Source organism: Pseudomonas rhizophila (assembly GCF_003033885.1).
In the GTDB taxonomy this organism is placed as follows: Bacteria; Pseudomonadota; Gammaproteobacteria; order Pseudomonadales; family Pseudomonadaceae; genus Aquipseudomonas; species Aquipseudomonas rhizophila.
The window spans coordinates 3,846,068-3,961,410 of the sequence record NZ_CP024081.1; the positions used below are offsets into that span (position 1 = coordinate 3,846,068).

Sequence of the window (115,343 nt, forward strand, 5' to 3'; positions counted from 1 at the left end):
GATGGCCGAGGAAACCCTCAAGCAAAGCGAACAGCAGTTTCGCCTGTTGGTGCAAAGCGTCACCGATTACGCCATCTACATGCTCGATCCAGACGGCCAGGTGACCAACTGGAACCTGGGCGCGCAACGGATCAAGGGCTATCTTCCCGCGGAAGCCATCGGCCGGCATTTTTCGATGTTCTATACCCCTGAGGACCGTGACGCCGGTGAGCCTCAACGGGCCTTGAGCATCGCCGCCAGTGAAGGGCGCTTTGAAAAAAGGGGCTGGCGGTTACGCAAGGATGGCACCCGGTTCATGGCTCATGTGGTCATTGACGCGATCCGCAACGACACGGGGACGCTACTGGGTTTTGCCAAGATCACCCGCGACATCACCGATGCCACCCGTGCGCAGCAAGCCTTGGAACAGGCTCGCGAGGCGCTGTTCCAGTCACAGAAACTGCAAGCCATCGGCCAGCTCACCGGAGGCATCGCCCATGACTTCAATAACCTGCTGACGGTGATCCTCGGCAACCTGGAAATTGTGCGCAAGCGCATGCCCAGCGATCCAAAACTCATCCAACTGCTGGATAACGCCACCCAGGGCGCGCTGCGCGGTGTTTCGCTGACGCAACGGATGCTCGCGTTCGCCCGCAGACAGAAACTGTCCTCCGAATCGGTCGAGCTGTCGGCGCTGGTGCAGGGCATCAGTGGTTTATTGCAAAGCTCCATCGGCCCTTCGATCCACATTCAGACCGACTTTGCCCAGGCGCTTTCGCCGGTGTTGGCCGATGTCAACCAACTGGAACTGGCCATCCTGAACCTGGCGACCAACGCTCGGGATGCCATGCCGCAGGGGGGGCGGATCCTGATCTCGGCCCAGGAACGCTCCGACACCGAGGCCGGCAAGGACGCGCCGATGGCACCAGGGCGATACATTTGCCTGTCCATCACCGACGAGGGCGAGGGCATGGACGAGGCGACGCTGGCTTCGGCCGTGGACCCGTTTTTCACCACCAAAGGGGTAGGCAAGGGCACTGGCCTGGGCCTGTCCATGGTGCATGGCTTGGCCGAGCAATTGGGTGGCCGCCTGATACTCAAGAGCCGCAAAGGCGAGGGCACTACCGCTGAGCTGTGGTTGCCGATAGCCGACAACTCGGCGCCAGACAAAGTGCCGGCCCAGGCCACGACGACACCCTCGGTGAACGAGCTACGGGTGTTGGTCGTGGACGATGACAGCCTGGTACTGACCAGCACCCGGCTGCTGATCGAAGACCTGGGCCACCGCGTGCTTTGCGCCCCATCGGCGGCTCAGGCGCTACAGATGTATGAGCTCAATCCGGACATCGACCTGGTGATCACCGACATGGCCATGCCGCAGATGGATGGTGCGCAATTGGCGAAACTGTTGCGTGATCGTCATCCGACCTTGCCCATCATCCTGGCCACCGGCTACGCCGAACGCCTGGAAGGGTTCGCCACGCAACTGCCGCGCCTGACCAAGCCGTTCAAGCAGATTGACCTGGTGCAGGTCATTGGGCAGGCGATGAAGTAACTCCAGGCATGGCGCTGCCACAGGTTCATTCAGTATTTTTCCTGAACCCTCGCAAGTTCATCGCACACAGGCAGAACTGCAGCACGATCAACGCATAGGCGTCTGAATGCAGCCCCCAGATGACCCACAGGATATTGCTCGCGATAAAACAACTGAACCCGGCCACCCGCCGTCGGGGCTGACGTGAGCCGATCAGCCAGGCGGCCAGCACCGTCACCACCATCGCCGGCCATTGCACCCATCCAAGATAATCCACAGAGCCCTCCTCAAGCTTTCGGTGATCTAGAGACCGTGACGATCACTGAGCGTTTCGTTGAGCCCGGGTCGCACCTCTGGTCCGGTGGCCGGAACTTGCCTGTCCCTCATTTCTTCTAACAAGTCCCAAACCCACACCCGAGGCGCAGCCTGCGCAATGCCCAGAATACTCACCAGCCATACCCCGGATGAAGAACTGACGGAACACAATGCCAAGCTGTTCGGCTCGCCCAAGGAACGCCTGGATTTCTATCGTCGGGAGATCCAGTACGAAACCAGCATCCTGGCCAATCGAACCGATGCGTACCTGGCCGCCCAATCCTTCCTGGTGATCGCCTTTGCCTCATGCATGGCCAACCTGAACCCGGAGTGGGGCAAGTTGTTCACATTGATCGTCCCGCCGTTCCTGGCTCTGCTGGGCTTCCTGAGCTCGCTCAACGCCTGGCCAGGAATTCGCGCGGCTTACGAGATCATCGACCATTGGCATTTCAAGCAAAGCGAGTTGCTGCGCGCAGAGCCGTTGATGGGACTGGCCTACGACGAATCCCCGCTGTTCAGCAAACAGGAATCGACTCACAAGGGCTATCGCAAGTCGTTGCTGTTTTCGGTGCGTACGCCATGGATCTTTGCCGCGTTCTGGGTCTTGCTGGGGGCATACTCGGTTTATATCCAGGTGAGTGATCCAGGGGGCTGAAGCCTTAGCTCGATTTTTTGTGGCGCTCATACCAGGCCAGTATGGGTTGGGTACTCAAGCCATGGACCAAAATGCTCAGGGCCACCACCGACAGCGTGATATTGATGCACAACTGGACCATCTCTGGCTGTAAATCATGGTTCACCGCATAGAACAGATAAAACAGACTGCCGATGCCACGTATGCCGAACCAGCCAATCAGCAACCGTTGTGGCGTGTCCAGCAGCCGTCCCCAAGGCATCACCAGCAAGCTCAACGGGCGAATCACGGCAAACAGCAGACCACCGATGACCAAGGCCCGCCAGTCCCAATGAGTGGCAAGCGCCACCCCCAACAGCGTCACCAGAAACACTTCCATGGAACGCTCCACCAGACTGCCGAAGGCGAGCATGTCACTCATCATGACCCCCGCGGCCACCTGACCCTCTTCCATAGTCTCGGCGTCACCCCGGACCGCGTCCCGGGGGGTGACCGCTTCGTGCCCCACCACCGGTTGCACCAGGTGTTCTGCCGGGAGTGAGTGTTCATCCGTCGATTGCACCTCGGCTTGGCGCAGGCCCAGGCCAGCGGCGAACACCGAAAGAAAGCCATAACCCTGGAGGGCTTCGGCCACGACATAGGCCAGGGCAATCAGCGCCAGGGCCAGGTAATCGTTGGGCGAGAGGGTGCTGTCGGCGTTCTTGATGCGCATCGACAGGGTCAACCAGCCGATACCGCGGCCCATCCAGTAACCGGTGAGCAAACCGACCGGCACTGCCCACAGCACATCCTGCAGCATCCAGTCACCGAGAAAGCCAAGGTCGTCCTCGCGCAGCAACAACAAGCCCAGAATCACAAAGGGGAAGGCCGTGCCGTCGTTCAAGCCGGCTTCCCCCGACAGGCCAAACCGTACCTGGTCATCATCCCGGGCATCGTTGACCTGCACCAACGCCGCGAGCACCGGATCGGTTGGCGCGAGGATTGCGCCAATCAACAACGACACGCCCCAACCGAGACCAAACAGGTAATGCAGGGTCAAGGTCAGGCCCGCGATGGTCAGGATCATCACCGGGCCGGCCAGTGTGTAGGCCACGCGCCAACTACGGTCCTTGAGGGGCAAACGTAACTTGAGGCCGCTGACGAACAGCGAAAACACTACCGCGACTTCGGTGAGGTGCTCCATCCAGGCTGAGGAATCGGCAATGTCCAGCCTCAACAACTCCAGGCCCGCCGGCCCGATGGCAACGCCCAAACCCAGGCATATCGCCGAGGTGGTTACCGGCATCCAGCGCAGGTAGGAGGACGTCAGGGCCAAGGTCAGCAATACGGCGCCGAGCACCGCTACCCATACTGTGAAAATCATTGCTGCTCCTTGGATAGCTCGAAGGCATAGCTCGAAGGCATAGCTCGTAGGCATAGCTCGTAGGCATAGCTCGCAGGCACAGCCCCGAGTGAAACAGACACCGTCAAGCCAGTATCCGGCTCCTGTCGTTCATTCGAGGGTCTGAGCCAAGCGCCGGTTCCGTCAAAGCGATACGGCTCCGTTTATCCGGAGGACTTTCATCTCAAGGGAATTTTTCGTCATTCCCGGCGCTCTGCCAAAGTAGAGACGTGTTGATTCAGCGTCCTGCCGAGAACCCAAGAGGCCCTTATGACTGCGCTGACACCCCTCCAATCCCGGCCTGCCACCGTGCATTCATTCATGGATGCCGGGAGCGTGCGCCAATGCTATGAACGGCTGCTCCATGGCCCTGACGATGCTGACAAGCAAGCCGTCGCCCAGGCCTTCCTTCAGCAATGCGTGGGGCAGGCCGCGGCACTGCCCCTGGAGCTGCCCGACACCCCCACGGCTCTGCAAACCTGGGTCGAGCAACACAGTGCCGGTGTAGCCCGCCAGTACGCCGAGTATCTGGAGCGGCGCAAAAACGCCGGTCCACGAGAGTTTTTCACTTGCAAGGCCCACGCCTTGTATTTCCTGCAGGCAGTGGCGCCCACCAAACTGGTGGACGGCGCGTGGCTGTATGGCGTGCTCAAGCATTGGCACGACCACCGTTTCGAAGGGCTGCTGAGCACTTATCTGGAAGAGTTGGGCGACGGCAATCCCTCGCAAAACCATGTGGTGATATACCGCAAGCTGCTCGCCGAACACGACCTGTCGGACGCGCCGGACATTGAAGACGAGCGCTACCTGCAAGGTGCCGTGCAATTGGCCCTGGGCTATGGCGGCGATGAATACCTGCCTGAAGTGATCGGCTACAACCTGGGTTACGAACAACTGCCCCTGCACCTGTTGATCAGCGCTTATGAGCTGACTGAGCTGGACATCGACCCTTATTACTTCACCCTCCACGTGACGATTGACAACGCGAGCACCGGTCATGCCCACAAGGCCATCCAGTCGCTGCTGCAACTGATGCCGATGGAGGCGGATCGCGAAGCGTTCTGGCACCGGGTCACCCTGGGTTATCGCCTCAATGATCTGGGCCAAGGCAGCCGAACCATCATCGAGTCATTCGACCTGTATCGCGAAGTGCTGGACATGCTCGAACGCAAACGTCCGTTCGGCCAACACATGCATTCCGATTACTGCAAGTTCGAAGGCAAGACCGTCAATCAATGGCTGGCAGCGCCTGGACAGCTGGAAGGCTTCCTGACGGCGCTGCAAAACAAGGGCTGGATCAAACGTCATGAAGATCCGCAGAACAGCCGGTTCTGGACGCTGATCGAAGGGGCAGGCGCGGCCATGTTCGGGGTGTTCAGCCCCTATGAAAAACAGTTGCTGCACGACTGGATCGCCGGTGACTGGACGCAGGAGGGCGCCAAGAAAAGCCCGCGCCGCGCCCACGGTGCAGCGTGCGAGCCGCAGATGCCGATCGAGGACCCCGATGTACAGAGCCTGCAACAGACCCTGCGAGGCCAGACGCCCGATGCGCAGATGCAGACCCTGATGCCGTGGCTCTCGGCGCGCTGCCACAGCCATCCGGCCGGACTGCTGGCGACTCGTCGCTTCATCGAACTCAAATCCGCGCTGCGCTAGGAGCCCGCATGAATCAGGAAGAACGCCTATCCGAAACTGACCTGGCGCTATTGCAATTGGGCCGACGCCTGCAAGCCGACGGCTATCGCTTCATTACCCCGACACCCCTGACCCACGAACGCGTCAACCAACGACCTGGCAATGAACGCTCCAGAACCCTGAGGGATGTGTTCGGCTGGTCGCGCCCGTTTGCCCCGGGGCTGATCAGCGCCGATGAGCAGCGCCAGTTGCAGGAAGCCGAGGTGCTGCAAGCGCGCGACGGCCTGTTGCATAGCCGCGTGCGCTGGTCGAGCCTGGACGGCCTGCTGTTCGCTCATTCGCAATTTCCCACCCAAGCCAACGACGCGGTGTTTTTCGGCCCCGACAGCTATCGTTTCGCCCAACTGATCCATACTTATCTGCAACAGAACTTCACGGCAATACATCGGGCCGTGGACATCGGCTGTGGCGCCGGTGTCGGGGCGCTGGTCATTGCCCGCGCCCGGCGCGAGGCACAGGTGCTGGCCGTGGATATCAATCCGATGGCCCTGCGCCTGAGCGCGGTCAACGCGGCGCTGGCCGAGGTGTCCAACGTCGAGATCGCCCGCAGCGATGTACTCCAGGATGTGGAGGGCGACTTCGACCTGATCGTCGCCAATCCGCCGTACATGGCCGACCCCAGCGAACGGGCCTACCGCCATGGCGGTGGCGCACTGGGCGCCGGGCTGTCGCTGCGCATTGTCGAACAGGCCCTGCCACGGCTCACGCCCGGTGGCTCGCTGGTGCTCTACACCGGCGTGGCGATGGTCGATGGGCGTGATCCGTTTCTCGAGGCGCTTGAGCCTTGGCGCGACTCGCCGGACTTCGGCTGGACTTACAAGGAATTGGACCCGGACGTGTTTGGTGAAGAACTGCTCACCCCGGGTTACCAGGACGTAGAAAGGATCGCCGTGGTGGCGTTGGTTGTAACCCGCATCGGCGCGGGTATCGGAGGGACTATCGATGAACAGGCGACTGAAGTTCGGCATTGAAGAGGAGTATTTCATCACCGATCTGCAAACCCGTTGTATGCCGGATCAACCCTCAGCAGAGGTTGTCACGGCGTGCCAGGCGCTACTGGGCAAGCATTTCGCCCATGAAATGTTCCAGTGTCAGATCGAGATGGCGTCGCCTATTTTCCGCAACTTGCCCGAGGCGGCCGATTACCTGGCCCAGGTCCGCACAGGCCTGACCCAGCGCCTGGCCGCCCATGGCCTGGGCCTGCTCAGCGCCGGCTCGCATCCCATGGCGACCCAGGGTCTGCAGCCCACCGACGAACTGCACTTTCAGCAGCTGTTCGACGATTACCAGCGGGTGGCCAGACGGAGCGTGCTTTCGGGCCTGCATGTGCACGTGGAGGTGCCGGCCCATAAGGACCGTGTCCGGGTCATGAACGAGGTGCTGCCCTGGCTGCCGATGTTCCTGGCGCTGAGTGCTTCGTCGCCGTTCTGGAACGGCGCCTACAGCGGGTTCAGCAGCTACCGTCAGGTCGCTTGCGATGAATGGCCGCGCATGGGCGTGCCGGAGTTCTTCGAGGATGAGTCGGCGTTTGCCGGCTACGTGGACATGCTCATGCGCACCGGATCCATTCGCCAGCCCAGCGATTGCTGGTGGGTGATGCGGCCTTCGTCGCGTTATCCCACGCTGGAGCTGCGAATATGCGATGCCTGTCCGCGTGTTGAGGATGTCCTGTGCCTGGTCTCGCTGTTTCGGGTGATGGTGGCCCATGCTATTGCACTACCCAAGCCCGGCGCGCACTTCAGCCTGACCTCCCACTGGATCCTCAAGGAAAATCGCTGGCGGGCCAAGCGTCATGGAATCCTGGCCGAGTTCATCCTGGAGGGGCAGGAGCAGCCGATGATGATCGGTGAGTGGATCACGCTGGCGGAGCAGACCTTCGGCGAGACTGCCGCCGCACTGGGCGTTGAGGATGTGTTCAAGCAGGCACGTCGTATCGTCCAGGAAGGCACCAGTTCCGATCGGCAAATCGTGCTGTACGAACAAGGGCTGCTGCTGGGCGACTCCACCGAGCACGCCTTGAGCAGGGTGGTTGATCAGTTGTTGGCGGAAACCGCCGGGATGCCCGTGGCCGACCCGTCACTGTTGCAAGTGGCAGGTGGTCCATGAGCAGCAAGACCCTGGAGGATTACAACCGGATGCGTGACTTCGCCGCCACCCCGGAGCCGGCGGCCAAGCGTTCACGCAAATCGGCGAAAACCGCCCATGCCTTGCAGTTCTGCATTCAGAAGCACGACGCTTCACGGCTGCATTATGACTTCCGGCTGGAGCTGGACGGTGCGCTCAAGAGTTGGGCGGTGCCCAAGGGGCCGTCCCTGGACCCCAAGGTCAAGCGCCTGGCGGTGCATGTCGAAGACCATCCGCTGGATTACGCGACCTTCGAAGGCAGCATTCCCGAAGGCCATTATGGCGCTGGCGACGTCATTGTCTGGGACCGCGGCGTGTGGATTCCCCAGGGCGATGCCCATGAGGCCTATGAAAAAGGCCGGCTCAAGTTCGAGCTGCAAGGGGAAAAACTCAGTGGCCTGTGGAACCTGGTACGCACCCACATGCCCGGCAAGCAGGAGCAGTGGTTCCTGATCAAGCACCAGGACGCAGCGGCACGTCCCGAAAGCGAGTACGACGTGGTCCAGGCCGAGCCGGACAGCGTGCTCAGCGAGCGCACCCTTGTACCCAAACGCCGTGGCAAGGCTGCCGCCCAGGTCAAGGCAGTGCAGCAACCGAAAAAAGCCACCACGCCCAAACCGTCCAGAAAAACTTCGACCACGACCCTCAGCGGCGCGGTGGCCGGGGCGATTCCCAAGACGCTCAAACCGGAATTGGCCACGTTGGTAGAGCGCGCGCCTGAAGGCGAATGGCTCTATGAAATCAAGTTCGACGGTTACCGCGTCATGGCCCGCATTGAAAACGACGATGTCAGGCTGATCACCCGCAATGGCCATGACTGGACCCACAAGCTGCCCAAGCAGGCCGAAGCGCTGGCCGGATTAGGGCTGGAGTCCGCCTGGCTGGACGGTGAAATGGTGGTGCCCAATGAGCAAGGCGTACCGGACTTCCAGGCCCTGCAGAACGCTTTCGACGCCGGCAGCAGCAACAAGATTGCCTACTACTTGTTCGATCTGCCTTACCTCAATGGCATGGACCTGCGCGAAGTGCCCGTGCAAGAGCGGCGGGCCGCGTTGGCGGCAGTGCTTGCGAGCAACAAGAATCCGCTGTTGCGCTTCTCCGATGCCTTCAAAGAAACCCCTGAAGCCTTGCTCAACAGTGCTTGCCAAATGCAGATGGAAGGACTGATCGGCAAACGGATGGGCAGTGCCTACGTTTCCCGGCGCAGCAACGACTGGATCAAGCTCAAGTGCAAGAATCGCCAGGAGTTCGTCGTAGTCGGTTTCAGCGAGCCCAAGGGTGCTCGCAACGGCTTCGGCGCCTTGTTGCTGGGGCTGCACGATGCCGACAGCGGGCAACTGCGCTATGCCGGCAAGGTCGGCACAGGGTTCAACGAGCAAACACTCACAAGCATTCACCAGCAATTGTTGCCCCTGGAAAGAAAAGAGGCTGCGGTGGTCAACCCACCCACCGGATATGACGCCAAAGGTGTGCACTGGCTGGAACCGACGCTGCTGGCTGAAGTGGCGTTTGCCGAAATGACCAAGGAAGGCTCGGTGCGCCATGCCGTGTTTCATGGTTTGCGCAACGATAAACCAGCCGAGGCGATCACCCAGGAGCTGGCCAAACCCGTGAAAAAGACTGCGGAAAAAACCAAAGCCAAAACCAAAACCAAAACCACTCAGGCCCCAGCCATGGACGGTAAGGTGCGCATCACCCACCCTGAGCGAGTCATCGATCCCAGCAGCGGCACGACCAAGCTGCAACTGGCCGAGTACTACGCCAGCGTCGCCGAGTTCATCCTGCCGGAACTGGCCGACCGCCCGGTGGCACTGGTCAGGGCACCGGATGGCATTGCCGGTGAGTTGTTTTTCCAGAAAAACGCCGAGCGCCTGGCGATTCCTGGTATCACCACCCTGGACAAATCATTGACCGGGCAGCCGGTGATGATCATCAACAATCCCGAAGCGTTGATCGGCGCGGTGCAGATGAGCACGGTGGAATTGCATACCTGGAATGCCACGTCGGTGAACCTGGACAAGCCTGATCGCTTTGTTCTCGATCTTGACCCGGATCCGGCCCTGCCTTGGAAAAGCATGGTGGAAGCGACGCATCTGACCTTGTCGGTACTCGATGAACTAGGGCTCAAGGCGTTTCTCAAGACCAGCGGCGGCAAAGGCATCCACATTGTCGTGCCCTTGACCCGCAAGTTGGGTTGGGACGAGGTCAAGGGCTTCAGTCATGCGATTGTCAGCCACATGGCCAAGCTGTTGCCGGATCGCTTCTCGGCGGTCTCCGGGCCAAAGAACCGGGTAGGGCGGATCTTCATCGACTACCTGCGTAACGGCCTGGGCGCCACCACCATCTGCGCCTATGCCGCCCGTACCCGTGAAGGGTTGCCGGTGTCGGTGCCGATCTTTCGCGAGGAAGTGGCCGAACTCAAAGGCGCGAACCTGTGGACCGTGCACAACGTCCATGAGCGTTTGGCGCAAGTGGGTCACGAGCCTTGGGCGGGCCTGAAGAAGACCCGCCAAAGCATCACCGCCGACATGCGTCGACGCATTGGTATGAAAAAGACCGATAAATAGCTTGGTTCGATGCCTCCCGGACTCATCCACTTACCGGAACGCGCAGATATTCCGGCTGCAGGACGTTGAACCACAGCAGAATCATTTCCACCAGGATGGTCACCAGCACCAACAGCCCTACGCCCCATACGCTGGCCGAGTACAACAGACCTTGTTCCTTCTTGAGATTCATGAACTTGGGCAGGCCAACAAACAATAAAAAAGTCGAGTAGGCCGACGCCATTGCCAGCGCGATCACCGCCAGCCAGCGGTTGGGGTAGAGCCCGAAAATCCCGGCCAGGAAGTAGGGCGTGGCGGTGTAGGCGGCAAAACCAATGCACTGGTTGACCGTAGGGCGGGCATCGAAGGTGCGCGACATCCAGCGGATGAACAGCCCCATGAGCATCACGCCGGCCACGATGGTCAGGTACAGCAGCACACTCAGTTGAAGTGCGCTGGCAGTACTGAGCCGTACCGTTTCGTTTTCAGCCAGGCTCCAGCCGGTCCAGGTGGTCCCAATGAACAGGCACACCACGGGAATCAGGGCGAGCAACAACAGGTGAGCCAGATAGTGGCGCGGATGAGCTTGTTCCTGTTCGCGGATGTCTTTCCAGGCAAACTCGGGGTGGGTGAACAGTTTGACGAAAGGGGCGGACATGACGACCTCCTGATCAGTACAGCCTCTGGTGAGGCCCATACGGATTTGAGGTACAGGATCGGTCGGGGGTTCATTTATTTGGAGTGCCTGAGGAGGGGCGTGATCAGAGGGAATGAATCCATACGGCCGGGGTCAATCCATCAGCATCCCTGAAGGACTGTATGCCATGACCATTGCTTGCTCCCTGGTTGATTACTTGCGTGAACACGAGCTGCGCCTGACGACGGCCGAGTCCTGTACCGCCGGCAAGATCGTCACCTTGCTGGCCGAAGTACCCGGCAGTGGTTCGCTGATTGAAAGCGGTTACGTGGTGTATTCCCCGGAGGCTAAACAACGATTGCTGGGGGTCAACCCATGCACCATCGACACCTTCAATCTCACCAGCCGTGAAGTGGCCGAGGAAATGGCCCTCGGTGCCCTGCGCGACGCCAATGCCAACGTCGCCGTGGCCACCACCGGCATTCTCGGGCCGGATGACATGGACGGCATTCCGGCCGGCACTGTCTGTTTTGCCTGGGCGTTCGATATGGCCGGCGAGCGAGCGTTGTTCAGTCGCCTGGAAAGATTTTTCGGGACTCGCAACCAGGTCCAACTGTGGGCCGCCGAACATGCGCTCGTGCAGTTGCGGCACTTTCATCAACGCGCGCTGGCGGGTGAGCGCAGATAGGGGATCACCATGACCCATCCCACTGATCCCGAGGAATTGCGCAGCCGCCAGTTCCCGGTCCGCGAAGACATGGCCTACCAGCTCAAGGTCTGGCGTTTCGAGCGGGTGGGTTGGTACGTGTTGGTATTGCTGGTGATCCTGACGCTGCTTGGATTGTTCTCTCGTGGCCCGTTGAGCACCCGAAATGTACACAGCGCAGATGGCCGACTCGGCGTCGAGTACGAGATGTTCCACCGCAACGGTTCTACCAACCCCATGGTCATCCATCTGATGGGGCAGCCCAATGCCGTGCTGGAGGTGGAACTGGTCGGCCAGTGGCTGGAGGGTTTCGAGGTGCAAACCCTCCAGCCCCAGCCCGTGCGCTCGGCGAGTGCGGAGCGGGGCCTGAAGCTGTGGGTCCAGGCGGATGCCAAGGGAGAGGCCAGCCTTTATCTGTCACTGCTGGGCGATGGGCTGGGGCTCTATCACAGCCGTATCGACACGCCCGATGGCGCCACGGTCAGGTTCAATCAATTCATTTTTCCCTAGGTGACGTATGGACTCTGTGCTGCGGGCTGCCGCGATCTATGTGGCGTTGCTGGTACTGTTCAAGATCGCCGGGCGTCGCTCCCTGGCGGAAATCACCACGTTTGATTTTGTCCTGCTGATGATCATCGGCGAGGCCACCCAGCAGGCGTTGCTGGGGGATGATTTCTCGTTGACCAATTCGTTGATGGTGATCGTGACGCTGATTGCCATCGATGTGGGCTTGTCGCTGCTCAAGCAACGCTCCCAATGGGTCTCGCAACTGATTGACGGCGGCCCGACCATTATTGTGGAGGATGGGCGAATACTGAAGGCGCGCCTGCGCCATGCCCGCTTGATAGAAGAAGACATCATGGAAGCGGCACGGTCGAGCCAGGGAATCGAGACGCTGGAACAGATCAAGTTCGCGATTATCGAGCGTAACGGCAAGATTTCGGTGATTGCCAAGGAGCCGTGATCCCTTCACATGATCCATGACGAGGGCTACATCCCCTCGCCACAACAGCTGCCTATCATCGCTTGACTCACAGGATCGGCTTGCCGCCCGTAATCCCATACCGGGAACCGGAAATGTAGCTCGCCTCATCCGAAGCCAGCAGTACATAGATCGGCGCCACTTCCACCGGCTGGCCAGGACGGCCAAGGGGCGTCTGGGAGCCGAAGTTCTGTACTTCTTCCTCAGGCATGGTGGCGACAATCAGCGGTGTCCAGATCGGCCCTGGCGCCACGCTGTTCACCCGGATGCCCTTGGGGCCGAGCATCTGCGCCAGACCGCCGGTGAAGTTGGCGATGGCGCCTTTGGTGGTGGCGTAGGCCAGCAGAGTCGGCTTGGGCATGTCGGAGTTGACCGAACTGGTGTTGATGATCGAGCCACCCGCCTTCATATGCGGGACGGCGGCCTGGCAGATCCTGAACATCGAGGTGATGTTGATATCAAACGTGCGCACCCACTCTTCGTCGGGGATGTCTTCCAGGTTTTCGTGAGTCATCTGGAACGCGGCGTTGTTGACCAGAATGTCGATATGCCCGAAACGGGCGACGGTTTCGTCGACGATCTTGCGGCATTGGGCCTTGTCCGCCAGATCGCCGGGCAGCAACAGGCATTGGCGGCCGGCCTGTTCTACCCAGCGGGCGGTCTCCCTGGCGTCTTCATGCTCGTCCAGGTAGGAAATGGCCACGTCAGCGCCCTCACGGGCGAAGGCAATCGCCACGGCACGACCGATGCCGCTGTCGGCGCCCGTGATCAAGGCGATCTTGCTTTCCAGGCGTCCAGAACCGGTGTAGCTCTGTTCTCCGCAGTCTGGATACGGGTCCATCTTGCGTTGAGTGCCGGGCACCGGTTGGCTTTGTTTTGGGAACGGCGGGGTAGGGTAGTCAGTCATGACATTCTCCATGCTGGATGTGTAGTCGATGGAGGGTGGACTGTGGGCCTTCAGGCAGAGTTCGCTCGGATTCCGGGGCCGAGCGATGAGCGTGGTCCGAGCCCTTTTGCCAATCGCGAATCAACATCGGCTAATGTTGGACGAATGCAGATAAGGAGCCGGACAGATGTTCAGTCACATACAGATTGGCGCGCGGGACCTGCCAACAATGGTCGCGTTTTATGATGCCGTGCTGGGCTGCCTGGGGTTGGTACGCCTGCCCAGCGAAAACGACTCGGGCCCGCCGGGAGAAGGCTGGCATCAACCCGGCAAGCGTTGGCCTCAGGTGTTCGTGCAATTACCGTTCAATGGTTTGCCCGCGACCTGGGGCAATGGCATGCAAGTGAGTTTCGCCGCCGATTCGCCGCACACCGTACAGGCCGCCTGGGCGCAGGCCATCGCCCTGGGCGGCACCGACGAAGGCCCGCCGGGCCCGCGGCCCCAGTATTCGGAAGGGTATTTCGGGGCCTATTGCCGCGATCCGGAGGGGAACAAGTTGTGCTTTGTTTATGCGCCGGATATGGATGAGTAACTGAGCACTCTGTTTCTGGAGTGGACCTATTTGTGGCGAGGGGATTTATCCCCGCCGGGCTGCGCAGCAGCTGCGCAGCAGCCCTAAAACAGATCACTCGGTGTGTCAGGCTCATCTCATGGCTTTTCATTGGGGCTGCTGAGCAGCCCAGCGGGGATAAATCCCCTCGCCACAGATGAGCTCCGGTCACCTGGAGAAATCAGCCCCTGGCCTTCAAGCTTCGCTCCATCCGCGCAATCCCTTCCTCCAGCAGCGCCCGTGGGCAGCCGAAGTTCAAGCGCACGAACTGCCCGGCATCGTCACCGAAATCCAGTCCGGCACTCAGGCCTACCTTGGCTTGCTTCAGGAAAAAGCCCTGCGGGTCGTCCAGCCCCAATCCCGAGCAATCCAGCCAGGCCAGGTAAGTGCCCTGGGGCACGGTCATGGTGATGCCCGGCAGGCGGGTCTTTACGGCGTCGACCAGATAGTCGCGGTTGGCTTGCAGGTAAGCCTTCAATTCTTCCAGCCACGGGCCAGCTTCGCTGTAGGCCGCGCGGGTCGCTTCAAGGCCCAGGGCGTTGACGCTGTCGACCATGCCGGCCCGGGCACTGTTAACCCGCTCGCGGACCTTGGCGTTCTGGATGATGGCGAATGAAGTTTTCAGCCCGGCAATGTTGTAGGCCTTGCTGGCCGACATCAGGGTGATGGTGCGCTCGGCAATCTCCGGGCTGAGGGTGGCGGTGGGGATGTGCACACGACCGTCGAAGCACAGCTCGGCATGGATTTCGTCAGAGATGATCCAGGCATTCTGTTCCAGGCAGATATCTGCCACGGCCTTGAGTTCTTCCCGGGCAAACACCTTGCCCAGCGGGTTGTGAGGGTTGCTCAGCAACAACGCACCGCCCCCCTGCAACGCGTCACGCAGCGCGGCCAGGGGCGTGTGGAATTCGCCGTTGAGCGGGTTGAACGGCAGTTCAACCTTGTTCAGTTGCCAGTGAGCAGGGGCATTGCGCAGCGGCGGGTAATTGGGCACCTGTACCACAACGTTCTGCGCAGGCTCCACCAAGGCGTGCAGTGCCATGTTGAAGCCTGGTTCGACACCCGGCAGGAAGACGATCTGCTGAGGCTCGACGCGCCAGGCGTACTTGTTCCAGAGGTCCGCAACGATGGCGGCGCGCAGCGAGTCCTGGGCCACGCTGTAGCCGAGCATGGGGTGTTCGAGGCGTTTGTGCAGTGCGTCGATGACCACCGGCGGAGCAGGGAAGTCCATATCAGCCACCCACATGGGCAACACGTCAGCGGGGTAGCGACTCCACTTGGTGCTACCGGTACCGTGGCGCTCCAATACCGTGTCGAAATCGAAAGTCATGGGGGTTCCATCAGGTCTGGGAATGAGATGGCGAACATCATAAAGCAAAGATCAGTGAAAAAAGGAAGATGGCGTAGTGCCACTAACCAGGAGGAATCGGCTACAGTTCGATTCCGACACGCCGATAAGGCTTGAAGCCAGCATTGGTAACGGACCCTCCAAGCCCCCCGAAAAGGACAGCCCCCATGACATCGCCCGTGCGCTTTACGATCACTACCGTAAAGCTGATCGCATCATGCTGGGGTTACTCTGGCTCACTTTTGTCTACTCCCTGTGCCTGGCCTTCCTGCACTCCACCTTCAGCCAGGCGCTGCTGATAGGAGCGACGACCTGTCTGCTGACCACCGTGCTTTATCGCGGCCTGGGCGGCACCCGGGCCATGCGCTGTGTCATCGCCGTGGCGCTGATGGTCATGGCCGCCTTGCACATCAACCAGACCCGTGGCGTGATCGAGTTCCACTTCGGGATTTTCGTACTGTTGGCGGTGCTGACGTTCTACCGTGACTGGCTGCCGATCATCGTGGCCGCCGCCACTATCGCTATTCACCACGTCGGTTTTCACTGGCTTCAGCACCAGGGTTATCCGGTGTTCGTCATGGCCAACCATGGCGGCTGGACCATGATTTTCATCCACGCCTTCTACGTGGTGGTGGAAAGCGTGATCCTGATTTACCTGGCGAACCAGAGCCTGGCCGATGCCACGGAAAACCAGGATGTGCTCGACAAAGTGCTGGCCGCCGCTATGCAGTTGAGCAGTGACACCCAGACCCAGCGCAACCGGGGGGACAAAGTCTCTTCGTCCGAGCGTTTCGATCATTTCCTGCAGCAGATCACCAACCTGGTAGACGGCGTGGTGCGCGATACCCGCAACCTTTCGGACTTGGGTCAGGACCTTTCTCAAGTCGGCCAGACACTGGAGCACGGCGCCAGGCATCAGCTCAATGAAGTGGCACAGATGAGCGGCGCGATTGGCCATCTGGTCCAGGCCATGGACAGCATTGCCGGGCATGTCGGCCAGACGGTACAACGGGCCGGCCAAGCCAGTGAACAGGTCAGCCGCGGACGCAGCACCGTTGACCAGAGCCGCGAGGAGATTGTCGAGTTGGCCGGTCGCCTCAACCTGACCAACGAAACCGTGCAAGGCCTGGCCGAGCAGGCGCAACAGATCGGCCAGGTGCTGGACGTCATTAACAGCATCGCCGAACAAACCAACCTGTTGGCCCTCAACGCCGCCATCGAGGCCGCCCGGGCCGGGGAGCAGGGACGCGGTTTTGCGGTAGTAGCGGACGAAGTCCGGACCCTGTCGCAAAAGACCTCGACGTCCACCACGGAAATCCAGCAGATCATCGCCAAGCTGCAACAGGGCAGCCGTCAGGCAGCCCTCGCCATGCAAGACAGCCAGGAAGGGGTACAACGCTGCGTATCGGCCAGCCAACTCGCCTCGCAACTGCTGCATGCAGTGGTAGAGGACATCGCGGCGATCAACCACTTCAACGGCCTGATCGCCAGCACCACCCAGGAACAGTCCGAGGCCTCGAAGGGCATCAATGAACGCTTGCAAAGCGTCCAGGCCGTCGCTGAGCGCAACGCCGATAACATCGGCATTCTGACTCGGAGCAGTCAATGCCTGCCACCGTTGGCCGAACGCTTGGCGGTGTTGGGGCAGGCGTTTCATCGTAAAGGTGAGGCGGTTTGAGGTCTTTCACGCCGGGCCTTTTCAGTCCACGCCCGGTAAAGAAGGCTGGCGATTGACGGCAAAACGCACCTCACCTAGCATGACGCCATCATTTTGATATCTTTTTTAGTTTGGAGAAAAGTGTGCGGTTTAGAGCGCTTACGATTGGTTTTGTATTGATACTGGCCGGGTGTACCAACATTAAAGTCGAACCGGTGGAGCGCCAATATCAAATTTCGAAGATTTGTATTGAAGAGAATCCAAAAGTCGTCGTTGGCGACTTTGTCGATGGCTTGCAACTCCTCTTACGCAAGCACCATATCGAGAGCCAGCTCTACACCAGATCTGTGCCGAGCACCTGCGAGTACCGTTTGACCTATACCGCGATTCGCTCGTGGGATTTTTCTGCCTACCTGTCCGATGCCAGTATTTCTCTTTATAAGGGCAATCAAAAAATCGGCTTTGCGCACTATCATCTGACGGGGGAGGGAGGATTCGATCCGTCTAAAATGGCAACGGTCGAGGAAAAAATGGAGCCGGTAATCAATCAGTTATTGGGGCAGAACAAATGAGCGCGACAATAAAAAAAATAACAGGGCTGGTGCTCCTGCTCCTATTGACCGGCTGCGGCCATACAACTTCCAACCAACCCTATTTCGACCCTCCGTCGCCACCTCAAGGTAAGGCGCTCGTTTATCTGGCGCGGACGCATGTCATTCAAGGCAGCTTTTATGACAGCATATTCAGCATTAATGACAGCGCGGTAGTGGGCCTCAATGAACGGACCTATTCCTGGGTCTTCGTGAGCCCCGGCCAGCACAAGATAGCTGCTGGACAGAACAACCATCCCCGAAACGTATTCCTGAACCTGCAGATTGAAGAGGGTAACGAGTATTTCGTTGAATACACTCAGGAACACATGGTTGAGCTTATTCGGGCTCGGAATACGCAGGAAGGAAAAGCAATGGTAAGGGGTTACTCGTACATCCCCGTACGATAGTGAATCTGGAGATACACTCCATCACGTCATCTTGAACGGCAACTCACGCATTGGCTTGCCCGTCAGGCTGGCAATGGCATTGGCAAAAGCCGGAGCCAACGCCGGCAGGCCGGGCTCGCCCATCCCGGTGGGTGGTTCGGCGCTTGGCACGATGTGCACGGCAAACTCCGGCATGTCGGTAATGCGTGGAACGCTGAAGTCAGCAAAGTTGCTCTGCTGCACGACGCCGTCTTTCAAGGTGATGGCGCCGCCCGGCAGGCACATCGACAATCCCATCAGCGCGGCGCCTTGCACCTGAGCTTCAACACTGCGCGGGTTGACCACCAGGTTGCAGTGCACACCCGCAGTCACTTGGTGCAGCACCGGACGGCCACTCTGCACCGACGCCTCAACGACGTAAGCCACCACCGAACTGAACGACTCGTGCACCGCCACGCCCCAGGCATGGCCAGCCGGTAGCGGGCGTTTGCCGTATTCGCTCTTGTCCACCGCCAATTGCAGCGCTGCGCGATGGCGCGGGCTTTGATCGGCGAACAGCTTCATCCGATAGGCCACCGGATCCTGCTTGGTTGTACGGGCGATCTCATCGATCAAGGTTTCCATTACAAAAGCCGTATGGGTGGAGCCTACGCTGCGCCACCAGAGGATGGGGACGTTGACTTTCGGGTGATGGACCGTCAGGCGCATCGGCAGCGGATAAGGATCACGCATACCTTCCGTGGCGGTGGGGTCGATGCCGTTCTTCACCCGGCCCCCAAACACGGTGTCGGTAAGAATGGATTGCCCGACCAGGGCGTGATCCCAGGCCAGTACCTTGCCAGCGTCGTCAAAACCGATGCGCGCGCGATGCAGGTGCATGGGGCGATAGTAGCCGCCCTTGATGTCGTCTTCCCGGCTCCAGAGCGTGCGCACAGGCGCGTCAAGCCCCTCAGCGCGGGCGGCTTTGGCCACTTCGCAAGCCAGCACGACAAAGTCGCCGGTGGGCACGCCGCGCCGGCCGAAACCACCGCCGGCCGTCTGCACGTTCAGCTGGATTTGCTCGGGTTTGAGATTCAGTACCTTGGCGGCCGCCGCACTGTCGCCGCCGGGAAACTGCGTGCCGACCCACAGTTCGGCGCGTTCTTCGCCGAGCTGGACAGTACAGTTCAACGGCTCCATGGGGGCGTGGGCGAGGTAGGGGAATACGAACTCAGCTTCCAGTTGATGCGGCGCGGTTGCCAGCGGCGTCATGTCGGCATCGAAGCGCAGTGGGCCGGGCTGGCCGGCCAGCTCCCGGTACTGGAGCAGTTGTTTTTCGCTGTCCACCTTTTCGACGGACGCAAGGTCCCACTCCAGCTTCAAGGCATCGCGCGCGAGCTTCGCCTGCCAGTAGCTATCGGCGACTACCGCGACACCTTCGGCGCCGCCGTCCAACGGCACGCGCAATACCGCTTTCACGCCCCGGGTGGCGCGTGCCGCGCTGTCATCCAACGAAGCGATTCTGGCACCGAACACCGGCGGGTGGGCGACCACGGCAGTGAGTTGCCCTGGCAGATGCATATCGATGCCGAAGTCCTGCTGGCCGCTGCTCTTGGCCTTGGCATCGATGCGCGTGGTGGCATGGCCAATGATGCGAAAGTCCTTGGGGTCCTTGAGTGTCACCTTTTCCGGCACAGGCAGCGCCATAGCGGCCTCGGCCAATTCGCCGTAGCTTGCCTTACGGCCCGCCGGGCCGAGCACCATGCCGGCTTGGGTGCTCAGGCTGGCCACGTCCACGTTCCAGCGTGCTGCCGCCGCCGAGAGCAGCATGGCACGAGCACGGGCGCCAAGTTCGCGGTACTGGGTATAGCTGTTTTTGATCGAATTGGAGCCGCCAGTGAGGTGTATACCAAAGATCGGATCCTGATAAGCAGCATCACCGCTGCCGTTGCGGGCTCGCACCAGACTCCAGTCGGCATCGAGCTCTTCGGCAAGAATCATCGGCAGGCTGGTTTGCACGCCCTGGCCGAATTCCAACCGGTTGATCGTCACGGTGACTTCGCCGTTGGGCGCGATCTGTACGAATGCCGAAGGTTGCTGATTCGGCTTGAGTGGTACTGCGGCGTCGCCGTTGGCCTCTTGCGCCAAGGCAAGATGAGGAAAAGCGCCCAAGGCCAGACCGCCGATGCCGACAATCTTGAGGAAACTGCGGCGGGGAAGGGTGGTAGGGCCGTCAGCCTGATCGCGCTCAAGCATGTGCTGTAAAGCGCGGGGAATCTCGTCTGGAAAAATCTCGTTCAACATGGCGAACTCCGGTCAGGCAAGGGTTTTGGCGGCATCTGCCACGGCAGCGCGGATGCGCGCGTAAGTGCCACAGCGGCAAATGTTGCCGGCCATCGCCGAGTCGATTTCGGCCGCCGTAGGCTGCTTGCCCTTGGGCTGGGCTTTGAGAAACGCTGTCGCGCTCATGATCTGGCCGCTCTGACAGTAGCCGCACTGCGCCACGTCGTGTTTGACCCAAGCCTCATGCACGGCGGTGCCGACCGGGTCACTGCCATCTGTGGCCGCCTCGATGGTGGTGATCTTCTTGCCTTGGGCGGCGGCGATTGGCGTCACGCAGGAACGAATGGCCTGACCATCCAGGTGAACGGTGCAGGCGCCACACAGGGCTGCACCACAACCAAATTTGGTGCCGGTCATGCCCAGCGCATCGCGCAGGGTCCAGAGAATCGGGGTGCCTGGGTCTACGTCGACCGTATACTCACGGCCATTGATGTTGAGGGCGCTCATAGCGATTCCAGCTCCAGAAGGTTTGACTCTGGATAACTATAGGAAGCAATTCTGGGGGCTGGTTGCATAATCCGCGCGGATGATTGCCCAATCGTGCGAATCTGCCGACGTTGGGCAAGCGCTGATAAAGAGCCAGGAGCGTTTCACGCGAGTTCGACGCCCTGGCCCTGAATTGCGCTGGATGCTTACATCAAGGGAATGCTGTAACTCACGATCAGGCGATTCTGGTCCTGGTCGCGAGCCACTTCGCTTCGGGACATCGCGTTGCGCCAGCCAAAACCCAGGTTCTTCAGCGTACCGCTCTGGATCACATAGTCCAGGGAGATATCGCGCTCCCACTCACTGGCGTCCTGACCGCTGGCGGTCTGGATATTGTCGCCCTTGAGGTACATCACCGACGCCCTCAATCCCGGCACGCCAAGCGCGGCGAAGTCGTAGGCATACTGGGCGAACGCCGTGCGCTCACCCGCCTGGATGAATGTCTGAATAGTGCGGTCGGTGTAGAGATAAAGGCTGGCGCCGGCTTCGCCTTTACCCACCAAGCCACCCTGGTTGAGTTGGGCAAAGTTGCTGTCTTCGGAAACGCTTTGATAACCCGCGGTAATGGCATGGCCGCCCAGCGAGTAAATGAACGCCGCACTCCAGGTATCGTTGTCGATTTCCCCGCTGCCGTCCTTGGTGTAGCCGCCCAGTTTGTAACCACTGGCGCGACCGGCGGCGCTGCTGTTCTTGCCATCGGACGTGGTCTTGAAGTAGCGCAAGTCGGTTTTCAGCGAGCCGTATTCGCCCAGCGGCAATACATGCAACAAACCGGCGAAGTGCTGTTGGTAATAGTCTTCGAGATTGGCGTAGTAATACTGTGCGGTCAGGTCCTTGGTCAGTTTGTAGTCGCCACCGGCAAAGGTGAATTTGTTGCTTTCCTGGCTGCCGCCCGCAACGGCCAGCCCGGCGCGGTCACTCGATGCACGCCCGGTGGCGTGTTCCAGTTGGCCGGCGGTGAACGTCAGGTTGTCGATTTCACTGCTGGTGACTTGGCCACCTTCGAAAGTTTGCGGCAACAGACGGCCATCGTTGGACACCAGGATCGGCAGTTTCGGTTGCAAGGTGCCGTAACGCAGTTCGGTCTTGGAGACGCGCATCTTCGCCGTTGCGCCGAGACGAGCCCATTGGTCGGCAGCCTTGTCACCGTCGTTGGGAAACATCGAGCTGCCAACATGGCGACCCGCGCCGCTGTCGAGTTTCAAACCCAGCAGGCCGATGGCATCCAGACCAAACCCCACAGTGCCGTCGGTAAACCCGGACTGATAATTGAGCATGAAGGCCTGTCCCCATTCCTCAGTCTTCGAGGGCGCGGCGGTACCGTCACGGTTATCGTTGTTGAAGTAGAAATTGCGCAAGTTCAAGTTGGCTTTACTGTCGCTGACAAAATCAGCAGACGCCAACGGGCTCAAGACAATACACACGCCGCCGGTTAATAAACTCAGTACGTTGAATAGAGCTTTCATCAGGACGAACTCCAGCGCGGAACCTTTGTTCCGGGCACAGTGAAAAGGCAGCAGGAAGCCCTCGGCCGATCACATGATTGGCCGATGCGTTCAATAACTCGTTAGAAAATCTTCAATGAATAGAGTGGGGTAGGGATTAAATCTCCAAAGCAGGTCATCAGTAAAAGTCCCTGGGTTATCAGTCGATCAATCCATGAGCGTCATAAAACGGATACGGTCCGGGATACTCGCCAAACACGCCGTTATGGGTCACCAGTGCCTGCCCATGCCAGTGGTGCAGCAGATACCCCGGCGGTTCCAGATTGAAATGCGCGGGAGCGGTTGGCTGTAGATCCAGGACGATCTGATGTGAGGTACCGGGGCACACGCAACTCAGGCTGCCGCCGAAACGCCGTTGCATCGACCGATGCAAATGCCCGCACAGCAAGCGCTCCACCTGCGGGTGTCGGGCAATGACCTGCTCCAGTGCCGCCGCGTTGATGAAGGGTTCACGGTCCATATGGCCAATCCCGCTTACAAACGGCGGGTGATGCAGCACCAATAGCGTCGGCGCATCGGGACGACAGGCCAGTTGTTCATCGAGCCAGCGCAACTGGCTGTCCAGGAGCTGACCGCCATGGGCACCGGGAATGGTGGTGTCCAGGCCAATAAGGCGTAGCGGATGCTCCTCCACCACCCAGTCCAGGGGGGCGTCAGCCCGTATCGGTAGGTAGCTGTGGTCGGCAAATGCCGCCCGCAAATGCTCGCGATTGTCATGGTTACCAGGCACCAGGTAGCAAGGCATGTGCAGGCGCGCCAGCTCAGGGTGCAGCGCGGCATATTCATCAGGGCGACCGAAGTCCACCAGGTCGCCACTGACCACCACGATGTCGGGACGCGGCACCTGGGTGTTCAAATGATCCACCGCACGACGCAATGCAGCGAGGGTATCGACAACGCCGTAAGTCAGTTTTTGTCCGGCTTTAAGGTGCAGATCGCTGATCTGCGCGATGAGAAACGGATGATTCAAAATAAGCCCTCTGCAAACACAAAGATCACGATGACAGGGTGAACAGCACTTGTGGCTCGACGGCCAGGGCAATCAGGGCACCGGGGGCATGGATAGCGCTATCGGTGCTGTCCACCAGCAAAGGCTGAGCCGCACCCACATCCACCAGCAGACGGCTTTGAGCCCCCTGGAAAAACTGGCCCACCAGACGCCCGTGCAGATGGCCCTCACTGTCCATCACCCGCAAATGCTCGGGGCGGCAATAGACAGTGGCGGGTAGGTCGGCGCCATTCCATGGCAACTCACCGCCACTGACCTTCAAGCCATGGGGCGTGTGCTCGATCACCGAAAAAGCATTGAGATTGCCGACAAAACGGGCGACGAACGCGTTGGCAGGTTGCTGATAGATGTCCCGCGGGCTAGCCAGTTGCGCGACGCGGCCATGCTCCATGACCAGGATGCGATCCCCCAGCGCCATGGCTTCACCCTGATCGTGGGTGACGAACACGGCGGTAATGCCCAAACCGCGTAGCAACTGGGCCAATTCGCTGCGCAGGCGTTCTCGTAGTTGCGCATCCAGCGCCGCCAACGGTTCGTCGAGCAGCAATACCCGGGGCCTGGGTGCCAGGGCGCGGGCAAGGGCGACTCGCTGGCGCTGACCGCCGGACAACTCGTGGATACTGCGCTTGCCGTGATCCTGCAAGCCGACAAGTTCCAGCAACTCCAAACAGCGCTTGTTACGCTCGGCGGGTGACACACCGCGAACTTTCAGGCCGTAAACAATGTTGCCGGCCACATCCAGATTGGGAAACAGCGCATAGTTCTGGAACACCATGCCCACGTCGCGACGTTCGATGGGGAGGCGGGTGACGTCGCTGTCGCCAAAAAATACCTGGCCCACGTCCGGACGCTCCAGACCCGCGATCAGGCGCAGGGTGGTGGTTTTACCGCAACCGGACGGGCCGAGGATCGCCAGGGTTTCTCCAGCCTCAATGGTCAGGTCCAGGTCATGTACGGCAACGGTGCCGTCAGAGAACGCCTTGCGACAACCCTTCAGGCGAATAGTGGTTCCGCTCATCGATTTGCTCCACGGGAAAGGCGCGCGCTGATGGCCTGCAATGCAACAAGCAGCGGCACAATCATCAACAGGAATATAAGGGTGTAGGCGCTGGCGACTTCCAGCCTGGCCGAGGCATAGCTGTCGGCCAGGCCCACCGGCAAGGTTTTGGTCATCGGGGTATGGAGCATCCAGGTCAGGTTGAACTCACCCAACGACAGGGTGACGACCATCAAGACCCCGGCGAGAATCCCCGCCCGACAGTTGGGCACCACCACGCTGAAGAAGCGCCGGACCGGCCCGGCACCCAGGCTCGCGGCGGCTTCTTCCAGGATCGGCAGGTGCTGGCGTTGCATCACCGCCATCACCGGGCGCACCAGAAATGGCAGAGTGAACAGCACGTGGCCGACGAGAATGAATAACCAACTGCTGCGAAACCCGCCGAACTGACCATAGGTGAGCAGCAATGCCAAGGCACTGGCCAGACCGGGCATCGCCACCGGCAACACCATCAGTTCCTCGAACGCGCGGCTAAAGCGGTTGTTCATCCGTACCAGGGCGTAAGCCGCCGGCACACCCACCACACAGACACACAGCGCACAGGCGGCGGCCAGTTGCAGGGACAGCCAGACCGTCGGCGAATACGCCTGCCAGACCTGCAGCAGCCAGTCGAACGTCAGGCCGCTGGACAGCCCTTGGAAGTAATTGCGCGTCAGCCCGGCGAGCAGTGACATCACCACAGGCACCAACATGAAAGCGCACACCAGCAAGGTAAACACCAGTTGCCCGACAAACAGCGTTGAGCGTTTCACAAGACTGTCCTCGAATCTTTGGCCAGCCGCCGGGCCAGCAACAGAACCGCCCAGGTCACCAGCCCCAACACCACCGACAGCGCAGCGGCCACGGCGAAATTGGCGTAATTGGTAAACACGTTGTAGATCGCCACCGGCGTCACGTTGAGCCGGGTACCCAGGGTGAAGGCGGTACCGAACGCGCCCATGGAGGTGGCAAAGCAAATCGCCCCGCAGGAGACCAATGCCGGCGCCAGGCCGGGGACAATGACGTCACAGAGCACACGCCAATGGCTGGCTCCCAGTGAACGAGCGGCCTCTTCCAGGCTGCGATCCAGGCTTTCACAAGCAGCCATCACCGTAAGGATCACCCGCGGAATCGAGAAATACAGGTAGCCGATGCACAAGCCCATCAACGAGTAGGCAAAAATCCAGCGCTCACCCACCAGGCCGAGCCCCAGGGTGGCAAACAAGCCTTGGCGGCCGGCCAGCAGGATCACCAGAAAACCAACGACCACGCCGGGAAATGCCAGCGGGAAGGTCAACAAGGCGACAAGTACCGAACGGCCGAAGAAACGTTGGCGACTGAGAAAAAATCACTGAAGCCGCCCACTAACAACGCCGCGAGGGTCGTTGCCAGTGCCAGCAGGCAGGTCTGCGCCAGACTGCCCAGGTATTGCGCGCTGCTCAGCACCTGCCAATAGCCGCTGTCGCTACCATCGCGACTTTGCCCACCGAGCAAGACCAGGTGCGCCAGCGGCAACAACCAGAAGGCGAACAGCACCGCCGCCGCGGGCGCAAGCGCCCAGGCAGCGGTCGGCCGCAAGCGCGGCACCATGGCCCAGCCCGACCGTACGTCTCGGGCTTTTACTGCCGAGACGGTCACTTACTTGACCTCGCTCAGATAACGTGCGGAAAAGGCTTCCTGCGCCGCGGCCATCTGCTCGTAGTTGACTACGCCGGCCCGGGCGTAATCGCTGTCGGGCAGGAACTGCGCGGCAACATCGGCAGGCATCTTCATTGCCCGCACCGGTCGCAGGTACGCCTTGGCCCAGAGCGCCTGGCCTTGCTCGGACAAAACGAAATCCAGGACCTTCTCGGCGTTGGCCCGATGGGGGGCGTTGTCGACGATGCTCATCACGTAAGGCACGCTGATGCTGCCTTCCTTGGGAATCACAAAGGCAACGTTGGCCTTGTCTTTGTAACGAGCCCGATAGGCGTTGAAGTCGTAGTCCACCAGAATCGGCAACTCCCCGGACAGCACCCGCGCATAAGCCGTCTGCTTGGGCACGATCGGTGAGTTTTTCGCCAGCTTTTTGAAGTAGTCGATGGCTGGGGCGAAGTTATCCAGATTGCCGCCCATGGCCTGGTTGATCGCTACCGCCGAGACGTACCCAACGAAAGCACTGGACGGGTCAAGGTAGCCGACCATGCCTTTGTACTCAGGCTTGAGCAGGTCGGCCCAGCTTTGCGGCACGGGCAGACCGCCCAGCGCATCGACGTTGACCATGATGCCCAGGGTGCCGGAGTGAATGGCAAACCAGTGTCCCTCGGGGTCCTTCAAACCCGCCGGGATCTGCTCCCAACCCTTGGGTTTGTACGTGCCGACCACCTCGGCTTTTTGCGCCTGCAAACCGAACGTCACGCCGTAATACACCACGTCCGCCACCGGCGCGGCCTTCTCGGCGACCAGTTGCGCCAATGCCTGTCCAGAGTTCTTGTTGTCCAGCGGAACCTGGACGCCAGTGGTATCGGCAATCGCCTTGAGCTGCGTGCCCCAATCGGCCCATTCTGGTGGACAGTTGTAGCAAATCGCCGTTTCGCCGGCCTGGACCAAGGTGGCCGCGCCGCATAACAGCAGTGTCGCCAGGGTTTTACGCAAGTGGAACATCAAGCGTCTCCTCGTAGGGTTGAGTGCTTTCGCCCGGCCGGATATGACAAGGCAGGCAATGGGAAACCGGGGTGGCGCCAGCGATCTGCGCCAACAATTGATCAATCACGGTGCAGGCCAGTGCCTCGATGGGCTGAACAACACTGCACAGCGTCGGATGCATCTGGGTGCCGAGGGCGATGCCGTCAAAACCGATGACCGAGAGTTGCCGAGGCACTTGCCAGCCGTTGCGGCGCAGTTCGGCGATCAAGCTGATGGCCAGCAAATCGTTGGAACAAACCAGCGCACTGAGCGCCTGGGGGCCATGCAATAACGGCTCGATGGCGGCGAAGTCAGCCTGGGTATGGGCGGGCATTTCAATCACCGGCAGGCTGGCGAGACCGGCTCCATGCATTGCCTCGCAATAACCGGCATAACGCAGGCGAGCACGGTCCGATTGCAGGGCAGGGCCGGCGACCATGCCAATCCGAGTGTGCCCGGCGTCCAGCAGATAACGGGTGGCGAGCGCCATGCCGGCGCGGTTGTCCACCGACACCGCGCTGTAATCCGGATTACCCGGCTGGTGATAAGCCAGCACAAAAGGCGTGTCCTCGCTGTCCAGGCTTTGCAGCACCCGGTTGCTCTCGGCGTCGGTTACCGTGAGGACCAGCCCATCGACACGCTGTCGCAGCAACTCCTCGACGACCGCGCTTTCGCGCTCGCTGCTGTAATCGGTGGTTGCCAACAACAGGTTGTAACCATGCACGCGTGCAGCACGCTCCATCGCCTGAAACTGTTCGGCGAACACCGGATTGAGCAGGTTGGGCACCACGACACCGATCAGCTTGGTCACTTGCAGGCGCAGTTGGCGACCAAGACGGTTGGGCCGAAACCCCAGTTGGCGCGCTGCGGCGAAGACCTGTTCACGGGTAGCCGGACGGACCACTTCAGGGGAGGCAAAGGCTCGCGCCGCGGTTGCCCGCGAAACCCCTGCCAGCCGTGCAACTTCTTTCAAATCAGTCATTGTCACTCGCTTGAGATCGATCTCATTGGCGAGGACAGTACTCAGGATGTATGGCGTTTCGACGACGCAGTGATGACGATTTGATGTCAGTTGCTGCTATCTATCGTTGAGGGTCTGCTGCAAACCCATACTGCCGGGCGGACCACACCACCGCCAACGTCAGCAGCAAGAGCGCGACCAGCACAGGCGCAAACGCAACGACACCCAGATGATCGAGCAGGATGCCCCCCACGATCCCGCCGCCGGCAATGGCGACGTTCCAGGCCGTGACCAGCATCGACTGGGCGAGATCCGCCGCGTCTCCGGCCGTCTTGGCAATTGCCGTTTGGAACAACGTCCCGGCCCCGCCAAAAGCGACTCCCCAGGCCGCCACGGCGGTGTAGATCGCAGCAAGGCTGTCGCTCATGGCGCCCAGTGTCAGGGCCGAGATGGCGAAAAGTGCCGTGCTGGCAAGGGTCAATGCCCGTAGATGGCGATCGATCAGCACGCCGACGACCCAGATGCCCAGCAACGAGGCGCCCCCGAAGACCAGCAGCACCAGGTCGATCCGCTCGCCCAGGCCTGCCGCCATCAGGAACGGGGCGATATAGGTAAAGAGAATGTTGTGCGCCAGAACAAAGGCCAGCACCACACACAGCACCGAGCGAACGCCTGGCAGGGTGAAGACCTGGCGCAAGGCAAGACGTTTGTCGGTGGTTTGCCCGGGAAAGTCAGGCACTTTGAGTCGCACCCAGACCATCAAGGCGACGGCGAACAAACTCATGATGGCGAAGCTCATCCGCCAGCCGATCAAATTACCGAGCAAGGTGCCGGCCGGTACGCCCAAGGATAACGCCAAGGGTGCGCCGACCATGGCAATTGCAATCGCCCGACCTTTCTGGCTCTCGGGCACCATGCGCGCGGCATACCCGGCTAACAAGGCCCAGAGCAGCCCGGCCGATACGCCACCCAGCAAGCGGGCAACGATCGTCAAGCCGTAATGGGACGAAAACGTTGTGACCGTATTGGCCACGGCAAAACCGGCAATCGCCAGCAGCAAGAGCGACCGGCGCCGCATGCCTTGGGTCGCGGCCGTCAAGGGAATGGCCGCCAGCAAGGACCCTATCGCATAGACCGTGACCAACTGGCCGGCGAGGGCTTCGGAGATCGCCAGCCCTTCGCTGATCTGTGAGAGAAGGCCGGCGGGCAAGGCTTCGGTGAGAATGGTCACGAACGCCGCCAACGCGAGGGCGAACAGTGAACCGATGGGGAGCGGCGCAGCATCTTGAACGACCTCGGCATCGGCGTCGATATGGGTATTGGCAATCGTCATGTGTCACCTGCTTGGCGCGCTTCTGACCCGCCGGATGGCGGCGTCAATAGCAGATTGATAAGTGTCGACTACGGTAAGTGCCGCTCTTTGGCGAGACAAGAATGCTAGAGTGCGCAACACATCGGAAAAAATGTCCGCAATGGGAGCCTGGCGTGGAATCACTGAGCGGGATTGATTTTTTTGTTCGCGCGGCCGAAACCCGCAGCTTTTCAGAGGCGGGCAGGGCGCTTGGCATTTCGTCTTCGGCGGTGGGTAAAAGCGTGGCCCGACTCGAGGAAAGGCTGGGTGTGCGGCTGTTTCATCGCAGCACGCGCAGTATCACGCTGACGGCAGAAGGGACGCTTTTCCTCGAGCGTTGCCGACGCATTCTCTGCGAAGTCGAAGCGGCCGAATTGGAACTGTCGGAAACCCGCAAAGCGCCGCGGGGCAAATTGCGCGTGAGCTTGCCCCTGGTTGCAGATTTGGTCATGCCGACGCTGATGGCTTTCATGCGCCGCTACCCCAGTATCGAATTGGACCTGGATTTCTCCGATAGGCTGGTGGACATCATTGAGGAAGGTTTTGATGCCGTCATTCGGACCGGAGAGCCAAACGACTCCCGGCTGATGTCCCGCCCGTTAGGCGCGTTCAAGCTCGTCGTGGTCGGTTCGCCCCGGTACTTCGCCGAACACGGCACACCGCAGGTGCCGGCGGATCTGCTGCGCCATGCCTGCCTGCTATACAAATTCCCCAGCACTGGCAGGCTGCAGGTCTGGCCGGTGAACGGGGAAGGGCAGTCCGATCTCAACCTGCCGGCCACCCTGGTCTGCAACACCACCGAGGCGTTGCTGTACGTCGTGCGCGATGCATTGGGGATTGCCTGCGTACCGGATTTCACCGTGCGCGATGCCATCGTCGCCGGTGAGCTGGTCACCGTCCTCGACGAGTTCAATCGGCATCAGAGCACCTTCCGCATGCTCTGGCCCTCAAGCAAGCACCTGGCGCCGAAACTGCGGGTGTTCATTGATTTCATGAGCAGCGAATTGTTCAAGTGACTCACGGGGATATGTCCCAACCCTGTAGGAGCCTGTTCAGATCAAGGGGCCTTGTTCTCGACCAAACAGTTTCCGCCATCCACCACGATGACTTCGCCAGTGAGGTAGCTCGCCTCTGAAGACGCCAGGAAAGCAACCACTGCAGCCACCTCTTCGGGACGTCCGGCCCGGCCCATCGGCGTGTAACCTGCCGCCTTGGCTTCCTCGGCAGTGGTCGACCCTGTGCTGATCCAGCCGGGAGCGACGCTGTTTACAGTGATCCCTTGCTGGGCGACTTCAAGCGCCAGGCTCATGCTCATTCCAACCATCGCGGCCTTTGCGGCGCTGTAAGCCGCTTCGCCGGGGTTACTGCAGCGGGTGCCGGTAGTGGAACTGATGTTGACGATGCGCCCGTAACGACGCGCCCGCATCCCGGGCAGCACCGCCCGTGTAAGCAGAAAAGCCGTGGTCAGGTTTCGCGCCAGTGTCAGGTTCCAGGTGTGCAGATCCATGGTTTCCAAGTCGGAAAATAACTCCGGGCTTCCTTGCATGGCCATGCCCGCGTTGTTGACCAGAATATCGATCTGCCCCCAGAGGGACTCTGCCCATGGGATAAACTCACGCACCTGATGCTCATCGGTAAGATCGATGGCCCGCCCTTGGACGTCGAATCCTTCGGCACGCAGTTCTGCGACCCGATCATTGATTCGCGCACTGCTGGCGGTGACGATCAGTCTGGCACCTGCAGTCCCCAGTCTGCGCGCGATGGCCATGCCGATCCCAATCTCACTTCCAACCCCGCTGACAAGGGCCACAGGGTTCTGTCCGGTTGCGTTTGGCATGGTGTCTCCAGAGGGGTGTAAGTAATGATCAGGAGTCGGAGCCTGATTTGCGTTTGAGCTATATAACCACCCTGATCAACGCCCGAACACCCCCGTCCTCCCCAACAACTGCTGTTGCCGCCAGGCCGGTGCGCTGGTGGGAAAAAGCACTTCGTTTGGTCGAAAACGGGCGACACCGCAGGCGGCAGCGATGCGCTGGCGTTGCTGGCCGTGGGCAAGGGCCTGCCGAAAACTGGCTTCGCTCTGCATTTGTCCCAGCACATAACCGACGCCTGCCTGGAAATCACCGCCATGGGCCTGCCACCAAGCGGTGATGAGCTGCGGGTCGGGCCAGGGTAGATTTTCGTCGGGGTCCATCGCCACGTTGGTGTCTTGCGGGTCATCGTTCGGGCCGGCGTCGAAATCGGGCAGGTCCTGCAACTCCAGATCAAGCAACGCCAGGTCAGCGCCGGTGATCAGGCTGAAGGCTTCACCGGCGACCCGGGCATAGGGCAGGTCGCTCATTTGCTGGATCAACCACGGTACACAGACCGGATCGCCCAGCAGCCCAAGGGCCTGGATGCCGATGCGCCGATCCCTGGGATCCTGTACCAACTGGCGTATCCAGGCGATGCTGGGCTCGCGTTCCTGCCAGGCCAGCAGTACGCAGAGCGCGCGATACTGGAACTGGCCCGGTTGCCCGGCGAATTGTCGCAATGGCTCCAGGGCTTGCGCGTCGCCCATCTGTGCGGTGGCCCAGTTGGCCCAGAAGCGCGTGGCGGCATCTTCATGCTGGCGGTGGGTACGAATCGCCGGGAGCAGGTCACGCCGGCGCAGTTCACCGGCGGTACGGGCGGCACGCGCCAGCACGTTGGGGGCGGCATCGGAAAGTCCGGTAAGCAGCGCGGGGCCAGGATCATGGCGATGCATCCCGCAGGCCGCCAGGCCGAGGCGGTGAAACAACGGCTCAGGGGAGGCGAACATGCGCTCGATCCAAGGCGATATACGCTCCCAGTCGAGCCACCCCAGGGCCATCAGATAACCGCGCTCCGTTTCTGACGCGCTTCGCAAATGATCGCTGAGTCGCGACAACATCTTCACATCGGCCGCCTCGAAGGCCAGCAACACACTGGCGAACGTCTCGCCGACGGCGTGCGGACCGAGCTGGGCCAGCAGGATTTCCAGGCCCGTTGAGCCGGCGATGCGCAGGCCATCGAGATGGGCATCGATGCGCTCGTCCAGTTTGCTGAGATCATCAAGGTCGTAGTGGGGGGCGCGCACGGCGTGATCGTGCAGGAGGATGAGGAAGCAAGCTTCTTCGGCATGTTGCTCGATCATTGAGGAGATAGGGAGCATGACGTCTCTGTCTTGTTACGGCACCAGGTTTCCGAAGAAGTAACGTTTACCGACTTCGAACTGCAGGGGAGAGGCCATGTATCGGTCCAGGACAGCGGCCGCATTCAGCGGTTGAAAGTCGCCATTTTTCCCATAGAAACTGGAGCAGTCGACGCCGGAATACACCTCGAATTTACGCCTCCAGATGAGAAAGTTGCTCCAGTCGATCCATTCATCAGTGCCTGAAGGAACCAGGGACTTTCTCATGACCCAGACTTGTTTGTTCATGTCGACGGGCATGCCACCGGAGATCGAGCAGCGATCGCTGCCATAAGCGTTCTGCAGTTCGCTCAGTCGTGAATCGACAGCCGCTTTGTATTCGATTTCGTTCAAGCCACTGTCAAAGAACTCGGGTTCGTTTTCGATGGGGTCAAGAAGATTGCTTAAATTGGCTTCCACGGCGGCTCGGTCGGCCCGACGGGCAAACGTGCGCCATGCCTCAACCATGAAAGGTATCAGCCACAGCACACCAGACCACTGCGCTGCCAGGCACGCCTCGATACGCAGGTAGGTGGGGCCTTCGAGTATGAGCTCGGCAAGGAAATCCAGGTCGGTGTCGAGTCCTGCATCAGCGGTCAGACCGAGGCAAGCCGATACCAGCGTTGGATCGCAATCAGGGTCCACTATCCATTTGCGCAGTTGGGATACATGGCTGTAATCGCCATGCTTGGCTTGCTCCAGAATCGCAGCAAGTGCCATCCACGGGTCGTCTTTCTTCCAGCCGTCAGGCGACATTACTTCTGCCGGAGCGCAGCCGCAGTAGTGATAGCCACGCCCCTTCCAATAGAAGCTGTCTTGAAGAAAACCGGGTCTTTGAGTGTGCTTGTAATTAGAGGTTTTCATCATTCAGGCCTTGGAAAACTATTGATGCGTGTCTCTTGAAGTGAACTGAGCTCTCCTTCGAGCTTCTCACACTTCTTGCCAGTCGGGGCGAGATTCCCTTGCCCGGCCGGACAACCTCCGGCCGCCTTGGGGACTCTATGCGCCACCGGTTCTCCCTGACCCACTTCGGTTTTCCAACGCATATAGCCTGGCCTGTTAATCGCCCAATCATTTTCAATGTTGGCTTTCTCTCGTTTGCTCGTTACGTAGTACTTATTGCATCCGCTCGGTTGCTTTCCGGCAGGTGGCAACAAGTGCCTGCACTTGGGGTTTGCCCGGACTTTGGCGAGGACGGCGGCGTTCTGAGGATTTTGTGCGGTGCCGTAGAATTCGTCTTCCGTCATGTACTCCCCGTTCGCTTGAGCCTTGGAGTGCGCCGCGCCGCCACAACATTCACATTTGTGTTTGCCTGGCACCTTGGCGTCTTGTTGCACCGGACTGTATTTGGCGGTGTTGACCATGGGGACGGCCGCATTCGCTGCGGGACTGGCATGATTCGATGTGGTGAGGTCGGTATGTCGGTCTACGTTCTGGCCTTCGAAAAGAACATCCATTGACCATGAAACAAAATAGGTCTTACCGGTGATGACGTGAGTGATGACACCGGCACCCTGGCTTCTTGTGGCGGCTTCATCGCCCAGTGGGGAGGTTTTATAGAAGGAGCGATTTTTTAACATGATCTCCTTGTTTTCGATCTTGACGGTCTTGCTGCCTTTCTTCATGTCCTTGGAAAACGAGGTGTCCGGATAGGGCACCGGGATGGGTCCTGCGGGAGGCGGTGGTGGCGTCAGGCAGACATCCGGGAATGCCGCGATGACCTTGCCGCCACCCGCTTTGCATGCAATCTCATCGCCATTTGCATAAACGTCGCAGCTCATAGGGGCCCCTGGGGTCGACTGAGGTCGCGCACGACGGCGGCGGCGCGTGCACCGGCCAGGGCACTGCTCAGACAGATCGCGCTGGTTCCCGGTGCATAGCCTTTGCGAAACGCCTGGTCGGCGAGTATCAACTGGACGATTCCAGCAATGGCCCCGGTGTCACCCATGGCCTCTGCCCAATGCCACAGTGGCTGATCCTCTTTTCGGACGGTCCGAAAAAGCCGGGCCTCCATCAGCGGAAGTTCCTTGAAGCCGTATTGCTCGCCCGTGACATCGGACAGGCGCAGATCAATTTCATGCAAACCCAGTCTGGCCTGTGCGAGCGCCGTGCGGGCGGCGTCGGTCAGCCCGCCTGCTCGCAGGGGTTTGTTCGACAAAAGCGGTGCCTCTTCTTGCCCGAATCCCAGGCCTGAGATTTCCAAGCAGGTGCCAGGTTGCCGATAGGCCTGAATCAAGATGGCCGCGGCCCCTTCGCCAGGAAACAAGCCGTCATTGTGAGTGGCCGTTTTCAGCCGGCGATGCTGGTCCAGCCATTGCAGCGTCAAGGCGCTGAGCAGCGAGTCGACACCCGCCACCACGCAGGCAGGCGCACGGGTTTCTTGCATCAATCGACTGGCTTCATGAAGGGCATGCATGCCGGCAACCTGGCCGGAGGGGATGACCCTGGAGTGGGTTGGGTGGAACTGTATGCCCAACTTGGAAGATGCGTCGTGTATGACGGTCTGGGCTATTCCCCTGATATCGATTCCGGGGCGCTCCGGTTCAGCCAGGCACAGGAGAAAGGGCACTTCTGTCCAATCCAGCTTCGGCGCACCCTGTATCAACTCCACCAGTGCATGCAGCATGAGCCCGGACATACGCGATGCTGCCGGCAGCGCCAGGTCGAGACTGGACACCGTCGCGCCGATGATGGGTTCGCAAGCGTTGTCAAAAAACGGCAGCTCCTGGAGCGCTGACAGTCCGGCGCGCTTGGCAGCACAGGCACTGGCGACGCATAGGCCCACAGGGCAAGCCATGCCCATGCTGGTGATGAAAAGGGCCGGCGTCATAACGCCTCTTCTGCGGGAGGATAAGCTTCCTTAGTCCACGCGATGAGTTGAGCCAATGACTTGAAGTGTTGCTTTCCTCGCATGCGTTCTTCGTTGGCCTTGGCCTGTTCGAACTGATCGGCGCTTTGCCCGACGATGACCTTGGCCACTTCCTTGATGTTGCGCCCGAGCGGCGCAGAAGCTCGCCATGTCAGGAGCAGCCGATTCGCGTCCGGCTCCAGAATCACGGTGTCGACAACGGCTGCCGTTTCCCGCGTGCTGTCATCGTGAAAAACCAGGAGCACCGGCAGTTTCAAGTTTGTCGGAAGCCTGAATGCCGTCCGGCCTTTATCGTTGAGATTGAGCAGCGCAACTTCTTCGCCACCTTGCGGGTAGTCAATTTGCTGATCCTCTGGTGCGCACTGGAAATAACGCAGGTCAAAATCTTCCGGCAGAAATGGAAACTGATGATCAAGCCACGCCTGATCATAAGTGCCGGCCCATCGGATCCGCTGTTGCCAGGCTCGACCGATCGGGCCGAATGCCATCGGTTTGTAATTCCCATCGGGCGTGGTGACGGGCCTGTCCAGTTCTTCGGTATTGGGCAGCGGCAGACCATTTATCCGGGCAGTGTTTGCACTTGGGTAAAATCCGACCCCTACAGGGTTCCAGGGGTACCACTGATGTTGAGTGGCGTCGGCATGCGTGCGGTCCACCCCGCCAAAAGCCTGGGCATAGGAAACAGGCATTCTTGTGAAGGGAACAGGCCTGGTTGTCGAGTGTGAGAGGGCGCCCTCCACATAGACTCGTGCCCCCACGACTTTGAATGCTTTTACCAGCGTCCCGACTTTCAGGGCTACGTTCAGCTCTGTTACCGGCTCTCCATTGGGTGCGTAGCAGTGTCCATTGAGCAGGACATCGCAGCGTGGCTTGTGCAGTGCAAAATCGTTTTCGTATAACGCAGCTGATTCGCCCGGTTCCCCTGGGAACACATCAGCCATGATCAGCAGAGCCTGTTGTTCCAGCAGGCGAGGTTCATGTCCAGGATGATCAGCAATGCCGTAGGTTCCTTTCGCCACCACGACCAGCCATTCACGGCCGGTTTTATCGGTTGAGGTGGTAAAGCCGCCGACGAGGCGGGTCTTGTTTATCAATTCCATGGCGTCACTGCCTCAGTTGATCTGTACCGAGCCGCCCTTGATCCGGTTCACTCCAGATGATCGGCTCGAGAGGTAGGCGCCTCGGATCAGTACCTTGCCTTCACGGGTAAGAGTGATGCTGGCCTTGCCGCAACGCAGGACGATTTCCCGTTCTGCGGTGAACTCCAAACGCTCGCCGTCCAGGTTCGCGACGGCGCGGGGCGTGGTTTGCGGCAGGCGCTGGATGCGACCGATCACCAGCGGCCGGGCCGGGTCGCCGGCCTCGAACATCAGCGCGACCTGGGCGCCGATGTCTTCGCGACTGAGCGGTGTGGTGGTGCGCGCGGCGAGCCCCGCGTCATCGGGGCAACCGGGAAAAGCCACCACTGGAGCGTCGGCCAGGGGCACATCCAGCAGCACACCAATCACGACGCCCTCCACGCGCACGGGCGTGGAGGAGGGGGCGAGGTGGTATTCGACGGTCATAGCGCACACTCCATGGCTAGTTCTGCAGAATCTTCTGGCCTTTGACGACAACGTTCCTGTTGGCCTTGATGTTGATGGCGCCGGAGCCGTCGATGGTGATGTTCTTGCCGCTGATCACGATGGTGCCGTCCTTCTTCATGGTGATGCTGGCCGCGCCCGTCGTCAGGCTGATGGAGTCGCCGGCGTTGAGGACAAAGTTCTTGCCAACGTCCAGGCTGTCGTTTTGCTTGATGTCAGTGGTGCGGCTCTGGGCGACGTCGCGGGATTCGTTCTGGCCGATCTGGGTACTCTGGTTGCCATTGATCTCGATACCTTCGTTGCCTTTGACCGTTTCGTTGCGGTTGCCGCTGATGCCGATGGTCTCGTTACCGCCCACGTCCTCGGTGCGGTTGCTGACGATGGTGATGCTTTCGTTGGCACCGACCTTTTCCGTGCGGTCCGCGCCTATGGTGATGGTCTCGTTGTTGCCCACCTTTTCGGTGCGGTTGGCGCCGATGGTGATTTTCTCGTCGCTGCCCACATCTTCGGTGCGGTTCACGCCGATGGAGATGGTTTCGTTGTTGCCGACGGTTTCCTTGCGGTCGACGCCGATCTTGATGGTTTCGTTGTTGTCCACGGTCTCAGTGCGGTCGTGTTTGACGTGTACGGTTTCATCGTTGTCGATGGTCTTGCTGCGGTCGTGGCCGACCCAATGGGTCTCGTCGTTCTCGACCTCGATGTCCTGATTCTTCTCGGCGTGGATAAACAGTTGCTCCGCGCCTTTCTTGTCCTCCATGCGGATCTCATTGAAGTTGGCCTGTGAGCCGTCCTTGCTTGAACGACTTTTCACGCCACTCTGAGTGGCATTGGCTGGCAGCTTGTAGGGCACGGTCTGTTCGGCGTTGTAGACGCGACCGGTGATGATCGGCCGGTCGGGGTCGCCTTCGAGGAAGCTGACGATCACTTCCTGACCGATCCGCGGGATCTGCACCGCCCCCCAGTTTTTGCCAGCCCAGGCTTGGGACACGCGAATCCAGCAGGAGCTGTTTTCGTTGGATTGGTCATGGCGATCCCAGTGGAAGTGCACCTTGACCCGGCCATACTGGTCGGTCCAGATCTCCTCGCCACTGGGGCCAACCACCACGGCGGTCTGTGGCCCGCGGACAATGGGCATGGGCGTCAGAGGGAGAGGGCGGAAGGCTTGGCTGGCATCCATGCAGTCCAGCTCGCTGACGAACTGTTCGGCTAAATCTGACTGTCCGCTTTCATAGACTTCCTGACGGATCTGATAGCGCGCGACCACCACCAAGTATTCGCGATTCTGGTCCGCACGGTCGTAACCGGTCAGCGTGAACAAATGACCGGAGCCCAACCCGCGGGCCCGGCCGCGCAACTGCACGCGCTCGAACTGGCTGTGAATGGCTTCGATGCGGGTGCGTGCGTAGTGATCGCCATCGTTGCTCTGCAGGTATTCACCGGGGTAGTCATACAGCGGGTGGTCACCGTTGCTGTGGTTGCGTACCACGCTGGAGCGCACCTCAAGGCTGGCGCGCGGGCGCAGGAAGTCATAGTCGTTCAGCGCCAGCGAACCCGGCTGGACTTCCCGTGCCAGTTGCCAGTCGTAGAAATGATCGCGCTCGCGCATTTGCCGATCGGGCGGATAGAAGGGCACCGAGTCGTAGTCCGCTGGCGTGGAGTGAGCACCATAAGCGTCGGCCAGCACCAGGACATGACGCTCCTTTTCATGGCGGAAGTAGTAATAGATGCCTTCCTGTTCCATCAACCGGCTGACGAAATCGAAGCTGCTTTCGCGGTACTGAACGCAGTATTCCCACTCACGGTAGCTGGCGCTGAGGCTGTCTTCAAAATCAGAGAAACCGAGGTCGCGAAACACTTGCTTGATGATGTCCGGCACGGTCTTGTTCTGGAAAATCCGACAGTCCGAGGTCCGCGTGAGCAGCCAGAACCATGGCCGTAGACTGACGCGGTAACCGGCGAACTGACCGTGGCCGGTCAGTTGCCGGCAGCTGCTGATAATGCCGTGGAAATAGCGTTTGCCGCCGTTGTACAACTCCAGGGTCAAACCCATCGGCTTGCCCAGCAACTGATCGAACTTAATCGCCCGGTCTTCGGAGGTAAGGTCCAATTCGTAGTGAAACAACCGCCCCAACTCTTCGCTGCCATCCATGCTCTGCAACAACAGGACATCGCCACCGAGAGGACTGTCGACCTGTACCAGACGGTTGTTTTGGGTGATTGCCATCTACGGCTTCCTTGGCTCGTGTTCGGGCATCCGTTCGCCGTAAGGAAGGCAGCGGCGTATCAGGAATACCGGCCAATGACGGCCCCTCAGATGTTCAAGATAGGTGACCGGTGGTCGCTGACTTAGGTTATTTGGTTATAGTTTTATTCTAGAACCGCACCAACGGTGATAATCACCAGCAACTAGGCTCCAGACAGGAGGAGGGGCCCGACGGCAAGGGGCGGGCGATTATCGTGTGTTTGCCACAGTGGAATGTTCTTGAGCCCCGGCCTCCAGCACCTGCACCATCACCTCGGATTGCCAGGCGAAGTACGGGTTGTAGGTCAACCGTGCATGGACTTTGCCGGGCTCACGATAACCCCAGTCCGAATACCAGACAGGGCCACCTGCCTGGCATTGTTGGTAAGCCGTGTCGCTCTGGCCGTTCCAGCACAGACGCTGGTTACCCTGGCGACCATATTGCGGATTATCGGGGGAGAACAGCACGCCCATATGGGAAAACTGACTGATCTGCTCGGCCGGCAACTGGTCGCTGCGCACCAACAGGCGCGGACTTTGCAATTCGTTGGCGAGGTTGCCGTACCAGATCATCCGCGAGCTCGGGTTGGGGAAACGCCGATTGAAAGCGTCCCGTACAAACTCCACATCCACCACCGAGTCATGGGCCGCACTGACCACCAGCACCGGGCGGTCGAACACCTGCGATGCCAGCTTGCTGCGCACGGCGGTACTGCTCAGGTAAAACTGGGCGAAGCCATTGGTTGGCACGTTCTGGTAGCGCAGGGACGTCTGCTGTGGGGCCGCGCTGGTCGGCTGCCGTAGCCATGGTTTGACCTTCGCCAGCCACGGCAGCACCCAATCAAACCCAACATTGGACTTGAACGCCGGGGAAAACAGCAGCAGCCCAGCGATCGACTGATCGTCCATGGCGTACGCCACAACCAGGTTGGCACCGGTGGAGAAACCACCCAGGTAAACGTGGCCGACATCCTTGCGTAGCAGCGTCACCTGTTGTTCCACGGTTCGACGCCAATCATTGATGTCAACGTCGAGCATATCGGCCGGCCGAGTGCCGTGGCCGGGCAGCAGCACGGTGCGTACCCGATATCCCTGGCTGGCCAGTTGTGTCGCGACATCTACGAATGAGCCGGGCGAATCGCCAAGGCCGTGAACCAGAAGAACGCCTCTACCATTGGGCTGCGCGGGTACCCATTCACGGGGAGCGTTCCAGGCCAGCTCCAAGGTGTGGTCGGGATTCTGAAACTGCCGATTACGCTCAATCTGCGCCAGGGTTTGCAGGCGGTAGTCGCCAAAGCTGACCGGCGCCGGCTGGGCGACCTCAACCGGAGCGCGCGCGCAGCCGGCAAGGCCGATCATCAAGAGCGCGTAGAGTGCTTTCATTGGGGTTTCCATATGTTCATGTTGATGTCCTATCGAGAGCGATAGATGTACCACGTGGGTCGCAGTGCACAAAACCCGGAAGAGTTACTTTAGGTGGGGGGAGCTGACGTCAGGGTGACGGGTGGCTGACAGGGATGCGAGTAAACGCGCTCTGCAGTAGTTTGTCCTCGGTCAACCACTTTACAAGGGCTCGACCCAGGACAACCTCAACCCCGTGGCGATCCACTGATAGCGACAAATACGCAGGGCTGAAAATTGAGTCTGGGCAAGGCTGTTCCAAGCGGATCGCATGTCTGTTGAGATCCGTCGTTTCTGCAACGGCTGAGGAATCACAGCAGTTTGAAGTTGTACTCAAGGACAAAGTAAATGCGGTCGATGTCCGGCCCGCCTTGTGCTTCGTTCGCCCGATGAGAAACGTGGGTGAAATGCACTAAAAGATCTTTCGCCGGCCCGGACTGGACGGTGTAGCTTAGATCGATGTCGCGCTCCCAGTGCTTCCCGCCTTTGCCTTGCTGAGGGACATACTCCTGTTCGCCAGGATCAAAAGGGAAGTAAGCCCCTCCTTGCGGCGCATGAGTACCGTCGATATCACGTCCAGTCACATACCGTGACATGAACTTGAGCCCAGGCAATCCCATGGATACGAAATCCAGGTCGTAGCGGGCTTGGTAGGAACGCTCATGGGGGCCATTGAAATCGGCGAACTTGATGGAGTTGGCTAGGTATATGGAGTCACCCCCTACGAAATCGAAAGGCGTGTCACCACGATTTTTTTGGACCGCCAGGGTAAAGGCTTGGTTGCCAATATTGTGTTTGGCAGAAAGGCTATAAGCTGTTGTGTTGATGCCTCCCGCAACTGAGCGCCCGTAGTCAATCGTATGGTAGATGTTGAAATCTACAAACGTATCCCAGCGACGGACATACGCGTTCGCGTAATACTGTCTCCAAGTGTCTGTTAGCTGGGATGAGTACAGCCTGGCGCCTAGGTTCTTGTTGGATGTGAAGTCAGCCCCAACGAAGCTGATTGAGCCCATATCGGTGTTAACGCCATACCCGGAAAAATCCCCTTTAGAAGAGGAGGAGTCCTGGTTTTTGAATGCCGTGAATTTGCCACCGACCAAGTGTATGCCAGTAAGCTCGTCACTTTCTAAGAGCCATCCCGTTGCGTATTCGGGTTGCAGACGTTTGTCGGAGGTGTCGAAGACTGGGGTTTCTACTTCCATCTCGCCGAACTTGATAGAGGTCTGCGAGAGGCGAGTCTTGATCACGCCGCCGTCGTCGCTGAAGTTTTGTGCGGACTCTCCATCACTGTCGACAGGTAAAAGCCCGGTTCCTGAGTGTCCCTTACCGCCATCGAGTTTTTGCCCGACAAAAGCATGCACATCCACACCAAAACCAAATGTTCCGGGCGTGAAGCCTGACTCAAACGTCGTGATAAAGCCCTGTGCCCATTCTCGCTGGTAATTTTTCGTGGCGTTTTCAGAGCGGTTATCATTGTTCAAGAAGAAATTTCGGCTGATAACGTTGAGCGTTGCATCCCCTAGAAAGTCCGAGGTTCTGGGCTCTGTCGAGTCTGCTGCCATAACCCTTCCAACACACAACAGGCAGCAGCAAAGCACCGTGTTCTTCATGGTGTACTTGTGCTGAACGTGGGCCATAACAATGTCCTTGAAACAATGGGAATGCGCCAGCGCATTACACGAAGGGTCAGCACCACCTCCTTTGGATAAACAGGTATGCGCAGAGGGTTTCATTCTTGGTTGCAGGGCCGTGGCTTGCGAGTTAAATGTTGTTAATTCCACTCACCTAAGGCGATAGACACCATCTCGGGAGCAGTCAGCAGTGCCCAGGGGGCGAGTCGGCCGGTGCGCAACAGGTGAACAGGTTCTCGAACAGGAAGGCCGGCGCCACGAATGGCCTGAATGCCCCCTCGCGCGGGCATTTTTACGTGGCATTGTTCAACGCTTCTGCAACCACCCAAGCAAACCTCCTTTTTTGATCGGCGCTGGTTTGGCCATCAACGTCAGTTGGCTGTTCTGTTGCCGCACCGCTTGCAGCTTGTTCAATGCCTGGCCGACTTCGCTGCGTTGCTCCATGCAACTGCGTGTCAGAGACTTGTCGATGCGGTAAATGATGCAGGACGTCAGTGTGGTGAAAGTGGCCTGGGACGGTGTGTCGGCGAGGATGCTCTGTTCGCCCATGACTTCGCTCGGCCCCATGCGACCTACTTCAGTTTGCTGGGTGTCGTCGGGCACTGTGGCGCTGACCACTCCGGTGGCAATCACGAACAGATTGTCAGGCACTTCACCCAGTTCCAGCACCACTTGTCCCGCCGCGTATTGCTGCGGAGTCATGGCCAGAGCCAACCGATCGCGTTCGTCCTCGCCCAGGGAGCGGAAGATTTTTACCTCGTCCAGCAACGCTCGCGCTCGGGTAGTGGGTTCAACCGCACCATCGAGTTGCCGGGAAATACCAGCCGCTTCCAAGTGCCGATGGGCCAGGTCGAACAACTGATTGCGCACTTCACTTTTTCTGCCCAGCTCGGCGATAAAACCGCTGGCCACGTATTCGGACATGTTTTCACCGGCCTCCTTGAGCAGAGCTTTAGGTGCAGGGGAGAGGAGCAGGCTGCTGCTACCTTGCAAGGTGCGATCCAGTGCGTCTAACACCCGACGCGGACGGATGTGGTTGGGCACCTGAATGCTAATGGATACGCCATGCATGTTGCTCGGTCGGCTCAGGTTGACGATCTTCGCCTTGGCCGCCACCGAGTTCGGTACCACCGCAGTACTGCCGGCGCTGGTGAGCAGGTGGGTGGCACGCCAGTCGATGTCCAGCACCTTGCCTTCGGTGCCGTCGATCATGATCCAGTCATCCACCTGATAGGGTTTGGTGGTGTTGAGCACAATGCCGGAAAACACGTCGCTCAACGTGCTTTGCAACGCCAGCCCGACGACGATCGCCACGACTCCGGAGGTCGCCAGCAAGCCTTTGACTGGCAGCTCCAGCACATAACCAGCCGCGGCGACGATCGCGATCAAAAATACCAGCGCACCTATGACATCCTGCAGCAACCGCCCACTGTGACCAATGCGTCGTATCAGCACCAGACCGATGATTTCCGTGAGCACCCGCGCGGCATATAGCCACCAGAGAATCCCAAGGGCCGTTGCCCCCAGTTGCACAGCGCGATCACCGGCAAACACGGGAGCCTGCAGCGGGCTGACGTCGGCATTGATAATGATCGCACTGAAGATCAGGAACAGGCCCAGACGCAACCCGATCCGGGTGACGCGGTGCTTGAACGGCGCGAGATGCCAGATCAGCGCATCGATCACCAGCAGCAGGGCACTCCACGACAAGGGATGACCGTAGATAATGGGCATGTGATCTCCGGGTAAAAAAAGGTGGGTAGCGCGCGCTCCCTTGAATCAAGGTTTGGCAGCACCGTGAATACAGATTAATAGGGGGCCTAAAAAGGAAAAAGCAGCTATAAAGCGTCTAACTGTCAACCTAGTCGTGACAATGAATCCATTGGAAGAGCGCCTCGGTGTGCGGCTGCAGCAGGCTGATCGGGATCGATGCGAATGCGCACAGGCAGGCGCTGGACAATCTTCGTGAAGTTGCTAGTGCAGTGAGACATAGACTGATTGATGGAAAGAGATTCTGGTTTTCAAGTCTGAGGGACCGGTGGCCGAAGCCGGCGGCAAGCTCGAGGCTTTGGAGGAAGGGAGCCTAGGTCGTTGATTTCGGGGGATTCTGGTAATTCGTGGCAAAGTCCTGTTTAAGGGTGCAGGTGACACTATGAGTAAACACCTTTATACATCGCGTTTAACATAATATACATTACACGTAACAACGTATGTCGCTACCAGCCGGACTATCCAGCAGATTTTCCACCAGACGCTTCCCCTCACCATCACCCACAAGCATCACTGAAAACCAATTCACCGCGCACCAATCCCTTGGCGAGCGTCATCACGGCAACCACCAAACTACCAGCGCGTGCGCAACGTCATGCCCATGCTGCGCGGGTCGCCGGTAAGCACTCCGTAATCACCTGCACCAAGCCGAGGGTAAACGGCGGTGATGTAGTTCTCGTCGAACAGATTGCGCGCCCACAGTTCGGCTTCCCAACGCCTGTTGCTGCGGCGCAGTCCAAGACGCAGGTTGGTCAGTCCATAGGATGGCTGGTAGCTGCCCTGGCCACCTTCGAGCGTGCCGTAGTAACCGCTGCGGAATTTGTAGTCCAGGGCGCTGAACAGCTCCAGGCCATGCTCCAGTGGGTAGCGATAGTCGATTCCAGCGTTGGCGTTCCACTCTGGAGCGTTGAACACGCGTTGACCTCCCAAATCGCACGACCACTGCGCGCTGGTTGGCGAGCACGGCGCGTTGGGGAAATCCCGGTAGCGCGCGTCACTCCAGGCGATCCCCAGCCTCAGGTCAACCCGTTCGCTGGCACGTAGCTGCGCGTCCAGTTCGATCCCGCGCAGGCGCACTTTGCCGACATTGATCAGGTTGTCGCGGATCGGCGGCGAGAACTGGTCCGCCGGCGCACGGTTGGTCAATGCCTGGTAGTCGTCGACATCGGCCTGGTACACAGCCAGATCGAGCACGCCTCGTTCGTTCCAGAAGCTGCGCTTGAGGCCCACCTCGACCGAAGTGACCCGCTCCGCATCGAATGTCGATGAGACATTGGGGCCGATTACGTCGAGATTGATTCCACCGGCCTTATAACCGCGTGACCAACTGGCATAGCCGAGCAGGTCATCGGCAAACTGGTAGCTGAACGTCAATTGTCCGGAAAGATTGCTCTCCTCGATCGCATCACGTCGGTAGTACTCGCCGCCGAGTGCGACGCTGCGCAGCAACGGGCCCGCCAACTGCGAGATCAGGTCAGGGCCCAGTGGCGCCAACCCCGAAACGCTGCGCGACAACCAGCCCTGCTTGCGCTCGCGGGTGTAACGCAGCCCTGGCGTGATCGCCAGGCGGTCCGTGGCATGCCAGGTGAGTTGACCGAACACGGCGCGGCTGTCGGTGCGCTGCTGACCGTCGAAGTCCTGCTGCGCGCCATCGAGCAATGACGGGGCAATCATTCCGGGCGTAATGCCCAGCCAGTCGATTTCCGGGCGATCCCCCAGAAAATAAGCGGCCGCGTCCTCGCCGAAACGCACGCCCACCTCGCGGTTCAACTTCTGCCGCAAATAATAAAGGCCCACCACGTAGTCGAAGTGTTCGTTAGGCGAATCGGCCAGGCGCAACTCCTGGCTGAATTGATGGTGATCGAGCTTCACGGCGGCGTTTTCGGCCACCGACAGCGGCATGCCATCGCCGTCCTGGTCCGCATCATAGGTCCAGTCGCGGTAACCGCTGATGCTGGTCAGCGTGGCGCCGCTGTCGAGCAGCCAGTTCAACTCCAACGTAGTGCCGGTCTGCAGCGTCTTCACCGTGTTGGGTTCGTCTTGCTGCACGCGACGCGCATAAGGATCTATCGGCAGTTGGCGGTAGCCAACGAAGGCGGCTCGATCGATGCTCGTCTGGCTGTAGTTGCTGGCCGCAAAGACATTGCCCTGCTCGTCCTGCCAACCATATTCACCGATCAGTCGCGCGCTGAATGTTTCGCTCGGCGTCCACAGCAACTGTCCCCGCAGGCCCTGGCGGTTCTGGTCACCCAGGTGGCTGCCGTCGTAAGTGTTCTCTATGAGCCCGTCGCGCTCTACGTCGTAGCCGGTCAGGCGCCCTGCCAACACCCCATCGATCAGCGCGCCTGAAACCGTACCGCGATACTGACGCAGGCCATCACTGCCGACCGACACCTCGCCATTGCCTTGCGGCTCGAAGGTGGGCGCGCGGCTGCTGATGTTGATCGCACCCGCCGTGGTGTTCTTGCCATATAAGGTGCCCTGCGGCCCCCGCAACACCTCGACCCGCTCGATATCGACCAGGTCGACCAGCGACATGCCCTGGCGCCCGAGGTAAACCCCATCGAGAAACACCCCGACACTGCCGTCCAGACCATCGTTGTAGGAGCTCGAACCGAGTCCGCGAATACCGTAGCTGGCGTAACGCGCACTGGGCACGGCTACCAACAGACTCGGTACGCGCTGCTGCAGGTCCTCGGTACGGTAGATGCCGGCATCGTTCAATTGCTCGCCATTGAGCACGTTCATGGCAATCGGCACGGCCTGCACGCGCTCCTCGCGGTGGCGGGCAGTGACCTTCACCTCGTCGAGTACCAAGACCGAAGGCCGGCCAGGCTCCGCCTGTTCAGCACCAGGATCCTGATCATCGGCCTGGGCCCCACTCAGATAGAACCAACATACAACATGAAGCAGGCATCCATAGCGCACTCGGGGCTCGATCATCCTGGACACAGCAAACCTCTGATAGCGAACTGACATATAGCCGCTGCGAGGCTACATCATTCAGACTATGGAAAAAATCGTAAACGCTCGGGACAATCCAGTCCCAGGGGGCGGTAACAGCCAAGAACTGTTTGCATCGCGTGTTCGAGCTTGTAGGATCCGCGCATTGTGACTGGATGGCCGAGATTCACCAGGGCCAAAAACGACCGTTATCACATTCATTCGTCTACCCTCACAAAGCGCCATGCGGTTGTTCGCGAGTGCCTGGCGCTTCAATATTCCTGCGTTAACGTACCGGAGATTTTCCATGCTCAAGCGTTCCCTGGCATTGGCCGTCGGCTTGACCCTGTCTTTCAGCGCCTTGCTGGCCCAGGCCGCCGACACCCTGAAAGTCAGCGCGATTCCCGATGAAGCCCCTACCGAACTGCTGCGCAAGTTCAAGCCCTTGGGCGCTTATCTGGAACAACAGACCGGCATGAAAGTCGAGTTCATTCCCGTAAGCGACTACCCGGCGGTGGTCGAGGCGCTGGCGACCGACCGCATCGACCTGGCCTGGCTGGGTGGTTTCACGTTCGTGCAAGCACGCTTGAAAACCGGTAATGCGATCCCGCTGGTGCAGCGCGAGCAGGACGCCCAATTCACCAGTAAATTCATCACCGCCGACCCTGCGGTCAAATCCCTCGCCGACCTCAAGGGCAAGACCTTTGCATTCGGTTCAGTGTCTTCCACCTCTGGCAGCCTGATGCCGCGATATTTCATGCTCCAGGACGGCATCAAGCCGGAAAGCTACTTCAGCCGCGTAGGTTACTCGGGCGCCCATGACGCCACCGTCGCCTGGGTCCAGGCCGGCAAAGTGGATGCTGGGGTACTGAACGCCAGCGTCTGGGAAAAACTGGTCGCCGCCGGCAAGGTCGACACCGCCAAGGTCAAGGTGTTTGCCACCACCCCGGCCTACTTCGACTACAACTGGACGGTGCGCGGAACGCTCGATCCGGCGCTGGCAGCCAAGATCAAGGCAGCCTTCCTGGCACTCGACCCGGCAAATCCGAAGGACAAGGAAATCCTCGATCTGCAGGCTGCCAGCCGCTTCATCGAAACCAAGCCTGAGAACTACAAGGGCATCGAGGAAGCCGCACGCGCCGCCGAATTGCTCAAATGACATTACATCTGACCCAGGTCAGCCTTACCCACGCCAACGGTGTCCAGGCGCTACGTGGCGTGGAGCTGCACATCGGTGCCGGCGAACAGGTCGCCATCATCGGTCCGTCCGGTGCGGGTAAATCGAGCCTGCTCAATCTGCTGGGCACGGCCCTGCGACCGGGTCAGGGCGAAATGCAGGTGCTCGGTGAAACGGCCTGGCAGTTGTCTGCCCGCGAGCGTCAACGCTTGCGCGCGCGCATCGGCTTGATCCACCAAGCGCCGCCCCTGCCACCGCGCCAGCGCGTAATCACTGCGGTGCTGGCCGGCAAACTGGGTCAGTGGGGCATGGGCAAGAGCCTGCTGAACCTGCTGCACCCGCTGGATGTTCCCGGCGCACGGGCGGCATTGGCCAGGCTGGATCTGAGCGACAAACTGTTCGCGCAATGCCAGCAACTCTCCGGCGGGCAGTTACAACGCGTTGGCATTGCCCGGGTGCTGTATCAGGCACCCGAGGTGTTGTTGGCCGATGAACCTGTTTCGGCCATGGATCCGGTGCTGGCCGAGCACACCCTTTCAGTGCTCTGTCGCCATGCCCGGGAGCACAACGTCACCCTGGTCGCCAGCCTGCATGCGGTGGACCTGGCCCTGGCGCACTTTTCGCGGATCATCGGCCTGCGTGACGGACAGATCCTGTTCGATCTGCCGACCGATGCCGTCGACCGTGAGCGGCTCGACAAACTCTACGCCAATGAGCAGTTGATACCCTCGCCTCCACCGCCCTCCCCCTTGAGTGTGCAAATCCCGCGATGCTGACACGCGATACCCGAGACCCCGCCAGCGGCCCTCGCCTGCTGCTCTGCCTGTTGGCGCTTGTCCTGCTGTGGCCGGGCATCCACTTCAGCGAGCTGGACCTTGGCGTGCTGGTGACGAGCGACAGTCAAAGCGAGATGGGCCGGTTTGTCTCGGCCTTCTGGCCACCGGCCCATGGCGAAGCGTTCATTGAGCTGCTATTGCAAGCCACCTTGCAGACCTTGGCCATTGCCACGGCAGGCATGGCTTTGGCATTGCTGTTCGCCGTTCCCGCCAGCCTGCTGGCCAGCCGTGCGCTTTCGCTGTCTGCGGCCTCCCGGGGTGGCCAACCGGGCTATTGGGGGCAACTGCTGCGCTGGCCGGTACGCGGTCTGCTGATCTTCCTGCGCAGCGTGCCGGAAATCGTCTGGGCCCTGCTCTTCGTCCGCGCCGTCGGCCTTGGTCCGACTGCCGGGGTATTGGCCATCGCCATTACCTACAGCGGCATGTTGGGCAAGGTCTACGCGGAAATCTACGAGTCGGTCGACCAGCGTCCGGCACATGCACTGTTGCAGGCTGGCAGCGGCCGACTGACAGCCTTCTGCTACGGGATCCTGCCCAATGTCGCAGCGGAGCTGCTGTCCTACACGGTGTACCGCTGGGAGTGCGCCATTCGCGCCTCGGTGGTGATGGGCTTCGTCGGTGCCGGTGGCCTGGGCCAACAAATGGACCTGTCGTTGCGCATGTTCGCCGGCGGTGAAGTGGCCAGCATGCTGTTGACGTTCCTCGTCCTGGTCCTGCTGGCCGATCAACTCAGTCGCCTGCTGCGCTGGAGGCTGGCATGAACCGCCTGTTCAACGCGATATTGCTCTTGTGCATTGGTGCAGCCGTCGTCGCCTCGTTCGCCTATCTGGGCATCGACCTCGGCCAACTTGGCGACGGCGACAACCTGAACCGGATGGGCGCTTATGCCCAGCGTTTCCTCAGCCCGGACCTGAGCCCGAGCCATCTGAAAGCAATCGGCCACGGTGCCCTGGAAACCATCGCCATGTCCGCCCTTGGCACCCTGCTCGCCGCGGTGTTCGGCCTGGTCCTGGCCCTGCCCGCCGCCGGGCGCTTCGGTTGGCCGATGCAAAGCACCTCGCGCCTGGTACTCAACGCCTTGCGCGCGGTTCCTGAACTGGTGTGGGCGGCGCTGATGGTCTTGGCTGCTGGGCTGGGCCCCAATGCCGGCACCCTGGCATTGGCGCTGCACACCACCGGCGTGCTCGGCCGGCTGTTCGCCGAAGCGCTGGAAAACACCCCACCCGAACCGGCCGAAGCCATTCGCCTGCAAGGCGGCAATGCCGTGTGGGCGTTCTGTTACGGCACCCTGCCCAACCTGATGCCGCAGCTGTTGGCCTACATCCTGTACCGCTGGGAAAACAACATCCGCATGGCCAGCGTGCTGGGCTTCGTCGGCGCCGGCGGATTGGGGCAAATGCTCTATGTCAGCCTCAGCCTGTTCCAGGAGGCGCAGGCCAGCACGGTGATTCTGGCGATGCTGCTGCTGGTCCTCGCGGTCGACTCGCTGAGCAGTTGGAGTCGTCAACGCTGGGTCAAGGCCTGAAAGCTGCCGCGTAGCGGCGAGTTTGACACCACATATTCAGACCAGGGTGGCTCCCCTCCCTTGCCCACGGGTTGACCGCAACCGCTGCAGCCTGTCAGCGAACTGAAATATCCCCGACTTATTCTGCTGATGCGCGCATTGCGGCGATGTGCGGGTTGTACGTGCCTGCCCGTTCGGAAGTCATCCAGGGAGTCCGCCATGAAAATCAGTGTATTCGGTAGTGGTTACGTGGGATTGGTGCAAGCGGCGGTGTTGGCCGAGGTGGGCCATGACGTGGTGTGCATGGACATAGACGAACAGAAAGTCGAAAGCCTGCGCCAGGGCCAGGTGAGTATCTTCGAACCCGGTCTGGCCGCGCTGGTGCGTGAGGGCCTGGAGGCCGGACGTCTGCATTTCACCCACGATGAAAAGCTCGCGGTGCAGCACGGCCAGGTGCTGTTCATCGCCGTGGGTACGCCTTCCAGGGAAGATGGCTCGGCCGATTTGAGTCAGGTCCTGGCCGTCGGTGAGGCGGTGGCTCGTTACCGCGAACAACCGGTCCTCGTCGTGGAGAAATCCACTGTACCGGTGGGCACCGGCGACGCCCTGCGGGCGCACATCGACAAATGCCTGCTCAAGGCCGGCCGTTTGTTGCAGTTCGATATCGTGTCCAACCCCGAGTTTCTCAAGGAAGGCTCGGCGGTGGCCGATTGTCGCCGTCCGGATCGTATCGTGATCGGCTGCGAACGCGATGAAGTCCGCGACACCATGCGCGACTTGTACGCCCCCTTCAATCGCAACCACGACCGGATCCTGTTCATGGACCTGCGCAGCGCCGAGCTGACCAAGTACGCAGCCAATGGCATGCTGGCGACGAAGATCAGCTTCATCAACCAGATCGCGGAGCTGGCGGAACACCTGGGTGCTGACATCGAAGCGGTGCGCCTGGGCATCGGCGCGGACTCGCGCATCGGTTATCACTTCATTTACCCGGGCTGCGGCTACGGTGGCTCGTGTTTTCCCAAGGACATGCGCGCGCTGATCCACACGGCCGAGCAAGCCCACTGCTCCAGCGATCTGTTGCAAGCAGTGGAAACCATCAACCAACGGCAGAAGCACAAGCTGTTCGAACGCATCCAGGCGTTCTACAAAGGCGATTTGCGCGGTAAAACCTTCGCGGTGTGGGGCTTGGCCTTCAAGCCCAACACCGACGACATGCGCGATGCGCCGAGTCGTACCCTGCTGGAGGCGTTGTGGGGGGCCGGTGCCAGTGTCCGCGCCTTTGACCCCGAGGCCATGCAGCAGACCCAGCAGCTGTATCCCGACGAATCGAAGCTGATGTTGATGGGCACGCCGGAATCGGTTTTGCCGGGGGCCGATGCACTGGTGATCTGCACTGAATGGCAACCGTTCAAGGCGCCGGATTTCGATCTGATCCAGCAACGGCTCAAGGCTGCGGTGATTTTCGATGGCCGCAACCTGTATGATCCGGACCGCATGGCAGACAAGGGCTTTACCTATTTCCCCATAGGGCGCGGGCAATCGTGCAACCTGCCTATCGCTCAGCAAACCTGGTTTCAAGCGTCCAGAAGCGCATGACTTTCTTTACCTCAAAATAAGTGCATTCAAACAGCATTAATATGAATTTGTAAGCAAGGGCCGCGAACGGCACACTGTGCATCGTTCCTCCCCCAACTGTTGGAACACTTAAAGGGCTTTCAGGGATTCTCCCGTAAGCCCCTTTTTTTGTTCGTTTTTTGGATTTTCGCTTAATGCTTTCTCGCTGGTTCCCCGCTGCTATCAATACCCGCCCCACCGAATGGAGCCGGGCCGCCATCGGTATGGCCCTGGGTACGATGTTCAGTGTCTGGCTGTGCGGCCAGGTGTTTGGCCTTGAGGTGGCGCAACACTTGATTGGCCCGCTCGGCGCCTCGGCCGTGCTGTTGTTTGCCGTCTCCTCAGGCGCCCTCGCCCAGCCCTGGTCGATCTTCGGCGGTTACTTGTGCGCCTCGGTGGTGGCATTGCTGGTGGCCCATGTCCTGGGCCGTACCCTGGGGAGCGCCTGTCTGGCGGCCGGCATGGCGCTGGTGTTGATGTGCTGGCTGCGTTGCCTGCACCCTCCGGCGGGTGCCCTGGCGGCGACGATGGTATTGGCCGACCCGTCGATCATCGCCCTGGACTGGCAAGCTGTCGGTGCCGCGATGCTGGCCGGTTCCACCCTGCTCTTGAGTGCATTGGCCTATAACAACCTGACGCGCGTGCGCTATCCCAAGCGCGCCAGCGAGCCGACGCCGGTCATTCCCGCCGACCATTCACCCATCGACCGTCAGGCCATTACGGCTGAGGACTTGAAGCTCGCTCTTGAGCAAATGGAAGCATTCTTTGACGTAACTCCCGAAGATCTCGAGCAATTGATCCACGCCAGCGAACGCAATGCCAGGCGTCGCAGCATCACGGAAGTCCTCTCGGGTCGCGGCTGAGCCTGAGGCTGCTATAAATATGCAGACAGGACCTGCACGTATCCCGGTTGTGCAAGGCAAATTTGCGCTGGTACGATCCTGACCGGGTACGCGCGACACAATTCATAAAGAACAATAAAAGCAGGGAGTTAGCGATGACAGCTCAGGTTTCATCACAAGCCTCGGGACCCATCGGAGCCGTGGCTCATGAAGTGCTGGTCGAAGTACGCAACCATATCGGCCACTTGACCCTGAACCGCCCCGCCGGCCTCAATGCCCTGACGCTGGACATGGTGCGCAGCTTGCAGCAACAGCTCGATACCTGGGCTCTGGACCCACAGATCCGCGCCGTGGTACTGCGCGGTGCCGGTGACAAGGCGTTTTGCGCCGGCGGCGATATCCGCTCGCTGTACGACAGCCACAAGCAGGGCGACAACCTGCACCAAGACTTTTTCGTCGAGGAATACGCCCTCGACCTGACGATTCATCACTACCGCAAACCGATCCTCGCCTTGATGGACGGTTTCGTCCTGGGCGGCGGCATGGGCTTGGCACAAGGTGCCGACCTGCGGGTGGTGACCGAACGCAGCCGCCTGGGCATGCCGGAAGTCGCCATCGGTTACTTCCCCGACGTCGGGGGCAGCTATTTCCTGCCGCGTATTTCTGGCGAACTGGGCATCTACCTGGGAGTCAGTGGCGTACAGATCCGTGCTGCCGACGCGCTGTATTGCGGGCTGGCCGACTGGTATCTGGACAGCGACAAGCTCGATCGGCTCGATGAACGTCTCGACCGCCTGGAATGGCACGACACGCCCCTCAAGGACCTGCAAGGCCTGCTGGCGAAACTCGGCATGCAGCAGTTGCCTGCCCCGCCTCTGGCCGACCTGCGCCCGGCCATCGATCACTTCTTTGCCCTTGCGGACGTGCCCAGCATGGTCGAGCAGTTGCGTCAGGTCACCGTCGCCAACAGCCATGAGTGGGCGCTGAAAACCGCCGACCTGCTGGAGACCCGCTCGCCCCTGGCCATGGCCGTAACCCTGGAAATGCTGCGTCGCGGCCGGCATTTGAGCCTGGAAGACTGTTTTGCCCTGGAACTGCACCTGGACCGTCAATGGTTCGAGCGCGGCGACCTGATCGAAGGCGTGCGCGCCTTGCTCATCGACAAAGACAAGAACCCGCAGTGGAACCCGCCGACCCTGGAGGCACTGGACAAGCGCCACGTGGCGAGTTTCTTCGACGGCTTCGACGACCACGGGAACTGAACCATGCACGACCTTGAGCTGACCGAAGAGCAAGTGATGATCCGCGACATGGCCCGGGATTTTGCCCGCGGCGAGATCGCCCCTCATGCCCAGGCCTGGGAAAAAGCCGGCTGGATCGACGACGCCCTGGTGGCGAAGATGGGTGAATTGGGTCTACTGGGCATGGTGGTGCCCGAAGAATGGGGCGGTACCTACGTCGATTACGTGGCCTATGCCCTCGCGGTGGAAGAAATCTCCGCGGGCGATGGCGCCACCGGGGCGCTGATGAGCATTCACAACTCGGTGGGTTGCGGGCCGGTCCTCAATTTCGGCACCGACGAACAGAAACAGACCTGGCTGGCCGATCTGGCCAGTGGCCAGGCCATTGGCTGCTTCTGCCTCACCGAACCCCAGGCCGGGTCCGAAGCCCACAACCTGCGCACCCGCGCCGAACTGCGGGACGGCCATTGGGTGATCAATGGCGCCAAGCAATTCGTCAGCAACGGCAAGCGGGCGAAACTGGCGATTGTTTTTGCGGTGACGGATCCTGAGCTGGGCAAGAAAGGCATTTCGGCGTTTCTGGTGCCGACCGACACGCCGGGCTTCATCGTCGATCGCACGGAACACAAGATGGGCATCCGCGCTTCGGATACCTGCGCCGTGACCTTGAACAACTGCACCATCCCCGAAGCCAACCTGTTGGGGGCTCGCGGCAAAGGCCTGGCGATTGCCCTCTCCAACCTGGAAGGCGGCCGCATCGGCATCGCGGCGCAGGCCTTGGGCATCGCCCGTGCAGCGTTTGAAGCGGCCTTGGCTTATGCGCGTGATCGGGTGCAGTTCGACAAGCCGATCATCGAGCACCAGAGCATCGCCAACCTGCTGGCCGACATGCACACCCGCCTGAACGCCGCCCGCCTGCTGATCCTCCACGCCGCCCGCCTGCGCAGCGCCGGCAAGCCATGCCTGTCGGAAGCCTCCCAGGCCAAGCTGTTCGCCTCGGAAATGGCCGAAAAAGTCTGCTCCTCGGCCATGCAGATTCATGGCGGGTATGGGTATCTCGAGGATTATCCGGTGGAGCGCTACTACCGCGATGCGCGGATTACCCAGATCTATGAAGGGTCGAGCGAGATACAGCGGATGGTGATCGCCCGGGAGTTAAAGAACTACCTGGTGTGATGGCTGAAAAAGCATCGCGAGCAGGCTCGCTCCCACATGGGATCTTTGGTGTACGCAATCTCTGTGTACACCTCCGAACCCTGTGGGAGCGAGCCTGCTCGCGATGGCGTCAGTCAGGACGCCGCATTACTTGTCCTGAAACTCCGCCGCCCGCTTGGCCACGAATGCCGCCATGCCTTCCTTCTGATCCTGCGTCGCAAATGCCGCATGGAATACCCGGCGCTCGAAACGCACACCTTCGGACAGGCTGACTTCAAAGGCGCGGTTGACGCTTTCCTTGACCATCATGCTGATGGGCACCGACTTGGAGGCGATCAGAGCGGCGGTTTTCAACGCGTCGTCGAGCAATTCATCAGCCGGCACGATACGCGCGACGATGCCGCAACGCTCAGCTTCCACTGCATCGATAAAACGACCGGTCAGGCACATTTCCATGGCCTTGGCCTTGCCCACTGCGCGAGTCAGCCGCTGGGTGCCGCCCATGCCCGGCAGCACCCCAAGATTGATCTCCGGCTGACCGAACTTGGCATTGTCACCGGCCAGGATAAAGTCGCACATCAACGCCAGTTCGCAACCACCGCCCAAGGCAAACCCGTTCACTGCCGCGATGATCGGCTTGCGCCGGTTAGCCACGCGGTCGCTGTCGCTGAACAAGTCATCGAGGTAGATCTGCGGGTAGGTCAGCTCGGCCATTTCCTTGATGTCCGCACCGGCGGCAAAGGCTTTTTTCGAGCCGGTCAGTACGATGCAGCCAATCTTTGGATCAGCCTCCAATGCATCCAGCGCCTGGTTCAGCTCGCTGACGATCTGCGCGTTCAAGGCGTTCAACGCCTGGAGACGGTTGAGGGTGATCAGGCCAACGCGGTCCTTGATCTCCAATAAAATCGTTTCGTAGCTCATGCAGGACTCCTGTTCAAAGATTGCGCGAAATGACCATGCGCTGAATGTCGCTGGTGCCTTCGTAGATCTGGCAGACGCGCACGTCGCGGTAGATGCGCTCCAGCGGGAAATCGTTGAGGTAACCGTAACCGCCCAGGGTTTGCAACGCCATGGAGCAGACTTTTTCGGCCATTTCCGAGGCGAACAGCTTGGCCATGGACGCTTGCACCAACGCCGGCTGGCCGTTGTCGCGCAAAGCAGCGGCGTAATGGACCATTTGCCGCGCCACGGCGATCTGGGTGGCCATGTCCGCCAGACGGAACGCCACGGCTTGGTGTTCGATAATCGGCTTGCCGAAACTTTGCCGCTCGCGAGCATAGTCGCGGGCCGCTTCGAACGCCGCGCGGGCCATGCCCACGGACTGCGCCGCGATACCGACCCGTCCGCCTTCCAGGTTCGCCAGGGCGATCTTGTAGCCCTCGCCCTCCTCCCCCAAACGGTTGCCCACCGGAACACGGACATCCTCGAACAGGATCTGGCAGGTGTCGGAGGCGTGCTGGCCCAGTTTGTCTTCGACCCGCGCCACGCTGTAGCCCGGCGAATCGGTGGGCACGATGAACGCACTGATGCCACGCTTGCCGGCGCTCGGATCGGTCACCGCAAACACAATCACCACCCCGGCGTTCTGCCCGGAGGTGATGAACTGCTTGCAACCATTGAGCACGTAGTGATCGCCCTCCAACCGTGCCCGGGTCTTGAGGCTACTGGCGTCCGAACCGGCCTGGGGCTCGGTCAATGCAAAGGCACCGAGCATCGCACCGCTGGCCAGGGGGGTGAGGAATTTGGCCTTCTGTTCATCGCTGCCGAACTTGAGGATCGGCACGCAGCCCACCGAGTTGTGCACGCTCATGATGGTCGAGCACGCCCCATCGCCGGCGGCGATCTCTTCCAGGGCCATGGCATAAGTCAGGTAACCGGTGTCGCAACCGCCCCACTGCTCCGGCACGAGCATGCCGAAGAAACCCAGTTCGGCCATTGCAGCAATGGCTTCCTTAGGGAAGCGGTGCTCGCGGTCCCACTCAGCGGCGAACGGTTTCAAGCGCTCCTGAGCGAACTGCCGGGCCACGTCGCTGATTTGAGTCTGTTCTTCAGTCGGGAGCATGGTGATTCCTTAATACAGGCATTCAACGGCCATGGCCGTGGCTTCGCCGCCACCGATGCAGATGGCCGCGACGCCACGCTTGAGGCCTTTCTGGCGCAGGGCCGAAAGCAGCGTCACCAGGATCCGCGCGCCCGACGCACCGATGGGGTGGCCCAGCGCGCAGGCGCCGCCATGGACGTTGACCTTGTCGTGGGGGATCTCCAGCGCGCCCATGGTCGCCAACGCCACCACTGCGAAAGCCTCGTTGATTTCAAACAGCTCCACGTCGTCGAGCGACCAACCGGTTTTGTCCATCAGTTTCTTCACCGCGCCGATGGGGGCGGTGGGGAACAGGCTCGGCGTGTCGGCAAAAGCGGCGTGGCCGTGAATCACCGCCAACGGCTTCAGGCCTCGCTCCCGGGCCTGGCTCTGGCGCATCAACACCAGCGCTGCGGCACCGTCAGAGATGGAGCTGGCATTGGCTGCAGTGACCGTTCCGCCCTCACGGAACGCCGGTTTGAGCGAGGCGATCTTGTCCAGGCGGGCCTTGGGCGGCTGCTCATCGTGGCGCACGGTGACCTGTTCCTTGCCGACCATGACCTGCAACGGCACGATCTCGGCGTCGAAACTGCCGTCCTTGATCGCCTGTTGGGCACGGGTGGTGGAAGCGATGGCGAAAGCATCCTGGGCTTCGCGGCTGAAACCATTGGCTTCAGCGCAATCTTCGGCAAAGGTGCCCATCAGGCGGCCCTTGTCGTAGGCATCTTCCAGGCCATCGAGGAACATGTGGTCGAGCACCTTGCCGTGACCCATGCGCAAACCGCTGCGGGCGCGGTCGAGCAGATACGGGGCGTTGGACATGCTTTCCATGCCGCCAGCCACCACCACCTCGGCGCTGCCGGCGATCAGCATGTCATGGGCAAGAATTGCCGCCTCCATGCCCGAACCACACATCTTGTTGAGCGTGGTGCAGCGGGTCGATTTATCGAGCCCGGCCCCCAGTGCGGCCTGGCGCGCCGGAGCCTGGCCCTGGCCTGCCGCGAGCACACAGCCAAACAGCACTTCTTCAACCGCATCAGGGGCAATGCCGGCCCGCTCCACGGCAGCTTTAATGGCGGCGGCTCCCAGTTGCGGAGCGCTGAGGCTTTTCAGTTCACCTTGAAAGCCGCCCATGGGGGTGCGGACGGCGCTGACGATAACAATCGGATCGTTGGACATGACAATTGCTCCTACTTGGCAGCCATACGCAAGGCGCCGTCGAGACGGATCACCTCACCGTTGAGCATGGTGTTTTCAATGATATGCCTGACCAGCCCCGCGTACTCGGCCGGTTTGCCCAGGCGCGGTGGAAAAGGCACGCCAGCGGCCAGGGAGTCGCGTACTTCGGGTGTCATGCCGGCCATCATCGGCGTTTCAAAAATGCCCGGGGCGATGGTCATCACACGGATGCCGAAGCGCGCCAGTTCCCGGGCGGCCGGCAGGGTCAGGCTGGCGATGGCGCCTTTGGAGGCCGCGTAGGCTGCCTGGCCGATCTGGCCGTCGAAAGCCGCCACCGAAGCGGTATTGATGATCACGCCACGCTCACCCTCGGCATCGGCCTCGGTTTCACTGATAGCGGCGGCGGCCAGACGCAACAGATTGAAGCTACCGATCAAGTTGACGTTGATCACCTGGCTGAAGCTGGCCAGCGCGTGCGGGCCGTTCTTGCCGAGGATCTTCTCGCCGCGCACGATGCCGGCGCAGTTCACAAGGCCATTGAGGCCACCGAACGCCGCCAAGGTGGCCTTGACCGCCGCGTCTGCCGCCGCTTCGTTGCTGATGTCCGCCACCACGCTCTGGCAGCCCAGCATCTGCGCCTGGGCAGCCACGGCTTCGGCGTTGAGGTCCACCAGCATCACCTTGGCACCGGCCTTGACCAGCATCTCGCCGGTGGCCGCGCCGAGGCCGGACGCGCCGCCGCTGACGAGGAAAATCTTGTTGTCGATCTGCATCATGGTTTCCTTGGATTCAAGCTGAAACGTTAGGCGCCGCGGCCTCTTGAGCCTTGGCGATCTCCTGGTTGCGCAAGATAAAGCGCTGCAACTTGCCGCTTGGGGTTTTCGGCAAGTCGCTGACAAATTCGATTTCACGGGGATAGGCATGGGCCGCCAGGCGCTTACGCACGTGCTGGCGCAACTCTTCGGCCAGCTCTGGCGCGGCGCGGTATTGGGCGCTGAGCACCACGAAGGCTTTCACCAGTTCGGTGCGTTCGGGATCGGGCTTGCCGACCACCGCCGCCTCGACGACGGCGGGGTGTTCGATCAGTGCGCTTTCCACGTCGAACGGGCCGACGCGATAGCCGGAGGTGGTAATCACGTCGTCGCTGCGGCCGACGAAGCTGATGCTGCCATCGGGGTTGAACTCAACGGTGTCGCCGCTCAGGTAATAATCGCCGACGAAAGCCTTGGTTGGCCCGCCCTCGTAACCGGCGAACCAGCACATCGGTGACTGGCTGCGGTCGACAGCGAGAATGCCCGGCTGGCCCACGCCCAATTCACGGTTATTTTCATCCAGCACCACGATCCGGTGGCCCGGCGAGGCGAAACCAGCCGCGCCCATGTGCACCGGATGTTCCAGAGCGTGGTGATTGCACAGCACCATGCCCAGTTCGGTCTGGCCGTAGTGATCGTGGATCACCACGTTCAGGTTGTCGGCAAACCAGCGGATTACCTCCGGGTTCAGCGGCTCTCCGGCGCTGCTGACCGCGCGCAGCGTGCCCTTGATCGAGCGGGCGAACTGATCGCCCCCGGCGATCAACAAACGATAGGCAGTGGGTGAACCGGCGAGGTTGGTGATGCCGTACTTGTTGATGACTCGGCAAGTGCTTTCCAGGGTGAACGGCCCATCGTAGAACGTGATGGGATGCCCCATGGCCAGAGGGCCGGTCACACCGAAGTAGATGCCGTAGGCCCAGCCCGGGTCAGCGACGTTCCAGAAGGCGTCTTCGGGACGCAGGTCCACGGCGTCACGCATGTAGCTCTGGAATGCGACGATGGCCTTGAGCGGCACCGACAGCGCCTTGGCCGGCCCAGTGGTGCCGGAGGTAAACATCAACAGGAACGGGTCTTCGCCACTGAGCATCACCGGTTCGCACTGGTTTGCATGGTTCGCCACTTCTGCCCAGAAACTGTAATCGCCGCGAACGATGCCCTGGCCTTTTGCGCCGCCGACCGTGACCACTGTGGGACAACCGGCTACATCGTTGAGTTTGGGGCGATTGACCGCGTCGGTGACCACAACACGCGCACCGGAGCTGCCCAGACGGTGTTCGATGGCCTTGGGGCCGAACGCGGTGAACAACGGCTGATACACCGCGCCGATGCGCCACGTGGCGAGTACCACGATCAGCAATTCAGCGGTACGTGGCAGCAGGCCGGCCACCTTGTCACCCTTGCCCACGCCTTGGGCCAGGAGGAAATTGGCAAAACGCGCGGCGTTGTCCTGCAGGTCACGGTAAGTCCAGGTCGCGTCGCTGCCGTCGCGACCCTCCCAGAACAAGGCAATGCGCCCCGGCAATGCATGCCGGTCGCAACACTCGACACAGGCGTTCAATGCCTCGAGCGAGCCGTGCAGTGCGGTGTTGACGGTGTGCAGGTAATCGAACTGTGACGTGGCGGACGAGTAATCGCGCATGACCAGAATCCCTCTGTACTTTTTATTGGTTGGGGGAACCGTAAACAGCAGGGAAATACTCGCGCCGAAGGGCTTGGGCGGCAATGGTCAAAGCCATCAAGTTGCTTGACTGGTTTGGCCATGGTTGGGTGATGTGGCGTCTGGGAGGCCGTTATCGCGAGCAGACTCGCTCCCACCGGGGCAATGCGAACCTTATGTGGGAGCAAGGCTTGCCCGCGATAGCGCAAGCCCAGTCAACCCACATCCCAAATCAGCCAGGATCGTTGAGAATCAGGCTGCGATAATGTCCCGGATTGGACCCGGACCACTTGCGAAACGCCTTGTAGAAGGAGCTGGCATCGGCAAATCCCAGGCGCGCGGCGATTTCCACGAAGCTGATGGAAGGTTCGGCCAGCCAGTTGATGGCCAACTCCTTGCGCACACTGTCCTTGAGCCCTTGATACGTCTGGCCCTCCTCCGCCAAGCGGCGGCGCAGGGTCGAGGCCGAAACGCACAACTGCTGGGCCAGAGCCTCGGTCTCCGGCCACTGCTCGGGTGGCAATTGGCGCAGGTCGTGTCTGATGCGGCTGGCGAGGCTTTGCGGGTCGCGATATTTGACCAGGATGTTGGCCGGTGCCTGGGCCAGAAAGCGGTTGAGTTCCTCGGTGCTGCGTCGGATGGGCAGGTCCAGGCATTCGGCGGAGAAGATCATCCGGGTGCGGGGCCGGTCAAAGCGTAGGTTCCGGGAGAACATCACACGATAGTCGTCGCAGAAATCCGGTTCCGGGCAACGCAACTCAATGGAAAGAATCGGAATACGCCGCCCGGCCAGCCAACAGGCCACGCCATGAACAATCATCCAGTAGGTGAAATAGGTGAAGGCCCGGCGCGGCTCCTGATCGTCCTCCAGCAGGACGATTTCCGCCAGGCTCTGCTGGCGGACCCATTGGGCCGGCAACTGTTCGAACATCAGCGAGAGGAACCCCAGCCCCGCCGTCAGGCCGCTCGCCAGCGTGGGTTGGGCCATGGCGCACTGGCAGAGAAACGCCAGGCTACCCGACTTGAGCTTGCGCGGGTCCATGCCAAAAAACTCGTCATCCAGGCGTCGGGCGAGCAAACGCCAGAGCCGCGCATAAGCATGGGCCGGGACCCGCGCCTGGGAGTCGTCGAGCAACGCAGGGTCTATGCCGACCTTGCTCAGAACCTCATCGGTGGCCGCTCCGGGAGCGCAGCTTTGCAGCAGCGCCTCACGTACCAACTGGATGGAGATGGTGTCTTTTTCCGACATGGCACGAGCTTTCACAGGATCCGGTAAAGCAGCCGCTCGATCCGCACCCGGCTGACCCGTTTCAGAAACCTGGCGACTGCGGCGGGATAGTCCGGCAGGGTTTCCAGGTCCAGATATCGATTGATGCGCCGGGTGTGCTGGTAAATCTGCTCAAGCTCGGCCTGACGCGGCCCCAGCAGTTCGCCCTTGGGGTCATCCAGCAACAAAGCGTTTTCCAGGTCCAGGCGAAACGCCCGTGGATTGAGGTTATTGCCGGTCAGCAAGGTGTAGCGCTCGTCGATCCACATGCCCTTGAGGTGATAGGTATTGTCACCGTCACGCCACAGGTGCAGGTTCAGTTGGCCGCTGTCGATGTAACGCTGATGCCGCTTGGCGAAGCGGCGCAGGCTGATTTCGTAGAGATAGGGCAGCGCGGCGATGATCTTGAACGGCTCGCTGGGCGGCATGTAGAAGTCGTTGGCGGTTTTGTCGCCGACGATAATGTCGATCCTGACCCCGCGAGCCAGCGCGCGATTGATTTCCCGGGTCACCCCCAGGGGCAGATTGAAATACGGCGTGCAGATGGTCAGTTGCCGGCGACTGCTGGCAATCAACTCGCCAATTACCCGGCTCAACGGATTGTTCTTGCCCACGCCCAGCAACGGGCTCACCGACAGGCCGCTCTTGTCGAGGTTGCCGGCCTGCGTGTCATACGCGGCGTACTTGAGCCGGCTGCGCAGATCGCCGATGTCCTTGCGCAGGCTGCGAGTGCTGGGCAGGTTCGGCAAATCCAGGCGATGCACGGCGCTGGAGGCAATCAAGCCATGCTGTACCAGGTGCTGCATCGAGTCGGCCAGTGCCTCGTTGCGCAACAGGTGGTATCGGTCGTAGCGGTATTTGTCGAACTTGTGCAGATAGACGTTATTGAGGCTGGCGCCGCTGTAAAGCACACAGTCGTCGATCACGAAGCCTTTGAGGTGCAGCACGCCGAACAACTCGCGAGTCTGCACCGGCACGCCGTAGATCGGCACTTCGCTGGCGTGAGTGCGGGTCTGTTCCTGATACCACGCCGAATTGCCCGGCTGCTTCTTGGCGCCGATCAGCCCGCGCTGGGCCCGCAGCCAGTCCACCACCACGACCACGTCCAGTTCCGGACGCTTGGCCTTGGCGGCGTGCAAGGCATCGAGGATTTCCTGCCCGGCCTCGTCCTCTTGCAGGTACAGGGCGACGATGTAGATGCGCTGGGTGGCCTGGGCGATTTGCTCCAGCAGGCAACGGCGGAACTCGGCGGCGCCATCGAGGATGGTCACGGCATCGGCGGTCAGTGCAAAGCTGCGCAGCTTAGGCAGCAAGGGGCGTTTGAAAAGCGACGGCATAGGGCTCGCAAAAGGTCGAATCCGAAGAGTGGTTGAGCTTACACCATCGATGGGTTCGGGTCTTCAGGGCGTCATGAAAAAACAACTTGACCAAGTAGAACGATCGTTCTACTGTTAGCACCATGAACGAAATCAATAGCAATGAGACCCGAAACATTATTCTCGATGTCGCCGAAAAGTTGATCTATAAAAGTGGCATCGCGGCCACCGGCATGGATCTGCTGGTGAAAACCGCCGGCGTCTCCAGAAAGAGCATTTATCGCTACTTTGCCAACAAGGACGATCTGATCGTGGCCGCACTCCAGCGGCGCGACGAACGCTGGATGCACTGGTTCAGCAGTGAGGTCGACAAGGCCCCTACCCCGCGCGCCCGGCTGCTCAACCTGTTTACCGTGCTCAAAACCTGGTTCGACAGCGAAGGTTTCCGTGGCTGTGCGTTCATCAACACCAGTGGCGAAACCGGCGATCCACAGAACCCGGTCCGCCAGGTCGCCAAACTGCATAAACAGAAGTTGCTCGACTATGTAACCCGGCTATGCACAGAACAAGGCGTCGAGAGCCCGGATGCCTTGGCCCGGCAGTTACTGATCCTGATCGATGGCGCCATTACCGTCGCACTGGTCATGGGCGATCACAGCGCCGCCGACCAGGCCCAAAACATACTGAAGTCCTTATTGGCTGAAACTGAATAACCCGTTCCCGTAAACCGCTGTGCCACTTGCTCGATCACTCACTGGAGATCTGCCATGTCATCCACTGCTGAAGTTCGTCCGCCGCTGCCGCCTTTCACCCGTGAATCGGCCATTGAAAAAGTCCGTCTGGCCGAAGACGGCTGGAACTCCCGCGACCCACAACGGGTGTCCCTGGCCTATACGCTGGACACTCAATGGCGCAACCGTGCCGAATTCGCCCATAACCGCGAAGAGGCCAAGGCCTTCCTGACCCGTAAATGGGCCAAGGAACTGGACTACCGGCTGATCAAAGAACTGTGGGCCTTCACCGGTAACCGTATCGCCGTGCGCTACGCCTACGAATGGCACGACGATTCGGGCAACTGGTTCCGTTCCTACGGCAATGAAAACTGGGAGTTTGACGAGCAAGGGTTGATGTCCAACCGCTACGCCTGCATCAACGACATGCCGATCCAGGAAAGCGAACGCAAATTCCATTGGCCGCTGGGTCGCCGGCCGGATGATCATCCGGGGCTGTCTGACTTGGGGCTGTAGGCGCACGGCATTTGTATAAGCAACAGAAACCTTGTGGGAGCGGGCTTGCTCGCGAAGGCGGTGCGTCAGCAGGTAGCAATGCTGGACGAACAACCGTCTTCGCGAGCAAGCCCGCTCCCACATTGCTACTGCGGGCTCGGCCCAGCGCCCGCTCACAACGGCGCTAGACAAGCGGCCACTCGCCAGGGTTGACCGGCATGCCGCCAGGCATCACATTGCCTGGACCGCCGATACACTCAGAGGCGATTTGCTCGTTGCTGACCTGTGGAGCCCATGACCGCGTCGATTCCGATCCGTCCCCCCTGCCCGCCTGGTGTCTGTGACTGCGGGCGTGATGCGTTGCTGCAAACCCCGGGCAGTGACCTGCGCATTCTTTGCTTGAACCGTCAGGAAGAAAAACGCCTGCTCGAACGGCTGGAAAATATCCAGAGCCTGGACGAACTCCAACGGTTGCAGCAGCGTATGTACGAGAACCTCGGAATCCGCCTGAGCGTCGAACCCGGCTACAACGAAGTACGCACCATGCGCGGCATCGCCATCGAGTTCCAGGAGCAGCCCGGCCTGTGCCGCAAGATTCGCCAGTCGATCCCCACCGCCATTCGACGCGGGTTGGAAAAACGTCCCGAAATCGCTTGGCGCTTGCTGGATGCCCACGACCTGTTCCGTGACGCCTGAGAAACAGCTTCATCCCTGAAGCTGCACATCGGTCTAGAAGTCCACGGTGGCCGAAAGCAGGTAAGTGCGCGGCGTTGCCAGGGTCAAGCCTGCCTCGCTGTCATCCGAGGCGCCGGCTGAACTCCAGTAGCGCTTGTCCGCGACGTTCTCGACATTGGCACGCAGGGTGATGTTCTTCTGGTCCACCTTGAACGCGTAGCGCGCGCCTACATCCACACGCTCCCAGGAATCGATTTCCTTGGTGTTGGACTGGTCCAGGTACTGCGAACTGGAGTGGATGGCGCGGCTGGTCAGGGTCAGGCCCTGCACGGTCGGCACATCCCACTCGGCGCCCAGGTTGACATTGTATTTGGGCGTGGCCGGCGCCCGATTACCATCAAAGGCGCCATCGGTGGTATCGGTCAACTCGCTGTCGATATACATGACCCCGCCGAGCAAACGCAAACCCTTGAGCGGCTCACCGAACACGCTCAACTCAACCCCGGTGTTCTCGCGTTTGCCGTTCGGGCCGAAGACACGGGTCGTGGCATCGGTGGCGTAGGCAGGCTGCTTGATCCGGAAGACGGCGGCGGTGACGGCGAGCGCACCCGCGTCATATTTGGCACCTACCTCGACCTGACGACTGATGAACGGCGGGAATATTTCGTCCTCGTTGATCGAGGTCGAGGGCGCGATCTTGCCCTGGCTCAAGCCTTCCATGTAGTTGGCATACAACGACAGCTTATCGGTTGCCTTGAACAAGATTCCGCCCGACGGCGACATCTTTTCCTCGTCGTACGCGGTGGCGCCTTTGACGTTATCCGTCCAGTCGTCAACCTTGATCCGCTGCCAGCGGGTGCCTAGGGTCAGCAGCAGCCGATCATCGAAGAAACCCAGGGTGTCGGACAACGCCACGCCGGTGGAGCGGTTTTCGGTATAGACCTTGCTGTCCTGGCGCGTGGGGTCGCTCGGAGTCGGCGTTTGCACCGGGTCATACAGGTTGCTCGGGGACGACGCATAACGAGCGCCGCCATTGGTGAAATCCATGTAGAAGTAGCTGGCGGCCAGGTTGATCTCATGGCTCACCGGGCCGGTATGGAACCAGTTGCGCACCCCGGCCGTGGCCGTGCGGACATTTTCATCGCGGGTAAAGTCGCGGGGTTGAACGCTGAAATCGCCAGCGTCGTTGCTAACCGAAACGTTGTGCCGCAGGAAGTCATGATCACTTTTGCGCGCCCCTGCACTGCCGTACAACATCACGGAATCGTTGACATCGTATTGCGCGTTCACCGCGCCGAAAGTGTCCTTGGTGCGCGCCTTGCTCCAGCGCTGAGCGTAGTTGCGGCGCACATCGCTGGCGTGCGGGACCTGTGCGTTGGCCCCTACCAGCACGCGCTCCTGCGGCGCGTCGGTATCGCGCTCGGTGCGCCCGATATCCGTCGAGAGGCGTAGACGCTCGCCACGAAAATCCAGGCCCAGCACGGCCATGTCACGGTCGACACTCTGGTGATCCCATTCAGTGTCGCCGGACTGCTTCACGCCGTTGAAACGAACGCCGAACTGGTTGTCTTCACCAAAACGCCGGGCGACATCCACGGCGCCGCCGAGCTGGTTGTTGGAGGCGTAGCTGCCCGTGAACGAAGTGATGGGTTTGTCGGTGGCCCGCTTGGGCACCACGTTGATCCCGCCACCCACGCTGCCACGTGGCGAGACGCCGTTGATGAGCTGGGTCGGGCCCTTGATGATGTCGACGCGGTCGGCCATCTCCATGTCGATCGAATAGGTCGGCAGGATGCCGTAGAGACCGTTGTAGGCGACATCACTGTTGAACAGGCTGAAACCGCGAATGGTGAACTGCTCGAAACGCCCGCCTGCCGGATTGGTGGCGCGAACCGAAGGGTCGCTGGCAATCAGGTCGCCCAGGGTCCGAGCCTGCTGGTTCTTGACCACTTCGCTGGTATAGGTGGTCATGCTGAACGGGGTTTCCATGAAGTCTCGCGACCCGAGCAAGCCTTGCGAGCCGCGGCGCGCGACCTGGCCACCGGCATAAGGCTCGCCCTGCGCCAGGCTCGTGGCCCCCATGATCGAGGTGGGCGCCAGTTGCAAGCTGCTGCCTTCCGGCGCCGGGGTCAGGATGTAAGCCTGCTCGCCCACCGGCTGCAGTTGCAGACCCGAGCCCTGCAACAGCCGGGCAAAGCCCTCCTCCACGGCATACTCCCCCGACAGACCGGGGCTGTTATGCCCGCTCACCAGGGCCGGGTCGACCGACAGGTTGACCCCCGCCAGGCCGGCGAACCTGGTCAGCGCGGCGCTGAGGCTGCCGGCCGGCACCTGATAGCTGCGTCGGGCAGCTTCTTCGGCTTGGCTGGAGGACATGAACAATGGGCTGGCGCTCAGGCTGAGCACGAGGCTCAGGTTCAACAGCGGACGCCAGCCGGCAAGGGCCGGGCGAAAACGCAAAGGTACTACTGCGGACATTGGAGGGAGCTCTCGTTTTTGTTCAGTTGCCTTGAATGACAAGCGAGACAAAAAAAGGGGACAGGCGTCAGACAGTATTTTTGCGCAGCGTCAATGTGACCCAGTATCGGGTGCGCGTTTGCACGTGCAGCGGCAGGCTGGCCGAGAGCAACGCGAGGATTCGATCGGTGTTTTCCAGACGGAAGCTGCCGGTCACCCGCAGCGACTCCAGGGCGGGGTCCCAACGCAATAAACCTGGGCGATATCGGCCCAGCTCACGGAGAAAATCCCCCAACGGCTGGTTCTGCGCCACAAGTACACCGTCACGCCAACCCAACTGCGCTACGTCGAACGCCCCCACCGGTCCGGCGCCCGAGGCCAAGAGGTTGACCTGCTCGCCTTCCTTCAGTGTCAGCATTGGCCCGCGCAACGGTTGCAGTTGCACCGAACCACTGAGGACCGACACCCGGCAACTGCGCTCATTCAGGCGTACGCAGACCTCGCTACGGCTGACGGAGATCAGGCCGAACGGTGCCTGAATGGCCAATGGCGCAGGCCCCTGGACATTGAGGGCCATCTCCCCTTGCACCAGCACCAGGCGTCGAGCCTTGAGGTCCAGGTCCAGGGCGCTGTCGGTATTCAACTGCAAGGCGCTGCCGTCGGCCAGCGACCAGCGCCGCTGTTCGCCCGTGGCCGTGTGCAGGTCGGCGCGCCAGACCTCCAGCGGCAGCTCTCGCCCCAGCCACCAGGCCGTGGGCACCAACGCGGCGACGCCGAGCGCACGCTTGAGCACCGCCCGACGGGGCAATGCCGGGCGATCCAGGGTCGCCATACCCAATGAAGTCGGCACCCCGGCGAAACGCTGGCGCAATCGCTGGGCTTTTTGCCAGGCGGCCTCGTGGTGGGCGCTGCTGTCGCGCCAGCGTTGCAGCGCGGCGCAATCGAAGTCATCCCCGCCAGACTCCATCATGGCCAGCCAGCGAGCCGCCGCCCGGGCGACTTCGCGAGCTTCAGGCGAAGGGGCCTGGCGCATCAAAACTCCACCAACAGGCAATGCTCATAAGCCTGGGCCATATAGCGCTTGATGGTGCGCTCCGACACCTGCATGCGCTCGGCGATTTCACGGTAGCCCAGGCCTTCGAGCTGGCTCCACAAAAAAGCCCGCCGCACCAGAGCCGGCAGGCCATCGAGCAATTCATCCAGGGCTTGCAACGTTTCCAGCAGCAGCCAGCGCTGCTCCGGGGACGGTACGCACGCTGGCGGCAAGCTCGCCAAGGCGTCGAGGTAAGCCTGCTCCAGGTTGCGGCGCGCGTAAAAGTTGCTCAACAGACGCTTGCCGACTGTCAGCAGATAAGCGCGGGGTTCGTGCAGATCGGCCAATGGCTGAGCGCTGGACAGTACCCGCAGGAACGTGTCCTGGCGCAGGTCCGCGGCATCCCAGGCATTGCCCATGCGTCGTCTCAACCAGCCTTCCAGCCAGCCACCGTGGTCTCGGTACAGCGCGTGCAAGGAACGCTCCGTTGGCGTAGCTGCATCAGACATGTCAAGAAGCCTTGTGCAAGGAATACATTAAATGAGAGTGATTCTAATTAATGTTCCCGCACGAATCCAACTTCTTTATCGAACCGCTCTGTTAATGACCCTGGCCTATCGTTTTTCGCCAGCCTGCCAAACGGGTGGTTCGCCCCCCAACGCAGCCAGGGACGAACTCATTTGTTCAAACGGCCTCAGTGGCTGGCATGCAGTTGCTTCTGGACTTGCGGCATGGCCGAGGAGTGGTGGTTAAGGATCTTCCACTGACCGTCAATGCGTTCATAGATAAAGGTGTAGCGCGCCTGAACCTCGCGCTTGGAGCCGTCGGCGTTGGTCAGGGCAAAGGTATAGACACCACTGTCCATCGCCGCGTCAGGTCCCAGGTGACGGATTTCCCGGTAGTTGATCTGCCCCACCGGCTTGCCGGCCAGGAAGTGTTCAAAGTAATCCTGAATCAGTGCCGCCGTGTTGCGCACCTGGTTGGATACGGTGGGCTGCAATATCGCATCCGGCGCATACAGGCTGGTTACTGCAGCAGCGTTGCCGGTTTTGAGGGCCGCGTTCCAGCGGTCGAACAATGCGGCGATTTCACGGTCATTCTGATTCTGTGGCTGCTCGGCTACGGTGCGATAAACGTATGGCGTTGTTTCAAGTGCCAGGGCCAAGGGTGTGGTCAGCATGAAAAAAGCGGCAGCGGCGAAGGTTTTCAGTTTCATCGTAACGTTCCTGTGGGTTTCAATGAGCCGACTTTGCCGGGCCTGGCGGCCTTCGCCATCGGCCAACCGGTGCCGATTGCCTATGCCGTTCGGCAGATAGGCCCGGTGCTGATGACACGCTCTAATACCGCCACGCCGACCGGTCCCATCCACGCTGGAGCCCTATCATGCAAAGCCCACCCCATGACCCCGGCAGTGCCCTGGCCATCCGGACCCAATATCGCCAGTCGCAAAGTCGTGCCGCACGCCTGCGCCTGCTGTTGGGCACCGGCCATGAACTGACGCAATTGCCCCTGTCGGCGATGCGCCAGCGCGCAGTGCAACGAGCGTGCGCATTCATGGCCATGGATCATGGCCTGCTGCTGGAGTGGGCAGCGGACACCACGTTTCGCACCATCGCCAGCCATGGCAGCCAAGAACGGCTCGATCTGCTTGCCAACCTGGCTCAGCCGCCGTCAGCCGAGCCACAATGGCTGGAGTACCCTGGCAGCGCCCTGCCCCAGGTCTTGCGCGTTCCGTTGCGTGGCTCCGACGGTGTGGTGTTCGGGGCTTTATTGCTGGGCAACGGCGTAGCCCTGGGCACGCCGGACAACGAGGATATTGAGTCACTGCAATTGCTGGCGACCCTGCTGGCTGCCCATTTGGAGAACAGTCGTCTGCTCGAAGCGTTGCAGGCCCGCGAACGCACCATGTCCGAGCTGGTCCATCGACTGTTCAGCGCCCAGGAAGACGAACGCAAGCGTGTGGCCTACGACCTGCATGATGGCCTGGCACAGAACCTGGCCGGCCTGCATCAGCGCCTGCAGGGGTTCGCCGGTCGCTGCCCGCCTCTGCCGCCGGCCCTGGCGAACGACTTGCAGGCCATCCTCGATCTCGCCCGGGGTTGTGTCGGCGAAGGCCGGCAGTTGATCGGCGGTCTGCGTCCCCATGCGCTGGATGACTTCGGTCTGTACAAAGCCGTCGACAAGGAAGCCGACCGCCTGCGGGATGCAGGCCTGTCGGTGGACTGGGCCGAGCACAGCGCCGCTCGCCTGCCGGGCAACACCGAAATCGCCTTGTTCCGCATTGCCCAGGAAGGCATCAACAACATTCTCAAGCACGCCCGGGCCAGCCATGTACGCCTGGGATTGATGGTGAGCGACGACCGGGCCTCGCTGCGGGTCGAAGACAATGGCCGTGGTTTTGCTCTGGAACAACCCATCGAGACCAATGGCACCTGCCATCTGGGCCTGGCGGCGATGCAGGAACGTGCCAGCCTGCTGGGCGGCCACCTGAGCTGTTTCAGCCAGCCCGATGGTGGCACCCGTTTGCTGGCCAGCGTCCCCCTACCCACCCACGGAACACACTCATGACGTCCCCTTTACGCCTGCTTTTGGCCGATGATCACGAAGTGACCCGCACCGGTTTTATCAGCATGCTCGCCGGCAGCCCGGGGTTCGAAGTCGTCGGCCAGGCCAGCGACGGCCAGGAAGCCCTCGATCTGTGCGAGCGGCTGCAACCGGACATCGCCATTCTCGACATTCGCATGCCGGTGCTCAATGGTCTGGGGGCGGCGCGTATCCTGCAGCAGCGCCAGCCGGGGATCAAAGTGGTGATCTTCACCATGGACGACAGCCCTGATCACCTTGAAGCCGCCATCGGCGCGGGCGCGGTCGGTTATCTGCTCAAGGATGCCAGCCGCGATGAAGTGCTGGACGCCCTCAAACGGGTCGCCCAGGGCGAAGAGGCCCTGAACAGTTCGGTCAGTGCGCGCCTGCTGCGGCGCATGGCCGAGCGCGGTGCCAGTGGCGCTACCCCGGTCCAGGCCCTGACAGCCCGCGAGCGCCAGGTGTTGGGGCTGGTGGCCGGCGGCTTCAGCAACCGTGAAATCGGCGAAAAACTCGGCATCGCCCCCGGCACCGCCAAGGCCCACGTGGAGCGCGTCATCGGCAAGTTGGGAGCCGCCGATCGAACCCAGGCCGCCGTGCGCGGTGTTGCTCTGGGGTTGGTGGCACAACCCAGCGGGCAATGGCCATGAGATTCCTCGCCGCCCGCCGCTGGGCCAACCTGCCATTGCGGGGCAAGGCATTGGTGGTCATTTCCCTGCCCCTGGTGGTGCTGTTGCTGTCGCTGGTGCTGATCTACATCACCGAACGCCAGACCGCCCGGGCCGAAGAAGACGTGCGCCGGGTGCTGCTGGTCCAGGGCGATATCCAGACGGTGCATACCCTGCTGGCCGAAGCCGCAGCCAGCGTGCGCGGTTACCTGCTGACCCGGCGCGAAGACTTCCTGCCCAGCTACGAACAGGCCACGCCGCTGATCAAGGCCGCGTTGCAACGGTTGGACCACAACATCCGCGACGCCCGGATGCGCGAGCGCCTCAAGACCATCACCCCACTGATCGCAGAAAAACTCGATGGGCTGGATGCCTTGCGCAACGGCAAGGCCGATGACACAGCGGCCATCACGACGATTCTGATCGAAAACAAACACGTCCTGGACGTGCTGCGCGAGCAGATCAACGCCATGCGTATACGTGAGGACGCCCTGCTCGCCGACCGCAGTGCCGCCGCCTCGGCCACGCGCATGCGCCTGTTGTTCGCCACGCTACTGGCGGCGCTGTGCGGGCTGCTTGGCGCCATCGTGGCGGTGCTGTTCCTGTCCAAGGGCATTGTCGCCCGCGTGCAACAGGTGCAAGGCAACGCTCAGCGCCTGGCCTTGGGTCAACCGTTGCTGCCGCAACCGCCGGAGCAGGACGAAATCGGCCAGTTGGGCACTCGTCTGGTAGAGGCCGGGCAGTTGCTTGCCGAACGCGAGCGGGCTCTGCGGGATAACGAAGAACGCTTGCGACTGATCATCGATGGGGTGAAGGACTACGGCATCTTTGCGCTGGACGCTCAAGGCCATGTCATTACCTGGAACGCCGGCGCCGAACGGATCAAGGGTTACACCGAACAGGAAATCCTCGGCCGGCATTTTTCGTTGTTCTATCTGAGCGAAGAATGCCCGGCGCACCCGGACATGGCGCTGCACGAAGCGGCCCGTGACGGTCATTACATGGAAGAAGGCTGGCGCTGTCGCAAGGACGGCAGCCGCTTCTGGGCCAGTGTGGTCATCACTGCCCAGTACGACAGTACCGGCACCCTGCGCGGGTTTTCCAAGATCACCCGCGACATCACTGACCGCCGCGCCGCCGAGATCGCCCTGCGCACCGCCCGTGAAGAAGCCGAAAGCGCCAGCCGCGCCAAGAGCGAATTTCTCTCGCGCATGAGCCACGAACTGCGCACACCCCTGAACGCCATACTCGGCTTCGCGCAACTGCTGGACATGGACTCCAGCGCCGGCCAGCGCCCACAGGTCAGTCACATCCTGCGCGCCGGCCAGCATTTGCTGGCATTGATCAACGAGGTGCTGGACATTGCCCGGATCGAGGCCGGTCGTCTGCCGCTGAACATTGAGCCGATTGCCTTGACGACGGTGTTGCATGAAACCCTGACGCTGGTTTCACCCATGGCGGCCGACGCCGGGATTCAGTTAGCCGAGCTGGCGCCGCTACCCGACAGCAGCGGTGTGCTGGCCGACCGTCAACGCCTGGTGCAGGTGCTGCTCAATCTGTTGTCCAACGCCATCAAGTACAACCGGCCCGGCGGTGAAGTGCGCATTGAAGTGACGGCCCAGGGGCCGCGAGTCAGCATTGCCGTCAGCGACACCGGGCATGGCATTGCCCCCGAGCAGCTTGACCGGTTGTTCAAGCCGTTCGAGCGCCTGGGTGCCGATCCACAGGTCGAGGGCACCGGTCTTGGGCTGTCCTTGAGCAAGAGCCTGCTGGAAATGATGCAAGGCAGCCTGCAGGTCCACAGCGAGCCGGGGCAAGGTTGTTGTTTTACCCTGCAATTGCCCGGTGCCCGGGTGGAACACGCCCGCTTGCCCCCCATCGTCGCGCTTAAGGCACCGCGTCCGTCAGTCGAATATCACGGCAAGATACTGTGCATCGAAGACAACCTGTCGAGCCTGGCGCTGATCGAGACCCTGATGCAGCGACGTCCGGGTATTCAACTGCTGTCGAGCATGCAAGGCCAGTTGGGCCTGGACCTGGCTCGCCAGCACGCCCCGCAGTTGATCCTGCTGGACGTGACCCTGCCGGACCTGACAGGCCTGGAGGTGCTGCGCCGCTTGCGGCAATCGGCGGCTACGGCGTCCACACCGGTACTGATGATCACCGCCGATGCCAGCGACCTGACCCACCGTGCCCTGCACGAAGCCGGGGCCACAGCGATCCTGACCAAACCCATTCATATCCAGGCCTTTCTCGGCCACCTTGAACGTTATTTACCGGAGCCCGCATGAATCGCGATTTGCGCATCCTGATCGTTGACGATCAGCGCCCCAACCTGGACCTGATGGAGCAGTTGCTGGCTCGCGAAGGGCTGCACAACGTACTGAGCAGCACCGAGCCTTTGCGCACCCTCGACCTGTTCAACAGTTTTGAGCCTGACCTGGTGATCCTGGACCTGCACATGCCGGCATTCGATGGCTTCGCCGTGCTGGAGCAGCTCAACCGGCGCATCCCGGCAAACGACTACCTGCCGATCCTGGTGCTGACTGCCGACGCCACCCGCCTGCGCGCCCTGGCGCTGGGCGCCCGGGACTTCATCAGCAAACCCCTGGATGCGCTGGAAACCATGCTGCGCATCTGGAATCTGCTGGAAACACGGGCGCTCTATAAGGCGTTGCGCGAGCTGGTTCCATCGCAGCAGATCGAACTGTTGCGCCAGCACCGGCCGGCCGCCGGCGCGGTTTAGTCCGATTACGCCGGGCCGCAACAGGCTCGGGTTCTATTCGATGCGGTAGTGAAAGGTATTGCGCACCGCCGGCACTGTCACGGCCTGGCCGTCGACGATCCGCGGCTGATAACGAAAGGTCTGGGCCGCAGTCAGCGAGGGTCGGATGAATAACGGATGGCAGCCGTCCAGCACCTTGGGGTTGTCGATTCGCCCGTCCGGCTTGACGCTGTACTCCACCGTGCAATCGCCTTCCAGCCCTTTGTCCAAAGCCCGTTGCGGATAATCCGGAGCCTCTTTGCTCAGAGGTTGATAGTGGCGACTGTCGGCGGAGGCCAGACGCGCCTGTTCGGCTTGGCGTTGCCGGGCGAGCGCCTGGGCCTGTTGAGCCGCTTGGCGCTGTCGTTCGGCGGCCTGTTGCTCGGCTTCCTGCTGACGTCGCTGGTTCTCCTGACGCTCGCGCTGCTGCTGGGCCTGTTGCTCGGCCTGCTGCTCGCGCTTTTGCTCCTCGACCCGTTTGCGCGCCAGGGTTGCCTGCTCCAGTTTCTGCGCTTGGAGCCTTGGATCAACCGCAGGTTTGCTCGGCGCCGGGCGTGGCGCTTGCACGGGAGCCGGCGTGGCTTCGACCGGTTCTGGGGCGACCTCTGCCACGGCGGTCGGCGCAGGCGCTTCAGGCACCGGCAGCGGTGGCAACATCACCAATTGCGTGCGCAGCACCCGGGGCGCTTCGACGGTCGGTTTCTCTACGGTCCAGCCCAGCACCAGCAATGCCGCGACAACCGCGTGCAAGGCCACGGCGAGTCCCGCTGCCAGGCTGTTCCTCCAGAAACCACTGCCGGACACCGTGGGTAAACCCAAGGATGGACTGTGCATGATCATCGCCGTCATCGGGGTGCCTCGGTCACCAGGCCAAGGTTGCTCACTCCGCCCTGCTGCAAGGCGGCCATGGCGGCCACGACACGACCGTAGTCGGCGTGGTCGTCGGCACGGATATACACCTGGGTATCGCTGCGCTCGGCGACAACCTGGGCCACTTTGGCGCGCATCTGATCCAGGTCCACGGCGCTGTCGGTCTGGCTTTGGGTGTCCAGTTCAGCACCCAGGTTCCAGTAGTAACCGCCCTCGGCCTTAACAGACAGGGTCAGGATCTGTTGGCGGCTATCGTTGGCCAATGCCTGGCTGGCGACCTTGGGCAGCTCGATTTTCACGCCTTGGGTCAGCATGGGTGCCGTGACCATGAAGATCACCAGCAGCACCAGCATCACATCGATGTAAGGCACCACGTTCATTTCGGCCTTGGGCCCGTGCTTGCGTTGCGGCTTGACTAGCATCTGCCCTCTCCTCTCAAGCGGCCGCGGCCAGGTTCACCGGAGCGCCGTGCAGCTTGCGATGCAGGCGTGCCTGCAACTCGTTGCCAAACGCGTAGTAGCGTGTCAGCAAGGTCTGGCCGCGGGCGGAAAAGCGGTTGTAGGCGATCACCGCGGGAATCGCCGCGAACAGGCCGATGGCGGTGGCGATCAACGCCTCGGCGATGCCCGGCGCCACGGTGGAGAGGCTGGCCTGTTGCACCTGGGACAACCCCAGGAAGGCATTCATGATCCCCCAGACCGTGCCGAACAAACCGATGTAAGGGCTGACCGAACCGACCGTGGCGAGAAACTGCAAGCCTTTCTCCAACTGCACCTCCTGCTCGCTGATTGCCACTTGCAGCGAACGCTCCACCCCTTCAAGCACCACCTGTGGGCTGCCGGAGGGCACGTTGAGCTGGGTGAAAGCCTGGAAGCCGGCGTGAAAGATCGGCTCCACGCCGCCCTCTTCCTCGCGCACCTGGGCGGTCTCGCGCAGCAGCGCTGGCAAATCGCTGGTGCTGCGAAAACGCTGCATGAAACCCTTGAACTGGCGCTCGGTGCGGCGCAGCACGGCGCTGCGCTGGATGATCAGGTACCAGCTCAGCAGCGAGGCCAGCAGCAGTGTGAGCATAACGGCCTTGACCAGAAGACTCGCATCGCTGATCAGGCCCCAGATTGTCATATGTTCCAGCGTGGCTTGCATGGGTAGAACTCCTGTCTGGCTGCTATTCGATGAAATGTTCATGACCGGTTGATGACAGCGCCGCTCAAGGCAGGCGCAAGGCTTTCGCGACTTCGTTCCAGGGCACGAACTTGAAGTTCTGGGTCTGCTCGGGCATCCGTTTGCGGCCGTCCTGGACCACCAGCATGCCGTCGCTCCAGGGACCGCCAAGGTTGGCCGAAGTGACTTCCAGGCCATCGGTTTCCGAGGCGCCGTCGATGCCCGCGGCGCCGTTCAGGCCGACACGGAACGCACCGCGCACGGCATAAGGCGGTTCGGCATCAAGTAGCACATAGCTGTCGTTGCCCTGGCTTGAGATCACCAGGTAATCGTGGCCGGCGCCTTGGTACAGGGCGATGCCCTCGACGTCGGCATGCAACTGAGGTCCGACCTTGATCACGTTGTCCAATGTCGCCGGCCGGTCGGCCCGGGCATCCACCGCCCAGACTCCGACGTCTTCTTCACCGAGAAACAGCCGCTGGCGCCGGTCATCGGCGACGCACCCTTCAGGCTGGCTGTCGACGCTGAACTGGCGCACCAACTGCCCTTTCACCACGCCGTCCGGGGCGCTGAGGCGGTACTGCAAATAGCGCCCGTCCTTGCCATTGGCGAAGGCATACAGTTCGCCCTCAACCGGCTGGAACAGGCAGATGCCGTAGATTTCCTTGAGTGGCGTGGGGATCTCGCCGGCCTCGCGCAGTTCGCCGCTGACCCGGTCGATGCTGAACAGGCTGAGGCTGTTGCGGTCGCGGTTGCTGGCGACTGCCAGATCGACGGTTTGCGTACCCAGCTTGAAGTTGCCGCGCACATCGACGTTGTTGAGGCGGCCCACCGCCAGCTCCTGCAGCAGCTTGCCGTGCAGGTCATACGTCAGCAGGCCTTGCTTCTTGTTAGTGCCCAGCACCCGGCTCAAGGCAGGTGTGGTGGGATGAACCCAGATCGCCGGATCATCCGCCGCGTCGCCCTGGCGCGCCACCGGCTCGCTCTGGCCAATGGCAGCCACTGTAGGCAGCACCGGCGGCAGGGACACAGGGGTGGGTTGCCAATTGATTTGGCCCTGATACAGGCGTGCGCTGTCATCGTCGCGCAACAACAGTTCAAGGCCGTTTTTCGTCGCCCGTACCGCCAGATTTTCCGGCTCGTTCAGGCCCGGCAGCGCCAGACGGGCTGTCGAGGTCCAGCCCTGGCCGTCTTGCTGATACAGATGCAGCTGTCGCGCTTGTGGGTCCAGGCCCAGCAACCCGCCTGGTAACGCCGCCAGGTCCCCAGCGGCCTGCTGGATGTCACCGAACGGCGTGCGCATCGCCACGGGTACACGCACGGCATCGGCCTCGGAGGATGCCGGGTAGGCCCACCAGCCGACTTGTTCCTCGTTGACGAACAGTTGATTGGCGCTGTCTTGCACCTGACAGGTCTGGGCATCGGGCGGCAGTGGCAAGCCGCGTACGCGCTGTGCACTGGCGCTCAGGTGCTCGCCGTTGCCCACCAGCCATTGCTCCCCCTTGCCTTCTTCACCCACCAGAAACACAAACAGGTTGCTCGCTTCATCGCGGTACAGGCACAGCCCGTTCACCGGGAAATCTCGCGCAGGAAGGTACAGCGGCGTCCCCCACTGACGTTTATCCGGATCGAGGCTGACCAACAGTGCTTGCTGACGAGTGCTGTCGAGGCTGGCCACCAGAACGTTCGCCCCGAGGGCACGGCTGTCGAGACCTTCGAAGGAGCCCTCCAGGCGTGACAGTTCGCGGCCTTGGGCATCCAGCAACAGCAAGCCTTCACGGGCGCTGGCCAGTCGTTCGCTGGTCCAATGGCCGGGTACGAATCCCAGGGCATTGATCGAGCGTTCCTGTGCCTGAGGCCAGGGTTGCAGCTTCAGGGTTGGGGAAGCCGCCAACGCTGGAACGCTTGCCAGGCTGATGAGCATTGCCAACAGGTACTGCTTGGGTAAAAAAAAAGCTGTGTTCAACGGAAAAATCCTTGTCATTGAGCCGGGTTCAAACGGGTCTTTTGTCCACCTGCAGGGCGAGGGGATTTTTCCCCTCGCCCTGACGGATCGGCGTCGCGATCTAGAAATGGGTGAAGGTCAGCCCCAGCTTGTAGGTCGGGCCGTATTCTTCGTATTGACCGTTGTAGGCGCGGTGGCCGGTGTAGACGAAATACGACTCGTCGGTGAGGTTCTGGGCTTCCAGGCTCACTTGCAGGTTTTTGGTCAGGGAGTAGCGGGCGCTGAAGTCGACAAAGGTCTGGGCGTCAACGTGCAGGTCATGGTCGCGGTCGCTGATGGACGCCAGCTCATACAGGTAGGCCGACTTGTAATTGGCCGACAGACGCAGGCTCAGCTTGTCGTTTTCCCAACCCAGCATCAGGTTACCCACGGTGTCCGACTGGTTCGGCAGGTCGATGCTGCGCTTGCGTTGTGTTCCGCTGGCCTGATCGAACCCTTCGATCTCGGCGTCCGAGCGACTGAAGGTGGTGTTGGCCCCCAGAAGCAATCCATTCCAGGGGGCTGGCAGCCAGTCGAATTTTTGTGAGTAGGCCAGTTCCAGGCCATAGAGCTTGGCGCTGTCACCATTGGCAAAGCTATGGGCTTCGGAGAAGTCGGCCCAGGCGCCCGTGCCCGCCAGGTCGGTGTTGTAGACGAAGTTCTTGATGTCTTTGTAGAACACGAAAGCCGACACAGTGCCGGCCCGGCCCATGAAATGTTCAATGCCCAGGTCCAGGTTGCTCGACTCCAGGGGTTTGAGGTCCGGGTTGCCGAAGGTCGCCTCGTCATCGTCAATGACAAAACCCGGGGCCAGTTGCCCGAAGGTCGGGCGCACCACGGACTTGGTCCAGGCCGCACGCACCTGGGTGTTCTTGTCCAACTGGTAACGCGCGTGCAGGCCCGGCAGCCAGTGGTGATATTTGCGCCGGGTTTGGGTGTCGGTGAACACGCCGTCGGTAACGCCGCTGCCTTTGGCTTCGAACTCCGTGCCTTCATAACGCATGCCGGCGATCAAGCGCCAATCGTCGATGTCCACGGTGTTCATCAGGTAAGCGGCGTTGATGTCTTCGCTCATCTGGAAGTCATTGACCCGCGACTCTTGCGCATCAAAGAAGGCGTCGCGATCCAGACCACCCAACAATTGTTCGATGGCTCCGGCACTGATGCCTGGACCGTAACGGCCGAGACTGTAATCCACGTTGCCCTTCTGGAATTGTCCGAGGTTCAACTGCTCGTCGGTGAACCCCAGGTCGCCGAAATCCTCATAGACCCAGGCGTCGAGGTCGTTGTCCTTGTCGCGGCGGCTGACTTTGCCGCCGAATTTGACCTGGGAGGCGTAGCCACTGACGTCATAGTCTCTGGCCAGGTCCAGGCGCAGGTTTTTCTCGGTGTCGGTGGTGCTCTGCTGTTCCCAGTCCACCTTGTCCAGGCTGAAGTTGGCCGGATCATAGAACCCCGAACCAATGATCGGCCGCGGCTTGTCGTTGCCGTAGAAGCCCCCCTCGAAACTGTCGATGCCTTCGAATGTGGCACCGGCGATATGACCGGGGCTGTCCTCGCTGGACTTGCTGTAGCCGCCCTGGCCGCTGAGAGTCCAGAGACCGAACATGCGCTCCCCGCCCAGTACATAGGACTGGATCTCCTGGGTTTCTTCGCGCTGCTTGATCTTGCGCTCGCCTTCTGCGGCACCCAGCTCACCGGCCGCTTGCGGATCTTCGAAAGCCAGGCTGGCGGCATTGCGGGTTTCGCTGTCTTTGTAACGACTGTAAAGCGTGCGCAGGTAGTAGCTGCTCAGATCATCAGGCTTGTAGTCGAAGTTCAGCCCGCCGCCGGCGCGCTCCCGACGGATGTCATAGTCGCGTTGTTCGAACTCTTCCAGTCGTGAGCCTTGCTCGAAATCCCAGGCGCCGCCGGTTTCAACGTTGTCCGAGCCAAAATCGCGCTTCTGCCAGCTCAGCGCTGCTGCAACGCCGAAGTTATCGATGCCGTCGCCCAGGCTGAAACGGTCGCTGATAGCGCCAGAGAATTTCGGACTCGTCTGGCCGGTATTCTTGTCGTAGCTGGCTTCGCTGCTGCCGGTGTAGAACAAGCCCTTGTGGTCGAACGCCGAGAGGCTTTTCACGTCGACCGTGCCGCCCAGGGAGTTGGCGTCCATGTCCGGCGTCAGGGTCTTGATCACCGACAGCGACTGCACCAGCTCCGCGGGCAGCACGTCCAGGGCAACGGCCCGGCGCTCGCTTTCCGGTGCCGGTACCAGCGTGCCGTTGATGGTCACGCTGTTGAGGTCTGGCCCCAGGCCCCGCACGCTGACAAAACGACCTTCGCCCTGGTCACGTTCGACGCTGATGCCCGGCAGGCGCTGCACGGCTTCGGCGACGTTTTCATCCGGCAACTGCGCCACGCCGTCGGCATGCACCACGCTCTTGATGCTGTCGGCGCTGCGCTGCTCCTTCAGGGCCTGATCGATGCTGGCCGCCTGACCAACCACTTGGACGTGTTCAGTGGTCGTCTGCTCGGCAGCGCTCAGCCGTTCACTGGCAATGGCCATCGCCAACGCGGTGAACGTAAAACCGACGAGCCCGGCAGTGCTTGTGCGGTGATGCATGGTGGTCTCCCCCAGGAATCCGAAAATCCGCCAGGCAACGGCCCGGCAACTGGGAGGGCACGCTAGGGGTGGGGGGTGACGGTTCTGTGACAGCGTTTGCCCGCAGGGCCTAAAACACACTGATGTGAGGGGGTTGGCGGACCAGAATGAGCTGAAATGACCTGTTTCCGAGTCGCACAGGCCTTCAGCAGCCGATCACTTTTTGCGAAACGTCGCTCCACACCGCTGTGGGAGCAAAGCTTGCTCGCGATGCAGGTGCCTCGATCCCCTGAAAAACCGCGTCGTCTTCGTCGCGAGCAAGCTTTGCTCCCACAAAATCCCCTCGCCACAATGAGATAAGGGCGATCTCATGCATAAAAATCCGGACAACCAATGAGCTGATTCGACCTCCCCCACCCATTCACCCACCGTCACCGCACTGTCACATCCATCTGCTGTGCTGAGCCGCATTCCGCTTCTGGCAAAGGATTCCGGCCATGTTTTCCGTGCTGCGCCCGCACCGCCTCAAACTCGCCCTGCTTCTGCTGGCGGCCAACCTCGGGCTGATGCTCCACCTGGCCAACGGTGAGCTCAAACCGCTGAGTGAGTGGGTCTGGCTGGATATCCTTGGCGAAGGCGGCTCGGCCTTGCTGGCGCTGGTCTGGCTCGGCCTGGTGCTCAAGAGTCGCCCGGCCGGTCGGGTGACCAACTACCTCGTATGGGGCCTGGGTTGCATCTTTTTTTCCTGGTGGATCGACAGCCTCGACGAGTTCATCCGTTTGCCCGACAGCATCACCTGGGACCACTGGCTGGAGTCCGGGCCGATGCCGGTGGGCATGATTCTGCTGACCCTCGGCATCTATCACTGGCACCGGGAACAACTGGCGATCAACGGACAAATGGAAAAGCGTGAACGGTTGTTCCGCGAGCACCGCCTGTTCGACAAACTCACGCCGCTGGGAGGCGCGGACTTTTTCAGACATGAACTGACGAGCAGCCTGGAGGACAGCCGACGACGCCAGCAGCCCTTGTCATTGCTGGCCCTGGACCTGGACAACTTCACCGCCATCAATCAGCGCTTCGGTCACGGCGAGGGCGATGCGGTGCTGCAAGCCGTCAGCCAGTTGCTGGTGCTGAACCTGCGCCGTCAGGATCTGCTTTGTCGCCTGGCCGGTGATCGCTTTGTGGTCCTGCTGCCCGACACTGGCGAGAGCCAGGCCCGGTATCTGGCCGCAGAACTGGCCCACGCGGTTGGCAGCCTGGCCCACAAGACCCGGCAACACGGCGAGCGCTTGCAACTGGCCGCCAGCACCGCCGTGGTGATGGCATTTGACGAGTCGCCGGAGGCCTTGCTCAAACGCCTCAACCTGACGCTGGCCCGATCCCGTTCCACGTTGAAAAGCGCCTGAGGCCGGCCCATGACCCTCAAGACCTGCTGGTATGAAACCGACAGCCGCTTCATTCCGGGGCACTATCAGCCTGCCGCGCTGATCGATCTGGCACTGTCGCGTGACATCGACAGCCACCGCCTGCTGCGTGGCACCGGGCTGTTCCACGACGATATCCTCGCTGGCCAGAGCCGCATCAGCCCGCAACAGTTTCTTGGCCTGATCGACAACAGCCGACGCCTGCTCGATGCCAGTGACAGCAGTTTCCTATTTGGCCAGCGGCTGCTGCCGGGGCATTACGGGCCAGCCAGCCATGCGCTACGCCACGCGCAGAATCTGCATCAGGCCCTGGAAACCCTGATTGACCAGCAAGCACTGCTCAGCCCCCTGGCCGCGCCGCGCCTGTTGTTGGACGAGCACTACGCCTACATCCATTGGCTGGACAGTTGCGGTGCGGATGAACAATGGCGCTTCATACTGGAAGCCAGCATGACTTCGATGGTTGCCATGAGTGCATGGCTGAGCGGCGAACGCCTGCCCTGGCAATGCAGCTTTCGCCATGAGGAGCCGCGTTACGTCGAACAGTACTGGGTGCACCTGGGTGAACAGACGCAATTCAATCGGCCGCTGGACCTGATGCGCCTGCCTCGCCACTGTCTGGCCCAGCCCTGGCCCAACGTGTCGGCCACCGCCGGCCAGGTGGCGCGGATCGAAGCCCGAGACCAACTCGATCAACTGGGTTTCACGGCAAGCTTTCTGGACTGCGTCTACGACTACCTGCACAGCCATGTGCAGCAGACGCCCAGCCTGGAACAGATCGCCCAGGCTTTCGCCATGAGCCCGGCGACGCTCAAGCGCAAGCTGCACAAGCACCATACCGGGTTCCAGCAACAGGTGGACCGGGTGCACACCCATGTGGCGTTGTACTTGTACCAGGTCAAGGGGTTCAGCAACGAGGAAGTGGCGCAGTACCTGAACTTCAACGACACGGCGAATTTTCGCCGCTCGTTCAAGCGCTGGACCGGCAGTACGCCGAATCTGATCCGGCAGTTGCTGATGTTGGGGTGAGGAAATTTAGCGAAACTTCGCACCATTGTGGGAGCAAGGTTTGCTCCCACAGATAAATTCCCTGTGGGTTCAGTGCCCGCGAATGTAATGCTCCAGCTGCCGGATCAAATCCGCCTGCTCGACAATCGCCTCCTTCACCAGATCGCCAATGGACAACAACCCCATCAACTGGCCGTTATCCAGCACCGGCAAGTGCCGCAGGTGGCTGTCGGTCATGACTTCCATGCAGCGGTCGATGCTCTGCTGGCTATCGGCGGTGACCACGGGAGCACTCATGACGGTGCGTACCGAAGTGCCCACCGAGGAGCGTCCTTGCAACACCAGCTTGCGCGCATAGTCGCGCTCGCTGAACACGCCAACCACCTGACCGTGTTCGATCACCGGCAACGCGCCGACGTTTTTCTCGGCCATGATCTGCAGCGCTTCGAGCACGGTCTGCTCCGGCGCGATGCTGTGAACCTGCTGGTTCTGCACACTCTTGAGTCTTACCAGTTGAGCGGCTGTTTTCATTGTTGATTCCCAACTTCAGTTAAAGGCAAGCCAATGCACTTAAATTGCCTGATTCATTGTGGCGCCCCGGTCAGAGGCGGATCAGTCTTCGCCAATCTCCACCACATCACCATTCAGGCGCACCGGCCACACCCGCAGACGCTGCTCCGGGTATTCCAGGCAATGGCCGTCTTCCAGGCGGAAATGCTGTTTGTAGAGGGGCGATGCGATCACCAGTTCACCCTTGATGCTGCCCAACAGCCCCCGACCGATCACGTTCGCCCCGGACTTGGGGTCGCGATTGTCGATGGCGTACAACGGTTTGTCCTGCTGTTCGGGCAGGTACAACAGCGCCACCTGGCGGCCGTCATGCCAGGCGACCACGCCGGAGTTGGGCACCAGATCCTCGCGGCTGCACAGGGCACGCCATTGCACGGGATTTTGGGCCGCGTTGCGGGTGGGGATACGAACGACGTTTGACTGGCTCATCAGAGCACCTCCTCGGTAACGGGAATCAGGTGAAGCTCGTGGGCGTGAACCGGCCGGCGCTGGCCGCGTTCCCTGACGAAATGAACATCCGGATCACCGCGACCGTCGTTGACGAAGGTGCGGAAGCGCTTGAGCTTGTCCGGGTCTTTGAGGGCGTTGGCCCACTCGCATTCATAACGATCGACCACCAGTTGCATCTGGGCTTCGAGTTCGGCCCCCAGGCCCAGGCTGTCTTCGATGATGACGTCCTTGAGGTAGTCCAGGCCGCCTTCCAGGCTTTCGCGCCAGACCGACGTACGCTGCAACTTGTCGGCGGTGCGGATGTAGAACATCAGGAAGCGGTCGATGTAGCGGATCAGGGTCGCGTCATCCAGGTCGGTGGCGAACAGCTCGGCGTGACGCGGGCGCATGCCGCCGTTACCGGCCACGTAGAGGTTCCAGCCCTTCTCGGTGGCGATCACGCCGACGTCCTTGCTCTGGGCCTCGGCGCACTCGCGGGTGCAACCGGACACCGCGAACTTGAGCTTGTGGGGCGAGCGCAAACCCTTGTAGCGATCTTCAATGGTCAGAGCCATTTGCACACTGTCCTGCACGCCGTAGCGGCACCAGGTGCTGCCCACGCAGGACTTCACCGTGCGGGTCGACTTGCCGTAGGCGTGCCCGGTTTCGAAACCCGCTTCGATCAGTTCGGCCCAGATATCCGGCAACTGGTGCAACTGGGCGCCGAACAGGTCGATGCGCTGGCCGCCGGTGATCTTGGTATAGAGGTCGTATTTTTTGGCGACCACGCCGATGGCAATCAGCTTGTCGGCAGTGATTTCGCCCCCGGCGATGCGTGGCACCACCGAATAGGTGCCGTTTTTCTGCATGTTGGCCATGAAGGTGTCGTTGGTGTCCTGCAACGGCACCAGGGACGGGTCCATGATCGGCTGGTTCCAGCACGACGCCAGGATCGAGCCCACTGCCGGTTTGCACAAGTCGCAACCGGTGTGCCCGCGGCCGTGCTTGGCCAGTAGCTCGTCGAAGCTGATGATGCCTTCAACCCGCACCAAGGCATAAAGCTCCTGGCGGGTATAGGCGAAGTGTTCGCACAGGCTCTTGTCGACACTGACGCCGCGAGCAATCAGTTCGTGCTCGAACACCTGCTTGACCAGGGCGGCGCACCCCCCGCAACCGGTGCCGGCCTTGGTATCGCATTTCAGTTGCCCAAGGTCGGTGCAGCCGCTGTCGATGGCCGCACAGATCGAGCCTTTGGTGACGTTGTGACACGAGCAGATGGTCGCCGCCGCAGGCAGTGCTGCCGGGCCCAACGTGGGTGCACCTTCGGAACTCGGCAGGATCAGGCCGGCAGCCTCCTTGGGCAACGCGATGCCGTTCTGCATGTATTGCAGCAGGGTGTCGTAGTAGCTGTTGTCGCCCACCAGGACCGCGCCGATCACTCGTTTGCCATCGGCGTCCACCACCAGTCTCCGGTAGCTGGCGCTGGTTTGATCGATGAACTGGAAGCTGCGCGACCCCGGTGTATTGCCGTGGGCGTCGCCGATGGAACCTACGTCCACCCCCAGCAACTTGAGCTTGGTGGACATGTCCGCGCCAGTGAACGGCTCGGCGCTTTCACCGCACAGGCGAGCCGCGACGTTGCGGGCCATCTGGTAACCCGGAGCGACCAGGCCGAAGATGCTGCCGTTCCAGGCTGCGCATTCGCCGATGGCGTAGATGTCCGGGTCACTGCTCAGGCAATGGTCATCGATCACCACGCCACCGCGCGGGCCGATCTGCAGAGCGCACTGGCGAGCGAGGGCATCCTGGGCGCGAATGCCGGCAGAAAATACGATCAGGTCGGTTTCCAGGAAATCGTCATCGCCGAAATTCATCCGATAACGGTACTGCTCACCGGCGCTGATGGACTGAGTGCCCTTGGACAGATGCACGCCGACGCCCAGTTTCTCGATGCGCGCCTTGAGGGCCAGACCGCCCTGCTCATCCAGTTGTACCGGCATCAATCGCGGGGCGAATTCCACCACATGAGCTTCCAGGCCGAGGGTCTTGAGGGCATTGGCCGCTTCCAGGCCCAGCAGACCACCACCGACCACCACACCCCGGCGGGCGTTGCTTGCGGCGGCACGAATGGCGTCCAGGTCTTGCAGGGTGCGATAGACCAGGCAGGAATCGCCTTCGGCGCCCTGGATCGGTGGCACGAACGGGTAAGAGCCGGTAGCGAGCACCAGTTTGTCGTAGCTGATGCGAGCCTGGGCAGTGACCACCTGGCGCGCCTCGCGATCAATTTCCAGCACCGGCACGCCCAGGTGCAGCGTGACGCCAGGGGTCTGGTACAACGAGGCTTGCCCAAGCGCCAGGGACTCGGCGTCACGGCCAGAGAAATACTCCGACAGATGCACGCGATCATAGGCGCGCATCGGTTCTTCGCTGAACACATGCAGGTGGTAATGATTGAGGGCACCGCGCTCGATCAGTTGCTCGACGCAGTGATGGCCGACCATGCCATTGCCGATCACGATCAGTGTTTGCAGCTTGTTCAGGGAAGCAACGTTGGAATTCATAAAAGCACCCGACAAAAGCCCATCACGGTTTTGAAAGCAAAAAAAAAGACGCCTGAAACCTTGCGGTTCCAGGCGTCTTTGCCTGTTCTGTGCGGTATCGATCCGGCGACTGCGCCCCGATCTACCGTTATCCCCGGCCTGCTGGCTCTCGATCTTCGTTGACCGACGGGGTTGCCCACTTGAATGTATTTACAGTGGGCCTGAACAGCCTCTTGCAGCGAGCGTGCCAAGCCTTTGTCTGCCGCCCTGAAGTCATAGACCTAACGCTGCTTGCAACCCTCGAAAATCCCTGTGGGCGCGGGCTTGCCCGTGAAAAAGGCCGTCCAGTCACCTCATGCTTACAAGCGCTCGCCTGACGCCTCCATCCGCGGACGATTGCCTTGCCATGGTGCGATCCATCGCCTGCGGCTTCATAAAAGTGCAGTGACTGGGCTGACGCTATCGCGAGCAAGCTCGCTCCCACAGGGGGGGCTCGGGCCATTTGCGATGGGGAAGGTTCAGGTTGCGCCGATGCGGGCGGCTCTATCCACCATCGCCACGATGGTCACAAAGAGCTCTTGCTTGGCCTCGGCGGCGCTGACTTCCCCGGTGGCAGCGGCATTGGACAGGGCTTCTGCCGCGCCCAGCATCGCCCGCAGACTCGCCTGGGTGATGGCCCGTGTACCGGCGAACGGTTCCAGGACGGTTCGGCACTTGTCCAGGAAAATCGCCTCATATTCGCGCTTGATGCGCTCCAGTTCTGGCGAACTGGTCAGCGCCGCAATCACCCCCGGGATCTCCCGGCCTTGCAGCAGGACGCATTCGACAAACGAAGCAGCAATCACCTCCGCGCGGCTTTGCAGTGTCGGTTCGCTCGCTTCCAGGGCGGCGTCCATGAGCGCCGTCTGACGGGCATCGAAATCCTGATAGAGCGCCGCCAGCAGCCCGGACCGAGTGGTGAAGTGGTCATACACGATGGGTTTGGTTACCCCCGCCTGTTCCGCGAGGCGGGCCAGGGTCAGCGCTTCGCTGCCCTCCTCTCGCACCAGCCGCCAGGCGACATCCAACAGCTGCCGTTGCCGATCCTCGCGAGACAAGCGTCGACGGGGAGCAGCTGTAGATCGCGAATTTTCATCAAGGCTTGACATGCTAACTTTACCAACCGTAACTTACTAAAGGTAACTTAACCAAGCATACCTGCTTGATACCGGTCATTGCCATGAGGAGTTTTGCCATGCACGCACTCATCGTTGTCGCTCATCACGATCCCCATTCCCTTACCCACGGCCTCGCGAAAAAAATCGCCCAAGGCCTGACCCAGGCCAATCCCGTCGATACGTTCGAGATCGCCGACCTGGCCGTCGAAGGCTTCGATCCGCGGTTCAGTTTCGCCGATCACGCGGTACACCACCGCGAGGCCTCACCGCCCATGGACGTTTTGGCCGAACAAGCCAGAATCGACCGCGCAGATGCGCTGGTGCTGGTGTATCCCATTTACTGGTGGTCGATGCCAGCATTGCTCAAAGGGTGGATCGACCGGGTGTTTTCCAACGGCTGGGCGTTCGATTTCAGCCTCGATAAACCCTTTATCAAAAAACTGCAGCGTTTGCAGGTGCATCTGGTGGCCCTGGGCGGGGCTGATGAGGGTACGTTCCTGCGCCACGGTTATGGCCAGGCGATGACCGCGCAAATCGACCACGGCATCTTTGATTACTGCGGCGCCCGGGTGGTCAGTTCCCAACGTTTGCTCGACTCGGAAACCCTCGAACCGGCGCTTCACCTGGCCACTGCCTATGACCTTGGCCGGCGGCTGTTCCCGCAGTGCGAGAAGACTGCACAGGTTCAAGCCAGCAGCGAGTGCGCCTGACCGCCATCAGAGCACGCTGCCCTTGGCGGCAGCGAGGACCTGATCACGCTTGTAGATATCCGGGATGTACACCGCCTGCCCCTGGCTGTCGGCTTGCACTGTCCAGTAGCCCAACAGAATCGGCACCGGCCTGGCCAGCCTGAACTCATGAGTCAGCCCGCTGGCCAGCAGCGTGTCGGTGCGCAGACGTTCAGCCGGGCTCACCAACCAGTCGCGCAACTGCATGGCCTGTTCGACTCGCACACACCCCGAACTGAACGCCCGCGGTTCCTTGCTGAACAGTGACTGGCTGGGCGTGTCATGCAGGTACACGGAAAACGGATTGGGGAAGCGGATCGCCATTTTACCCAGTGGGTTTTGCGGACCGGGGTCCTGGCGCAGCATGAGGCCGCCGGGATGCTCCCAATCGATGTCCTGGGCCAGTAACGGCAAGCCATCGCGATCGATCACCCTCAGGTTGTGTCGACTCAAGAACTCTGGGTCGCGACGAATCTCAGGCAGTTTGTCTTCACGCATGATAGTCGGGGGGATGGTCCAGGTCGGGTTAAGTGTCAGTCGTGTCACTCGGGACTTGAGCAATGGGGTTTCCCGGTCCGCGCGGCCCACTTGGGTGCGGGTTTGCCAGACCGCTGCGCCGTCCTGGTAGACCGTCAACCGGGCCGCCGCCACATTGACCAGTACGCTGTCCGGCTCCAGGTCCCGGGCCAGCCAGCGCATGCGCTCCAGATTGACGCGCAACTGCTCGCGCCGCATGAACGGGCTGATGTTCAGCTCCGTCACCGTCCATGGCCCCACTACCCCATCGGCTTGCAGCGAATGGTGAAGCTGGAAGCTTTTCATCGCCGCCACCAAGTCGGGGTTGTAGTGATCGTCGACGATCACGGGGGGTGCGCTGAAATAGCCTTCGCTGAACAATCGCTGGGCCAGGGCCGGTACGCGGGCGTCCCGCTTGTCCGGGTGCAACAACGGGCCGCCGGGCACCGGTTGCCATTCGGGCAAGGGCTGTTGCCGTTGCCGGGCGTAAAGTTCACGCAAGTTGCGATACAGCGCCAGGCTCGGCCGGGCCTGCTCAAAGGCCTCGTCCAAGTCGTGCAGGCCCGACCCGGCAATGGCCAACACCTCGACCTGACGATCCTGCGGCAGCGGGTCGGCCTTCCACACCGGCTCCAGGCGGTCCTGAGGCAGGTATCCGAAACGCAGCTCATACAGCGCTTGCAAGTAGCGCTGACTGATGGCGATGTCTACACAATGGGGGTTTTGGGCGGTTCCTTCTGCGGGCAAGCTGTAGCGTGCCGGGTCCAGTCCGTCGTCGGCCAGTTGCTGCAACTGTGCCTGCAACGCCATCCGTCGCTCATCGTCCGACCAGACGTCCTGGCCTGCGTTTTGCTCGTAGAACGCCTGCAAACTCATCATCGTCGGAAAGTCGACGCCTGCGGCCAGCTCGGGACAGTTGACCGACAGCTGGGCCAAGGTGGTTTGCACCAATGCCGGATCGCTTTGCTCGGCTGTTGCGACCAATGGCGCAGTGAGCAATAAAACGCTCAGGTAACATGCGGACTTTTTGAACAACTGCTTTACTCCAATCCATGGCCGTCCCGTTGACGGTCAACTTTGCGACAGGTACGACCCGCCATCATGCAAACAAACCAAATCGGACGGGATGCCGCAAACAAACACCACCGTGGGAATTTTCCATCTTCAGCAAGCCTCTTGCGCCGACTCTGCCTGGTCATCACCGGCCTTGGCGTGATGTGCAGCCCGGCGCTGGCCGACAAAGGAAATTCTCAGCCGCTTTACAACAGCCTCACCCACGCGGCGCCGGAACTCAATCCCCAAGCGCTCAAAAGTGCCTTGAGCGCCATGCAATGCGCTGTCGCCAACGGCGCTCGCCCAGCCCGCCACCTGGCGGTCATCGACTACTCGCAACCTTCCACGGCCCGTCGCCTGTGGATCTTCGACCTGCGCCAGAAGAAGCTGGTATTGCGCGATCTGGTGGCCCACGGGCAAAAATCCGGGGAAAACTTCGCCACGCAGTTCTCCAATCGCCTGGGCAGTTTCCAGTCGAGCCTGGGACTGTTTCGCACTCAGGAAAGTTATCAGGGCGCCCATGGATACTCGTTGCGCATGGACGGTCTGGAGCCGGGCTTCAATGACCTGGCCCGCGACCGCGCGATCGTGATCCACGCCGCCGATTATGTGAACCCGTTGTGGAGCGTGCGTCAGGGGCGCATCGGCCGCAGCCTGGGCTGCCCTGCCGTCCGCCCGCAGGTGGCGCGCAAGGTGATCGACAAACTTAAAGACGGGCAATTCATGTTTTCCTGGTACCCGGACCCGAGCTGGCTCAAGCGTTCGGCCTACCTCAACTGCCAGCCGCAACAGGTTGCGAGCATTTTGGCTACTAGCGGCAGTTAGGTAGCACCTTTGTGGCGAGGGGATTTAGCGAAACGTCGCACCGCCCCGCTGGGCTGCGAAACAGCCCCAATGCAGCAGACTCCATCTTCCTGGCACACCGAGTTGGCAGGCAGGGCTGCTTTGCAGCCAGCGGGGATAAATCCCCTCGCCACAGATTGCACCTGCTGAAAGGCTGGTTAAAATGCCGGCCTTTCGCATTGCTGGCCTTGTCCGATGAACCCTGAAGCCCTTCAAACCCTGCAGACCCATTTACTGACGGCCCTGACCTCGGTGCCGGAAGAAACCCGGCGCCTGTTCCATGGCCGCGGTCGCTGCTGGCCGGGGTTGGAGCAGATCACCGTCGACTGGCTGCAAGGGGTGATGCTGGTTTCGTTGTTCAAGCAGCCTGAGCCGACGCAGTTGGACAATCTGATGTCCACGCTGCTCGCCCTCACCGTTACCCCGGCCTGGCAACAGAGCAAGGCCCATACGCTGGCCGTGCAACACCGTTACCTTCCCGACAGCCTTACCCAGTGGCTGGTGGGTGAGGCTCTGGACGAATGGACCTTGGTCGAAGGCGGCTTGCGCTATCGGATCGACCTGGGCAAGAAGCAGAACAACGGTCTTTTCCTCGACATGCGCTACGGCCGCGACTGGGTTCGCGCCAACGCCAGCGGCAAGCGAGTGTTGAATCTGTTCGCCTACACCTGCGGTTTTTCCGTGGCAGCCATCGCCGGCGGTGCACAGCATGTGGTCAACCTGGACATGTCGCGCGCGGCCTTGAGTCGTGGCCGCGACAACCATCGCCTGAACGGCCATGACCTGAGCCAGGTGAGTTTTCTTGGCCACGACTTGTTCAAGTCATGGGGCAAGGTGATCAACAGCGGCCCTTATGACCTGGTCATCATCGATCCCCCCACCTTTCAGAAAGGCAGCTTCCTGCTGACCAAGGACTATCAGCGAGTCCTGCGGCGCTTGCCGGAACTGTTGTGCGCCACTGGCACGGTCCTGGCCTGCAGCAACGACCCCGCCACCGGCCCGGACTTCCTCATCGACGGCGTCACCCGCGAAGCGCCTGGCCTGAAGTTCGTGGAACGCCTGGCCAATCCCCCGGAGTTTCCCGACGCGGATATGGAGTGCGGCTTGAAGGCATTGGTGTTCACCCGCGACGATGGCTGCGCCGTGTAACGATGCCTGATGCGCCCCTTTGCAAGGGCGCTGTGGCGAGGAGATTTACGCCCTCGCCACAGCTTCGCGGCAGGTGTGCCGGCACAGGTTATTGCGGTCGCAGCGACCACCAAGGGGTGACCAGGCCAGTGGTTATCCGATGCACCATGGCCTCGACTTCCCGGCTCTTGACCGAACGGTAGATCGCCATGGTGCGCCGCAATTGGTCTTCGGTGAGCGTCACCGGCTCGCCTGCGGCCCAGTTCACATCTGCTACGGCCTCGAGCCTCACCCGATACCACATCGTCCCGGTGGGCTGGGTGATTGACTCCAGGGCGCTGGGCAGGTCGGCGTCCGGTTGCGCCAGGTTATCCAGCAATACCTGCGGCCAATGGGAGGGATCCACCGGCTCGCTGAAGGCATCCACCAGGTTTTCCTCCACCGTGTCCCAGATGGCCAGGCCGTCGAGCCAATCGCGAGACATCAACCCCAGATACGGGCGCCAGGCCAGTTCCCCTACGCGGGGCGTTTGATCATTGCTGTTGAATGTGTCCTGTGCGTCACTGAGCCAGTTGATGAAACCCTCACGGGTCATCGCGGCCCGGCGTTGCACAAGCTCGGGATATCGGCCGCTTAACACCTGGCCCCAATAGTCATCATGGTTGGTCAGAAACCTCGCAAAGTGTATGCCCTGGGGTTCGAGGCGAGCACGCTGAACCGAACCGAACATGAGGAAATGCAGCTCCAGCTCGGCAACGTCTGGTGTTTGCCTGTCCAGAACCCGTGCTTGCAAGCGGGTACGCAGTTGGGCCAATTGCTGGTCGAAATCTGCGATACGGCCCGACAGCTCGGTATAAAGGTCGGGGTAGCCAGTGTAGTACTGCAGGATACCGGCAGCCCTCTGACGATCTCCCAGGGCCAGGCCGCCTGGTTGATCGGCGTCTGCGTCACGGATGGCGCCGCAGAACCAATCGATGAAGCGGCGCCCTCCGGCATCGTCGCGAGCCACTTCCAATGCACTCTTGAGGTCGGGGAAGTCACGGAGCCAGTCATCGACGGTGTAGCGAAAGGCCTCGGGGTCCAATGCGCGAAGGGCGCGGATCTGGGCGCTGGGCAGTGGATTATCTTCGAGCCAGAGCCCAAGGGTGTTCGTCTTCGGCATGTTGCCAAGGGCAGGAATCAGATCATCCTGGATGTTGCTGATGCGATTGCCCTTGAGGTCGAGGAAGATCGGATCGGATGAAGGCCTGGCCAACAGCGCCAGGGCCAATGCCGGTACCCGATCGAGCCCCGCGTTGGCCAGTTCCAGCTCCTTGAGGTGCGCAAGCTCCGGCAGATCGGGTAATTCCCGACAGTTGTTACCGCTCAAGCGCAGGTCCTCCAGGGCCGTGGCGGCACGCAAGAATGCACTGCCCTGTTCATCCAGGCGAAGGCCACAACGAACCAGGTCCAGCGCTTGCAATCCTGGTAAAGCGGTGATGGCCTCCAGCTCCTGGGGGGTGAAATGCAAGTTGTCGGACCAGACCAGTTCACGCAGGGACGGCAACTCAGCCAGGCGGCCGATGGCCGCGACCATATTGGCACTGGCCACGGGGTCCGAGCCACTGCTCACCTCGGACAGCTGCAGCTCTCGCAAACCAGTAGCACGGTCGGCGCCGATCAAGGGGGCAAAGGTGTCCGCATTCATATTGAGCGGATTTCTGCCCAATGACAGCTCCTCCAGAGAGCGAAACTCACCCGCCGCTACCGGCACGGCGGTGAGCTCATTGCCATGCAGGCGCAGCGTATCGATATTGGGAAACAACCTCAGGAAATTCGAAGGGTCTTCGCTCAGCCCCAGATGAGCCAACGTCAGCTCTTCAATATGCTCGAAACGTGCGCTGATGGGAGGAAGCCGGCCGATGTTCAACCCCGACAGACGTAGAGTCAGCTCGCTATCCTCCCTGCGCGGATCCGGCTCACGGCGCCAGGCGCGACGGATCTCCTGCGCCACCTCCCTGCGCATGGCGATGGTATCTGCACGGGTATATTCGCTCTCGACGGGGTGATGAACCCCCTCATGGACCTCCCACTGACGCAGGCCTTCGTCCAGCGTTGCCCAATCGTTGCTCAACCGGGTCACCAGGGTGTCCAGGCTGATGCCTTCGCGCCTGGCCTGATCGGCCAGGCTACGCTGAAGCCTGGCCAGCGATTCCCCGGCATAGTAGGGAAACAGGCGTTCAAGACGCCCTTCCACACGGTGGCGCCAGCCCTGCAAAGGAAGTTTCCCGCGCCCACTGAGCGGATAACCCAGGCGTCCGTTCTGCCATTGCAGGGCAGCTGCGTCGTTGCCCGTGCGTTTGAGCGACAGGTACGTACGCAGCCTCTGGCGATCGCCAAGGGCTTGCTCCATCAGCACCTTGCGAAGGGTGGTCGACGCCCAGATGTTCAAGCCGAGCGCGTTGCGGGCCTCATCCGGCATCGCTCTGAGCAGCGCCTCTTCGAGGCTCGAATCCCCAGCCAGCTCATTTCCCCTTTCGTCGAAGGGATGGTATTTCCCGCCGTCCTGGCGGATGACTTTCAAGGGGCCGTTCTCTCCCACCTCGAGCGGAGCCAACAACTTGTCCGACAACAGCCGCAGGTGCAACCGGCCTTGCAGTTGCGGCGCATTGCCAAGTAGGCCCATGACAATGCGATCCCGGTCCGCGCTGCTTTCACCCCGCTCAAGATCGCGCAAGGCTCGAGTCAGGCGCAGCTCAGTCAGGGCTTCTACGCATTGTTTACCCAGGCGTCCCGTCACCCGGCCTGCTTGCAGCCGCACCCGGTCCTGGCCCTGAGACTGCCGGGCAAGCTCGTTGGCGATGGATTCAGGCAGCCCGGAAAAAGCCCGAACTATCGGAGCGGCCAACGGATCGAGCCGGATGGACGAGGCCATGCCAGCAGTCACCTGCGTAACATTGCGCTCAAGATAATCGGCCCAGCGGCCGGCCAACAACCGACTGCTTTCCACCGGGCGCAGGCCGATAGAACTCTGCCCCAGCAGCACGCGCTGTTCGTCCGCGCGAAGACCGGCCAGGATACGCTCCGCCCAGGCATGATGCTCCAGGTCCGCTTTGTCCAGATCGAGAAAACGCATGGTGGCCCTGTCGCCCACGGAGTGAACCTGCTCGCCATCGTGCAAGCGCAGCGTCATGTCCGCAGGCCAACCGGGCAAATCCACAAGGGTTTGGCTGACCTGAATGTGCGCGCTCCCGGGTGCTTCACCCGCGCGCAAGCGTCCAACGGTCTGCTGCACCCATTGCCAGTTGCGTGCCTCAGCGAGGGCATCGGCGAATATGGCCGGCATTGGCTGCCCGCCTACTTGCAGGTAGCGCAGATGCGCCTCGCTGATACCGACCTGCTGCTGTACGGCCAGGAGCATAGCGTCGTCCAGCTCGGCGGGCGTCTCGACAAAGTTGCGCAGCAACTCCAGATTGCTTCGCTGCAAGGGATTGCGGTGTGCCCATTGCCAGCCGCGCGCGCGGCTCCACTCCAGAGGCGGGGTCACGCCTCGGTGACCGGCAGGCAGGCGCAGCCCCAGGGCCTCGCCGGTGCCTTGCACCTCGAAATAACGACCATCGATCCGCACCCATGCCTCGTCTGGCGTACGCCAGACACCCCAGGCGTCCTGCTCGGCCTCCACAGGCGGCAAGCGCCGCGCCTGGAAGGGCGTGACATCGCCATTCCACAGCCGCGTCGTGCCGTCATGCACGGGCATGGGTTCAACAGCTCCGCCGATGAAACCCAGATAGGCACCTTGGGCGACCCCGAACAGCACGTTGAAGATGTGATTGATGCCTTCTTGCGCGTGGCCTTCGTTGAGCGCCTGGATACCTTCAAAGAACTCATACACCAGGCGCACCCCGCCCACCGCCGCCGCAGCCATCCCCATGGGAGCGCAGAACGGAATGAAGCTGACAGCCAGCATCAATGAACGCTCGGCAAGGCCTTCCCAATACTCCAGGCGTGCCAGCAATGCCTGCCAGTCCTGGTCCCGGGTCGAGATCATCAGCGCCGAGGCATTGCTCAGGGTGTGGGTGCGCCATTCGTGATAGCGATCATTCCAGTGATCCTCGCGAACATCGCTAAGGGTCCAGGGGACGTGGGGAACAGGCACGCGAATGCGCCGGGGATTACCCTCCTCGCCAAGCTCGCCTTCACGCCAACCCACAATACGCGCGTGGATTTCCTGGAAAAGGTTGAGGTTGTCTTTTATCTCCCACTCCACTTGGTCATGCAGGGCCTCACCTAAGCGGGCCTGCAAGCGTACCGGCAGGTAACGCATCAGGCTCTGGCGGTAACTGCGTTTGCGCACCAGTTCGGTCAGCTTTGCGGCCATGGCCTGCAGGCTGGGAAATTGCCTGATCGGGGCCACTACGTCATAGGGCAGGTGCAAGACGACCGGGCGAACGCCTTTTACGTCCCCTTTCAGCCCCCAATACACCCGTGCGCCGAACAACGGCGCAGACAGCACCTCCAGGCCCTTGACCTCACACGCCAGGGAAGCCACCGGACGATCTTCGAGCCGCACCCCGACATAGGCCAACAATCGCTCGCCGGTCTCGTCCAGGCGTCCATCCAGCTTCGCCTCGTACGCGTCATAGGCGAGCAGACTGCGCGCGTAGGCCATATAGGCGTCAGCCACGACAGGAACCTCGTCGCCGATAGGCGGCAGGCGTTGCTTGAGCAGACGCTGGTAGGCACCGCCCACATCCACCTGCCGACAGACTCGGGCAAAACTGGCAGGGGTCGTGGGCAATGCCGTGGTGTCTGACGGCGCGCCCCAACGGTAAAACTCTCCAGGCTTGCCCTTGATGAAAAGCTCGCCGGTTTTATCGAAAGAACTGCCGGTGGCCGCATCAGCAGGAGGAAAGTTGCGCATGGCGGCCTCCACCACCGACAGAGAGGGGCCGAAGTGCTCGCGCCTGACCCTTGCCCGCCGGACTGCGTCGCAAACACTGCCGCGGCCATTGATCGGGCGCCAGGCCTGCATGGGTGGCTGAGCCTGTAGCAAATTGAGTGTGAAGGGTTCCGGCGCTGGCAGGTCGATAAGCAGTGCGTTCAGCGCATCGCTGTCGCGCTGCAATTGCTGGGCAAGGACCTTGAAACGCTCTTGGCGGTGGCGCGAAGCTTGTTTCAACCAGGCCGGTAGCCTGGCCTGGATGAAATCGATATGGGAATCGACAGTGGACATGATGGACCTCCTTCCTTGGGGTCGATTAAGCATCTGAAATTTTGAAATACGCTAAGCCGGGGCGTGGGCGATCCTCTCCAAAATGAGCTTGTTTTTAAACCGCCCAACCGTTGCAAGGGGTTGCAGGTTCCATGGCCAGTCGCTGACAGGTCTGCATCAAATGCTTGCGCCTGATCAGGATCACACCACCAACGTCAACCACGCCGACATCAGCAACAACACCGCCATGATCCGATTGAACCGACCCATGGCCACGGTGGATCGGCAGAATCTGGCGGCGCCGAGGCCCAGATACGCCCAGGCGGTCATGCATGGGATCGAAATCGCGAAGAACGCCAGGGACAGCCAGAGCACCCGCACGGTGCGGTCGGCCTCGGTGCCGGCGAAGACGCTGACCACCGCCAATGCCATCATCCAGGTCTTGGGATTGACCAACTGCAAACCGGCCGCCCCCGCCAAGCCAAGACGCAGACCCTCAATGGGTCGTTCAGGGTCGATGGCCTGGACTGGCGTGCTGAATATTTGCCAGGCCATCCAGCTCAACCAGGCAATTCCGGCCCATGACAGCAAAGTCTGGAGCGTTGCATGACGGGCCAGCACATCGCCCAATCCGGTGCCCACCAACAACACCAACAAGGCTGCGGCGGCGCAGGCGCCGAGGATGATTGGCAAGGTGGTCGCCAGGCCAAAGCGCGAGCTGTGGCTCAGCACCAGGATATTGGTCGGGCCCGGGGTGATGGAGGCAACAAAGGCGAACAAGGCGAACGGCAGCAACTGGTCCATGGAGCAACATCTCGGTGAATGATCGTAGCCTGATCATCCCCACCCAACCGCGCTCAGTCTGGAACGTTTGAGCAACGCTTGCGGTAGTCCGCCGGGCTCAGGCGATAGGCGCGCTGGAACCAGCGACCCAAATGACTCTGGTCGGCAAAACCGAGTATCGCCGCCACCGCCACCGCGCTTTCGCCACGGGCCAGCAAGCGCCGGGCCCGGGCCAGGCGTAACTGGATCAGATAGGCATGGGGGGCGAGACCGAACGCGGCCTTGAAGGCCCGGGTCAGGCGAAAACGGTCCACCCCGGTGACCCGTGCCAGGTCATCCAGCCCGATGTCTTCACTCAGATGACTGTGCAGATAATCACGGGCCTGCTGCGCCACCAATGGCAGGCGCGGATCGGGATTGATCCGCGCACGCCAGTGCAGGTGCTGGGTCAGGTTGGCCAGCAAGGTGTCGAGGGCCGTCTGGCGCACGATGCGCATCTCCTGCTGATGCAAACTCTGGAACGCCATGGCCGTGGCGCTCGCCAGCCGCGCATCGTCGGCCAGGGTGGCGGCAAATCCCAGCTGTGCATTATCCGGAGCCACGTCGAACAACGACCGCAGTTCGCGCTCCAGCCACTGTGGCTCGAGGTACAACGTGCGATAGGTGAAACCGCTGGCGTGGGGCGCGTTGCCGTCATGCAACTCCCCAGGCTCGAGCAGAAACACCTTGCCCGGCGTGCTGTTGTGCTGCTGGCGGCGACAATGGAACTGCTGCACGCCCTGTTCGGTCACGCCCACCAGATAGGCGTCGTGCCAATGGGGATCGTAGGCATGTCCCTCGAAATGCGCGCGCACGGTCTCGATGCCGGACGTGGCGTCCTGCTTGAGATCGATCCAGTTGCGCGTTGTCATGGGCAGTCTCGTTTTTGTGTATCAGCACGAGCAGGTTAACCGCTGGCGGCGAGGGAGTCTGGAAGATTTGTGCAGTTTTGTTTTCGCCGAAACGAAGCAAATGGATCCATTAAAGACTGCCAACCGTCTACCAGGACACCAAAAATATTGACAACCGAAATAGTTAAGAGAGTTAATGGATCCATAAGCACAACAACATCCGCCCGGAGATCCGTCATGTATCCCAAGAACACCTGGTACGTTGCCTGCACCCCCGATGAAATCGCTGACAAACCTCTGGGCCGCCAGATCTGCGGCGAGAAGATGGTTTTCTACCGTGGGCATGAAGGCAAGGTCGCGGCTGTCGAGGACTTCTGCCCCCATCGCGGCGCCCCGCTCTCTTTGGGTTATGTCGAAAACGGTAACCTGGTGTGCGGCTATCACGGGCTGGTGATGGGGTGCGACGGCAAGACCGTCGAAATGCCCGGGCAACGGGTCCGGGGATTCCCTTGCAACAAGACGTTTGCGGTGCAGGAGCGTCATGGGTTTATCTGGGTCTGGCCCGGTGACCAGGCCTTGGCTGACCCGACGCTGATCCATCATCTTGAATGGGCCGAAAGTGACGAGTGGGCTTACGGCGGCGGTCTGTTCCATATCCAGTGCGATTACCGCCTGATGATCGACAACCTGATGGACCTGACCCACGAAACCTACGTGCACGCCTCCAGCATCGGCCAGAAGGAAATCGACGAGGCGCCGCCGGTGACCACGGTCGAAGGTGACGAAGTGGTCACCGCCCGGCACATGGAAAACATCATGGCCCCGCCCTTCTGGCGCATGGCCTTGCGCGGCAACAACCTGGCCGACGACGTGCCGGTGGACCGCTGGCAGATCTGCCGTTTCACCCCGCCCAGCCACGTCCTGATCGAAGTCGGCGTGGCCCATGCCGGCAACGGCGGGTATCACGCCGCGCCGCAGTTCAAGGCGTCCAGCATCGTGGTGGACTTCATCACCCCGGAAACCGAGACATCCATCTGGTACTTCTGGGGCATGGCCCGGCATTTCCAGCCCCAGGACGAAGCACTGACCGCCAGCATTCGCGAAGGCCAGGGCAAGATTTTCAGCGAAGACCTGGAAATGCTCGAACGCCAGCAGCGCAACCTGCTGGATCACCCGCAACGCAGCCTGCTCAAGCTCAATATCGATGCTGGCGGCGTGCAGTCGCGTCGAGTGCTGGATCGTTGGATTGCCCGTGAGCGCGAGCCACAAGCGGGATTGATTGCCAGCACCCATCAGGGAGAGCAGCGAGCATGATTGAAGTCCAGGTCACGGCGCGACACAACGAAGCCCAGGACATTTGCAGCTACGAGCTGACGAGTGTCGACGGCCAGCCTTTACCGGCGTTCACCGCCGGTGCCCATATCGACGTACACCTGCCCAACGGCATGATTCGTCAGTATTCGCTGTGCAATCATCCCGAGGAACGGCATCGCTACCTCATCGGGGTGCTCAAGGATGCCGCATCCCGAGGCGGTTCGCGCAATTTGCATGAACAGATTCTGCCAGGCGCGCGCTTGCTGATCAGCGAACCGCGCAACCTGTTCCCCCTCGCCCCCGAGGCTCGACGTAGCCTGCTGTTTGCCGGCGGTATCGGTATTACGCCGATCCTGTGCATGGCCGAACACCTGGCCCAGAGCGGTGCGGCGTTCGAACTGCATTACTGTGCCAGGTCCAGGGAGCGTGCAGCCTTTATCGAACGCTTGCGCCAATCGCCTTATGCCGACCGGGTGTTTCTGCACTTCGATGAAGAGCCTGGAACCATGCTGGACGCTGCCAGGGTCCTGGCCGCCCCCAGTGAGGATCTGCACCTCTATGTGTGCGGTCCCGGTGGCTTCATGCAGCATGTCCTCGACACCGCCAAGGTTCAGGGCTGGCGGGAAAGCTGTGTGCACCGCGAGTACTTTGCCGCTGCGCCCACCGACACCCGCGCGGACGGCAGCTTCTCGGTGAAAGTCGCCAGCAGCGGCCAGGTCTTCGAAGTACCCGCCGACCGAAGCGTGGTCCAGGTGCTGGAAAGCCATGGTATCGAGATTCCGATCTCCTGCGAACAGGGCGTGTGCGGCACCTGCCTGACGCGTGTGCTGGAAGGTGTGCCGGAGCACCGGGACATGTTTTTGACCGAGGCCGAACAGGCTTGCAACGACCAGTTCACGCCGTGCTGCTCCCGCTCGAAGACGCCACTTTTGGTGTTGGATATCTGACCCAATACCCTGAGGGAAGAGCTTTGTGGGAGCAAAGCTTGCTCGCGATGGCGGCGACTCAGTCAGCATTGCTATCGGCTGACAGACGGCTATCGCAAGCAAGCTTAGCTCCCCCAGCCGTATGCGCGCTCACTGCGAGCGAACAATCACCTTCATCCGCTCATCAGCCAACGTCGAGCCGAACACCTCGGCATAACGCAAAGTCGCATTGGCATGTTCGCGCATGATTGCCTCGGCGCGGGCTCCCTGGCGATGGATCAGCGCATCGAACACCGAGTGGTGCTGCATGTGGGCGTAGTTGAAGCGGCGAAATTCGCCGGCCATGTTCTGACGATCCACCGCCAGGGCGGTGACTGAGGCAAATGGCAGGTGATCGTTGCGAGCCAGGGCATCGGCAATCGCCGGGTTATGGCTGCCCTCGACGATCACCTGATGAAAGCGCATGTTCAAGTCGTGATAGACCTCAAGGTCATCCTCGGTCACATAGCCCTTGGCAAACAGTTCGTCGCCCTGCACCAGGCATTGTTCAAGTGCCGCTCGCCCCTCTTCGGATAAGCCACGCTCGGCCGTTTGCCGCGCGGCCAGGCCTTCGAGCACACCACGCACCTCCACGGCCCCGGCGATTTCCTCGGCACTGACCGAGCGCACCTGGAATCCGCGACCACCGAAGCGCACCAGCAGCCCTTCCTGCTCCAGGGTACGAAACGCCATGCGCACCGGCATTCGCGAAACACCGAACAACTCAGCCGTGGGAATTTCCATCAAGCGCTCACCGCCCGCCAGCTCGCCTGAGGCGATCATCCTGCGCAATGCGACCAGCACCGTTTGGCCGGGCTTACTCATCCAGGTTCTTCCAGAGAAAACAGAGTCGCCATAGTAGAAGGCTTGGGACGGTGTGTCACGGCGGGGGTATGGAGCGAACGCAAGAGCAATCGAACGCAGGAAAATCAGCGGGGCAGGCAGACCGCCATCGCGAGCAGGCTCGCTCCCACAATGGGTCCGCCATAGATCCTTGTGGGAGCGAGCCTGCTCGCGATGGCGGCAGACCAGACAACATTGATGGCAAGCCTTGCTGTCACGGATTTTGGGTCTGGACCGACTAGTTCGCCCGCAGGATCGACAGATCTTCGCCGCAATACAGCGCCTCGACTTTCGCCGCGCGCCATTGCAACACCGCCCGTTGGTTGATCGAGCCCTTGTCGGTGATTTCACCACGATCGATGGAGGGCGGCTCATCGAGCAAGGCAATCCACTCTACGCGGCTGGCGTTGCCGCTCGCCTCGCGGTTAAGACGTTGCAGCCAATCGGCAAACCACTGGCGTACCGGTGGGCTGGCCAAGACCTCGGCATCGCTGGCGCTCGGGGACAGGCCTGACAAGCGTCGGCATTCAGCCAGCCGTGGGAACACCAGCGCGCCCAGGCACTCGCGATCCGGCGCGGTCACCACCAGGTCCTGGACATACGGGGTCCCCTCCAGCACCGCTCGGTTGCGCAGCGGCCCGACACTGACGAACACCCCGGAGGACAGCTTGAAGTCCTCGGCTATCCGTCCGTCAAACATCAGGCCCAATTGCGGGTCATGGGGATCGGCCAACTTGATCGCATCGCCCGAACAGTAAAAACCGTCTTCGTCGAACACCTCAGCGGTCTGCTGCGGCGAGCGCCAGTAGCCGGGCATGATGTGCGGTCCGCGGAAGCGCCCTTCGAACTTGCCGTCCACCGGCACCAGCCGTACCTCGCAGCCGGGTGCCGGCAAGCCGATGTAACCGGCCATGGACAACGGCCCGGTGGTAAAAGTGCAGGACGGCGACGCCTCCGTCATGCCCAGCCCGGCCATCATGCGAATGCGTTCGCCGCAATGCTGTTCGGCGACCTTGTCGAGCCGATCCCAAGTACTTTGGGACAGACCCGCTGCCGCAAAAAAGAACAGACTGATGCGCTCGAAGAACCGCTCGCGCAACTCGCCGTCCTGCTCCAGGGCACTGACCAACTCTTCCCAACCTTTGGGCACGGTCAGGTACGCAGTGGGAGAAATCTCCTTGAGGTTGCGCAAAGTTTCGGCGAAGCCCTGGGCGGTGGGCTTGCCGTCGTCCAGGTAAAACGTGCCGCCGTTGTACAACACGATGCCGACGTTGTGACTGCCACCGAATGTGTGGTTCCACGGCAACCAATCCACCAATACCGGCGGCGCTTCACCGAACACCGGAAAGGTCTGCAACAGCATTTGCTGATTGGCGCAGAGCATGCGTTGGGTAGTGATCACAGCCTTGGGCAGCTTGGTGGAGCCCGAGGTGAAGAGAAACTTGGCAATGCTGTCCGGTCCGGTGGCGGCAAAGGCCCGCTCGGCCTCAATACCACCGGGTTGCGCCAGCAGGCTGGCAAAGCTTGCCCTGGACCTTGCGGCCATTTCCCCGCGCACTGTGATCAAGGGGATGTCCGCCGGCAGCACCGCATTGATCGCCCGCTCAAACGGCGCGGCCTCGCTGACAAACACCAGCCCCGGCTGCAACAAATCGCAAACGTGCCGCAGCTTGGCGAAATCCTGGGACAGCAACGAATAGGCCGGCGACACCGGGCAATAGGGAATCCCAGCGTACATCGCGCCAAGGGCCATTTGCAGGTGCTCGATGTCATTACCCGATAGCAGCGCCAGGGGCTTTTCGGCTGACAGGCCATAGCTCAACAAACCTTGAGCGATGGCCCGCACGCTGTCGAGCATCTGGGCATAGCTGACTCGACGCCAGTCCCCGCCCGCCTGGCGGGCTGCAATAAAGGTCTGTTGCGGGCGCACCTCGGCCCAATGCACCAGGCGATCAAGCAAGCGCGTCGGCAACGCAGCCAACGGCTCCAGGGAGCGCATGTGCAGGATGCCCTGCTCTTCTCTGACTTCAACGGCTGGATGACCAATCGACACCTGGCGATAGCGCCCGGGGCCGGCTCGGGAGGACGATCTGAACTCAACACTCACGTACATTTCCTCCATCAAGGCACGCCGAACCCGCGCGAAGCGAGCGGAGCGTGGCAGCATCTGGCTGCGGCCTTGTTATTGTTATGTCTGGCCTGCATCGGGCCGGCGATGTCCACGCGCCGCCGCCCGCAATGCGACGGATATCAGATCGGGTAATGCCGGGCGCCGTTCTGCATCGTCACCCAGCGCAACTGGGTGAAATGCTCGATGGACGCCTTGCCGCCAAAACTGCCGTAACCGCTGGACTTGACTCCACCGAAGGGCATCTGCGCCTCGTCGTGCACGGTCGGACCATTGATGTGGCAGATGCCCGACTCGACCCGTTGGGCCAAAGCCAACGCCCGAGTGGTATCGCGGCTGAAAATGGCTGCCGAAAGGCCGAACTCGGAGTCGTTGGCCAGGCGCAACAAGGCTTCGTCGCCTTCACCACGCAGCAACACGGCCACCGGACCGAAAGACTCTTCGCGGTACAGGCGCATGTCTGGAGTGACGCCGTCGAGCAAGGTCGGCTGCAGAATGCTGCCGTCCAGTTGCCCTCCCGCCACCAGCGTCGCGCCTTTGGCCAAGGCATCGTCGATCAACCCCTTGATACGCTGGCCGGCACTGACGTCTACCAGCGAACCCAATACCGAATCACCGGCCGCAGGATCACCGGCACGCAAGGTGGCGATCTTGGCGCTCAGCCGGGAAACAAAGGCATCGGCCACGCTGGCATCGACGATCAGCCGCTCGGTGGACATGCAAATCTGCCCCTGATTGAAGTACGCCCCGAAGGCGGCAGCTTCTACCGCTGCATCCAAGTCAGCGTCATCCAGCACCAGCAACGGCGCCTTGCCGCCCAGTTCCAGTAATGCCGGCTTGAGGTGGCGCGCCGATAGTTCGCCAACGATGCGCCCGACATGGGTCGAGCCGGTGAAATTGACACGGCGTACCGCCGGGTTGGCGATCAGCCGCGCGACAATGGCCGGCGCATCTGCCGGGGCATTGCAGATGACATTGACCACGCCATCGCCCAGTCCGGCGTCCTGCAATACCTGGCCAATCAAGCGGTGCACCGCCGGGCTGATTTCAGAAGCCTTGAGCACCACGGTGTTGCCGCAGGCCAGAGGCATGGCGATGGCGCGGGTGGCGAGAATCACCGGGGCATTCCACGGCGCGATACCCAGCACCACACCACACGGCTGACGCAGGGCCATGGCGAAACTACCAGGCACATCCGAAGGAATGATTTCGCCATTGATCTGGGTGGTCATGGACGCGGCTTCGCGCAGCATATTCGCCGCCAGATGCACGTTGAAACCGTACCAGTTGGCCATGGCGCCCGTCTCGCCGGCAGCGGCGATGAACTCGCCAGTGCGCGCCTGCAATTGCTCGGCGGCACGCAGCAGACGCGTGCGTCGCTCATTGGGCGCCAGCGCTGCCCAGGCGGGAAACGCAGCTTGCGCGGCGGCCACGGCGGCGTCGGCATCCTCCAGCGTGGCAGCCGCCACACGGGAGACCACTTCACCGGTTACCGGATTGCAACGCTCGAAAGTCCGACCGTCACGGGCGGGGCACGACTGGCCGCCGATCAACAGGGGCACGTCCAGCATGGTGATTCCTCTTTATTGTCTTTATAGGGAACACATTCACAGTAGCGCCAAGGGCTTTTGAACAACAGCCTGCGGGCGCAGGATAGACACCCGCCGCGCCGTCGTCTCAGCGCTTGTAGGTCTGCAACCCCGGCTTGATGCTCTTGTCGTCGAGGAACTGCTTCATCCCCTGCTCGCGACCACCCTCGGTGTCGAGCAGGCGCGACTGATCGAGCTTGGCGTACAGGTAATCCTCATTCTGCTCCCAGGTCAGTTCGCGGCAGCGTTTGAACCCGTGCTTGGCTGCTCGCAACACCACCGGGTTTTTCTCCAGCAGGTTACGCGCCAGCTCAACGGTGACTTCGCGCAGTTGCGCCAGGGGCACGCTTTCGTTGACCAGTCCCATCTCGGCGGCTTTCTGCCCGCCAAAGGTTTTGCCGGTCATGATGTAATACAGCGACTGGCGATGGCCCACGGTATCAGCCATGGCCTTGCTGACCAGATTACCGGGCGGGATGCCCCAGTTGATTTCCGAAAGGCCGAAGGTCGCCTCGTCAGCGCAGATCGCCAGGTCACACGCCACCAGCGGGCTGAAGCCGCCACCGAAGCACCAGCCATTGACCATCGCAATGGTCGGCTTGGCGTACATGCGCAGCAGTTTCCATTGCCACTGGGAGGCTTCGCGACGGATTTTTTCTTGCAGGATTTCAGGCCCGGCATCTACTTCGCGGAAATACTCCTTGAGGTCCATGCCGGCCGTCCAGGCATCACCGGCCCCGGTCAGCACCAGTACACCGGCGGCCGGGTCCTGCTCCAGGGTTTCCAGCACGTCGATCATCTCGCGATTGAGCGTCGGACTCATGGCGTTGCGTTTTTCCGGACGATTGAGGGTGACCCAGGCAATGCCTTCCTCGATATCGACCTTGACCGTTTTCCAGCGACCTTCGTAATTGCTCATGGCGGGCGTGCTCTCTTGTTCTTGGCTGAAGATGAGCAAAAATTAAACTCGAAAACTAGTTATGTCAATTAACTATTAATCCATTTATCTGTATTTTTCCCAACGGACAGGACAAAGCGACAAATCACGATTTCGATATCCACCATAGCCATCGCGCTTCAACCTCGGCAAAATGGATAGCCTTGTTAATCACTCACCTTGAGGATGCTCCCTCCGATGGCCAAGTCTTCCAAGCTTGCCGAACCCGCCGAGCCCCAGGCCAGCGGTACCGACGCACAGGCCCCGCTGGACTCCGCGCTGGATGATCTGATCGGTTACGCCCTGCGTCGCGCCCAGTTGAAACTGTTCCAGAACCTGATCGGTCGACTCGCCATCCACGATCTGCGGCCCGCCCAATTTTCGGCCCTGGCGATCATCGACCAGAACCCCGGCCTGATGCAGACCGATCTGGCCAAGGCCCTGTCGATCGAACCGCCGCAAGTCGTGCCCCTGTTGAACAAGCTGGAAAGCCGGGCACTGGCCGTGCGGGTGCGGTGCAAGCCCGACAAACGCTCCTACGGGATATTCCTGAGCAAAACCGGCGAAACCCTGCTCAAGGAACTCAAGCAAATCGCCGCACAGAGCGACCTGGACTCCACCTCAACGCTTGACGGTGCCGAGCGCGAAGAATTGCTGCGCCTGCTCAAGAAGGTTTACCAGGCATAGAAAAACGGGCGCCAGCGTTTACAATCGCCGCCTTCTCCTACTACCCAAGGAATCGCCATGTCCGGGCTTGAACTGTTTGCCGCAGCCCTCGGCGTGATTGCTGTCTGGTTGACCGTCAAGCAGAACCCCTGGTGCTGGCCGATCGGCCTGGTCATGGTGCTGCTCTATAGCTGGATCTTCTTCGAAGTGAAGCTGTACTCGGACATGTTGCTGCAGTGTGTCTACGCCGTACTGCAACTCTATGGCTGGTACCAATGGACTCGTGCGGGGCAGCATCATGAGGGGCGACAAATCACCCGTCTGGGCGCGCCTTCAGTATTGCGTGGCCTGGCGGTCGGCGCGGCAGGCAGCCTGATGCTGGGTGCTGCCATGGCGCACTGGACCGACGCCGCCCAGCCCTGGCTCGACGCTGCACTCACCGGCTTCAGTCTCGTGGCGCAGTGGTGGATGGCGCAAAAACGCGTGCAATGCTGGCCGTTGTGGATCGCCCTGGACATCATCTTCGTGGGCTTGTTCATCTACAAGGACCTGTACCTGACCGCTGCGCTCTACGCTTTGTTCACGCTGTTGGCCGTACAAGGCTGGCGCGAATGGCGCGCCGACCCGGTCCTGCGCACATGAAGGTGATGGTGCTCACCGGCCCGGAGTCCAGCGGCAAGAGCTGGCTGGCGGCGCAGTTGCAGGAGCACTTCGGCGGCTTGCGGGTGGACGAATACGTTCGCCACTTCATGGAGCAGAATCCGCGTGAGACCCGCCTGTCGGACATCACCGATATCGCCGCAGGACAGTTGGCCTGGGAAGACGCAGCCCGCGCCGGTAAACCACCGTTGTTGATCCTCGACACCCACCTGTTGAGCAACATCCTCTGGAGCCAAACCCTGTTCGGCGACTGCCCAAGCTGGCTGGAGCCGGCCTTGCTGGCCCGCCATTACGACTTGCACCTGCTGCTGAGCCCGCAACAGGTCGAATGGACGGGCGACGGCCTGCGCTGCCAACCCGAACTGGAAGACCGAATGAGGTTTTTCGAGGCTATCGAGCAATGGCTGGTTCGGCATCAGCAACCCTTCCAGGTTATTGAAGGCGATTGGGCGCAACGTCGGGAACGGGTGTTTGCAACCGTGACTCGACTGCTCCAAGCCTGATTTACCCCTCTGTTTGTACCACTCTTGAAACACCCCAGTCGTGGCAAACCCGGCTCCAGAGCACTTCGATGGTTTTTCCAGTGCCTTTGTCAGGTTCTTGAAACACCTGCTTGCGAAGCCTTGAACCAGAGCCAAGCGATAGCGCCCGGCCATTAGCCTCTATCGGCATGTCTCACGGATGAAACAGGTGCTGGGCGAAACTCCCCTTAAATATAGCAACCCATTGAATTTGATAGATTTTTTATAACCGGCACAACACCTGCTCTTCCTCCTTCGCAACGCTGGACCAAGGCCAGCCCACCGAAGAAGGAATCGATGCCGTGGGGACTTTCAATAGAAGCTTGACCTGCCTGCTGTTGATCGGCTGCGCCGCTGGCGCGACGTTCAGCCTCCCTGTGCAGGCCGAGGGCAACGGCGTCATTGTGCTCACCCGTGACGTACAGCCCGTTCATATCGGTCGCAACGGTGGCAAAGACCCCTACCCGAGCACCGTCAACGCCAACCCATCTGATCGAGTCAATCAAGCGACCGCCAGCATCGAGCTGAGCGACGGCGAATTCGCCAGCGTCGCCAGCGGCTCGTCGATCCGCAACGCCGTCAACCCGAACAACACCGGCGTACAAGGTCTGAACATCGTGACCAACCCCAACGGCTTGCCGGGCATGCGCGCCGGTCACGGTGGCGGCAACGGTGGTGCCATCTCCGGCACGATCAACCGCTCGCTGAGTTCAGGGCTGGCCCCGCTGGGCCGGCTGGCCGGAGGTCAGTGACATGAAGCCAACCCTGTTTCTGCTTGCCCTGCTCGGCTCGTCCACCGCGTTCGCCGATCCGGGCGCGGCGGTGATCAGCACTGCCAATCTGCAGGATTCCGGCAGCCGCTATACCGGCAACTTCAACGTCAACCAGGCCGCTGGCGATCAGACCCAGCAGACCAACACCCGGGCCATCGCCATCGGCACTCACGCCCAGGCCACCACTGTCGTGCGTCAACGACTGGACACCGCGGCCGACCCGTCGATGAACGCAACGGCCCGCATCGGCGGCAGCTCATTTAGCAACGGCAACGGAGTACTGGGCGTGAACCAGTCCGCCGGGGCCAACAACCAGATGGCCAATGTCATGCGGGTGGGCATCAGTGCCCGGCCGCAGAGCATCGACGATAGCGCCCTTTCTCAACAGAACGTGGCGTTGTTACCAAACTCAGGAGCAACTGGCACCCCAACCGGCAGTCGCCAGGTCGTCACCAGCGACCAGGCCTTCACCGGCAGCCGAGGGGTTATCCAGGTGAACCAGAGTGCCGGGGTGGGGAACCGCATGGCTAACACCCTGAGCATCCGGGTCGCTGACTGACCCGAAAAACGTGGGCATAAGAAAGTACTGACACTTAACCAACGACACGCAAGGAGAAACACCATGAAACCAACAATGGCACTTAAACCATTGGTTTTCGCTCTCGCCGCTGTCATGGCAATGGCTGCACAGGCTGATGGAAACGGACGTGGCAACGGGCACGGCAACGGGCATGGCAATCACGGTCCGCAAGGTCCGTCGTTTGAACAACTGCTTTCGATCACCGCCGGGGCTAGCGCGACCGTGATGGATGAGCAGAACAGCGACGGCAACGTGGTGACCAACCAGGCCACCCGCAACACGGCTGAAGCCGCTGACTCGCTCAATGGCAGCAACGGCAATATGGGCGCCAACATCGCCGCCGGCGATGGCAACCAGCAGGACAACGCCGCCGCCATCGCCACCGCTGACGAAGCATTCATCTTCGGCTCGGCGGTCGCGACCTCCAGCGCCATGCAGGTCAATAACAATAACTACGTCAAAAACAACTCGACCCGAAACAACGCCTCGCTCACCAATGCGGGCAACAATGGCTCCGGCAACATCGGCATCAACGTGACGGCCGGCAACTTCAACCAACAGAAAAACAACCTGGCCATCGCTGTATCGGGCGGACGTGTCGCAGAAGCCGCAGCCTCGGCCGATCAGTCTTCCACCGGCCTTGTGGTCGACAACAAGGGCGTACGGACCTACAAGACCGACACCCTCACCAGCACCTACGCTGCTTCCGGCACCTTCAAGGCCAAAGGCACCGGCACCGTCGAAGACGACGACCATGGCGGCTGGGGCAACAGAGGCGGCTACGGCGGCGGTCACGATGACGACAAGTTCAAGTTCTCCGCCGTGGGCACTTTCGAACTGGCCGGCAGCAACACTCAACAAGTGCTGACCCGCGATGGCTGGAAAAACCCTGTCATCAACAACGCGACCATGACCAACTCCATGAACGGCTTCTCCGGTAACGGCGGCGCCAACGTGTCGGCGGGCGTGGGCAACCAGCAAAGCAACTCGCTGTCCATTTCGGCCGGTTGCAGGGCTTGCATGTAAGCGCGATCGAAACGAAGCCCCGGAAACGGGGCTTCTTTCCCAGGTGTGCATAAGGCGTATCGATCATGCGAGCGGCAGCCCTTTCTCTGCTCCTTTGTCTGGCCGGCGTGGCTGAAGCTGCGCAAATGCCGGTCGCTGCCCTACCCGGCGGCATGTTGGTCTACAAGCCAGTACAGAGTGTGCGCGAGCGCAAGTTCAGTGACATCGTCGAACAGAAAACCGATTTCAGTTGCGGCGCCGCCGCGCTGGCCACGGTACTGCGCCAGGCCTATTGGCTTGACGTGGATGAAGAGCACGTCATCAAGGGCATGCTGGTCAAAGCCGACCATGACCTGGTCCGCACCCAGGGATTTTCCATGCTCGATATGAAGCGCTACGTGGAAAGCATCGGCATGCGCGCCCGGGGCTACCGGATACCGCCAGAAAAGCTCGAGGCAGTGACAATTCCGGTGGTGGTCCTGATGGACATCCGTGGCTACAAGCACTTCGTGGTATTGCAGCGAGCCGACCAGCAATGGGTTTATATCGCCGACCCCGTACTGGGGCACAAGCGCTACGCCCATAACGATTTCGTCAAAGGCTGGAACGGCATCGTGTTTGCCATCGTCGGCCCGGGTTACGACAAGACCAACGCACTGCGCACCCCTCCGCAACCGCTAACGGCGCGTAACAAACTGGACGGGTTCAACCCGGTCAAAGATGCAGAGCTGATGGATTTTGGTTTCATACAGAGCGACTTTTTCTAATCGCCGACCAATCGCCAACCATAAGTACAAAAGGAGCAGGAAGCTCCGGGAGCAGCACATGAAAACTTCACGCTGGCTGGCGTTTGCCAGCCTTGCCGCGGCTGTGTCGGGCCATGCCCACGCCGGATTCAAACCCATCGAAGTCAAGGATCAGGAGCTTGCCGAACTGCGTGGACGCTATGTCATGCCCGGTCGGGTCATCAGCTTCGGCATCGTCATGAGCAGCACCTGGCGCAACGCCAGTGGCGACCTGATCGGCGCGAGCAGTTCCATGCAAATCCAGGCGGCCACCGTCAAACCCCAGTTCTATGTTTCAACGATCAAGCAGACCGGCAATGGCCAGGCCCCGCAACAGGGCAGCGGCAACATTGTCGGTGGCGCGGGCCTGGCCGGTGGCCAGGGCGTGACCCAGAGCGTGCGCGCCGCGGGCGATGGCAATTCCGCCTACAACAACGTCAGCATCAACGTCAGGGAAAGCAACCAGGCACCCGCACTGGTGCCTGCTCAAGGCCAGCTGCTGAGCAAAGGCCAAACCATCAGCGGCAGCAACGCCGCCGGCAGTGTCGCGGTTACCGCCACCGGCAGCGGCGTGCAGATGGCGATCCAGGCCAACCACAACCAGGGTAGTTCTCTGCAACAAGTCGCCCAGGGCGGCTTGCTGCAAAACACTCGCTTGCTGGGTAACAGCAACCTGGTCAACAACATGACGCAACTCAACGTGGTGTTGAACAACAACGGCCTCAGCGCCGGAGCTTTGGACTGCAACCTGACCCAGCTGCGCGGACTGCGCAATCTCGGATATTGAACTACGCTGCCTTGCGACCACTGGGCAAATAGGGACGGCATATTTCATGTATCGATCCGTATCGTTGCGCGCTGTGATGTGCGTAAGCACCCTTTTACCGGCGCCCCTGCTGCAAGCAGCACCTGACGCCGACATTCAAGCACTGAAGCAGGAGCTTCTCGAGCTCAGACAACGATACGAGGTCCAGCAAAGAGCCCTGGCGGTACTCGAGCAGCGAGTCCGCCAGGTCGAAGATCAACCCGCTGCTCCCGCGCCCAAGCGCCTGGCCAAATCCCCAGCCGACATGAAAGGCAACCAGACTGCGGCTGGCGGCAGCGGTTACGGGCAGTCCCTGGCCGATGATTCACAGCCCGCCCAGAGTGTCTCCAACCTCTATGACGAGGCCAGCGGCTTTTTTGGCGGTGGCAAGTTCAGCTTCGAAACCGGCGTGACCTATTCGCGCTACGACACACGACAATTGATTCTGAACGGCTTCCTGGCCCTGGACTCGATTTTCCTGGGCAACATCAACCTGGACAGGATCAAGGCCGACACCTGGACCCTGGACCTCACCGGCCGTTACAACTTCGACAATCGCTGGCAGTTCGACCTCAACGTACCGGTGGTCTACCGCGAATCCACCTATCAGTCCGGCGGTGCCAACCAAGGGGCAGCTGGGGTGACCAGCGAAGAAACCGTTACCCGCGATCCCACCATCGGTGACGTCAACTTCGGCATCGCCTACAAATTCATGGACGAATCGATCAACAGCCCGGACGCGGTGCTCACTCTGCGCGTCAAGGCGCCAACCGGCGAAGAGCCGTTCGGCATCAAGCTGCGCCAGTCCCAGGCCAACACCAACCTGTTTGTGCCTGAAGAGCTGCCCACCGGCAACGGCGTATGGTCGATCACACCCGGGATCTCGCTGGTCAAGACCTTCGATCCGGCCGTGCTGTTCGGCAGCCTCTCCTACACCCATAACTTCGAAGAGTCCTTCGACGACATAAGCTCCACCGTCAACCAGAGGATACCGGGCAAGGTGCGGATCGGCGACAGCTTCCAGATCGGCGCGGGCATTGCCTTCGCGCTGAACGAGAAGATGAGTATGTCGTTCTCGGTTTCCGACCTCATACAAAAGAAAAGCAAGCTCAAACAGGACGGCGGGGATTGGGAATCGGTGGTTTCCAGCGACGCCAATGCCGGCTACTTCAACATCGGCATGACCGTAGCCGCCAGCGACAACCTGACCATCGTCCCCAACCTGTCCATCGGTCTGACCGACGATGCACCGGACTTCACCTTTAGCCTGAAATTCCCGTATTACTTCTAACGCAGTGCCCTGTGGGAGCGAGCCTGCTCGCGGTAGTGGTAGATCAGTGACCTGTTGGTGACTGACACACCGCTACCGCGAGCAGGCTCGCCCCCACATCGAATAGGGCAAGGCTTGATTCAGCGGATTTGATGCTTGTGCAGAAGCCGGTAGAACGTCGGTCGGGATATGCCCAGCACGCGGGCAGCAACACTCAGGTTGTCACTGTGCCGGTTAAGCACATCGCTCAACGCCTGGCGCTCAGCACGGGTCTTGTAGTCTTCAAGGGTGCCCATCGGCGCCACCGGCCCTTGATGACCTGTCAGGCCAAGGTCCATCGCTTCGATCTGCCGCCCCTCGGCCAACACCAGGCCGCGACGTACCCGGTTGGCCAGCTCACGCACATTGCCCGGCCAGTCATGCTTGCCCATGGCCACCAACGCGTCTTCACTGAAACTGCGAGGCCGGCGACCGGTTTCCTGACTGTAGAAATGCGAGAAGTGGCTGGCCAGCATCGACAAATCGCCATGGCGTTCACGCAACGGCGCCATCAGCACCTGCAGCACGTT

Annotated in this window: 100 protein-coding genes and 2 pseudogenes (2 of these 102 running past the window's edge); 45 read left to right on the forward strand and 57 right to left on the reverse strand. The window is 61.1% G+C overall.

Features of this window, described 5'->3' with window-relative positions; translation table 11 throughout:
- Positions 1-1,534, forward strand: partial view of a hybrid sensor histidine kinase/response regulator gene (locus CRX69_RS17840; protein WP_047226631.1) — the 3' portion only. 398 nt of this gene lie to the left of the window's left edge; 1,534 of the gene's 1,932 nt are visible here — the last part of the coding sequence; its start codon lies beyond the left edge, outside the window; its stop codon occupies positions 1,532-1,534.
- A 25-nt stretch (positions 1,535-1,559) separates the two neighbouring features.
- Here the strand turns inward: CRX69_RS17840 and CRX69_RS17845 are convergent, their stop codons facing one another.
- Complete coding sequence (locus CRX69_RS17845; RefSeq protein WP_047226450.1) at positions 1,560-1,790, reverse strand: hypothetical protein; 231 nt, start codon at positions 1,788-1,790, stop codon at positions 1,560-1,562.
- Positions 1,791-1,946: 156 nt separating this feature from the next.
- Here CRX69_RS17845 and CRX69_RS17850 point away from each other — a divergent pair, with 156 nt between their 5' ends.
- On the forward strand, positions 1,947-2,483 hold the full coding sequence (locus tag CRX69_RS17850) for a hypothetical protein (protein ID WP_047226451.1): 537 nt from the start codon (positions 1,947-1,949) through the stop codon (positions 2,481-2,483).
- Positions 2,484-2,487: 4 nt separating this feature from the next.
- Here CRX69_RS17850 and CRX69_RS17855 read toward each other — a convergent pair whose 3' ends face one another.
- Complete coding sequence (locus tag CRX69_RS17855) at positions 2,488-3,825, reverse strand: cation:proton antiporter (RefSeq protein WP_047226452.1); 1,338 nt, start codon at positions 3,823-3,825, stop codon at positions 2,488-2,490.
- A gap of 288 nt (positions 3,826-4,113) precedes the next feature.
- On the opposite strand from CRX69_RS17855, the gene CRX69_RS17860 reads away from it, so the two are divergent.
- From CRX69_RS17860 to ligD, 4 genes are read left to right on the forward strand one after another with little or no spacing between them, the layout of a single operon-like run.
- Positions 4,114-5,499, forward strand: coding sequence for an iron-containing redox enzyme family protein (locus CRX69_RS17860; protein ID WP_107322476.1), 1,386 nt, complete (start codon positions 4,114-4,116; stop codon positions 5,497-5,499).
- An 8-nt stretch (positions 5,500-5,507) separates the two neighbouring features.
- Positions 5,508-6,509: a methyltransferase gene (locus CRX69_RS17865; protein WP_047226454.1), complete on the forward strand. Its 1,002-nt coding sequence runs from the start codon at positions 5,508-5,510 to the stop codon at positions 6,507-6,509.
- Positions 6,481-7,644 carry a carboxylate-amine ligase gene (locus CRX69_RS17870; protein WP_107322477.1) on the forward strand — a complete coding sequence of 388 codons (1,164 nt, stop codon included), beginning with the start codon at positions 6,481-6,483 and terminating at the stop codon, positions 7,642-7,644. The genes CRX69_RS17865 and CRX69_RS17870 overlap by 29 nt, the downstream gene beginning before the upstream one ends.
- Positions 7,641-10,229: a DNA ligase D gene (gene ligD, locus CRX69_RS17875; protein ID WP_107322478.1), complete on the forward strand. Its 2,589-nt coding sequence runs from the start codon at positions 7,641-7,643 to the stop codon at positions 10,227-10,229. Before CRX69_RS17870 ends, ligD begins: the two co-directional genes overlap by 4 nt.
- A 22-nt stretch (positions 10,230-10,251) precedes the next feature.
- On the opposite strand, the gene CRX69_RS17880 is transcribed toward ligD, so the two are convergent.
- Complete coding sequence (locus CRX69_RS17880; protein WP_047226457.1) at positions 10,252-10,866, reverse strand: Yip1 family protein; 615 nt, start codon at positions 10,864-10,866, stop codon at positions 10,252-10,254.
- Positions 10,867-11,032: 166 nt separating this feature from the next.
- Between CRX69_RS17880 and CRX69_RS17885 the strand changes: the two genes are divergently transcribed.
- Genes CRX69_RS17885 through CRX69_RS17895 form a run of 3 tightly spaced genes read left to right on the forward strand, consistent with a single transcriptional unit; the run spans position 11,033 to position 12,515 of the window.
- Complete coding sequence (locus CRX69_RS17885; protein WP_047226632.1) at positions 11,033-11,533, forward strand: CinA family protein; 501 nt, start codon at positions 11,033-11,035, stop codon at positions 11,531-11,533.
- Positions 11,534-11,542: 9 nt separating this feature from the next.
- A complete protein-coding gene (locus CRX69_RS17890; protein WP_047226458.1) occupies positions 11,543-12,061 on the forward strand; it encodes a hypothetical protein in 519 nt (172 codons plus the stop codon).
- 7 nt (positions 12,062-12,068) lie between these two features.
- The gene (locus tag CRX69_RS17895) at positions 12,069-12,515 is read left to right on the forward strand and encodes a DUF421 domain-containing protein (protein ID WP_047226459.1); all 447 of its coding nucleotides are present in this window, start codon (positions 12,069-12,071) and stop codon (positions 12,513-12,515) included.
- 67 nt (positions 12,516-12,582) lie between these two features.
- Here the strand turns inward: CRX69_RS17895 and CRX69_RS17900 are convergent, their stop codons facing one another.
- Positions 12,583-13,440 (reverse strand): SDR family oxidoreductase, encoded by an 858-nt coding sequence (locus CRX69_RS17900; protein WP_047226460.1) that lies wholly within the window; start codon positions 13,438-13,440, stop codon positions 12,583-12,585.
- Between the two features lie 166 nt (positions 13,441-13,606).
- Between CRX69_RS17900 and CRX69_RS17905 the strand changes: the two genes are divergently transcribed.
- Positions 13,607-14,011: a VOC family protein gene (locus tag CRX69_RS17905; RefSeq protein ID WP_047226461.1), complete on the forward strand. Its 405-nt coding sequence runs from the start codon at positions 13,607-13,609 to the stop codon at positions 14,009-14,011.
- Positions 14,012-14,210: 199 nt separating this feature from the next.
- Here the strand turns inward: CRX69_RS17905 and CRX69_RS17910 are convergent, their stop codons facing one another.
- Entirely contained in the window at positions 14,211-15,359 is a 1,149-nt protein-coding gene (locus CRX69_RS17910) for a MalY/PatB family protein (protein WP_047226462.1), read from the reverse strand.
- Positions 15,360-16,347: 988 nt separating this feature from the next.
- Between CRX69_RS17910 and CRX69_RS28275 the strand changes: the two genes are divergently transcribed.
- The 3 genes from CRX69_RS28275 (at position 16,348) to CRX69_RS17925 (ending at position 18,034) form a co-directional block, all read left to right on the forward strand.
- Positions 16,348-17,055, forward strand: a complete 708-nt coding sequence (locus CRX69_RS28275) for a methyl-accepting chemotaxis protein (RefSeq protein WP_409563866.1) — start codon at positions 16,348-16,350, stop codon at positions 17,053-17,055.
- A gap of 122 nt (positions 17,056-17,177) precedes the next feature.
- Positions 17,178-17,606, forward strand: coding sequence for an Sbal_3080 family lipoprotein (locus CRX69_RS17920; protein WP_047226464.1), 429 nt, complete (start codon positions 17,178-17,180; stop codon positions 17,604-17,606).
- A complete protein-coding gene (locus CRX69_RS17925) occupies positions 17,603-18,034 on the forward strand; it encodes a DUF2846 domain-containing protein (RefSeq protein WP_223194328.1) in 432 nt (143 codons plus the stop codon). The genes CRX69_RS17920 and CRX69_RS17925 overlap by 4 nt, the downstream gene beginning before the upstream one ends.
- Before the next feature lie 21 nt (positions 18,035-18,055).
- On the opposite strand, the gene CRX69_RS17930 is transcribed toward CRX69_RS17925, so the two are convergent.
- The 10 genes and pseudogenes from CRX69_RS17930 to CRX69_RS17975 form a co-directional block, all read right to left on the reverse strand.
- Complete coding sequence (locus CRX69_RS17930; RefSeq protein ID WP_107322479.1) at positions 18,056-20,296, reverse strand: xanthine dehydrogenase family protein molybdopterin-binding subunit; 2,241 nt, start codon at positions 20,294-20,296, stop codon at positions 18,056-18,058.
- A gap of 12 nt (positions 20,297-20,308) precedes the next feature.
- Complete coding sequence (locus CRX69_RS17935; protein ID WP_047226466.1) at positions 20,309-20,782, reverse strand: (2Fe-2S)-binding protein; 474 nt, start codon at positions 20,780-20,782, stop codon at positions 20,309-20,311.
- Positions 20,783-20,967: 185 nt separating this feature from the next.
- Positions 20,968-22,287 (reverse strand): OprD family porin, encoded by a 1,320-nt coding sequence (locus CRX69_RS17940; protein WP_107322480.1) that lies wholly within the window; start codon positions 22,285-22,287, stop codon positions 20,968-20,970.
- A gap of 178 nt (positions 22,288-22,465) precedes the next feature.
- Positions 22,466-23,296 carry a phosphodiesterase gene (locus tag CRX69_RS17945; protein WP_047226468.1) on the reverse strand — a complete coding sequence of 277 codons (831 nt, stop codon included), beginning with the start codon at positions 23,294-23,296 and terminating at the stop codon, positions 22,466-22,468.
- 25 nt (positions 23,297-23,321) lie between these two features.
- Positions 23,322-24,353 (reverse strand): ABC transporter ATP-binding protein, encoded by a 1,032-nt coding sequence (locus CRX69_RS17950; RefSeq protein WP_047226469.1) that lies wholly within the window; start codon positions 24,351-24,353, stop codon positions 23,322-23,324.
- Positions 24,350-25,144, reverse strand: a complete 795-nt coding sequence (locus CRX69_RS17955; protein WP_047226470.1) for an ABC transporter permease — start codon at positions 25,142-25,144, stop codon at positions 24,350-24,352. The genes CRX69_RS17950 and CRX69_RS17955 overlap by 4 nt, the downstream gene beginning before the upstream one ends.
- Positions 25,141-25,961, reverse strand: a pseudogene (locus CRX69_RS17960) (ABC transporter permease). Before CRX69_RS17960 ends, CRX69_RS17955 begins: the two are co-directional and overlap by 4 nt.
- A 48-nt stretch (positions 25,962-26,009) precedes the next feature.
- Positions 26,010-27,014 carry an ABC transporter substrate-binding protein gene (locus CRX69_RS17965; protein ID WP_107322481.1) on the reverse strand — a complete coding sequence of 335 codons (1,005 nt, stop codon included), beginning with the start codon at positions 27,012-27,014 and terminating at the stop codon, positions 26,010-26,012.
- Positions 26,998-28,017 carry a LacI family DNA-binding transcriptional regulator gene (locus CRX69_RS17970; protein ID WP_047226473.1) on the reverse strand — a complete coding sequence of 340 codons (1,020 nt, stop codon included), beginning with the start codon at positions 28,015-28,017 and terminating at the stop codon, positions 26,998-27,000. The genes CRX69_RS17965 and CRX69_RS17970 overlap by 17 nt, the downstream gene beginning before the upstream one ends.
- Before the next feature lie 100 nt (positions 28,018-28,117).
- Entirely contained in the window at positions 28,118-29,329 is a 1,212-nt protein-coding gene (locus CRX69_RS17975; RefSeq protein ID WP_047226474.1) for an MFS transporter, read from the reverse strand.
- Between the two features lie 152 nt (positions 29,330-29,481).
- Here CRX69_RS17975 and CRX69_RS17980 point away from each other — a divergent pair, with 152 nt between their 5' ends.
- A complete protein-coding gene (locus CRX69_RS17980) occupies positions 29,482-30,363 on the forward strand; it encodes a LysR family transcriptional regulator (protein ID WP_047226475.1) in 882 nt (293 codons plus the stop codon).
- 41 nt (positions 30,364-30,404) lie between these two features.
- Here CRX69_RS17980 and CRX69_RS17985 read toward each other — a convergent pair whose 3' ends face one another.
- From CRX69_RS17985 to CRX69_RS18045, 13 genes and pseudogenes are all read right to left on the reverse strand, one after another.
- Entirely contained in the window at positions 30,405-31,184 is a 780-nt protein-coding gene (locus CRX69_RS17985) for an SDR family NAD(P)-dependent oxidoreductase (protein ID WP_047226476.1), read from the reverse strand.
- A 75-nt stretch (positions 31,185-31,259) separates the two neighbouring features.
- Positions 31,260-32,519: a TIGR02270 family protein gene (locus CRX69_RS17990; RefSeq protein WP_107322482.1), complete on the reverse strand. Its 1,260-nt coding sequence runs from the start codon at positions 32,517-32,519 to the stop codon at positions 31,260-31,262.
- A 15-nt stretch (positions 32,520-32,534) separates the two neighbouring features.
- Positions 32,535-33,401: a hypothetical protein gene (locus tag CRX69_RS17995; protein WP_171061378.1), complete on the reverse strand. Its 867-nt coding sequence runs from the start codon at positions 33,399-33,401 to the stop codon at positions 32,535-32,537.
- Complete coding sequence (locus tag CRX69_RS28085; RefSeq protein ID WP_047226479.1) at positions 33,401-34,318, reverse strand: DUF4150 domain-containing protein; 918 nt, start codon at positions 34,316-34,318, stop codon at positions 33,401-33,403. Before CRX69_RS28085 ends, CRX69_RS17995 begins: the two co-directional genes overlap by 1 nt.
- Complete coding sequence (locus CRX69_RS18005; RefSeq protein ID WP_107322483.1) at positions 34,315-35,367, reverse strand: beta-ketoacyl synthase N-terminal-like domain-containing protein; 1,053 nt, start codon at positions 35,365-35,367, stop codon at positions 34,315-34,317. Before CRX69_RS18005 ends, CRX69_RS28085 begins: the two co-directional genes overlap by 4 nt.
- Entirely contained in the window at positions 35,364-36,506 is a 1,143-nt protein-coding gene (locus tag CRX69_RS18010) for a DUF2169 family type VI secretion system accessory protein (RefSeq protein ID WP_107322484.1), read from the reverse strand. Before CRX69_RS18010 ends, CRX69_RS18005 begins: the two co-directional genes overlap by 4 nt.
- A 12-nt stretch (positions 36,507-36,518) precedes the next feature.
- Positions 36,519-36,971 (reverse strand): DUF6484 domain-containing protein, encoded by a 453-nt coding sequence (locus CRX69_RS18015; RefSeq protein WP_047226482.1) that lies wholly within the window; start codon positions 36,969-36,971, stop codon positions 36,519-36,521.
- Between the two features lie 16 nt (positions 36,972-36,987).
- Positions 36,988-39,213: a type VI secretion system Vgr family protein gene (locus CRX69_RS18020; RefSeq protein WP_107322485.1), complete on the reverse strand. Its 2,226-nt coding sequence runs from the start codon at positions 39,211-39,213 to the stop codon at positions 36,988-36,990.
- A gap of 228 nt (positions 39,214-39,441) precedes the next feature.
- A complete protein-coding gene (locus tag CRX69_RS18025; protein ID WP_338053319.1) occupies positions 39,442-40,590 on the reverse strand; it encodes an alpha/beta fold hydrolase in 1,149 nt (382 codons plus the stop codon).
- 353 nt (positions 40,591-40,943) lie between these two features.
- Positions 40,944-42,272: an OprD family porin gene (locus tag CRX69_RS18030; protein ID WP_107322487.1), complete on the reverse strand. Its 1,329-nt coding sequence runs from the start codon at positions 42,270-42,272 to the stop codon at positions 40,944-40,946.
- Positions 42,273-42,572: 300 nt separating this feature from the next.
- On the reverse strand, positions 42,573-44,000 hold the full coding sequence (locus CRX69_RS18035) for a mechanosensitive ion channel family protein (protein ID WP_107322488.1): 1,428 nt from the start codon (positions 43,998-44,000) through the stop codon (positions 42,573-42,575).
- 122 nt (positions 44,001-44,122) lie between these two features.
- Positions 44,123-44,251: pseudogene (locus CRX69_RS28120) on the reverse strand (HlyD family secretion protein); the annotation flags it as partial.
- Positions 44,252-44,609: 358 nt separating this feature from the next.
- A complete protein-coding gene (locus CRX69_RS18045) occupies positions 44,610-46,853 on the reverse strand; it encodes a TonB-dependent receptor (RefSeq protein WP_240539545.1) in 2,244 nt (747 codons plus the stop codon).
- 433 nt (positions 46,854-47,286) lie between these two features.
- Here CRX69_RS18045 and CRX69_RS18050 point away from each other — a divergent pair, with 433 nt between their 5' ends.
- The 8 genes from CRX69_RS18050 to CRX69_RS18085 all read left to right on the forward strand — a co-directional run bounded on the left by CRX69_RS18050 (position 47,287) and on the right by CRX69_RS18085 (position 55,372).
- Entirely contained in the window at positions 47,287-48,138 is an 852-nt protein-coding gene (locus CRX69_RS18050; RefSeq protein ID WP_107322490.1) for a putative selenate ABC transporter substrate-binding protein, read from the forward strand.
- Positions 48,135-48,932 (forward strand): phosphonate ABC transporter ATP-binding protein, encoded by a 798-nt coding sequence (locus CRX69_RS18055; protein WP_107322491.1) that lies wholly within the window; start codon positions 48,135-48,137, stop codon positions 48,930-48,932. The genes CRX69_RS18050 and CRX69_RS18055 overlap by 4 nt, the downstream gene beginning before the upstream one ends.
- Complete coding sequence (locus CRX69_RS18060) at positions 48,926-49,753, forward strand: PhnE/PtxC family ABC transporter permease (RefSeq protein ID WP_047226488.1); 828 nt, start codon at positions 48,926-48,928, stop codon at positions 49,751-49,753. The genes CRX69_RS18055 and CRX69_RS18060 overlap by 7 nt, the downstream gene beginning before the upstream one ends.
- The gene (gene phnE / locus CRX69_RS18065; protein ID WP_047226489.1) at positions 49,750-50,517 is read left to right on the forward strand and encodes a phosphonate ABC transporter, permease protein PhnE; all 768 of its coding nucleotides are present in this window, start codon (positions 49,750-49,752) and stop codon (positions 50,515-50,517) included. The genes CRX69_RS18060 and phnE overlap by 4 nt, the downstream gene beginning before the upstream one ends.
- Positions 50,518-50,715: 198 nt before the next feature.
- On the forward strand, positions 50,716-52,095 hold the full coding sequence (locus CRX69_RS18070) for a UDP-glucose dehydrogenase family protein (protein ID WP_107322492.1): 1,380 nt from the start codon (positions 50,716-50,718) through the stop codon (positions 52,093-52,095).
- 173 nt (positions 52,096-52,268) lie between these two features.
- Positions 52,269-52,976 (forward strand): HPP family protein, encoded by a 708-nt coding sequence (locus CRX69_RS18075; RefSeq protein ID WP_076384904.1) that lies wholly within the window; start codon positions 52,269-52,271, stop codon positions 52,974-52,976.
- A gap of 134 nt (positions 52,977-53,110) precedes the next feature.
- Positions 53,111-54,217: an enoyl-CoA hydratase/isomerase family protein gene (locus tag CRX69_RS18080; protein ID WP_107322493.1), complete on the forward strand. Its 1,107-nt coding sequence runs from the start codon at positions 53,111-53,113 to the stop codon at positions 54,215-54,217.
- A 3-nt stretch (positions 54,218-54,220) separates the two neighbouring features.
- Complete coding sequence (locus tag CRX69_RS18085; RefSeq protein WP_047226493.1) at positions 54,221-55,372, forward strand: acyl-CoA dehydrogenase family protein; 1,152 nt, start codon at positions 54,221-54,223, stop codon at positions 55,370-55,372.
- A gap of 126 nt (positions 55,373-55,498) precedes the next feature.
- Here the strand turns inward: CRX69_RS18085 and CRX69_RS18090 are convergent, their stop codons facing one another.
- The 7 genes from CRX69_RS18090 to pssA form a co-directional block, all read right to left on the reverse strand.
- Positions 55,499-56,272 (reverse strand): enoyl-CoA hydratase, encoded by a 774-nt coding sequence (locus CRX69_RS18090; RefSeq protein WP_107322494.1) that lies wholly within the window; start codon positions 56,270-56,272, stop codon positions 55,499-55,501.
- A 13-nt stretch (positions 56,273-56,285) separates the two neighbouring features.
- The gene (locus CRX69_RS18095) at positions 56,286-57,413 is read right to left on the reverse strand and encodes an acyl-CoA dehydrogenase (RefSeq protein WP_047226495.1); all 1,128 of its coding nucleotides are present in this window, start codon (positions 57,411-57,413) and stop codon (positions 56,286-56,288) included.
- 9 nt (positions 57,414-57,422) lie between these two features.
- On the reverse strand, positions 57,423-58,610 hold the full coding sequence (locus CRX69_RS18100; protein WP_160892687.1) for an acetyl-CoA C-acyltransferase: 1,188 nt from the start codon (positions 58,608-58,610) through the stop codon (positions 57,423-57,425).
- Positions 58,611-58,621: 11 nt separating this feature from the next.
- A complete protein-coding gene (locus CRX69_RS18105; protein ID WP_076384910.1) occupies positions 58,622-59,383 on the reverse strand; it encodes an SDR family NAD(P)-dependent oxidoreductase in 762 nt (253 codons plus the stop codon).
- A gap of 16 nt (positions 59,384-59,399) precedes the next feature.
- The gene (locus CRX69_RS18110; RefSeq protein ID WP_047226498.1) at positions 59,400-61,064 is read right to left on the reverse strand and encodes an AMP-binding protein; all 1,665 of its coding nucleotides are present in this window, start codon (positions 61,062-61,064) and stop codon (positions 59,400-59,402) included.
- Between the two features lie 250 nt (positions 61,065-61,314).
- Positions 61,315-62,331 (reverse strand): AraC family transcriptional regulator, encoded by a 1,017-nt coding sequence (locus CRX69_RS18115; RefSeq protein WP_076384912.1) that lies wholly within the window; start codon positions 62,329-62,331, stop codon positions 61,315-61,317.
- Between the two features lie 11 nt (positions 62,332-62,342).
- Complete coding sequence (gene pssA / locus CRX69_RS18120) at positions 62,343-63,686, reverse strand: CDP-diacylglycerol--serine O-phosphatidyltransferase (RefSeq protein ID WP_107322495.1); 1,344 nt, start codon at positions 63,684-63,686, stop codon at positions 62,343-62,345.
- Positions 63,687-63,808: 122 nt separating this feature from the next.
- On the opposite strand from pssA, the gene CRX69_RS18125 reads away from it, so the two are divergent.
- The 3 genes from CRX69_RS18125 to CRX69_RS18135 all read left to right on the forward strand — a co-directional run bounded on the left by CRX69_RS18125 (position 63,809) and on the right by CRX69_RS18135 (position 65,587).
- On the forward strand, positions 63,809-64,378 hold the full coding sequence (locus CRX69_RS18125) for a TetR/AcrR family transcriptional regulator (protein WP_107322496.1): 570 nt from the start codon (positions 63,809-63,811) through the stop codon (positions 64,376-64,378).
- Positions 64,379-64,432: 54 nt separating this feature from the next.
- On the forward strand, positions 64,433-64,912 hold the full coding sequence (locus CRX69_RS18130) for a nuclear transport factor 2 family protein (RefSeq protein ID WP_047226502.1): 480 nt from the start codon (positions 64,433-64,435) through the stop codon (positions 64,910-64,912).
- Between the two features lie 273 nt (positions 64,913-65,185).
- Positions 65,186-65,587 carry a hypothetical protein gene (locus CRX69_RS18135; protein WP_047226503.1) on the forward strand — a complete coding sequence of 134 codons (402 nt, stop codon included), beginning with the start codon at positions 65,186-65,188 and terminating at the stop codon, positions 65,585-65,587.
- A gap of 33 nt (positions 65,588-65,620) precedes the next feature.
- Here CRX69_RS18135 and CRX69_RS18140 read toward each other — a convergent pair whose 3' ends face one another.
- From CRX69_RS18140 to CRX69_RS18155, 4 genes are all read right to left on the reverse strand, one after another.
- Positions 65,621-68,044: a TonB-dependent receptor gene (locus tag CRX69_RS18140; RefSeq protein WP_107322497.1), complete on the reverse strand. Its 2,424-nt coding sequence runs from the start codon at positions 68,042-68,044 to the stop codon at positions 65,621-65,623.
- A gap of 67 nt (positions 68,045-68,111) precedes the next feature.
- Entirely contained in the window at positions 68,112-69,056 is a 945-nt protein-coding gene (locus CRX69_RS18145; RefSeq protein WP_076384922.1) for a FecR domain-containing protein, read from the reverse strand.
- Entirely contained in the window at positions 69,056-69,565 is a 510-nt protein-coding gene (locus tag CRX69_RS18150) for a sigma-70 family RNA polymerase sigma factor (protein WP_076384924.1), read from the reverse strand. Before CRX69_RS18150 ends, CRX69_RS18145 begins: the two co-directional genes overlap by 1 nt.
- Positions 69,566-69,750: 185 nt before the next feature.
- A complete protein-coding gene (locus CRX69_RS18155) occupies positions 69,751-70,272 on the reverse strand; it encodes an SgcJ/EcaC family oxidoreductase (protein ID WP_047226507.1) in 522 nt (173 codons plus the stop codon).
- A gap of 167 nt (positions 70,273-70,439) precedes the next feature.
- Between CRX69_RS18155 and CRX69_RS18160 the strand changes: the two genes are divergently transcribed.
- From CRX69_RS18160 to CRX69_RS18175, 4 genes are read left to right on the forward strand one after another with little or no spacing between them, the layout of a single operon-like run.
- Positions 70,440-71,624 carry a sensor histidine kinase gene (locus CRX69_RS18160; protein ID WP_047226508.1) on the forward strand — a complete coding sequence of 395 codons (1,185 nt, stop codon included), beginning with the start codon at positions 70,440-70,442 and terminating at the stop codon, positions 71,622-71,624.
- Positions 71,621-72,289, forward strand: coding sequence for a response regulator (locus CRX69_RS18165; RefSeq protein WP_047226509.1), 669 nt, complete (start codon positions 71,621-71,623; stop codon positions 72,287-72,289). The genes CRX69_RS18160 and CRX69_RS18165 overlap by 4 nt, the downstream gene beginning before the upstream one ends.
- Positions 72,286-74,598, forward strand: coding sequence for an ATP-binding protein (locus tag CRX69_RS18170; RefSeq protein ID WP_107322498.1), 2,313 nt, complete (start codon positions 72,286-72,288; stop codon positions 74,596-74,598). Before CRX69_RS18165 ends, CRX69_RS18170 begins: the two co-directional genes overlap by 4 nt.
- Entirely contained in the window at positions 74,595-75,053 is a 459-nt protein-coding gene (locus CRX69_RS18175; protein ID WP_107322499.1) for a response regulator, read from the forward strand. Before CRX69_RS18170 ends, CRX69_RS18175 begins: the two co-directional genes overlap by 4 nt.
- Before the next feature lie 33 nt (positions 75,054-75,086).
- On the opposite strand, the gene CRX69_RS18180 is transcribed toward CRX69_RS18175, so the two are convergent.
- The 5 genes from CRX69_RS18180 to CRX69_RS18200 form a co-directional block, all read right to left on the reverse strand.
- Positions 75,087-75,920, reverse strand: coding sequence for an energy transducer TonB (locus tag CRX69_RS18180; RefSeq protein WP_107322500.1), 834 nt, complete (start codon positions 75,918-75,920; stop codon positions 75,087-75,089).
- Positions 75,917-76,363 carry a protein TolR gene (gene tolR / locus CRX69_RS18185; protein WP_047226513.1) on the reverse strand — a complete coding sequence of 149 codons (447 nt, stop codon included), beginning with the start codon at positions 76,361-76,363 and terminating at the stop codon, positions 75,917-75,919. Before tolR ends, CRX69_RS18180 begins: the two co-directional genes overlap by 4 nt.
- Positions 76,364-76,376: 13 nt before the next feature.
- The gene (tolQ, locus tag CRX69_RS18190) at positions 76,377-77,084 is read right to left on the reverse strand and encodes a protein TolQ (protein WP_047226514.1); all 708 of its coding nucleotides are present in this window, start codon (positions 77,082-77,084) and stop codon (positions 76,377-76,379) included.
- A gap of 64 nt (positions 77,085-77,148) precedes the next feature.
- Complete coding sequence (locus tag CRX69_RS18195) at positions 77,149-79,026, reverse strand: phytase (RefSeq protein ID WP_240539607.1); 1,878 nt, start codon at positions 79,024-79,026, stop codon at positions 77,149-77,151.
- Positions 79,027-79,168: 142 nt separating this feature from the next.
- Entirely contained in the window at positions 79,169-81,691 is a 2,523-nt protein-coding gene (locus CRX69_RS18200) for a TonB-dependent receptor (protein WP_107322502.1), read from the reverse strand.
- Positions 81,692-82,167: 476 nt separating this feature from the next.
- Between CRX69_RS18200 and CRX69_RS18205 the strand changes: the two genes are divergently transcribed.
- The gene (locus CRX69_RS18205) at positions 82,168-83,079 is read left to right on the forward strand and encodes a GGDEF domain-containing protein (protein ID WP_047226518.1); all 912 of its coding nucleotides are present in this window, start codon (positions 82,168-82,170) and stop codon (positions 83,077-83,079) included.
- Positions 83,080-83,088: 9 nt separating this feature from the next.
- A complete protein-coding gene (locus CRX69_RS18210; protein ID WP_076384936.1) occupies positions 83,089-84,126 on the forward strand; it encodes an AraC family transcriptional regulator in 1,038 nt (345 codons plus the stop codon).
- 69 nt (positions 84,127-84,195) lie between these two features.
- Here the strand turns inward: CRX69_RS18210 and CRX69_RS18215 are convergent, their stop codons facing one another.
- The 4 genes from CRX69_RS18215 to CRX69_RS18230 form a co-directional block, all read right to left on the reverse strand.
- On the reverse strand, positions 84,196-84,636 hold the full coding sequence (locus CRX69_RS18215; RefSeq protein ID WP_047226520.1) for a CBS domain-containing protein: 441 nt from the start codon (positions 84,634-84,636) through the stop codon (positions 84,196-84,198).
- 81 nt (positions 84,637-84,717) lie between these two features.
- Complete coding sequence (nirD, locus tag CRX69_RS18220; protein ID WP_107322503.1) at positions 84,718-85,104, reverse strand: nitrite reductase small subunit NirD; 387 nt, start codon at positions 85,102-85,104, stop codon at positions 84,718-84,720.
- Entirely contained in the window at positions 85,104-87,665 is a 2,562-nt protein-coding gene (gene nirB / locus CRX69_RS18225; RefSeq protein ID WP_107322504.1) for a nitrite reductase large subunit NirB, read from the reverse strand. Before nirB ends, nirD begins: the two co-directional genes overlap by 1 nt.
- Before the next feature lie 497 nt (positions 87,666-88,162).
- Complete coding sequence (locus CRX69_RS18230; RefSeq protein WP_107322505.1) at positions 88,163-88,792, reverse strand: TetR/AcrR family transcriptional regulator; 630 nt, start codon at positions 88,790-88,792, stop codon at positions 88,163-88,165.
- An 86-nt stretch (positions 88,793-88,878) separates the two neighbouring features.
- Between CRX69_RS18230 and CRX69_RS18235 the strand changes: the two genes are divergently transcribed.
- The gene (locus CRX69_RS18235) at positions 88,879-89,511 is read left to right on the forward strand and encodes an NAD(P)H-dependent oxidoreductase (RefSeq protein WP_107322506.1); all 633 of its coding nucleotides are present in this window, start codon (positions 88,879-88,881) and stop codon (positions 89,509-89,511) included.
- A 6-nt stretch (positions 89,512-89,517) separates the two neighbouring features.
- On the opposite strand, the gene CRX69_RS18240 is transcribed toward CRX69_RS18235, so the two are convergent.
- On the reverse strand, positions 89,518-91,080 hold the full coding sequence (locus CRX69_RS18240) for a L,D-transpeptidase family protein (protein ID WP_107322507.1): 1,563 nt from the start codon (positions 91,078-91,080) through the stop codon (positions 89,518-89,520).
- Positions 91,081-91,260: 180 nt separating this feature from the next.
- On the opposite strand from CRX69_RS18240, the gene CRX69_RS18245 reads away from it, so the two are divergent.
- Together CRX69_RS18245 and CRX69_RS18250 are read left to right on the forward strand one after the other, a co-directional pair.
- Complete coding sequence (locus CRX69_RS18245; protein ID WP_047226636.1) at positions 91,261-91,923, forward strand: murein L,D-transpeptidase catalytic domain family protein; 663 nt, start codon at positions 91,261-91,263, stop codon at positions 91,921-91,923.
- 213 nt (positions 91,924-92,136) lie between these two features.
- On the forward strand, positions 92,137-93,090 hold the full coding sequence (locus tag CRX69_RS18250; protein WP_076384948.1) for a class I SAM-dependent methyltransferase: 954 nt from the start codon (positions 92,137-92,139) through the stop codon (positions 93,088-93,090).
- 88 nt (positions 93,091-93,178) lie between these two features.
- On the opposite strand, the gene CRX69_RS18255 is transcribed toward CRX69_RS18250, so the two are convergent.
- The 3 genes from CRX69_RS18255 to CRX69_RS18265 all read right to left on the reverse strand — a co-directional run bounded on the left by CRX69_RS18255 (position 93,179) and on the right by CRX69_RS18265 (position 99,954).
- A complete protein-coding gene (locus CRX69_RS18255) occupies positions 93,179-98,281 on the reverse strand; it encodes a dermonecrotic toxin domain-containing protein (protein ID WP_107322508.1) in 5,103 nt (1,700 codons plus the stop codon).
- 180 nt (positions 98,282-98,461) lie between these two features.
- Positions 98,462-99,064, reverse strand: coding sequence for a LysE family translocator (locus CRX69_RS18260; protein WP_076384952.1), 603 nt, complete (start codon positions 99,062-99,064; stop codon positions 98,462-98,464).
- Between the two features lie 53 nt (positions 99,065-99,117).
- Positions 99,118-99,954, reverse strand: coding sequence for an AraC family transcriptional regulator (locus CRX69_RS18265; RefSeq protein ID WP_047226529.1), 837 nt, complete (start codon positions 99,952-99,954; stop codon positions 99,118-99,120).
- A 216-nt stretch (positions 99,955-100,170) separates the two neighbouring features.
- Between CRX69_RS18265 and CRX69_RS18270 the strand changes: the two genes are divergently transcribed.
- Together CRX69_RS18270 and CRX69_RS18275 are read left to right on the forward strand one after the other, a co-directional pair.
- Positions 100,171-101,247, forward strand: coding sequence for an aromatic ring-hydroxylating oxygenase subunit alpha (locus tag CRX69_RS18270; protein ID WP_047226530.1), 1,077 nt, complete (start codon positions 100,171-100,173; stop codon positions 101,245-101,247).
- Positions 101,244-102,194 (forward strand): PDR/VanB family oxidoreductase, encoded by a 951-nt coding sequence (locus CRX69_RS18275; protein ID WP_107322509.1) that lies wholly within the window; start codon positions 101,244-101,246, stop codon positions 102,192-102,194. Before CRX69_RS18270 ends, CRX69_RS18275 begins: the two co-directional genes overlap by 4 nt.
- A 129-nt stretch (positions 102,195-102,323) precedes the next feature.
- Here CRX69_RS18275 and CRX69_RS18280 read toward each other — a convergent pair whose 3' ends face one another.
- From CRX69_RS18280 to CRX69_RS18295, 4 genes are all read right to left on the reverse strand, one after another.
- Positions 102,324-103,037: a GntR family transcriptional regulator gene (locus CRX69_RS18280; RefSeq protein WP_047226532.1), complete on the reverse strand. Its 714-nt coding sequence runs from the start codon at positions 103,035-103,037 to the stop codon at positions 102,324-102,326.
- 256 nt (positions 103,038-103,293) lie between these two features.
- Positions 103,294-105,162 (reverse strand): feruloyl-CoA synthase, encoded by a 1,869-nt coding sequence (locus CRX69_RS18285; RefSeq protein WP_047226637.1) that lies wholly within the window; start codon positions 105,160-105,162, stop codon positions 103,294-103,296.
- A gap of 143 nt (positions 105,163-105,305) precedes the next feature.
- The gene (locus CRX69_RS18290; protein WP_076384959.1) at positions 105,306-106,754 is read right to left on the reverse strand and encodes an aldehyde dehydrogenase; all 1,449 of its coding nucleotides are present in this window, start codon (positions 106,752-106,754) and stop codon (positions 105,306-105,308) included.
- Positions 106,755-106,860: 106 nt separating this feature from the next.
- The gene (locus CRX69_RS18295) at positions 106,861-107,691 is read right to left on the reverse strand and encodes a p-hydroxycinnamoyl CoA hydratase/lyase (protein ID WP_003202420.1); all 831 of its coding nucleotides are present in this window, start codon (positions 107,689-107,691) and stop codon (positions 106,861-106,863) included.
- A gap of 216 nt (positions 107,692-107,907) precedes the next feature.
- On the opposite strand from CRX69_RS18295, the gene CRX69_RS18300 reads away from it, so the two are divergent.
- The 9 genes from CRX69_RS18300 to CRX69_RS18340 all read left to right on the forward strand — a co-directional run bounded on the left by CRX69_RS18300 (position 107,908) and on the right by CRX69_RS18340 (position 114,795).
- Complete coding sequence (locus tag CRX69_RS18300) at positions 107,908-108,396, forward strand: MarR family winged helix-turn-helix transcriptional regulator (RefSeq protein ID WP_047226534.1); 489 nt, start codon at positions 107,908-107,910, stop codon at positions 108,394-108,396.
- A gap of 57 nt (positions 108,397-108,453) precedes the next feature.
- Positions 108,454-109,017: a nicotinamide riboside transporter PnuC gene (gene pnuC, locus CRX69_RS18305; protein ID WP_047226535.1), complete on the forward strand. Its 564-nt coding sequence runs from the start codon at positions 108,454-108,456 to the stop codon at positions 109,015-109,017.
- Positions 109,014-109,538, forward strand: a complete 525-nt coding sequence (locus CRX69_RS18310) for an AAA family ATPase (protein WP_047226536.1) — start codon at positions 109,014-109,016, stop codon at positions 109,536-109,538. The genes pnuC and CRX69_RS18310 overlap by 4 nt, the downstream gene beginning before the upstream one ends.
- Before the next feature lie 320 nt (positions 109,539-109,858).
- On the forward strand, positions 109,859-110,308 hold the full coding sequence (locus CRX69_RS18315) for a hypothetical protein (RefSeq protein ID WP_076384961.1): 450 nt from the start codon (positions 109,859-109,861) through the stop codon (positions 110,306-110,308).
- A 1-nt stretch (position 110,309) separates the two neighbouring features.
- Positions 110,310-110,888 carry an adhesin gene (locus CRX69_RS18320; protein WP_076384963.1) on the forward strand — a complete coding sequence of 193 codons (579 nt, stop codon included), beginning with the start codon at positions 110,310-110,312 and terminating at the stop codon, positions 110,886-110,888.
- Between the two features lie 63 nt (positions 110,889-110,951).
- Complete coding sequence (locus tag CRX69_RS18325; RefSeq protein ID WP_107322510.1) at positions 110,952-111,935, forward strand: heme utilization protein; 984 nt, start codon at positions 110,952-110,954, stop codon at positions 111,933-111,935.
- A gap of 65 nt (positions 111,936-112,000) precedes the next feature.
- Positions 112,001-112,681, forward strand: a complete 681-nt coding sequence (locus CRX69_RS18330; RefSeq protein WP_047226540.1) for a C39 family peptidase — start codon at positions 112,001-112,003, stop codon at positions 112,679-112,681.
- A 58-nt stretch (positions 112,682-112,739) separates the two neighbouring features.
- Positions 112,740-113,486 carry a hypothetical protein gene (locus CRX69_RS18335; protein ID WP_076384967.1) on the forward strand — a complete coding sequence of 249 codons (747 nt, stop codon included), beginning with the start codon at positions 112,740-112,742 and terminating at the stop codon, positions 113,484-113,486.
- A gap of 46 nt (positions 113,487-113,532) precedes the next feature.
- On the forward strand, positions 113,533-114,795 hold the full coding sequence (locus tag CRX69_RS18340; RefSeq protein ID WP_076384969.1) for a transporter: 1,263 nt from the start codon (positions 113,533-113,535) through the stop codon (positions 114,793-114,795).
- 119 nt (positions 114,796-114,914) lie between these two features.
- Here CRX69_RS18340 and CRX69_RS18345 read toward each other — a convergent pair whose 3' ends face one another.
- Positions 114,915-115,343, reverse strand: partial view of a sigma-54 dependent transcriptional regulator gene (locus CRX69_RS18345; RefSeq protein WP_047226543.1) — the end only. The gene runs 897 nt beyond the window's last position; only the last 429 of its 1,326 coding nucleotides appear in the window; the start codon falls outside the window, past its right edge — the gene reads right to left on this strand; the stop codon is at positions 114,915-114,917.

Coding starts and splice junctions, on each gene's coding strand:
- CRX69_RS17990 (WP_107322482.1), bottom strand. CDS start 32,519: ATGCTCCCTATCTCCTCAATGATCGAGCAACATGCCGAAGAAGCTTGC.
- CRX69_RS18150 (WP_076384924.1), bottom strand. CDS start 69,565: ATGTCTGATGCAGCTACGCCAACGGAGCGTTCCTTGCACGCGCTGTAC.
- CRX69_RS18270 (WP_047226530.1), top strand. CDS start 100,171: ATGTATCCCAAGAACACCTGGTACGTTGCCTGCACCCCCGATGAAATC.
- tolR (WP_047226513.1), bottom strand. CDS start 76,363: ATGCTAGTCAAGCCGCAACGCAAGCACGGGCCCAAGGCCGAAATGAAC.
- CRX69_RS18110 (WP_047226498.1), bottom strand. CDS start 61,064: ATGCGCGATTACTCGTCCGCCACGTCACAGTTCGATTACCTGCACACC.
- CRX69_RS18200 (WP_107322502.1), bottom strand. CDS start 81,691: ATGCATCACCGCACAAGCACTGCCGGGCTCGTCGGTTTTACGTTCACC.
- nirB (WP_107322504.1), bottom strand. CDS start 87,665: ATGAATTCCAACGTTGCTTCCCTGAACAAGCTGCAAACACTGATCGTG.
- CRX69_RS18235 (WP_107322506.1), top strand. CDS start 88,879: ATGCACGCACTCATCGTTGTCGCTCATCACGATCCCCATTCCCTTACC.
- CRX69_RS18265 (WP_047226529.1), bottom strand. CDS start 99,954: ATGACAACGCGCAACTGGATCGATCTCAAGCAGGACGCCACGTCCGGC.
- CRX69_RS18260 (WP_076384952.1), bottom strand. CDS start 99,064: ATGGACCAGTTGCTGCCGTTCGCCTTGTTCGCCTTTGTTGCCTCCATC.
- CRX69_RS18215 (WP_047226520.1), bottom strand. CDS start 84,636: ATGAAAACAGCCGCTCAACTGGTAAGACTCAAGAGTGTGCAGAACCAG.
- CRX69_RS18080 (WP_107322493.1), top strand. CDS start 53,111: ATGACAGCTCAGGTTTCATCACAAGCCTCGGGACCCATCGGAGCCGTG.
- tolQ (WP_047226514.1), bottom strand. CDS start 77,084: ATGCAAGCCACGCTGGAACATATGACAATCTGGGGCCTGATCAGCGAT.
- CRX69_RS17940 (WP_107322480.1), bottom strand. CDS start 22,287: ATGAAAGCTCTATTCAACGTACTGAGTTTATTAACCGGCGGCGTGTGT.
- CRX69_RS17855 (WP_047226452.1), bottom strand. CDS start 3,825: ATGATTTTCACAGTATGGGTAGCGGTGCTCGGCGCCGTATTGCTGACC.
- CRX69_RS18035 (WP_107322488.1), bottom strand. CDS start 44,000: ATGCCCATTATCTACGGTCATCCCTTGTCGTGGAGTGCCCTGCTGCTG.
- CRX69_RS18180 (WP_107322500.1), bottom strand. CDS start 75,920: ATGACGGCGATGATCATGCACAGTCCATCCTTGGGTTTACCCACGGTG.
- CRX69_RS18055 (WP_107322491.1), top strand. CDS start 48,135: ATGACATTACATCTGACCCAGGTCAGCCTTACCCACGCCAACGGTGTC.
- nirD (WP_107322503.1), bottom strand. CDS start 85,104: ATGAGCCAGTCAAACGTCGTTCGTATCCCCACCCGCAACGCGGCCCAA.
- CRX69_RS17970 (WP_047226473.1), bottom strand. CDS start 28,017: ATGACTGATTTGAAAGAAGTTGCACGGCTGGCAGGGGTTTCGCGGGCA.
- CRX69_RS17925 (WP_223194328.1), top strand. CDS start 17,603: ATGAGCGCGACAATAAAAAAAATAACAGGGCTGGTGCTCCTGCTCCTA.
- CRX69_RS17975 (WP_047226474.1), bottom strand. CDS start 29,329: ATGACGATTGCCAATACCCATATCGACGCCGATGCCGAGGTCGTTCAA.
- CRX69_RS18335 (WP_076384967.1), top strand. CDS start 112,740: ATGAAAACTTCACGCTGGCTGGCGTTTGCCAGCCTTGCCGCGGCTGTG.
- CRX69_RS17900 (WP_047226460.1), bottom strand. CDS start 13,440: ATGACTGACTACCCTACCCCGCCGTTCCCAAAACAAAGCCAACCGGTG.
- CRX69_RS18020 (WP_107322485.1), bottom strand. CDS start 39,213: ATGGCAATCACCCAAAACAACCGTCTGGTACAGGTCGACAGTCCTCTC.
- CRX69_RS18090 (WP_107322494.1), bottom strand. CDS start 56,272: ATGAGCTACGAAACGATTTTATTGGAGATCAAGGACCGCGTTGGCCTG.
- CRX69_RS18245 (WP_047226636.1), top strand. CDS start 91,261: ATGTGCAGCCCGGCGCTGGCCGACAAAGGAAATTCTCAGCCGCTTTAC.
- CRX69_RS17965 (WP_107322481.1), bottom strand. CDS start 27,014: ATGTTCCACTTGCGTAAAACCCTGGCGACACTGCTGTTATGCGGCGCG.
- CRX69_RS18320 (WP_076384963.1), top strand. CDS start 110,310: ATGAAGCCAACCCTGTTTCTGCTTGCCCTGCTCGGCTCGTCCACCGCG.
- ligD (WP_107322478.1), top strand. CDS start 7,641: ATGAGCAGCAAGACCCTGGAGGATTACAACCGGATGCGTGACTTCGCC.
- CRX69_RS18275 (WP_107322509.1), top strand. CDS start 101,244: ATGATTGAAGTCCAGGTCACGGCGCGACACAACGAAGCCCAGGACATT.
- CRX69_RS18130 (WP_047226502.1), top strand. CDS start 64,433: ATGTCATCCACTGCTGAAGTTCGTCCGCCGCTGCCGCCTTTCACCCGT.
- CRX69_RS18170 (WP_107322498.1), top strand. CDS start 72,286: ATGAGATTCCTCGCCGCCCGCCGCTGGGCCAACCTGCCATTGCGGGGC.
- CRX69_RS17935 (WP_047226466.1), bottom strand. CDS start 20,782: ATGAGCGCCCTCAACATCAATGGCCGTGAGTATACGGTCGACGTAGAC.
- CRX69_RS18330 (WP_047226540.1), top strand. CDS start 112,001: ATGCGAGCGGCAGCCCTTTCTCTGCTCCTTTGTCTGGCCGGCGTGGCT.
- CRX69_RS18030 (WP_107322487.1), bottom strand. CDS start 42,272: ATGGCCCACGTTCAGCACAAGTACACCATGAAGAACACGGTGCTTTGC.
- CRX69_RS17860 (WP_107322476.1), top strand. CDS start 4,114: ATGACTGCGCTGACACCCCTCCAATCCCGGCCTGCCACCGTGCATTCA.
- CRX69_RS17850 (WP_047226451.1), top strand. CDS start 1,947: ATGCCCAGAATACTCACCAGCCATACCCCGGATGAAGAACTGACGGAA.
- CRX69_RS18195 (WP_240539607.1), bottom strand. CDS start 79,026: ATGCTCATCAGCCTGGCAAGCGTTCCAGCGTTGGCGGCTTCCCCAACC.
- CRX69_RS18325 (WP_107322510.1), top strand. CDS start 110,952: ATGAAACCAACAATGGCACTTAAACCATTGGTTTTCGCTCTCGCCGCT.
- CRX69_RS18125 (WP_107322496.1), top strand. CDS start 63,809: ATGAACGAAATCAATAGCAATGAGACCCGAAACATTATTCTCGATGTC.
- CRX69_RS18175 (WP_107322499.1), top strand. CDS start 74,595: ATGAATCGCGATTTGCGCATCCTGATCGTTGACGATCAGCGCCCCAAC.
- CRX69_RS18115 (WP_076384912.1), bottom strand. CDS start 62,331: ATGTCGGAAAAAGACACCATCTCCATCCAGTTGGTACGTGAGGCGCTG.
- CRX69_RS18100 (WP_160892687.1), bottom strand. CDS start 58,610: ATGTCCAACGATCCGATTGTTATCGTCAGCGCCGTCCGCACCCCCATG.
- CRX69_RS18095 (WP_047226495.1), bottom strand. CDS start 57,413: ATGCTCCCGACTGAAGAACAGACTCAAATCAGCGACGTGGCCCGGCAG.
- CRX69_RS18295 (WP_003202420.1), bottom strand. CDS start 107,691: ATGAGCAATTACGAAGGTCGCTGGAAAACGGTCAAGGTCGATATCGAG.
- CRX69_RS18280 (WP_047226532.1), bottom strand. CDS start 103,037: ATGAGTAAGCCCGGCCAAACGGTGCTGGTCGCATTGCGCAGGATGATC.
- CRX69_RS18145 (WP_076384922.1), bottom strand. CDS start 69,056: ATGCGCCAGGCCCCTTCGCCTGAAGCTCGCGAAGTCGCCCGGGCGGCG.
- CRX69_RS28275 (WP_409563866.1), top strand. CDS start 16,348: ATGGACAGCATTGCCGGGCATGTCGGCCAGACGGTACAACGGGCCGGC.
- CRX69_RS18250 (WP_076384948.1), top strand. CDS start 92,137: ATGAACCCTGAAGCCCTTCAAACCCTGCAGACCCATTTACTGACGGCC.
- CRX69_RS18010 (WP_107322484.1), bottom strand. CDS start 36,506: ATGGAATTGATAAACAAGACCCGCCTCGTCGGCGGCTTTACCACCTCA.
- CRX69_RS18300 (WP_047226534.1), top strand. CDS start 107,908: ATGGCCAAGTCTTCCAAGCTTGCCGAACCCGCCGAGCCCCAGGCCAGC.
- CRX69_RS17910 (WP_047226462.1), bottom strand. CDS start 15,359: ATGACTTTCGATTTCGACACGGTATTGGAGCGCCACGGTACCGGTAGC.
- CRX69_RS18005 (WP_107322483.1), bottom strand. CDS start 35,367: ATGACGCCGGCCCTTTTCATCACCAGCATGGGCATGGCTTGCCCTGTG.
- CRX69_RS18025 (WP_338053319.1), bottom strand. CDS start 40,590: ATGATCGGCCTTGCCGGCTGCGCGCGCGCTCCGGTTGAGGTCGCCCAG.
- CRX69_RS18340 (WP_076384969.1), top strand. CDS start 113,533: ATGTATCGATCCGTATCGTTGCGCGCTGTGATGTGCGTAAGCACCCTT.
- CRX69_RS17930 (WP_107322479.1), bottom strand. CDS start 20,296: ATGTTGAACGAGATTTTTCCAGACGAGATTCCCCGCGCTTTACAGCAC.
- CRX69_RS18205 (WP_047226518.1), top strand. CDS start 82,168: ATGTTTTCCGTGCTGCGCCCGCACCGCCTCAAACTCGCCCTGCTTCTG.
- CRX69_RS18105 (WP_076384910.1), bottom strand. CDS start 59,383: ATGCAGATCGACAACAAGATTTTCCTCGTCAGCGGCGGCGCGTCCGGC.
- CRX69_RS18165 (WP_047226509.1), top strand. CDS start 71,621: ATGACGTCCCCTTTACGCCTGCTTTTGGCCGATGATCACGAAGTGACC.
- CRX69_RS17985 (WP_047226476.1), bottom strand. CDS start 31,184: ATGCCAAACGCAACCGGACAGAACCCTGTGGCCCTTGTCAGCGGGGTT.
- CRX69_RS18310 (WP_047226536.1), top strand. CDS start 109,014: ATGAAGGTGATGGTGCTCACCGGCCCGGAGTCCAGCGGCAAGAGCTGG.
- CRX69_RS18075 (WP_076384904.1), top strand. CDS start 52,269: ATGCTTTCTCGCTGGTTCCCCGCTGCTATCAATACCCGCCCCACCGAA.
- CRX69_RS17995 (WP_171061378.1), bottom strand. CDS start 33,401: ATGAAAACCTCTAATTACAAGCACACTCAAAGACCCGGTTTTCTTCAA.
- CRX69_RS18255 (WP_107322508.1), bottom strand. CDS start 98,281: ATGTCCACTGTCGATTCCCATATCGATTTCATCCAGGCCAGGCTACCG.
- CRX69_RS18140 (WP_107322497.1), bottom strand. CDS start 68,044: ATGTCCGCAGTAGTACCTTTGCGTTTTCGCCCGGCCCTTGCCGGCTGG.
- CRX69_RS17895 (WP_047226459.1), top strand. CDS start 12,069: ATGGACTCTGTGCTGCGGGCTGCCGCGATCTATGTGGCGTTGCTGGTA.
- CRX69_RS17905 (WP_047226461.1), top strand. CDS start 13,607: ATGTTCAGTCACATACAGATTGGCGCGCGGGACCTGCCAACAATGGTC.
- CRX69_RS18230 (WP_107322505.1), bottom strand. CDS start 88,792: ATGTCAAGCCTTGATGAAAATTCGCGATCTACAGCTGCTCCCCGTCGA.
- CRX69_RS18155 (WP_047226507.1), bottom strand. CDS start 70,272: ATGAAACTGAAAACCTTCGCCGCTGCCGCTTTTTTCATGCTGACCACA.
- CRX69_RS17950 (WP_047226469.1), bottom strand. CDS start 24,353: ATGAGCGGAACCACTATTCGCCTGAAGGGTTGTCGCAAGGCGTTCTCT.
- CRX69_RS17870 (WP_107322477.1), top strand. CDS start 6,481: ATGAACAGGCGACTGAAGTTCGGCATTGAAGAGGAGTATTTCATCACC.
- phnE (WP_047226489.1), top strand. CDS start 49,750: ATGAACCGCCTGTTCAACGCGATATTGCTCTTGTGCATTGGTGCAGCC.
- CRX69_RS18070 (WP_107322492.1), top strand. CDS start 50,716: ATGAAAATCAGTGTATTCGGTAGTGGTTACGTGGGATTGGTGCAAGCG.
- CRX69_RS18160 (WP_047226508.1), top strand. CDS start 70,440: ATGCAAAGCCCACCCCATGACCCCGGCAGTGCCCTGGCCATCCGGACC.
- CRX69_RS18210 (WP_076384936.1), top strand. CDS start 83,089: ATGACCCTCAAGACCTGCTGGTATGAAACCGACAGCCGCTTCATTCCG.
- CRX69_RS17880 (WP_047226457.1), bottom strand. CDS start 10,866: ATGTCCGCCCCTTTCGTCAAACTGTTCACCCACCCCGAGTTTGCCTGG.
- CRX69_RS17865 (WP_047226454.1), top strand. CDS start 5,508: ATGAATCAGGAAGAACGCCTATCCGAAACTGACCTGGCGCTATTGCAA.
- CRX69_RS18050 (WP_107322490.1), top strand. CDS start 47,287: ATGCTCAAGCGTTCCCTGGCATTGGCCGTCGGCTTGACCCTGTCTTTC.
- CRX69_RS17890 (WP_047226458.1), top strand. CDS start 11,543: ATGACCCATCCCACTGATCCCGAGGAATTGCGCAGCCGCCAGTTCCCG.
- pssA (WP_107322495.1), bottom strand. CDS start 63,686: ATGCCGTCGCTTTTCAAACGCCCCTTGCTGCCTAAGCTGCGCAGCTTT.
- CRX69_RS28085 (WP_047226479.1), bottom strand. CDS start 34,318: ATGAGCTGCGACGTTTATGCAAATGGCGATGAGATTGCATGCAAAGCG.
- CRX69_RS18085 (WP_047226493.1), top strand. CDS start 54,221: ATGCACGACCTTGAGCTGACCGAAGAGCAAGTGATGATCCGCGACATG.
- CRX69_RS18060 (WP_047226488.1), top strand. CDS start 48,926: ATGCTGACACGCGATACCCGAGACCCCGCCAGCGGCCCTCGCCTGCTG.
- CRX69_RS18135 (WP_047226503.1), top strand. CDS start 65,186: ATGACCGCGTCGATTCCGATCCGTCCCCCCTGCCCGCCTGGTGTCTGT.
- CRX69_RS17885 (WP_047226632.1), top strand. CDS start 11,033: ATGACCATTGCTTGCTCCCTGGTTGATTACTTGCGTGAACACGAGCTG.
- CRX69_RS18015 (WP_047226482.1), bottom strand. CDS start 36,971: ATGACCGTCGAATACCACCTCGCCCCCTCCTCCACGCCCGTGCGCGTG.
- pnuC (WP_047226535.1), top strand. CDS start 108,454: ATGTCCGGGCTTGAACTGTTTGCCGCAGCCCTCGGCGTGATTGCTGTC.
- CRX69_RS18290 (WP_076384959.1), bottom strand. CDS start 106,754: ATGCTGGACGTGCCCCTGTTGATCGGCGGCCAGTCGTGCCCCGCCCGT.